The sequence below is a fragment of the Ruegeria sp. AB10 genome (assembly GCF_056542745.1).
Genome location: NZ_JBQGAI010000005.1, coordinates 1 through 111531, shown reverse-complemented (window position 1 = coordinate 111531; position 111531 = coordinate 1). Strand labels below are relative to the sequence as shown.

116 protein-coding genes and 2 tRNA genes (1 of these 118 only partly in view) are annotated in these 111531 nt (G+C 59.0%); 62 read left to right on the top strand and 56 right to left on the bottom strand.

Features of this window, described 5'->3' with window-relative positions; genetic code table 11:
• The 4 genes from ACR0NT_RS11940 to ACR0NT_RS11925 form a co-directional block, all read left to right on the top strand.
• Positions 1–9, top strand: partial view of a M16 family metallopeptidase gene (locus ACR0NT_RS11940; protein WP_170445317.1) — the final stretch only. Its footprint begins 1254 nt before the window's first position; only the last 9 of its 1263 coding nucleotides appear in the window; its start codon lies off the left edge, out of view; the stop codon is at positions 7–9.
• Positions 9–593 carry a GNAT family N-acetyltransferase gene (locus ACR0NT_RS11935; RefSeq protein WP_170445314.1) on the top strand — a complete coding sequence of 195 codons (585 nt, stop codon included), beginning with the start codon at positions 9–11 and terminating at the stop codon, positions 591–593. The genes ACR0NT_RS11940 and ACR0NT_RS11935 overlap by 1 nt, the downstream gene beginning before the upstream one ends.
• A 102-nt stretch (positions 594–695) precedes the next feature.
• A complete protein-coding gene (locus ACR0NT_RS11930; protein ID WP_170445311.1) occupies positions 696–1514 on the top strand; it encodes an MBL fold metallo-hydrolase in 819 nt (272 codons plus the stop codon).
• Between the two features lie 38 nt (positions 1515–1552).
• Positions 1553–2965: an FAD-binding oxidoreductase gene (locus ACR0NT_RS11925; protein ID WP_170445308.1), complete on the top strand. Its 1413-nt coding sequence runs from the start codon at positions 1553–1555 to the stop codon at positions 2963–2965.
• A 39-nt stretch (positions 2966–3004) separates the two neighbouring features.
• Here the strand turns inward: ACR0NT_RS11925 and ACR0NT_RS11920 are convergent, their stop codons facing one another.
• From ACR0NT_RS11920 to ACR0NT_RS11910, 3 genes are all read right to left on the bottom strand, one after another.
• Positions 3005–3484, bottom strand: a complete 480-nt coding sequence (locus ACR0NT_RS11920) for a fasciclin domain-containing protein (protein WP_170445305.1) — start codon at positions 3482–3484, stop codon at positions 3005–3007.
• A gap of 168 nt (positions 3485–3652) precedes the next feature.
• A complete protein-coding gene (locus ACR0NT_RS11915) occupies positions 3653–4192 on the bottom strand; it encodes an adenine phosphoribosyltransferase (RefSeq protein WP_170332709.1) in 540 nt (179 codons plus the stop codon).
• Between the two features lie 80 nt (positions 4193–4272).
• Entirely contained in the window at positions 4273–4407 is a 135-nt protein-coding gene (locus tag ACR0NT_RS11910) for a hypothetical protein (RefSeq protein WP_302477946.1), read from the bottom strand.
• 107 nt (positions 4408–4514) lie between these two features.
• On the opposite strand from ACR0NT_RS11910, the gene ACR0NT_RS11905 reads away from it, so the two are divergent.
• Positions 4515–4688: a hypothetical protein gene (locus ACR0NT_RS11905; protein WP_170445302.1), complete on the top strand. Its 174-nt coding sequence runs from the start codon at positions 4515–4517 to the stop codon at positions 4686–4688.
• A gap of 4 nt (positions 4689–4692) precedes the next feature.
• On the opposite strand, the gene ACR0NT_RS11900 is transcribed toward ACR0NT_RS11905, so the two are convergent.
• On the bottom strand, positions 4693–5322 hold the full coding sequence (locus ACR0NT_RS11900; RefSeq protein WP_170445298.1) for a LysE family translocator: 630 nt from the start codon (positions 5320–5322) through the stop codon (positions 4693–4695).
• A gap of 247 nt (positions 5323–5569) precedes the next feature.
• On the opposite strand from ACR0NT_RS11900, the gene ACR0NT_RS11895 reads away from it, so the two are divergent.
• Complete coding sequence (locus tag ACR0NT_RS11895) at positions 5570–6433, top strand: alpha/beta fold hydrolase (protein WP_170445296.1); 864 nt, start codon at positions 5570–5572, stop codon at positions 6431–6433.
• A gap of 5 nt (positions 6434–6438) precedes the next feature.
• On the opposite strand, the gene ACR0NT_RS11890 is transcribed toward ACR0NT_RS11895, so the two are convergent.
• Positions 6439–7311, bottom strand: a complete 873-nt coding sequence (locus ACR0NT_RS11890; protein ID WP_170445293.1) for an S-methyl-5'-thioadenosine phosphorylase — start codon at positions 7309–7311, stop codon at positions 6439–6441.
• 207 nt (positions 7312–7518) lie between these two features.
• Between ACR0NT_RS11890 and ACR0NT_RS11885 the strand changes: the two genes are divergently transcribed.
• A complete protein-coding gene (locus ACR0NT_RS11885) occupies positions 7519–9153 on the top strand; it encodes a SulP family inorganic anion transporter (RefSeq protein WP_170445290.1) in 1635 nt (544 codons plus the stop codon).
• Between the two features lie 134 nt (positions 9154–9287).
• Here the strand turns inward: ACR0NT_RS11885 and ACR0NT_RS11880 are convergent, their stop codons facing one another.
• On the bottom strand, positions 9288–9893 hold the full coding sequence (locus ACR0NT_RS11880) for a flavin reductase family protein (protein ID WP_170445286.1): 606 nt from the start codon (positions 9891–9893) through the stop codon (positions 9288–9290).
• 72 nt (positions 9894–9965) lie between these two features.
• Here ACR0NT_RS11880 and ACR0NT_RS11875 point away from each other — a divergent pair, with 72 nt between their 5' ends.
• The 4 genes from ACR0NT_RS11875 (at position 9966) to ACR0NT_RS11860 (ending at position 12367) form a co-directional block, all read left to right on the top strand.
• On the top strand, positions 9966–10460 hold the full coding sequence (locus ACR0NT_RS11875) for a GNAT family N-acetyltransferase (RefSeq protein WP_170445282.1): 495 nt from the start codon (positions 9966–9968) through the stop codon (positions 10458–10460).
• Between the two features lie 53 nt (positions 10461–10513).
• On the top strand, positions 10514–11257 hold the full coding sequence (locus ACR0NT_RS11870) for an EcsC family protein (protein WP_170445279.1): 744 nt from the start codon (positions 10514–10516) through the stop codon (positions 11255–11257).
• A 118-nt stretch (positions 11258–11375) separates the two neighbouring features.
• Positions 11376–11840: an NUDIX hydrolase gene (locus ACR0NT_RS11865; RefSeq protein WP_170445275.1), complete on the top strand. Its 465-nt coding sequence runs from the start codon at positions 11376–11378 to the stop codon at positions 11838–11840.
• A gap of 71 nt (positions 11841–11911) precedes the next feature.
• The gene (locus tag ACR0NT_RS11860; RefSeq protein WP_170445273.1) at positions 11912–12367 is read left to right on the top strand and encodes a DUF1178 family protein; all 456 of its coding nucleotides are present in this window, start codon (positions 11912–11914) and stop codon (positions 12365–12367) included.
• Between the two features lie 302 nt (positions 12368–12669).
• Here ACR0NT_RS11860 and ACR0NT_RS11855 read toward each other — a convergent pair whose 3' ends face one another.
• A complete protein-coding gene (locus ACR0NT_RS11855; RefSeq protein WP_170445270.1) occupies positions 12670–13023 on the bottom strand; it encodes a hypothetical protein in 354 nt (117 codons plus the stop codon).
• A gap of 163 nt (positions 13024–13186) precedes the next feature.
• On the opposite strand from ACR0NT_RS11855, the gene ACR0NT_RS11850 reads away from it, so the two are divergent.
• The 6 genes from ACR0NT_RS11850 to ACR0NT_RS11825 all read left to right on the top strand — a co-directional run bounded on the left by ACR0NT_RS11850 (position 13187) and on the right by ACR0NT_RS11825 (position 21986).
• A complete protein-coding gene (locus ACR0NT_RS11850; protein ID WP_170445267.1) occupies positions 13187–14425 on the top strand; it encodes an aspartate kinase in 1239 nt (412 codons plus the stop codon).
• A 46-nt stretch (positions 14426–14471) separates the two neighbouring features.
• Positions 14472–16715 carry a phosphoenolpyruvate--protein phosphotransferase gene (gene ptsP, locus ACR0NT_RS11845; RefSeq protein WP_170672244.1) on the top strand — a complete coding sequence of 748 codons (2244 nt, stop codon included), beginning with the start codon at positions 14472–14474 and terminating at the stop codon, positions 16713–16715.
• Positions 16716–16853: 138 nt separating this feature from the next.
• Positions 16854–18299 carry a glucose-6-phosphate dehydrogenase gene (gene zwf, locus ACR0NT_RS11840; protein WP_170672242.1) on the top strand — a complete coding sequence of 482 codons (1446 nt, stop codon included), beginning with the start codon at positions 16854–16856 and terminating at the stop codon, positions 18297–18299.
• Between the two features lies 1 nt (position 18300).
• Positions 18301–20106 (top strand): phosphogluconate dehydratase, encoded by a 1806-nt coding sequence (gene edd, locus ACR0NT_RS11835; protein ID WP_480443116.1) that lies wholly within the window; start codon positions 18301–18303, stop codon positions 20104–20106.
• Positions 20107–20111: 5 nt separating this feature from the next.
• A complete protein-coding gene (gene eda, locus ACR0NT_RS11830; RefSeq protein WP_170672238.1) occupies positions 20112–20744 on the top strand; it encodes a bifunctional 4-hydroxy-2-oxoglutarate aldolase/2-dehydro-3-deoxy-phosphogluconate aldolase in 633 nt (210 codons plus the stop codon).
• Between the two features lie 51 nt (positions 20745–20795).
• Positions 20796–21986: an aminotransferase class V-fold PLP-dependent enzyme gene (locus ACR0NT_RS11825; RefSeq protein ID WP_170672236.1), complete on the top strand. Its 1191-nt coding sequence runs from the start codon at positions 20796–20798 to the stop codon at positions 21984–21986.
• A gap of 7 nt (positions 21987–21993) precedes the next feature.
• Here the strand turns inward: ACR0NT_RS11825 and ACR0NT_RS11820 are convergent, their stop codons facing one another.
• A complete protein-coding gene (locus ACR0NT_RS11820) occupies positions 21994–23097 on the bottom strand; it encodes a pyridoxal phosphate-dependent aminotransferase (protein ID WP_170672235.1) in 1104 nt (367 codons plus the stop codon).
• A gap of 132 nt (positions 23098–23229) precedes the next feature.
• Here ACR0NT_RS11820 and ACR0NT_RS11815 point away from each other — a divergent pair, with 132 nt between their 5' ends.
• The gene (locus ACR0NT_RS11815) at positions 23230–24012 is read left to right on the top strand and encodes a crotonase/enoyl-CoA hydratase family protein (RefSeq protein ID WP_170672233.1); all 783 of its coding nucleotides are present in this window, start codon (positions 23230–23232) and stop codon (positions 24010–24012) included.
• Here the strand turns inward: ACR0NT_RS11815 and ACR0NT_RS11810 are convergent, their stop codons facing one another.
• The 3 genes from ACR0NT_RS11810 to ACR0NT_RS11800 all read right to left on the bottom strand — a co-directional run bounded on the left by ACR0NT_RS11810 (position 24013) and on the right by ACR0NT_RS11800 (position 28855).
• The gene (locus ACR0NT_RS11810) at positions 24013–24345 is read right to left on the bottom strand and encodes a DnaJ family domain-containing protein (RefSeq protein WP_170672231.1); all 333 of its coding nucleotides are present in this window, start codon (positions 24343–24345) and stop codon (positions 24013–24015) included.
• A 39-nt stretch (positions 24346–24384) separates the two neighbouring features.
• Complete coding sequence (locus ACR0NT_RS11805) at positions 24385–25557, bottom strand: benzoate/H(+) symporter BenE family transporter (RefSeq protein WP_480443113.1); 1173 nt, start codon at positions 25555–25557, stop codon at positions 24385–24387.
• A gap of 121 nt (positions 25558–25678) precedes the next feature.
• Complete coding sequence (locus ACR0NT_RS11800; RefSeq protein WP_170445237.1) at positions 25679–28855, bottom strand: valine--tRNA ligase; 3177 nt, start codon at positions 28853–28855, stop codon at positions 25679–25681.
• Between the two features lie 141 nt (positions 28856–28996).
• Between ACR0NT_RS11800 and ACR0NT_RS11795 the strand changes: the two genes are divergently transcribed.
• From ACR0NT_RS11795 to ACR0NT_RS11785, 3 genes are all read left to right on the top strand, one after another.
• Complete coding sequence (locus tag ACR0NT_RS11795) at positions 28997–31288, top strand: xanthine dehydrogenase family protein molybdopterin-binding subunit (RefSeq protein WP_170672229.1); 2292 nt, start codon at positions 28997–28999, stop codon at positions 31286–31288.
• Entirely contained in the window at positions 31266–32342 is a 1077-nt protein-coding gene (locus tag ACR0NT_RS11790) for a T6SS phospholipase effector Tle1-like catalytic domain-containing protein (protein WP_170445231.1), read from the top strand. The genes ACR0NT_RS11795 and ACR0NT_RS11790 overlap by 23 nt, the downstream gene beginning before the upstream one ends.
• Positions 32343–32529: 187 nt before the next feature.
• Positions 32530–32820, top strand: coding sequence for a hypothetical protein (locus tag ACR0NT_RS11785; protein ID WP_170672227.1), 291 nt, complete (start codon positions 32530–32532; stop codon positions 32818–32820).
• Between the two features lie 222 nt (positions 32821–33042).
• Here ACR0NT_RS11785 and ACR0NT_RS11780 read toward each other — a convergent pair whose 3' ends face one another.
• Positions 33043–33618, bottom strand: coding sequence for a GcrA family cell cycle regulator (locus ACR0NT_RS11780; RefSeq protein WP_170445228.1), 576 nt, complete (start codon positions 33616–33618; stop codon positions 33043–33045).
• A gap of 125 nt (positions 33619–33743) precedes the next feature.
• On the opposite strand from ACR0NT_RS11780, the gene ACR0NT_RS11775 reads away from it, so the two are divergent.
• Complete coding sequence (locus ACR0NT_RS11775) at positions 33744–34547, top strand: ABC transporter permease (RefSeq protein WP_170672225.1); 804 nt, start codon at positions 33744–33746, stop codon at positions 34545–34547.
• Here ACR0NT_RS11775 and ACR0NT_RS11770 read toward each other — a convergent pair.
• On the bottom strand, positions 34529–35419 hold the full coding sequence (locus ACR0NT_RS11770; RefSeq protein ID WP_170672223.1) for a DMT family transporter: 891 nt from the start codon (positions 35417–35419) through the stop codon (positions 34529–34531). The genes ACR0NT_RS11775 and ACR0NT_RS11770 overlap by 19 nt on opposite strands.
• Before the next feature lie 293 nt (positions 35420–35712).
• Here ACR0NT_RS11770 and ACR0NT_RS11765 point away from each other — a divergent pair, with 293 nt between their 5' ends.
• The gene (locus tag ACR0NT_RS11765) at positions 35713–36900 is read left to right on the top strand and encodes an aspartate aminotransferase family protein (RefSeq protein ID WP_170672221.1); all 1188 of its coding nucleotides are present in this window, start codon (positions 35713–35715) and stop codon (positions 36898–36900) included.
• Positions 36901–36973: 73 nt separating this feature from the next.
• Positions 36974–37900: an ornithine carbamoyltransferase gene (gene argF, locus ACR0NT_RS11760; protein WP_170672219.1), complete on the top strand. Its 927-nt coding sequence runs from the start codon at positions 36974–36976 to the stop codon at positions 37898–37900.
• On the opposite strand, the gene ACR0NT_RS11755 is transcribed toward argF, so the two are convergent.
• Both ACR0NT_RS11755 and ACR0NT_RS11750 read right to left on the bottom strand, forming a co-directional pair.
• On the bottom strand, positions 37897–38493 hold the full coding sequence (locus tag ACR0NT_RS11755; RefSeq protein ID WP_170445214.1) for a ferric reductase-like transmembrane domain-containing protein: 597 nt from the start codon (positions 38491–38493) through the stop codon (positions 37897–37899). The two genes, argF and ACR0NT_RS11755, sit on opposite strands and share 4 nt — an antisense overlap.
• Positions 38494–38499: 6 nt before the next feature.
• Positions 38500–38988, bottom strand: coding sequence for a peptidase associated/transthyretin-like domain-containing protein (locus tag ACR0NT_RS11750; protein ID WP_170445211.1), 489 nt, complete (start codon positions 38986–38988; stop codon positions 38500–38502).
• Positions 38989–39168: 180 nt separating this feature from the next.
• On the opposite strand from ACR0NT_RS11750, the gene ACR0NT_RS11745 reads away from it, so the two are divergent.
• The 3 genes from ACR0NT_RS11745 (at position 39169) to ACR0NT_RS11735 (ending at position 42116) form a co-directional block, all read left to right on the top strand.
• Complete coding sequence (locus ACR0NT_RS11745) at positions 39169–39999, top strand: phytanoyl-CoA dioxygenase family protein (protein WP_170672217.1); 831 nt, start codon at positions 39169–39171, stop codon at positions 39997–39999.
• Between the two features lie 113 nt (positions 40000–40112).
• Positions 40113–41075 carry a pirin family protein gene (locus ACR0NT_RS11740; RefSeq protein ID WP_170445205.1) on the top strand — a complete coding sequence of 321 codons (963 nt, stop codon included), beginning with the start codon at positions 40113–40115 and terminating at the stop codon, positions 41073–41075.
• A 66-nt stretch (positions 41076–41141) separates the two neighbouring features.
• Entirely contained in the window at positions 41142–42116 is a 975-nt protein-coding gene (locus tag ACR0NT_RS11735) for a 2-dehydropantoate 2-reductase (RefSeq protein ID WP_170672215.1), read from the top strand.
• 6 nt (positions 42117–42122) lie between these two features.
• Here ACR0NT_RS11735 and ACR0NT_RS11730 read toward each other — a convergent pair whose 3' ends face one another.
• From ACR0NT_RS11730 to hrpB, 3 genes are all read right to left on the bottom strand, one after another.
• Complete coding sequence (locus ACR0NT_RS11730) at positions 42123–43601, bottom strand: inorganic phosphate transporter (RefSeq protein ID WP_170445199.1); 1479 nt, start codon at positions 43599–43601, stop codon at positions 42123–42125.
• A 90-nt stretch (positions 43602–43691) separates the two neighbouring features.
• Positions 43692–44150 carry an NUDIX hydrolase gene (locus ACR0NT_RS11725; RefSeq protein ID WP_170445196.1) on the bottom strand — a complete coding sequence of 153 codons (459 nt, stop codon included), beginning with the start codon at positions 44148–44150 and terminating at the stop codon, positions 43692–43694.
• 136 nt (positions 44151–44286) lie between these two features.
• Complete coding sequence (gene hrpB / locus ACR0NT_RS11720) at positions 44287–46740, bottom strand: ATP-dependent helicase HrpB (RefSeq protein ID WP_170672466.1); 2454 nt, start codon at positions 46738–46740, stop codon at positions 44287–44289.
• A gap of 130 nt (positions 46741–46870) precedes the next feature.
• On the opposite strand from hrpB, the gene meaB reads away from it, so the two are divergent.
• The 5 genes from meaB (at position 46871) to ACR0NT_RS11695 (ending at position 50819) form a co-directional block, all read left to right on the top strand.
• Complete coding sequence (gene meaB / locus ACR0NT_RS11715; protein ID WP_170672213.1) at positions 46871–47848, top strand: methylmalonyl Co-A mutase-associated GTPase MeaB; 978 nt, start codon at positions 46871–46873, stop codon at positions 47846–47848.
• A gap of 111 nt (positions 47849–47959) precedes the next feature.
• The gene (locus tag ACR0NT_RS11710; protein ID WP_170672211.1) at positions 47960–49111 is read left to right on the top strand and encodes a Hint domain-containing protein; all 1152 of its coding nucleotides are present in this window, start codon (positions 47960–47962) and stop codon (positions 49109–49111) included.
• A 153-nt stretch (positions 49112–49264) separates the two neighbouring features.
• Positions 49265–49552: a 50S ribosomal protein L28 gene (gene rpmB / locus ACR0NT_RS11705; protein ID WP_170445188.1), complete on the top strand. Its 288-nt coding sequence runs from the start codon at positions 49265–49267 to the stop codon at positions 49550–49552.
• Positions 49553–49986: 434 nt separating this feature from the next.
• Positions 49987–50307: a hypothetical protein gene (locus ACR0NT_RS11700; RefSeq protein WP_480443110.1), complete on the top strand. Its 321-nt coding sequence runs from the start codon at positions 49987–49989 to the stop codon at positions 50305–50307.
• A gap of 38 nt (positions 50308–50345) precedes the next feature.
• Positions 50346–50819 carry a copper chaperone PCu(A)C gene (locus ACR0NT_RS11695; RefSeq protein ID WP_170445181.1) on the top strand — a complete coding sequence of 158 codons (474 nt, stop codon included), beginning with the start codon at positions 50346–50348 and terminating at the stop codon, positions 50817–50819.
• An 88-nt stretch (positions 50820–50907) separates the two neighbouring features.
• Here ACR0NT_RS11695 and ACR0NT_RS11690 read toward each other — a convergent pair whose 3' ends face one another.
• Together ACR0NT_RS11690 and ACR0NT_RS11685 are read right to left on the bottom strand one after the other, a co-directional pair.
• The gene (locus ACR0NT_RS11690; protein ID WP_170445178.1) at positions 50908–51516 is read right to left on the bottom strand and encodes a DUF308 domain-containing protein; all 609 of its coding nucleotides are present in this window, start codon (positions 51514–51516) and stop codon (positions 50908–50910) included.
• A 69-nt stretch (positions 51517–51585) separates the two neighbouring features.
• Positions 51586–52281, bottom strand: coding sequence for an NAD-dependent deacylase (locus ACR0NT_RS11685; RefSeq protein ID WP_170672464.1), 696 nt, complete (start codon positions 52279–52281; stop codon positions 51586–51588).
• A 28-nt stretch (positions 52282–52309) separates the two neighbouring features.
• Between ACR0NT_RS11685 and ACR0NT_RS11680 the strand changes: the two genes are divergently transcribed.
• On the top strand, positions 52310–52753 hold the full coding sequence (locus tag ACR0NT_RS11680; protein ID WP_170672207.1) for a low molecular weight protein-tyrosine-phosphatase: 444 nt from the start codon (positions 52310–52312) through the stop codon (positions 52751–52753).
• Here the strand turns inward: ACR0NT_RS11680 and ACR0NT_RS11675 are convergent.
• Both ACR0NT_RS11675 and ACR0NT_RS11670 read right to left on the bottom strand, forming a co-directional pair.
• Complete coding sequence (locus ACR0NT_RS11675) at positions 52750–53691, bottom strand: LysR family transcriptional regulator (RefSeq protein ID WP_170445791.1); 942 nt, start codon at positions 53689–53691, stop codon at positions 52750–52752. The two genes, ACR0NT_RS11680 and ACR0NT_RS11675, sit on opposite strands and share 4 nt — an antisense overlap.
• A gap of 66 nt (positions 53692–53757) precedes the next feature.
• Positions 53758–54069: a hypothetical protein gene (locus ACR0NT_RS11670; protein ID WP_170445172.1), complete on the bottom strand. Its 312-nt coding sequence runs from the start codon at positions 54067–54069 to the stop codon at positions 53758–53760.
• Positions 54070–54244: 175 nt separating this feature from the next.
• Here ACR0NT_RS11670 and ACR0NT_RS11665 point away from each other — a divergent pair, with 175 nt between their 5' ends.
• Together ACR0NT_RS11665 and lepA are read left to right on the top strand one after the other, a co-directional pair.
• Positions 54245–54868 (top strand): RNA ligase family protein, encoded by a 624-nt coding sequence (locus ACR0NT_RS11665; RefSeq protein ID WP_170445169.1) that lies wholly within the window; start codon positions 54245–54247, stop codon positions 54866–54868.
• An 86-nt stretch (positions 54869–54954) separates the two neighbouring features.
• Complete coding sequence (gene lepA, locus ACR0NT_RS11660; RefSeq protein WP_170672205.1) at positions 54955–56754, top strand: translation elongation factor 4; 1800 nt, start codon at positions 54955–54957, stop codon at positions 56752–56754.
• Between the two features lie 74 nt (positions 56755–56828).
• On the opposite strand, the gene ACR0NT_RS11655 is transcribed toward lepA, so the two are convergent.
• The gene (locus ACR0NT_RS11655; protein ID WP_170672204.1) at positions 56829–57629 is read right to left on the bottom strand and encodes an FRG domain-containing protein; all 801 of its coding nucleotides are present in this window, start codon (positions 57627–57629) and stop codon (positions 56829–56831) included.
• Between the two features lie 345 nt (positions 57630–57974).
• Here ACR0NT_RS11655 and ACR0NT_RS11650 point away from each other — a divergent pair, with 345 nt between their 5' ends.
• The 4 genes from ACR0NT_RS11650 to ACR0NT_RS11635 all read left to right on the top strand — a co-directional run bounded on the left by ACR0NT_RS11650 (position 57975) and on the right by ACR0NT_RS11635 (position 59781).
• Positions 57975–58295: a hypothetical protein gene (locus tag ACR0NT_RS11650; protein WP_170672202.1), complete on the top strand. Its 321-nt coding sequence runs from the start codon at positions 57975–57977 to the stop codon at positions 58293–58295.
• Between the two features lie 89 nt (positions 58296–58384).
• A complete protein-coding gene (locus ACR0NT_RS11645) occupies positions 58385–58564 on the top strand; it encodes a CTP synthetase (RefSeq protein ID WP_170672200.1) in 180 nt (59 codons plus the stop codon).
• Positions 58565–58679: 115 nt separating this feature from the next.
• Entirely contained in the window at positions 58680–59165 is a 486-nt protein-coding gene (locus ACR0NT_RS11640; protein WP_170672197.1) for a hypothetical protein, read from the top strand.
• A 169-nt stretch (positions 59166–59334) separates the two neighbouring features.
• Entirely contained in the window at positions 59335–59781 is a 447-nt protein-coding gene (locus ACR0NT_RS11635; RefSeq protein WP_170672195.1) for a hypothetical protein, read from the top strand.
• Positions 59782–60883: 1102 nt separating this feature from the next.
• Here ACR0NT_RS11635 and ACR0NT_RS11630 read toward each other — a convergent pair.
• Positions 60884–61021 carry an entericidin A/B family lipoprotein gene (locus ACR0NT_RS11630; RefSeq protein WP_170445788.1) on the bottom strand — a complete coding sequence of 46 codons (138 nt, stop codon included), beginning with the start codon at positions 61019–61021 and terminating at the stop codon, positions 60884–60886.
• Positions 61022–61154: 133 nt separating this feature from the next.
• Positions 61155–61496 carry a metalloregulator ArsR/SmtB family transcription factor gene (locus tag ACR0NT_RS11625; protein ID WP_170672193.1) on the bottom strand — a complete coding sequence of 114 codons (342 nt, stop codon included), beginning with the start codon at positions 61494–61496 and terminating at the stop codon, positions 61155–61157.
• Between the two features lie 307 nt (positions 61497–61803).
• Here ACR0NT_RS11625 and ACR0NT_RS11620 point away from each other — a divergent pair, with 307 nt between their 5' ends.
• The 6 genes from ACR0NT_RS11620 (at position 61804) to ACR0NT_RS11595 (ending at position 65566) form a co-directional block, all read left to right on the top strand.
• Complete coding sequence (locus tag ACR0NT_RS11620; RefSeq protein ID WP_170326811.1) at positions 61804–62436, top strand: ATP-dependent Clp protease proteolytic subunit; 633 nt, start codon at positions 61804–61806, stop codon at positions 62434–62436.
• 133 nt (positions 62437–62569) lie between these two features.
• Entirely contained in the window at positions 62570–63835 is a 1266-nt protein-coding gene (clpX, locus tag ACR0NT_RS11615) for an ATP-dependent Clp protease ATP-binding subunit ClpX (protein WP_058282413.1), read from the top strand.
• Positions 63836–63898: 63 nt separating this feature from the next.
• Positions 63899–64273, top strand: coding sequence for a Rid family hydrolase (locus ACR0NT_RS11610; RefSeq protein ID WP_170672191.1), 375 nt, complete (start codon positions 63899–63901; stop codon positions 64271–64273).
• A 79-nt stretch (positions 64274–64352) separates the two neighbouring features.
• Entirely contained in the window at positions 64353–64736 is a 384-nt protein-coding gene (locus ACR0NT_RS11605; RefSeq protein ID WP_170445141.1) for an NADH:ubiquinone oxidoreductase subunit NDUFA12, read from the top strand.
• Between the two features lie 12 nt (positions 64737–64748).
• Positions 64749–65201 carry an outer membrane lipid asymmetry maintenance protein MlaD gene (gene mlaD / locus ACR0NT_RS11600; protein ID WP_170445138.1) on the top strand — a complete coding sequence of 151 codons (453 nt, stop codon included), beginning with the start codon at positions 64749–64751 and terminating at the stop codon, positions 65199–65201.
• A complete protein-coding gene (locus ACR0NT_RS11595; RefSeq protein ID WP_170672189.1) occupies positions 65198–65566 on the top strand; it encodes a DUF2155 domain-containing protein in 369 nt (122 codons plus the stop codon). Before mlaD ends, ACR0NT_RS11595 begins: the two co-directional genes overlap by 4 nt.
• Here ACR0NT_RS11595 and aat read toward each other — a convergent pair.
• The 4 genes from aat to ACR0NT_RS11575 all read right to left on the bottom strand — a co-directional run bounded on the left by aat (position 65521) and on the right by ACR0NT_RS11575 (position 68750).
• On the bottom strand, positions 65521–66153 hold the full coding sequence (gene aat, locus ACR0NT_RS11590; protein WP_170672187.1) for a leucyl/phenylalanyl-tRNA--protein transferase: 633 nt from the start codon (positions 66151–66153) through the stop codon (positions 65521–65523). The two genes, ACR0NT_RS11595 and aat, sit on opposite strands and share 46 nt — an antisense overlap.
• 48 nt (positions 66154–66201) lie before the next feature.
• Positions 66202–67551, bottom strand: a complete 1350-nt coding sequence (gene accC, locus ACR0NT_RS11585) for an acetyl-CoA carboxylase biotin carboxylase subunit (RefSeq protein WP_170445129.1) — start codon at positions 67549–67551, stop codon at positions 66202–66204.
• Between the two features lie 9 nt (positions 67552–67560).
• Entirely contained in the window at positions 67561–68061 is a 501-nt protein-coding gene (gene accB / locus ACR0NT_RS11580) for an acetyl-CoA carboxylase biotin carboxyl carrier protein (RefSeq protein WP_170672185.1), read from the bottom strand.
• A 152-nt stretch (positions 68062–68213) separates the two neighbouring features.
• The gene (locus ACR0NT_RS11575) at positions 68214–68750 is read right to left on the bottom strand and encodes a LuxR C-terminal-related transcriptional regulator (protein WP_170672183.1); all 537 of its coding nucleotides are present in this window, start codon (positions 68748–68750) and stop codon (positions 68214–68216) included.
• Positions 68751–68955: 205 nt separating this feature from the next.
• Between ACR0NT_RS11575 and ACR0NT_RS11570 the strand changes: the two genes are divergently transcribed.
• The 5 genes from ACR0NT_RS11570 (at position 68956) to ACR0NT_RS11550 (ending at position 74871) form a co-directional block, all read left to right on the top strand.
• Positions 68956–70251 (top strand): helix-turn-helix transcriptional regulator, encoded by a 1296-nt coding sequence (locus ACR0NT_RS11570; protein ID WP_170445121.1) that lies wholly within the window; start codon positions 68956–68958, stop codon positions 70249–70251.
• A gap of 78 nt (positions 70252–70329) precedes the next feature.
• Positions 70330–70710: a response regulator gene (locus tag ACR0NT_RS11565; RefSeq protein ID WP_170445119.1), complete on the top strand. Its 381-nt coding sequence runs from the start codon at positions 70330–70332 to the stop codon at positions 70708–70710.
• On the top strand, positions 70707–71021 hold the full coding sequence (locus ACR0NT_RS11560) for a hypothetical protein (RefSeq protein WP_170445115.1): 315 nt from the start codon (positions 70707–70709) through the stop codon (positions 71019–71021). Before ACR0NT_RS11565 ends, ACR0NT_RS11560 begins: the two co-directional genes overlap by 4 nt.
• A complete protein-coding gene (locus ACR0NT_RS11555; RefSeq protein WP_170672181.1) occupies positions 71009–73687 on the top strand; it encodes a sensor histidine kinase in 2679 nt (892 codons plus the stop codon). The genes ACR0NT_RS11560 and ACR0NT_RS11555 overlap by 13 nt, the downstream gene beginning before the upstream one ends.
• A 77-nt stretch (positions 73688–73764) precedes the next feature.
• Complete coding sequence (locus ACR0NT_RS11550; protein ID WP_170672179.1) at positions 73765–74871, top strand: flagellar motor switch protein FliM; 1107 nt, start codon at positions 73765–73767, stop codon at positions 74869–74871.
• A gap of 1 nt (position 74872) precedes the next feature.
• Here ACR0NT_RS11550 and ACR0NT_RS11545 read toward each other — a convergent pair whose 3' ends face one another.
• The 4 genes from ACR0NT_RS11545 to ACR0NT_RS11530 are packed head-to-tail and all read right to left on the bottom strand — an operon-like array spanning position 74873 to position 77062.
• On the bottom strand, positions 74873–75304 hold the full coding sequence (locus ACR0NT_RS11545; RefSeq protein ID WP_170672177.1) for a TIGR01244 family sulfur transferase: 432 nt from the start codon (positions 75302–75304) through the stop codon (positions 74873–74875).
• A 9-nt stretch (positions 75305–75313) separates the two neighbouring features.
• On the bottom strand, positions 75314–75745 hold the full coding sequence (locus tag ACR0NT_RS11540) for a DUF6691 family protein (protein WP_170445103.1): 432 nt from the start codon (positions 75743–75745) through the stop codon (positions 75314–75316).
• Positions 75745–76167 carry a YeeE/YedE thiosulfate transporter family protein gene (locus ACR0NT_RS11535; RefSeq protein WP_170445098.1) on the bottom strand — a complete coding sequence of 141 codons (423 nt, stop codon included), beginning with the start codon at positions 76165–76167 and terminating at the stop codon, positions 75745–75747. Before ACR0NT_RS11535 ends, ACR0NT_RS11540 begins: the two co-directional genes overlap by 1 nt.
• 31 nt (positions 76168–76198) lie before the next feature.
• Complete coding sequence (locus ACR0NT_RS11530; RefSeq protein WP_170672175.1) at positions 76199–77062, bottom strand: MBL fold metallo-hydrolase; 864 nt, start codon at positions 77060–77062, stop codon at positions 76199–76201.
• 244 nt (positions 77063–77306) lie between these two features.
• Here ACR0NT_RS11530 and ACR0NT_RS11525 point away from each other — a divergent pair, with 244 nt between their 5' ends.
• Complete coding sequence (locus tag ACR0NT_RS11525) at positions 77307–77522, top strand: hypothetical protein (protein WP_170445093.1); 216 nt, start codon at positions 77307–77309, stop codon at positions 77520–77522.
• 9 nt (positions 77523–77531) lie between these two features.
• Here ACR0NT_RS11525 and ACR0NT_RS11520 read toward each other — a convergent pair whose 3' ends face one another.
• Positions 77532–77750, bottom strand: coding sequence for a hypothetical protein (locus tag ACR0NT_RS11520; RefSeq protein ID WP_170445090.1), 219 nt, complete (start codon positions 77748–77750; stop codon positions 77532–77534).
• Positions 77751–77912: 162 nt separating this feature from the next.
• Between ACR0NT_RS11520 and ACR0NT_RS11515 the strand changes: the two genes are divergently transcribed.
• Positions 77913–78182: a DUF2312 domain-containing protein gene (locus ACR0NT_RS11515; protein WP_170445087.1), complete on the top strand. Its 270-nt coding sequence runs from the start codon at positions 77913–77915 to the stop codon at positions 78180–78182.
• A gap of 200 nt (positions 78183–78382) precedes the next feature.
• Here the strand turns inward: ACR0NT_RS11515 and ACR0NT_RS11510 are convergent, their stop codons facing one another.
• Positions 78383–78943 carry a hypothetical protein gene (locus tag ACR0NT_RS11510; protein ID WP_480443105.1) on the bottom strand — a complete coding sequence of 187 codons (561 nt, stop codon included), beginning with the start codon at positions 78941–78943 and terminating at the stop codon, positions 78383–78385.
• A gap of 497 nt (positions 78944–79440) precedes the next feature.
• On the opposite strand from ACR0NT_RS11510, the gene ACR0NT_RS11505 reads away from it, so the two are divergent.
• Positions 79441–79516: transfer RNA gene (locus ACR0NT_RS11505), tRNA-Thr, on the top strand.
• 195 nt (positions 79517–79711) lie between these two features.
• Positions 79712–80173, top strand: a complete 462-nt coding sequence (locus tag ACR0NT_RS11500; protein WP_170672173.1) for a hypothetical protein — start codon at positions 79712–79714, stop codon at positions 80171–80173.
• An 850-nt stretch (positions 80174–81023) separates the two neighbouring features.
• On the opposite strand, the gene ACR0NT_RS11495 is transcribed toward ACR0NT_RS11500, so the two are convergent.
• Positions 81024–81416, bottom strand: coding sequence for a hypothetical protein (locus ACR0NT_RS11495; protein ID WP_170672171.1), 393 nt, complete (start codon positions 81414–81416; stop codon positions 81024–81026).
• Between the two features lie 170 nt (positions 81417–81586).
• Between ACR0NT_RS11495 and ACR0NT_RS11490 the strand changes: the two genes are divergently transcribed.
• Both ACR0NT_RS11490 and ACR0NT_RS11485 read left to right on the top strand, forming a co-directional pair.
• Positions 81587–82240, top strand: a complete 654-nt coding sequence (locus tag ACR0NT_RS11490) for a hypothetical protein (RefSeq protein ID WP_170672169.1) — start codon at positions 81587–81589, stop codon at positions 82238–82240.
• Positions 82241–82374: 134 nt separating this feature from the next.
• The gene (locus ACR0NT_RS11485) at positions 82375–83355 is read left to right on the top strand and encodes a hypothetical protein (RefSeq protein ID WP_170671614.1); all 981 of its coding nucleotides are present in this window, start codon (positions 82375–82377) and stop codon (positions 83353–83355) included.
• 138 nt (positions 83356–83493) lie between these two features.
• On the opposite strand, the gene ACR0NT_RS11480 is transcribed toward ACR0NT_RS11485, so the two are convergent.
• From ACR0NT_RS11480 to ACR0NT_RS11400, 17 genes are all read right to left on the bottom strand, one after another.
• Positions 83494–86136 (bottom strand): DUF5906 domain-containing protein, encoded by a 2643-nt coding sequence (locus ACR0NT_RS11480; RefSeq protein ID WP_170672167.1) that lies wholly within the window; start codon positions 86134–86136, stop codon positions 83494–83496.
• A gap of 223 nt (positions 86137–86359) precedes the next feature.
• Complete coding sequence (locus ACR0NT_RS11475) at positions 86360–86548, bottom strand: AlpA family phage regulatory protein (protein WP_170672165.1); 189 nt, start codon at positions 86546–86548, stop codon at positions 86360–86362.
• 220 nt (positions 86549–86768) lie between these two features.
• Entirely contained in the window at positions 86769–88178 is a 1410-nt protein-coding gene (locus ACR0NT_RS11470) for a UvrD-helicase domain-containing protein (RefSeq protein WP_170672163.1), read from the bottom strand.
• A complete protein-coding gene (locus tag ACR0NT_RS11465; protein WP_170672161.1) occupies positions 88171–89874 on the bottom strand; it encodes an ATP-binding protein in 1704 nt (567 codons plus the stop codon). The genes ACR0NT_RS11470 and ACR0NT_RS11465 overlap by 8 nt, the downstream gene beginning before the upstream one ends.
• Before the next feature lie 257 nt (positions 89875–90131).
• Positions 90132–90854, bottom strand: coding sequence for a hypothetical protein (locus ACR0NT_RS11460; RefSeq protein WP_170672159.1), 723 nt, complete (start codon positions 90852–90854; stop codon positions 90132–90134).
• Positions 90851–91771 (bottom strand): site-specific integrase, encoded by a 921-nt coding sequence (locus ACR0NT_RS11455; RefSeq protein ID WP_170672158.1) that lies wholly within the window; start codon positions 91769–91771, stop codon positions 90851–90853. Before ACR0NT_RS11455 ends, ACR0NT_RS11460 begins: the two co-directional genes overlap by 4 nt.
• Positions 91772–91781: 10 nt before the next feature.
• Positions 91782–92429: a hypothetical protein gene (locus ACR0NT_RS11450; RefSeq protein WP_170672156.1), complete on the bottom strand. Its 648-nt coding sequence runs from the start codon at positions 92427–92429 to the stop codon at positions 91782–91784.
• 168 nt (positions 92430–92597) lie between these two features.
• Positions 92598–92984, bottom strand: a complete 387-nt coding sequence (locus tag ACR0NT_RS11445) for a hypothetical protein (RefSeq protein ID WP_170672154.1) — start codon at positions 92982–92984, stop codon at positions 92598–92600.
• Positions 92985–92995: 11 nt separating this feature from the next.
• Positions 92996–94153, bottom strand: coding sequence for a phage major capsid protein (locus ACR0NT_RS11440; protein WP_170672152.1), 1158 nt, complete (start codon positions 94151–94153; stop codon positions 92996–92998).
• 2 nt (positions 94154–94155) lie between these two features.
• Positions 94156–94659, bottom strand: coding sequence for an HK97 family phage prohead protease (locus ACR0NT_RS11435; protein WP_170672150.1), 504 nt, complete (start codon positions 94657–94659; stop codon positions 94156–94158).
• Positions 94659–95048, bottom strand: a complete 390-nt coding sequence (locus ACR0NT_RS11430) for a hypothetical protein (protein ID WP_170672148.1) — start codon at positions 95046–95048, stop codon at positions 94659–94661. Before ACR0NT_RS11430 ends, ACR0NT_RS11435 begins: the two co-directional genes overlap by 1 nt.
• Complete coding sequence (locus ACR0NT_RS11425; RefSeq protein ID WP_170672146.1) at positions 95035–96231, bottom strand: phage portal protein; 1197 nt, start codon at positions 96229–96231, stop codon at positions 95035–95037. The genes ACR0NT_RS11430 and ACR0NT_RS11425 overlap by 14 nt, the downstream gene beginning before the upstream one ends.
• Before the next feature lie 171 nt (positions 96232–96402).
• Positions 96403–96696, bottom strand: a complete 294-nt coding sequence (locus ACR0NT_RS11420; RefSeq protein ID WP_170672144.1) for a hypothetical protein — start codon at positions 96694–96696, stop codon at positions 96403–96405.
• A 2-nt stretch (positions 96697–96698) separates the two neighbouring features.
• Entirely contained in the window at positions 96699–96914 is a 216-nt protein-coding gene (locus ACR0NT_RS11415; RefSeq protein WP_480443100.1) for a helix-turn-helix domain-containing protein, read from the bottom strand.
• A 237-nt stretch (positions 96915–97151) separates the two neighbouring features.
• Positions 97152–97331: a helix-turn-helix transcriptional regulator gene (locus ACR0NT_RS11410; RefSeq protein WP_170672142.1), complete on the bottom strand. Its 180-nt coding sequence runs from the start codon at positions 97329–97331 to the stop codon at positions 97152–97154.
• A 187-nt stretch (positions 97332–97518) separates the two neighbouring features.
• Positions 97519–98409, bottom strand: coding sequence for a hypothetical protein (locus ACR0NT_RS11405; protein WP_170672140.1), 891 nt, complete (start codon positions 98407–98409; stop codon positions 97519–97521).
• Positions 98409–99593, bottom strand: coding sequence for a tyrosine-type recombinase/integrase (locus ACR0NT_RS11400; protein WP_480443099.1), 1185 nt, complete (start codon positions 99591–99593; stop codon positions 98409–98411). Before ACR0NT_RS11400 ends, ACR0NT_RS11405 begins: the two co-directional genes overlap by 1 nt.
• Positions 99594–100050: 457 nt before the next feature.
• Between ACR0NT_RS11400 and ACR0NT_RS11395 the strand changes: the two genes are divergently transcribed.
• A tRNA-Leu gene (locus tag ACR0NT_RS11395) sits at positions 100051–100135 on the top strand.
• 9 nt (positions 100136–100144) lie between these two features.
• On the opposite strand, the gene ACR0NT_RS11390 is transcribed toward ACR0NT_RS11395, so the two are convergent.
• Together ACR0NT_RS11390 and ACR0NT_RS11385 are read right to left on the bottom strand one after the other, a co-directional pair.
• On the bottom strand, positions 100145–100642 hold the full coding sequence (locus ACR0NT_RS11390) for a hypothetical protein (RefSeq protein WP_170445072.1): 498 nt from the start codon (positions 100640–100642) through the stop codon (positions 100145–100147).
• A complete protein-coding gene (locus ACR0NT_RS11385) occupies positions 100635–101276 on the bottom strand; it encodes a response regulator transcription factor (protein WP_170672138.1) in 642 nt (213 codons plus the stop codon). Before ACR0NT_RS11385 ends, ACR0NT_RS11390 begins: the two co-directional genes overlap by 8 nt.
• 733 nt (positions 101277–102009) lie before the next feature.
• Between ACR0NT_RS11385 and ACR0NT_RS11380 the strand changes: the two genes are divergently transcribed.
• From ACR0NT_RS11380 to ACR0NT_RS11365, 4 genes are all read left to right on the top strand, one after another.
• The gene (locus ACR0NT_RS11380; protein WP_170445064.1) at positions 102010–104346 is read left to right on the top strand and encodes an MSCRAMM family protein; all 2337 of its coding nucleotides are present in this window, start codon (positions 102010–102012) and stop codon (positions 104344–104346) included.
• A 405-nt stretch (positions 104347–104751) separates the two neighbouring features.
• Positions 104752–106419: a type I secretion protein gene (locus tag ACR0NT_RS11375; protein ID WP_480443097.1), complete on the top strand. Its 1668-nt coding sequence runs from the start codon at positions 104752–104754 to the stop codon at positions 106417–106419.
• 37 nt (positions 106420–106456) lie between these two features.
• Positions 106457–108691 (top strand): type I secretion system permease/ATPase, encoded by a 2235-nt coding sequence (locus tag ACR0NT_RS11370; protein WP_170445058.1) that lies wholly within the window; start codon positions 106457–106459, stop codon positions 108689–108691.
• Positions 108692–108702: 11 nt separating this feature from the next.
• A complete protein-coding gene (locus ACR0NT_RS11365) occupies positions 108703–110055 on the top strand; it encodes an HlyD family type I secretion periplasmic adaptor subunit (RefSeq protein ID WP_170445054.1) in 1353 nt (450 codons plus the stop codon).
• 89 nt (positions 110056–110144) lie between these two features.
• On the opposite strand, the gene ACR0NT_RS11360 is transcribed toward ACR0NT_RS11365, so the two are convergent.
• Positions 110145–110945, bottom strand: a complete 801-nt coding sequence (locus ACR0NT_RS11360; protein ID WP_480443096.1) for an alpha/beta fold hydrolase — start codon at positions 110943–110945, stop codon at positions 110145–110147.
• A 49-nt stretch (positions 110946–110994) separates the two neighbouring features.
• On the opposite strand from ACR0NT_RS11360, the gene ACR0NT_RS11355 reads away from it, so the two are divergent.
• Positions 110995–111369: a hypothetical protein gene (locus tag ACR0NT_RS11355; RefSeq protein ID WP_170445051.1), complete on the top strand. Its 375-nt coding sequence runs from the start codon at positions 110995–110997 to the stop codon at positions 111367–111369.
• The last annotated feature ends 162 nt before the right edge of the window (positions 111370–111531 follow it).

Here is a 111531-nt window from a genome sequence, read left to right as displayed (position 1 = left end):
GCGGCGTGATGCTTCTGGGCAGACGCAAGCTGAAACTCGAAACCGAGCGCCTGAGCTTGCGCCCGCCCGTGCATTCCGACTTTAACGACTGGGCGGCGCTGCGGCGTGCGTCCAAGCAATTCCTGACCCCGTGGGAGCCGGTCTGGGCCAAGGATCACCTGAGTCGGAAATCCTTTACCAATCGGGTCTATTGGGCGCAGCGGTCGGTTTCCAGCGGCACGGCGATCCCTTTGTTCCTGTTCCGCCGATCTGACGATGTGTTGCTGGGCGCAATTACCCTGGACAATGTGCGTCGGGGTCCGGCACAGGCGGGGACGCTGGGGTATTGGACCGGTGAGGCCTTCGCCCGCAACGGCTATATGCGCGAGGCGATCGGGGCCGTGGTGCACCACGCCTTTACCCGTCTGGACCTAAGCCGGATCGAGGCAGCGTGTCTGCCCGAAAACAAGCCGTCACGCGGGTTGCTGGAAAGCTCGGGGTTTAAATACGAGGGTGTCGCGCAGTCGTATTTGCAGATCAACGGGCGTTGGCGGACGCATGTGTTGTACGCCTCTCTGCGATCCGACCGTCGCGGGAAGACGGATGCAGGGTAGGGGGCTCTGCCCCCGCCGCGGCAAGCCGCGACTCCCCCGGGATATTTTTGGACAGATGAACAAGGGGCATGACTTGGGGGTGTTCTGCGCTACACTTCCCTCATGCGCTGGATAGTTGCGGCATTGATGGTAATCTCGGGCGGGGCTGCGGCGCAGGAGCGGCGGCCGAGCCATTGTATCGCCATCGCGGATGCTGCGCCGGGCATTGAGTATATTCACAAGGCCGCGTGGCAGGACCCGATCCCGGAGTATTCCGTTCGGATCAGCTATATCACCCATGCCTCGTTTCTGATCCAGACGCAGGGCGGGTTGAACGCGGTGACCGATTTCACCGGTTTCATCGGTAGTGCTGATCTGATCCCGGATGTGGTCACCATGAACCACGCCCACAGCACCCATTGGACGGCCCATCCCGATCCGGCCATTCCGCACGTGTTGCCCGGTTGGGGAGAGTTCGGGCAGGGGATTGAGCATCACCTCGATCTGGGTGAGATGCTGGTGCGCAATGTCTCGACCGATATCCGGTCCCCCTATGGTGGGGTCGAAGAGCGCGGCAATTCGATCTTTGTGTTCGAGATTGAAGGGCTGTGTATTGGGCATCTGGGCCACCTGCACCATGTACCCTCGGACGAACAGTTTGCCGCCTTGGGACGGTTGGATGTGGTGATGGCCGCAGTGGATGGTGGCACTACGATGCCGCTGCCTGACATGATTTCGGTTTTGAAGCGGCTGCAAAGCTCGGTGATTATTCCGATGCACTGGTTTTCAGGCTTTTCGCTGGACCGATTCCTGGTCGATATTCGAAATGACTTCCCGATTGCCCGAAACGGGGTATCGGAACTGGTCGTTTCTTTGAAGACGCTGCCGAACCGGCCCACGGTGGTGGTGCTTGAGCCGCGCTATCTCATTGAATTGGAATAGGGCTTGTGGGGGCAGGCCTGCTTGGGCAAGGAATGGGTATGACACTGAATCCTGCCGATGAGGCCCTTGCCAAACTGATCCGCTCTGAAATGGGGGACGATATCCTGCGCCCCGTCACCGAGCGATATCTGGAAGAACCGCGCCGCCGATTTTCCGGGCACGCGGGGCTGCTTGCCCTGCCGCGCACGGTCGACGACGTGTCCGCGCTGGTGCGGCTGGCATCAGACGCGCGGGTGCCGGTGGTGCCTTACGGCGGCGGCACCGGGTTGGTTGGCGGGCAGGTCATGCCGGATGGTCCTGCGCCCCTGTTGATCTCGTTGGAGCGGATGGCAGCGATCCGGGCAGTGTACCCGACCGAGAACATTCTGATCGCCGAGGCAGGCGCGATACTGGCCGATGTGCAAACCGCCGCTGAGAACGCCAACCGGCTGTTTCCTCTGGCGTTGGCAGCTCAGGGGTCTTGCCGGATCGGCGGCAACCTCGCCACCAATGCGGGTGGAGTGAACGTGCTGCGCTATGGCAATGCCCGTGACCTGTGTCTGGGGCTGGAGGCCGTTTTGCCGAATGGTGAGATTTGGCACGGGCTCAGCCGGTTGCGCAAGGATAACACCGGATATGACCTGCGCAATCTGCTGATCGGGTCCGAGGGCACGCTGGGGATCATCACGGCGGCCTCGCTGCATCTGTTTCCGCGGCCCGAAGCGGTGGGGACGGCGATGTTGCAGGTCACCTCGCCCGAGGCGGCCATCGAATTGCTGGCGCTGGCGCGGGATCAGTTGGGGGATGCGGTTAGCACGTTTGAACTGATCCACCGGCAGGGGCTGCAATTCCTGAACGAGGTGCTGCCGGAAGTGCGACAACCCTTTGCCACACAGCCCGAATGGTGCGTGCTGATCGAACTGGGTTTGTTTGCCGGGCACGCACCGTCAGAGGCGCTGGAAACGCTCTACGCCGCTGCGGACAAGGCGGGTCTTGTTGGCGATGCGGTCATCGCGCAGAGCGAGGCACAGCGCATGGACCTCTGGGCCGTTCGTGAACGTATCCCCGAGGCGAACCGCTTGATCGGGTCAGTGTCGAGCCACGACATCTCGGTCCCGATCTCGCGAATTCCCGAGTTTATTGTTCGCGGCGCCGAGGTTGTAGCGGCACTTGGCCCGTTCCGTATCAACTGCTTTGGGCATCTGGGGGATGGCAATCTGCACTACAACGTGTTTCCGCCGCTGGGCCAGAACCGGTCGGAATTCGATGGACAGCGGCAGGCTGTGAAACACGCGGTGCATGACTTGGTGAGCGAATTCCACGGGTCCGTCAGTGCCGAGCACGGGGTCGGGCGGCTTAAGACCGATGATCTTGAGGAATACGGGGATGCGACAAAACTGGCTGCCATGCGCGCCATCAAAACCGCGTTGGATCCTTTGGGGATCATGAATCCGGGCGCGGTTTTGAGGTAAAGACGCGGCCCGTGGTTGTGCCGGGCCGCGCCGGGGTAGTTACGAACCCGGCAGGATGACCTTGTCGATGACGTGGATCACGCCGTTCGAGGTTTCGATATCGGCCTGAACGACGTTTGCGTCATTCACCATCACGCCATTGTCCAGATCGATGGTGATGTCTCCACCCTGAACCGTGGCGGCAGTCATGTCGTCGGACAGATCGCCCGACATCACTTTGCCCGGCACCACATGATAGGTCAGCACCGCGACCAGTTGGTCCTTGTTTTCGGGCATCAGCAGCGTTTCGACCGTGCCCTCGGGCAGGGCGGCGAACGCCTCATCCGTGGGAGCAAATACGGTGAACGGGCCTTCGCCTTTCAGCGTGTCCACCAGATCAGCGGCCTGCACGGCTGCGACCAGAGTTTCGAAACTGCCAGCGCCGACGGCGGTGTCGACGATGTCTTTGTCGTCGCCGGCGATGGCGGTGGAGGCAAGAAGTGCGCTGGTCACGCCAGCAATAGCGAGGTTGCGGAACATGATACAAATCCCTTGTTGAAATGCCTTAAGCGGCATCAACAGGGATACGGGTAATCCCCGCAACAAGATCACTGAATGTGTCTATGCGACGGGGTGGATATTGCGCCGCGTCGCGCTAAGCCCGCGCAGGGCCGGATTTCCACTCACAATCTTGTGAAGGCAGGGTGCCTAAAGGCCTTCGAATTCGCACAGAATATGCACGTCCATGCCCATCTCTTCCAATACCTTACGGCCGCCCAGTTCCGGCAGGTCGATGATGAAGGAACATGAGACGATCTCACCCCCCAGCCGTTCGATCAGTTTGATCCCGGCGGCGGCGGTGCCTCCGGTGGCCAGGAGGTCATCGACGACCAGGATTTTCTCGCCCGGCTGAATGGCGTCATCGTGGATCTCGACGATGGCCTCACCATATTCCAGCTTGTAGTCCTGGCTGATGGTGGTGCCGGGCAGTTTGCCCTTTTTGCGGATCGGAACAAAGCCGACGCTCAGCTGGTGCGCAATCGCGCCACCGAGGATGAACCCGCGCGCCTCAAGGCCGACGACCTTATCGATCCGCTCACCGGCATAGGGGTGCAGCATCTGGTCGATCGCCATGCGGAATCCACGCGGGTCGGCGAACAGGGTGGTGACGTCCCGGAACATGATCCCTTCATGCGGGAAATCAACGATGGTTCGGATGTAATCCTTGACCGACTTGTTTCTGGACATGGCCAACCCCTTTGGCGTCAAAACACGCGGGCGTGTTTGGCCCATTGGGGTCAGCCTTGCAAGGAAAGATTACCGCCGCCTTACTTGCGACGTTGCGAAACAGAGTTCGGCAGGCTTTTGTACCGATAGAGCGCGGCAGGCAGCCACGACAGATGCGGTTTGCGCCAGTTGCGCTGGTCTCGCAAAAGAAATGCCTGAGCGGTGTGCAGGTTCATTGCCATATTCCCTTTTTTATTGTTAGGTGCTCGATAACTACAATTTCTATGCGATGTATATACAATGCACCGCAAATAGAATCAAGAACTGAACGGGGAAAGGGCGCGTGGCTAAGAAAGACGGTAAAATTTCTACCAAGAAAAACAGTCAGTTGGTCTTGCGTCTGGACAAGGGCGAACGCGACGCTTTTGTCGAGCTGTGCAAGGAGCTGGACACGTCAGCCGCGCGGGAAATCCGGCGGTTCATCCGCGGTTTCATGAAAGAACACGCCGAGGATTAAGCCCTCAGGCTGGGCGGCGCAGCACGGCGGTGGCAAACCCCATTCCGATCAGAGCCAGCCCTCCGAACCGGGTCATAGCGGTGATGACGCCGGCCCGTCCGATCATTCGGCGCAGCCGGTCGGCCAGCAGCGCATAGGCCAGGGCGTTCAGCCAAGCGAGGCCGACGAAGGTTGCGATCAGGATGGCGAATTGTGGGCCCAAAGGCTCGGCCGGGCGCAGGAACTGCGGTACGAAGGCAATGAAGAATGCGATGGATTTCGGGTTCAGCGCCGTGACGGCGGCAGCGTGGCCAAAGACGCTGCGGGCGGTGACGTCGCGCCCGGTCTCCACTGTTTGCAACCCGCCCGAGGGCGCGCTGCGCAGCAGTTTGATGCCCAGCCACACCAGATAGGCTGCCCCCACCCATTTCAGCACGGAAAACAGTGTTGCCGAGGCCAGCACCAGCGCCCCCAAGCCCAGCAGCGACGCTGTCATGGCCGCCAGATCCCCTACGGCGACGCCGGTGGCCGAGGCCACGGCGACGCTGCGGCCTTTCGACAGGGCATAGCTGAGCACCAGCAGAACAGTCGGGCCGGGGATCAGCAGCAGGGCGGTCGATGCTGCCACAAAGGCCAGCCAAAGGTCGATGGACATGGGGGTTCCTGTGTTTGTTTCCTCACCAAGCCCCGATGCGGTCGCAAGGTCAAGCCTTTCGTGAAACGCTCGGGTGTTCTGGTTCGAGTGAGCTCAGACAGAGAATATGGGCGTGTTTCCTGATGGGCTGCCGCAAACAAGTTGCTCCGCCTGAGCAGGTTAAAGATTGAATTAAGGCTTGTGCATCTTCCTTGAAACACGCCCCCGGCTTTCCAACCTAAGAGACACCAGAGGATCGGAGGAGAAAATGGCGCAGACACATCCAGATCACGTCGGAACGTTTTCCGAGCCCGCACGGTCAAGAATCTGGCCTGTAAGGCGTGTGCTGATCCTGATGGTCCTGATCGGGGGTGCGTTATATGCCGGGATTCTGGGGTATATGTATTCAAATCAGAACGCGTTGCTGTACAAGCCTTCGGGCGAGTTGCCGGATCCCAGGACAGTCGGGCTGGCCGATGTGGATGTGATCACGGTCCCCATGTCCGATGGGGTGGTGTTGACCGCTTGGTCCGCGCCTCCGGCGACCGAGGGCGCGTCGACGGTTCTGTTCTTCCATGGTCAAAGCGGCAATCTGGGCGATCGGGCGGATCGTATGCGTGAAATCCTCAACAGCGGTTTTGGCCTGCTTGCACCCAGTTATCGCGGCTTTCCGGGCAGTGGGGGTGAACCCTCGGAACTGGCGCTGATCTCGGATGGGGTTCAGTTGTACGACCGTTTGGATGCTGAAGGCGTGGAGATTGTGCTGCATGGCCAGAGCTTGGGGACGGGCGTAGCCGCCGCGGTGGCCGAGGAGCGCCCGAATGCGCAGCTTCTGGTGCTTGAGGCGCCGTTCACTGCCACCGTCGATGTGGCGGCCGAGCGCTATCCGTTTCTGCCGGTCTCGACCCTGATGAAAGATCAGTTCGCCACCCGCGACGTGATCGACAGTATCACCGTGCCAATCCTGATCTTCCACGGGACTGAGGACGAAACCATCCCGCTGCACCATGGCAAGGCGCTGGCGGCCATGTCAGGGGATACCGCCCAACTGCACGTCATTCCCGGCGGAACCCATAACGACCTCTGGTCGCATGGGCTGTGGGCCGAGGTGCAAAGCGCGCTGGCGCAATAGCCGGATCAGAGAATCCGACCCGCAACCGCATCCAGTTTTGCCAACACTGCCGGGTCGCGTTTTTCCGGGGCCGTCAGGATGGCATATTCCAGTGCCCGGTCGCACCCATGCGGGCATGGCACGCGCTCGGCACCCAGCAGATCCGGCAGACCCTTGACCAGCGCCCGGCCTTTTTCCGCATTGCCGCTCAGGGTGGCGATGATGGCGATCACGTCGACCTCACCGTGGTCCGGGTGCCAGCTGTCGTAATCGGTGACCATGGCGATCGAGGCATAACAAAGCTCGGCCTCACGGGCGAGTTTTGCCTCGGGCATGTTGGTCATGCCGATCACGTCACAGCCCCAGTGCTCGCGATACATCTTGGATTCCGCCAGAGACGAGAACTGAGGCCCCTCCATCGCCAGATAGGTGCCACCGCGATGAATGGTGATACCCGCCGCCTTGCCCGCGGTTTCACAGGCGTCCGACAGACGTGGGCAGGTTGGATGGGCGACGCTGACATGGGCGACGCACCCGGTGCCGAAAAAGCTTTTCTCGCGCGCGAACGTCCGGTCGATGAACTGATCCACGATCACGAAATCCCCCGGCGCCATATGCTCGCGGAATGACCCGCAGGCAGAGACCGAGATCACATCCGTCACCCCCAGCCGTTTCAGCGCGTCGATATTGGCGCGATAGGGCACCTCGGTCGGGGAATGCACATGACCGCGTCCGTGGCGGGGCAGAAACGCCATGCCCACACCTTTCAGCGACCCGGTCAGGATCTGGTCCGACGGATCACCCCACGGGGTTTCCACGGTGATCCATTCTGCATTCTCCAGCCCATCTATGTCATAAATGCCCGATCCACCGATGATGGCGATTTTGGTCTGGGTCATGGCTGCTCTCCGCGTGAATAATTCCGTCGAGGAATTTCTGAGGGGCGCCGGAGGATTTGGCAAGTGGCATCAACGGTTTGTGTTGGGCGCTGGCCTGGTATGCGCCTGGTGCATACCAGGGTCCCGCCTGACGCGGTATCTCTGGCGGAGTTTGACCGTTAAAAGGCCCCTTTCGCGCGAACAAAAACAGACCGACAGGACCGTTCCATGCCCCGAGCCATGCTGGCAAGCTTTGCCAATCGTATAGCCAAACCCGATTTGCGTTGGGTGCCGGACGAGGGGTTGACCGCCTCGCGCCTGCGGATCGAGTTGCTGTCCGGTCTGACCGTAGCCCTGGCGCTGGTGCCCGAAGCGGTGGCCTTTGCCTTTGTTGCCGGTGTGCATCCGCTGGTCGGTCTGTACGCGGCCTTCATGGTCGGCCTGATCACCGCACTGATCGGCGGCCGTCCGGGCATGATCTCGGGCGCAACCGGGGCGCTGGCAGTGGTGATGGTGGCGCTGGTGGCCGAACATGGGGTCGAGTATCTGTTCGCGACCGTTGTGCTAATGGGCATCCTGCAGCTGATTGCCGGGGCCATGCACTGGGGGCGGTTCATCCGTCTGGTGCCGCATCCGGTGATGCTGGGCTTTGTGAACGGTCTGGCGATCGTGATTTTCCTGGCGCAATTGGGCCAGTTCAAGGTGCCGGGTACCATGGAAAACACCGGCCACGGCGTTGGTGGGGGTGAGTGGCTCTCGGGCCTGCAGCTTTATACCATGCTGGGCCTTGTGGCGCTGACCATGGCGGTGATCTGGGTCATGCCGCGTATCACCCGCATCGTTCCTGCGCCTCTGGCTGGTATTCTGGTCGTGGCTGCGCTGGTGATTGGCTTTGGCCTGGACGTGCCGCGCGTTGGCGATCTGGCGTCGATCGAGGGCGGGCTGCCCGCGTTCCATATCCCGATGGTCCCTCTGACATGGGAAACCTTTGAGATCATCCTGCCCTATGCGGTCATTTTGGCCGCCATCGGCCTGATTGAATCGCTGCTGACCCTGAACCTCGTGGGGGAAATCACCGGCAAGCGTGGCGGAGCCTCGCAAGAATGTATCGCGCAGGGCGTCGCAAACGTGGCCACCGGATTCTTCGGCGGTATGGGCGGTTGTGCGATGATCGGTCAATCGATGATCAACGTGAAATCCGGCGGCCGCACCCGCATCGCCGGCATCGCGGCGGCGCTGTTCCTGCTGATCTTCATCCTGTTTGCCTCGCCCCTGATCGAACAGATCCCGCTGGCGGCGCTGGTCGGTGTGATGTTCATGGTGGTGATCGGAACCTTCGCCTGGAACTCGTTCAAGATCCTGCGCAAAGTGCCGCTGACCGATGCGTTCGTGATCGTCCTGGTGACCGTCGTGACCGTGATGGAAGACCTAGCGGTTGCCGTGGTCGTCGGCGTCATCGTCTCGGCGCTGGCTTATGCGTGGAACAATGCCAAGCGTATTCACGCCGTTACCCGCGACTCTTCTAGCGAAAAGGGCGCCAAGGTCTATGAAATCCAAGGTCCGCTGTTCTTTGGCTCCTCCGATGGGTTTGTCGAACTGTTCGACGTGCCGAATGACCCGGAAACGGTGATCGTGGACTTTGCCGAAAGCCGCGTGGTCGACCAGTCGGCGCTGCAGGCCATCGAGAACATCGCCGCCAAATACGAGGCCGCAGGTAAACGAGTCATGCTGCGCCACCTCAGCCGTGATTGCCACAAGCTGCTGAACAAAGCCGGACACTTGATGGTCGATAGTGATGATGACCCGGATTACGAGGTGGCCGTCGACTATTCAGTCCGTACCGGTATCCTCGGCGGTCACTGATTTTTGCGAGGCTCTGCCTCGCGCTCCGGGATATTTCCAGCCAGATGAAGTAGGGGATCCTTCCTTCATCTGGCCTAAAATATCCCGGGGGAGACGCCCGAAGGGCGGCGGGGGCAGAGCCCCCCTGAGACAAGTCAATCGTCCGGACGGCTCAGTGAAAACAACTCGGTAACAACCGAATAATCCCGATACCCCAGCCGGGCCAGCGGCTGGAAGGTTGTGACGTCGAAAATACCGTCCTTCAGGCAATCATCGCGCAGGTGAACACCGGTGACTTCACCGAATACGACCCGGTTTGACTCTCCGGGCAGGGTCACAATCTGCGTCAGTTTGCATTCCAGTGCAGCCGGAGCGCCTTGGACCCGGGCGCAAGGAATGGTCTCGCATTCGACCGGTGTCAGTCCGGCGTGATCGAATTCGTCGTGATGTTTGGGTAAGCCTGCTGAGCTGGCATTCATCGCGTCGCGGTGCGCGTGGGCAACGACGTTCACGCAAAACACGCCTGTTGCCTCGATATTCGACACACTGTCCTTGCCGCCGTCCTGATCGTGCTTGGTGCCGGTTGATGCGAACATCACTTGCGGCGGCGTGTAGGCGACACCGTTGAAGAACGAATACGGCGCCAGATTATTGACCCCGTCCGGGCTGCGGGTGGAAATCCAGCCAATCGGCCGGGGCGTGATAACGGCGTTGAACGGGTTGTGCGGCAGGCCGTGGCCGTCTTCGGGGCGGTAGAACATCTGATCTCCAAGCGTTTGCCCAAGGCGTACCGAAGTGCTAGGGCGAAAGCCAGCAAGGAAAAGAGGGCCGGGGTGCAGCAGTTCGGGATCAGGCCGGAAGAGCCGGATGATTGGTGGGAGGTTGAGGCCCTCTATGACCTGTGCTTTGCGCCCGGGCGCGAGGCGCTGTCTTCGTATCGCCTGCGCGATGATGTGCCGCCCGTGGCCGGAATGTCTCTGGTGGCGCGGGATGGGCAGGGCATTCTGGCCGGGGCCATCCGGTTCTGGCCGGTGCATGTGGGCGATCACGATGCGCTGTTATTAGGGCCGGTCGCCGTTCACCCCACCCATCAGGGCGAAGGGCTGGGCGGGTTTCTGATCCACGAAGGCCTTGAGGCTGGCCGCGCTTTGGGTTGGGAACGTGTCATGTTGGTCGGCGACGCGCCCTATTACGCTCGGTTCGGGTTTACTCTCCTCACAGAGGTCGAGATGCCGCCCCCCACCAACCCGGACCGTGTTCTGGGTGTGGAATTGTCGCCCGGCGTTTGGGAAGGCATCCATGGCCCGGTGACCCGCTGGAGCCGCTGAGCTATTGAAACGTTGGCCTAAAACCCCGATGTCTAAAGGGCAGGAGGGTATTTATGCAGGACGTGGTTCTTGTCGAAAAACTGGATGCTGAGGCCGAATTGGACCGTTTGGCCGGGTATTACCGAACGGCCGGTGGCCCGGGTGTCAAACTGTTGAACAGTCTGGGCGGGTCGGCCGAATCCTTGTTGGAGCAATTGCCCGAACCGATCAGGCTGGGGCTTACGGGCGCGACGGAACAGGCCCTGTGGCTGGCAATGCACGCGGCGGAAGGATCGCGCCGCGCGGTTCCCGATCAGCGCCCGTGGGTCAACACCGCAGTTACCACCGCCATGGGCGCGGCGGGTGGCTTGGGTGGAGTATCCACTGCTTTGATGGAGTTGCCCGCGACCACCGCGATGCTGTTGCGCGCGATACAAGGGGCCGCGGCGCGCGAAGGGTTTGATCCCTCGGAAGAAGGTGTAAAGTTCGATTGCGTCCGTGTGCTGTCGGCTGCGGGTCCGTTGTCCAATGACGATGGCGCCGATCTTGGGTTCTTTTCCGTCAGGCTGACTTTGACTGGACCGGCCATGCAGAAGCTGGTCGCGGCGGTTGCTCCGCGCTTGTCCGTTGTACTGGGGCAGAAACTGGCGGCGCAGTCCGTACCGGTGCTGGGGGCGATTGCCGGTGGCAGCACCAACTTTGTCTACACGCGCTATTACCAGCAGATCGCCCGCGTGCATTTTGGCCTGCGGCGATTGGCGATCGATGCCGATATTCCGCATGATGATCTGGTGCGAAAACTGGCGGCGCGTATGTGACCCAAAGCCAAGGGCTTGGAGAAAAACGCTTTATATGGTATCCAGTATCCGAGGGCCCGCTAAATAAGCAAACAACTGCGGGAAAACAGGCAAGGATTCCATTTGAAAGGCGGCTAGCGTGGTTGACGCCAGACTTGCGCCATATGTTTCGCGAAAGACCCGGCACCTTCCGGTGCGGCAGCAATCGGCTGCACTGTGCTATCGTATCGCGCAGGGGCGCCCGGAGGTCTTGCTGATAACGACACGAAAATCCCGCCGTTGGATCATTCCCAAAGGGTGGCTGATCAACGGTCTGACCCCGTCCGAGACGGCCTGTCAGGAAGCCTGGGAAGAGGCCGGTATTCGCGGTCTGTGCGAGACGCGGGCATTGGGACGGTTTCATTATCAGAAGCAGCGCAGCAAAAAGGGGCCCGTTTTGTGCGTCGTGGATGTTTTCCCGCTGTTGGTGCAATCGGTCTCATCGCGTTTTCCCGAATGCAGGCAACGGGACAGAAAGTGGTTTTCGCTGAAAAAGGCGGCCTCAAAGGTCAATTCACCTGAACTCTCACTATTGTTACGCAAGCTCGAGCCTGTTAGGCACTGAGTTGGCCCTGGAAGGGCTTGATCTTGCCATGTGCCCCGGTATCTATTCGGCAACCGACATCTGGACGGACCATGATTCAATACGCGTTGAAGTGCAGCAACGGCCATACATTTGACAGTTGGTTTCAATCAGCGGCCGCTTACGACAAATTGGCATCCGCGAGCATGGTGACATGCGCGGTGTGCGGGTGTTGCGATGTTGATAAGGCCATCATGACACCGCGCGTCCGTCCGGCCCGCACTGCCGAGGCGCGACCTCTGGCGGCGACGCCTGAGGCCGAAACGATAGGTGTGGCAGCCCCGGCACCGGACGTCGAAAAGGTATTGGCCGAGCTGCGCCGCAAGGTCGAAGAGAACTCGGATTATGTCGGCAAGGACTTCGCCAGCGAAGCGCGCAAGATCCATCTGGGCGACGCCCCGGAACGGGCGATCTATGGCGAGGCCAGACCGGAAGACGCGCAGGCCCTGATTGATGACGGCGTGCCGGTGGCTCCGCTGCCGTTTGTTCCCAGCAGAAAGACCAACTGACCCCTGCATGTCGTGATCACTGGCGCAGGCCGTGACACTTGGGCAAGGGGCAGGGGATCGGCGATCATTCTGCCGACATGTGGGCGCAGAAAGTTGCCTCCAGTGTCACCGCCGTGTTGCTGACCGCTCAGTCTGTGGTGCCCACATCTACCGTGCTTCAAAGGCCGCCGCGTTGAAACCGGGGCGGATCGGACGCCGAGATCACCTCGGACCAGACCCCGGGGGATTGATCGAGCGGTTCGACGCGTTGTCGCTGGCCATCAGGGGCTTTTTTGGGAAGCCCGGGATGGCCGCTCGCATGCTTACTGACGGATCAGCGCTGCCGAGGGGATTTCGTAGACCTCATCCGGGTCGATGAAAACCACCGTGAGGTCACCGCGGGTCTCATGGCTGATCTTGGCGGGCGAGCTGCTGGACGTTGGGACGCCATCGGTGAAATAGATGCTGCGCACCTCGCCAGCGCCCAACGAGACAGCCAGCGTGGTGGTGCCATCGTCATGGTGGCGCAACTCGGCATGGCAGCTGCTCAGCGGCTCTCCGCCCGTGGCGCAGGGCACCGTGCCCAGGGCATTCTTGCCGTCGGTCGCGGCCAGTGTGGCAACTTGCGCAAAAGCGGGCGAAGATAGCAGCATGGCTGCGATGGCAAGGCGGAGCATGGAAAACCTCTTGGAAAATTCGACACCTAAGGCTGACACCCCCTCAGCCGGATGTAAAGCGCGCCAATGCGGCATTCGGGGTGGTATTGAACCCTTGCCCTTGCGGCCCCCCTCGCATAAGACGCACGGAACCTGAAGTCCAAGGCGCGGAGAGACCACCCCCATGCCCTTACTCGTTATGAAATTCGGTGGCACATCGGTTGCCAATCTCGACCGCATCCGCCGCGCGGCCAAACGCATCGGCGTCGAGGTGGCCAAGGGCTATGACGTGATCGTCATCGTTTCGGCCATGTCCGGCAAGACCAACGAACTGGTCGGGTGGGTTGACGAGACCTCGCCGCTGTACGACGCGCGCGAATATGATGCGGTGGTGTCTTCGGGTGAGAACGTGACCGCCGGTCTGATGGCCCTGACTTTGCAGGAAATGGATATCCCGGCCCGCAGTTGGCAGGGCTGGCAGGTGCCGCTGAAGACCACCAGCGCCCACAGTCAGGCCCGGATCGAGGAAATCCCGACCGAGAACCTGAACCAGAAGTTCGGCGAAGGCATGAAGGTTGCCGTTGTTGCAGGCTTCCAGGGCATCAGCCCCGAAGGCCGCATAACCACGCTGGGCCGGGGTGGCTCGGATACGACGGCCGTGGCTTTTGCCGCCGCCTTTGGTGCCGAGCGGTGCGACATCTATACCGACGTGGATGGCGTCTATACCACTGATCCGCGCATCTGTGAAAAAGCACGCAAACTGGACCGCATTTCGTTCGAGGAAATGCTCGAACTTGCCTCGCTGGGGGCCAAGGTGCTGCAGACCCGCTCGGTCGAGCTGGCGATGCGCTATAAGGTGAAACTGCGCGTTCTCTCAAGTTTCGAAGAACAATCCGACGAGGCCGGTACGCTGGTCGTTGACGAGGAGGATATCATGGAATCCAATGTTGTGGCCGGTGTGGCCTATTCCCGTGACGAGGCCAAGATGACCGTCGTATCAGTGGCGGACCGCCCCGGTATCGCCTCGACCATCTTTACCGCACTCAGCGATGAGGGCGTGAATGTGGACATGATCGTGCAGAACATCTCGGACGAGGGGCGCACGGACATGACCTTTTCCTGCCCCACCGATCAGGTGGCGCGCGCGGAAAAAGCCCTGCTGGCGATCAAGGACGCGGGCGAGCTGAACTATGCCGAACTGGTTGCGGATGAAGATGTCTGCAAGGTCTCGGTGGTAGGTATCGGGATGCGCTCTCAGTCCGGTGTTGCGGCCAAAATGTTCAAGATCCTCTCGGATGAGGGTATCAACATCAAGGTCATTACAACCTCTGAGATTAAAATTTCCGTCCTTGTCGACAGGAAATACATGGAACTTGCGGTTCAGGCACTGCATGATGCCTTTGAATTGGACAAGGCGGCCTGAGCGTTTCAGCCAAGGGTCTTGCCTGACGCACTAATTTGGGTGGGCCATGGCGGACGGTACAGAAACAGAATCTCGCAAGCTGCTGGGGCGGCTGCGCGAAGAGATGGCGAGCGAGGCCGCCGGCCAGGAACGTCTTGACCGGATCACCAGCCTGATTGCGGACAGCATCCGGGCCGAGGTCTGCTCGGTCTACTTGTTCCGCGATGAAGATACGCTGGAGCTGTGCGCCACCGAAGGCCTGTCGCCCGAGGCCGTCCACAAGACGCGGATGCGCATGGGTGAGGGGCTGGTGGGTCGCGTTGCCCAGTCCGGCACGGTGATGAACACGGCGGATGCACCGTCGGCCAAGGGTTTCCGCTATATGCCCGAAACCGGCGAGGAACGGTTTTCGTCCTTCCTTGGCGTACCCATACAGCGCCTGGGCGAAAAGCTGGGCGTGCTGGTGGTTCAGTCTCGCGAAGCGCGCGAGCTTTCGGCAGATGAGGTGTATGCGCTGGAAGTGGTCGCCATGGTTCTGGCTGAAATGGCCGAGCTGGGCGCTTTTGTCGGTGAGGGCGCGGCGCTTTCGCCCTTGCACCAGCAATCGGTGCAGTTAAGCGGTGGTCCGGCACAGGAAGGCTCGGCCGAAGGGCATGTCTGGCTGCATGAACCGCGTGTGGTGGTCACCAACCCCATCGCCGAAGACCCTCACCGTGAACTTGAACGCCTGACCGAAGCCGTGGAAGAGCTGCGCGTCGGCGTCGACAAGATGCTGGAAATCTCGCAGGGGGCCGACAAGGAACAGCTTCAGGTTCTGGAAGCCTATAGGATGTTCGCCAATTCCAAGGGCTGGATGCGGCGGATGGAAGAGGACATTGACCGCGGCCTCAGTGCCGAAGCCGCCGTCGAGAAAGAGCAATCGCAGGCGCGCGCGCGTATGGGGCAGGTGACCGATCCCTATCTGCGCGAGCGGTTGGCCGATCTGGACGACCTCAGCAACCGATTGCTGCGTATCCTGACCGGGCAGGGCAAAACCGATGGGGCCGACCTGCCGCCTGACCCGATCCTGATTGCCCGCAATATCGGCCCGGGTGATTTGTTGGAATATGGCCGCTCGCTGAGAGGCATCGTGCTCGAGGAAGGCTCGGTCGGCAGTCACGCCACCATTGTCGCCCGTGCGCTGGCGATTCCGCTGGTTGTTCACGTGGGCCGCATCACCACCGAGGCGTTGAACGGCGACCATATCTTGGTCGATGGTGATCATGGCGTCGTGCATTTGCGCCCCGAGGATACCGTGGTCAGCGCCTTCCGCGACAAGATCGCGATGCAGGCCAAGGCGCAGGAACGTTATGCCTCGATCCGCGAAACTCCGACCGTGACGCGGGATGGGGAGCGGATCAATCTGGTGATGAATGCGGGCCTGATGGCGGACCTGCCGTCGCTGAACAACTCGGGCGCCGAGGGCGTGGGCCTGTTCCGAACCGAATTGCAGTTCCTGATCCGCAACCAGATGCCGAAACGGTCGGAGTTGGTGGCGCAATATCAACGGGTTCTGGATGCTGCTGGCGATAAGCGCGTGGTGTTCCGGACACTGGATATCGGGTCGGACAAGGTTCTGCCCTATATGAAACACGTGGCCGAGCCGAACCCGGCGCTGGGCTGGCGCGCGATTCGCGTTGGGCTGGACAAGCGCGGCGTGATGCGGATGCAGTTGCAGGCCCTGTTGCGCGCCGCCAATGGACGGCCGCTGACCATCATGTTCCCTTTCGTGGCGCAGGCCGACGAATTCCGCGAGGCCAAATGGGAGGTCAACAAGACCATCGAGCGGGAAAAACGTCTTGGCCACGTCCTGCCCGAAACGATTGAGGTCGGAGCGATGCTGGAAACGCCATCGCTTGCCTTTGCGCCACAAAAGTTCTTTGACGAGGTGGATTTCGTCTCGATCGGCGGCAACGACCTAAAGCAGTTCTTCTTTGCTGCCGACCGCGAGAATGAACTGGTGCGCCGCCGCTATGACACGCTGAATGTCAGCTTCCTCAGCTTCATCGAGCGGATCGTTGAGCGCTGCAACATCTCGGACACGCCGCTGTCCTTCTGCGGTGAGGATGCGGGCCGCCCGGTTGAGGCGCTGTGCCTGGCCGCGATGGGCATTCGGTCGCTGTCGATGCGCCCGGCTTCGATCGGTCCGGTCAAAAGCCTTCTGTTGCGGGCCGATCTGCAATCGCTGCGCAAGATCATCGCCGATGCACGCCACCGCGGAGAGCAATCGGTGCGCCCCGCCGTCATGGAATGGCTGCGCAATCAAAACTGATTTTCCAAATCCGGGCTTGCTTTCTGCATCTGCATTGCCTATTCACACCGTGAATGTTAGCGATAACATTGCCCATGCCGCAGGCACCGTGAACAGGGGTGCTATGGTGGCTCAGGTGAAAACTGAAGGAGCCTCTCGATGGTTTCACGCGTAATTCCGGTCAACCCGTTCGATCTGGTGTTGTTCGGCGCCACTGGCGATCTGGCACAGCGCAAGATTCTACCGGGCCTCTATCATCGGTTCGAAGTGGGCCAGATGCCCGAGGACGCCCGGATCATCGGCACGGCGCGGTCGGATATGGACAGCGACGCGTTTCGCGAACAGATCCGCGCCTCGATGAAGGAATTCGCGCCCAAGTTCAAAAAGGACGTGCTGGATCAGTTCCTCAGCCGGGTCGAATATGTCCAGGTCGACGCAATGGGAGAGGCGGGCTGGCCCGATCTAGCCAAGGCCCTGCGCCCGGATGTGGTGCGCGCCTTCTATTTGTCGGTCGGTCCCAGCCTGTTTTCGGGCATTGCGCAGCGTCTGCATGATCACGGGCTGGCCACGCCGGACAGCCGCATCGTGGTGGAAAAGCCCTTCGGTCATGATCTGGGCACGGCCAAGGCGCTGAACGAAGGTCTGCGCGCCTGTTTCGAAGAGCATCAGATTTACCGGATCGATCACTATCTGGGCAAAGAGACGGTGCAGAACCTGATGGCTCTGCGCTTTGCCAACTCGCTGTTCGAACCCCTGTGGAATTCGACCCATATCGATCATGTGCAGATCACCGTCGCCGAAACCGTCAGCGTCGAGGGGCGCGGAGGGTATTACGACCAGTCAGGCGCCATGCGGGACATGATCCAGAACCATCTGGTGCAACTTCTGTGTCTGACGGCGATGGAGCCGCCTTCGAAATTCGCCCCCAACGCTGTGCGGGACGAGAAGGTCAAGGTGATCGAAGCGTTGGAACCCGTTGAACCCAAAGACATCGCACGCGGCCAATATCGCGCTGAGCACGGCGAAGGCGGTTATGTCGATCATGTCGGCAATCCTTCCAGCCGAACCGAAAGCTTCATTGCCCTCAAGGTTCATCTGGGCAACTGGCGCTGGGCCGGGGTGCCGTTCTATCTGCGCACCGGCAAACGCCTGCGGGCACGGGAATCCGAGATTGCCGTGTTTTTCCGCGACCCGCCGCATACGATCTTTCCGAATGTAGGCCCGCTGCACGGAAACGTGCTGGTGATCCGCCTGCAGCCGGATGAAGGTATCACCCTGCGCACCACGATCAAAGATCCTGGCCCGGGCGGTTTCCGCCTGTCCGATGTGGCGTTGGACATGAGCTTTGCCGACGCGTTGGGTGCCGAGGCCAGCGTGCCGGATGCCTATGAACGGTTGGTGATGGATGTGATCCGCGGCGATCAGACCCTGTTCATGCGCGGGGATGAGGCCGAGGCCGCCTGGGCCTGGGTTGATCCCATCATTCAGGGCTGGGAAGATCGGGGTGATCGCCCGGCGCGGTACGATCAGGGCAGTTCAGGCCCCGAAGAAGCATTGATGCTGATGCATCGCGATGGGCGCCGCTGGCGTCAGATCGGAGGTTAAATTGGTTCACTCTGTTATCACCGACGTCACCCAGCGGATCATCGACCGCAGCGCCGACCTGCGCGGGCCACATGTTAAGCGGATGGAGCAGGCCCGGTCCAAGGGACCTGCGCGCGCGCATCTGTCCTGCAGCGGTCAGGCCCACGCTTATGCCGGGGCGGGTCAGGACCAGCAGTCGATGGCAACCGGTACTGCCGGAAATCTGGGTATTGTCACCTCGTATAACGACATGCTTTCGGCCCACCAGCCGTTCGAACGCTATCCTACTTTGATCCGCGATGCGATCCGCGCGGCGGGTGGCACCGCACAGGTCGCAGGCGGCGTGCCTGCCATGTGCGACGGCGTCACACAGGGTGAGGCGGGGATGGAGCTTTCGCTGTTCTCTCGCGACGTGATCGCTTTGGCGACCGGAGTGGCGCTGAGCCACAACACCTATGATGCGGCGGTGTTTCTTGGTGTTTGCGACAAGATCGTTCCCGGCCTCATCATCGGCGCGCAGGCGTTCGGTCATCTGCCTGCGGTCTTCCTGCCTGCAGGCCCGATGACCAGCGGCTTGCCGAACGACGAAAAAGCCAAGGTCCGCCAGCAATTTGCCGCCGGAGAGGTGGGCCGCGACGAACTGATGAAGGCTGAGATGGCCGCCTATCACGGCCCCGGCACGTGTACCTTCTACGGCACTGCCAACACCAACCAAATGCTGATGGAGTTCATGGGGCTACACCTGCCGGGCTCCAGCTTTATCAACCCCAACACACCCCTGCGCGATGCGCTGACGCAAGAAGGCGCCTTCCGCGCCCTGTCTCTTAGCGCGTTGGGCAACGATTATACGCCGGTCTATCAGGTGCTGGACGAACGCGCCTTTGTGAATGGGATCGTCGGCCTGATGGCGACCGGTGGCTCGACCAACCTGCTGATCCACCTGATCGCGATGGCGCGCGCGGGCGGGATCGTGCTGGATTGGGAGGATTTTTCGGACATTTCTGCCGTGGTGCCTCTGATCGCGCGGGTCTATCCAAACGGGCTGGCCGACGTGAATCATTTCCACGCGGCTGGCGGTTTGGGTTACTGCATCGGCACCCTGCTTGAAGACGGATTGCTGCACCCTGACACGCTGACCGTCGCGGGGCAGGGCCTGCACAACTACACCAAGGAACCCAAGCTGAAGGGCGGCGAACTGACTTGGGAAGAGGGCGCAGGCCACAGCCTTAACGACAAGATCGTCCGCCCCGCCAAGGACCCGTTCCAGCCCACTGGTGGCCTGTCGCGCCTGACCGGCAATCTGGGAACCGCCGTCATGAAGGTCTCGGCCGTGGCCCCAGAACATCAGGTGGTCGAGGCTCCCGTGCGCGTGTTCCACGATCAGGACGAGGTCAAAGCCGCCTTCAAGGCCGGAGAGTTCACCGACGACGTCATCGTCGTCGTCCGTTTTCAAGGCCCCAAGGCCAACGGCATGCCCGAGTTGCACTCGCTGACGCCGATGCTGTCGATCCTGCAGGGCCGGGGGCAGAAGGTGGCGCTGGTCACCGATGGCCGCATGTCTGGTGCTTCGGGCAAGGTACCCGCTGCAATCCATGTCTGCCCCGAGGCTTTGGAGGGTGGACCGATCGCTTATCTGCAGGACGGTGATCTGCTACGTGTCGATGCAGTGAAGGGTGATCTGGAAATCCTCACCCCGGGCGTGCTGGATCGCGCCCCTGTCATCGCCGATCTGTCTGCCAATCAACACGGTGTCGGGCGCGACCTGTTCGCCGCCTTCCGCAACACCGTCGGTTCCGCCGACGCTGGCGCCAGCATTTTCGGAGCATAATCCTCATGCCGAAAACCCAACGTACCCGCGAAATCTGCGCGCTGGCCCCCATCGTCCCGGTTCTGGTTGTCGACGACGCGGCCCGTGCCCGCCCTCTGGCCGAAGCTCTGGTCGCCGGGGGGCTCCCTGCGCTGGAAGTCACCCTGCGCACCCCCGCCGCGCTGGATGCGATCCGGGCCATGGCCGATGTGCCCGGCGGCGTAGTTGGCGCAGGAACACTGGTCACCCCCGAAGACGTGCGCGCCGCCAAAGAAGCAGGCGCCCAGTTCGGTGTCTCACCCGGCGCAACCGACGCTCTGATCGCCGCCTGTGAGGCAGAAGGCCTGCCGTTGCTGCCGGGTGCGGCCACGGCAAGCGAGGCGATGCGCTTGCTCGAACAGGGCTATGACATGCTGAAATTCTTCCCGGCGGAAGCGTCGGGCGGTGCGCCCGCCCTGAAGGCCATCGGCGCCCCTCTGCCGCAGATCACATTCTGTCCGACCGGTGGCGTGTCGGCTGCGAATGCGCGGGATTACCTGTCGTTGTCAAACGTCGTTTGCGCTGGTGGCAGTTGGGTCGCGCCCAAGCAGATGGTTCTGGATGGCGACTGGGCAGGGATCGAAGCACTTGCGCGTGAGGCCGCCAACCTGACGGATTGACGCCGCTTTTTGCTGCGCTAGGTTGGGCGACAATTCACACAGGTTGACCCCATGGCAAACCCAATTTCTCTCGCGCAGGGGCGTGAGTATCTGGCCATTCCCGGCCCGTCGGTCATGCCCGATGTGGTGTTGCAGGCCATGCACCGCCCGTCGCCGAATATCTACGACGGCGCGCTTATCGAGATGATGCCCGCCCTGACCCGCGACCTGCGCCGCGTGGCCCGGACCGAGCACCACGTCGCCATCTACATCTCCAACGGCCACGGTACGTGGGAGGCCGCGCTGTCCAACGTGATCGCGCCGGGGGAAACCGTGCTGGCCCCGGCCTCGGGCCGGTTCACATATGGCTGGGCCGAGATGGCCGAAGCGATCGGCGCCAAGGTTGATCTGATTGATTTCGGCACGTCTTCACCATGGGATATGGACCGCATCGCGGACGCTCTGCGCGCGGATACGGGGCATCGGATCAAGGCGGTTCTGGCTGTGCATGTGGACACTTCAAGTTCGATCCGCAACGATATTCCGGCGCTCAGGGCGCTGCTGGACGACCTGAACCACCCGGCGCTGTTGATGGCGGACTGCATCGCCTCGCTGGGGTGCGACCGGTTCGAGATGGATGCTTGGGGCGTTGATGTCATGGTCACAGCTTGCCAAAAGGGGCTGATGACGCCGGCGGGTGTTGGGTTCGTGTTCTTCAACGACAAAGCGCAGGCCAAACGCGCCGAGATGCCGCGTGTGTCTCAGTACTGGGACTGGCAGCCGCGGGTGAAACCGGACCTGTTCTACCAATATTTCAACGGCACCGCGCCCACGCATCATCTGTACGGCCTGCGTGCGGCGCTGGACATGATCCACGCAGAAGGCATCGAGCATGTCTGGGCGCGCCACGAACACCTTGCCACGGCGATCTGGACAGCCTGCGAAACCTGGGCCGAAGGGGGTGCACTGCATTTGAACGTCGCCGACCGTGCTAATCGCAGCCACGCCGTCACCACTCTGTGCCTGACGGATGAGCGTGGCACGCCATTACGCCAGTTTACCGAGACACAGATGGGCCTGACGCTGGGAATTGGCCTTGGGATGGAGGATTGGAACGGCTTTTTCCGTCTCGGCCATATGGGCCATGTGAATGGTCAGATGGTGATGGCGATGTTGGGGGGGATCGAGACGGCAATGGCCGCCCAGAACATCGCACGCGGCAAAGGCGCGCTTGAGGCCGCAGCGGCCGTTCTATCCCAATAAACGAGGCCTATTCAGCCCGGGCTGCCGCCAAAGCTTGTGGCAGCGCGGCCGCAAAAGCATCCAGATCCGCCGCCGCGCCACAGCTGACCCGGATGCACCGGTTCTGAGGGGCGGCGAAAGGCATTCGCACAAAAACGCCCTGTGCCACCAGTGCCTCCAGAACGGCCTTGGCAAAGGCCCCGTCCTGCCCGCAATCAATGGCGACAAAGTTTGTGGCCGAAGGCAGGGGGGTTAGCCCGTTATCCTGTGCGATTTGCCCGATCCGGTTGCGGGCGGCTGCGATCTGCGCCTGCACATGGGTCAGCCAGTCAGTGTCCTGCAGCGCCGCCAGCGCACCTGCCTGAGCGGCCCGGTTCATGCCAAAATGGTTGCGCACTTTGTTGAAGGCCGCGATCAGCCCCGGTGCACCTATCGCATAGCCAACCCGCGCCCCGGCCATTCCGTAGACCTTGGAAAACGTACGCATCCGGATCACGCGCGGATCATCTGGCGCGACCGGGGCCGCAGTTCCCTCGGGTGCGCATTCCACATAGGCTTCGTCCAGCACCAGCAGGCAGCCTTCGGGCAGGGCCTCCGTCGCGGCGACGATATCTGCGCCACTGTGCCAACTGCCCATCGGATTGTCGGGGTTAGCCAGATAGACCAGCTTTGCATTCACCTCCGCCGCTTTGGTGAATAGTGCTGCGGGGTCCTCGTGGTCGCCCCGGTATGGCACTTTGTGCAACACGCCTCCAAATCCTGCCACGTGGTAGTTGAAGGTGGGATAAGCCCCGTCCGAAGTAACAACCGCATCGCCCGGACCGACCAGCAACCGTACGAGGTACCCCAGCAACCCGTCGATGCCTTCGCCCACCACGATGTTCTCAGGCGTCACCCTGTGGTGATCCGCCAGCGCGTGGCGCAGATCATGGTTCTCGGGGTCGCCATACATCCAGATTTCGGTCGCTGACATCGCCTCGACCGCACGGGGCGAGGGGCCGAATACGCTCTCGTTTGCGCCCAGCCGGGCCACAAAGGGTGCGCCGCGCTGACGTTCTTGTGTCTCGGGCCCGACAAAGGGCACGGTTTCGGGCAAGGACAGGGCAAGCGGGGTGTAGCGTGGGTCAGTCATGATGCGAGATAACCCCATGGCCCCCTGCCAGGCAACCACCTGCTACGGCCCCGCCAGACGTGCCCCGACGTTGCGGTGGAACTTGGCGACCCTTCCGGGCATGGTTGGGGTAACAGAGATTGGGAGGCCCGCATGTCACGCGTATCCGTCGAGTACAAAGATCACATCGCCCATGTCACCTTGACGCGCGGTGACAAGATGAACGCACTGGATGACGCAATGGTCAAGGCGCTGCTGTCCGCCGGGCACGAGGTTGCGGCCTCGGACGCCCGTGCCGTGGTGCTGTCCGGCGAGGGCAAAAGCTTCTGCGCCGGGCTCGACATGGCCAGCTTTGCCAAGATGGCCCATATGGACCCGACCGAGTGGTTGATGACCCGCAGCCACGAAGACGCCAATGAGATGCAGGAACTGGCGCTGGTCTGGCGGCGCGTGCCGGTGCCGGTGATTTGCGCCATTCAGGGGGTGGCCTATGGTGGCGGGCTTCAGATCGCGCTGGGTGCCGATATCCGCATCGCCCACCCCGAGGCGAAGCTGGCCGTGATGGAGATGAAATGGGGCATCATTCCGGATATGGGCGGGATGGTTCTGCTGCCTCAACTTGTACGCTCGGACGTGTTGCGTTTGCTGACCTACACCGCGCGTCCGATCGGGGCGCAGCGGGCGGTGGACTGGGGGCTGGTCACGAAACTCTCGGATAACCCGCTGACCGAAGCACAAGCGCTGGCCGAAGACATCGCGGGTCAAAGCCCGTCGGCAATCCGCGCCGCCAAGCGCCTGATCGAAGTGGCCGAGACCAAGCCCCGCGCCGAAGTTCTGCTGGAGGAATCCGCGGAACAGGTCGAACTGATCGGCAAACCCGATCAGATGGAGGTGGTGATAGCGCAAATGCAGGGCCGCAAACCCGAATTCAAGTGATCAGCGCATAAAGGCACGCCGCGCGTCGTGTGCCATGTTGTACCGCATTTCTAGGTCCGCAATCCGGGCCATGGCCGCTTTGCGGTCATTCGGGTTGGTGAGCGCTGCATAGTCCTTTCGGGCTGCATCCAGCTTTTTTCGGATCTCGAATTCTTCGGGAAGCACGCCGGCCTGCGCCATAATCCGGTGCCCGACTGCGATGGCCGGGTCGCTTTGGGCCTCACCCGATCGGTCGGGCAGAGGGTGGCCTTCGCCTTCCAGCCCCTGCAACTGGCCCTCGGCCTGCGCTTTTTTGATCTGGCGTTCGATCAGTTTTCCAAGCGATCCAAACATGGCGAGACGATACTCCAGAGTTGCGACAGGTGAAAGCGGCTAGCGCGTTCGGTTCGTCACCAAATAGGCAATGCCACCGGCCAGCAGCCCCCAGACGGCAGCACCCAAACCAAAGACGGATATCCCCGAGGCTGTGATGGCAAAGGTCAGAATGGCGGCTTCCCGTTCAGCGGGGACCTCAAGTGCTGCATGGGTGGCGTTTGCCAATACGCCGATCAGTGCAATCCCGGTCAGAGTGCCCATCAACAGAGGATCGGCGTGGACGGCAAAGCCTGTGATCGCCACCGCGAAGATGCCGAACAGGCAATAGAACACGCCCGCCATTACGGCGGACCAGTAGCGCCGGGTTGGATCGTTGTGGCTGTCCTCGTTGGAACACATCGCGGCGGTGATCGCGGCGAGGCAGGTGGCGGGGGCCCCGAACGGGGCCGACAGGATGCTGGCCGCTCCCACCGAAGAAAACAGCCTGCCCGATGCGGGCGCATACCCAAAGCTGCGCATCACGGCGATGCCGGGGATGTTCTGTGTGGCCATAGTTACGATGAAAAGCGGGAGTCCGATGCCGAGGGCCGAAGCCAGCGAGAAGGTCGGCATGATCCAGACCGGTGCGGCCACCAGATGAGATGGCGCAACCGATGCATCGCCCGCATTCAGGATCACGACAATCGCTGCGGCGAGCACTGCAGCCGGGACCGCAAACAACCGATTGATCCGCCCGGCGACAAACCATGTCAGGATCACTGGCAAGGCTTGCCAGGGCAGGTCAACGGCGGCCTTGAAGGGGACGATGCACAGGGGCAGCAGAACGCCTCCCAGCATCGCCTGTGCCAGTGTCGTCGGGATTGCCGAGGCCAGCCGCCCCAATGGGCGCCAAAGCCCGGCCAACCCGGTTAGCGCGCCTGCACAAAGAAACGCCCCCACGGCTTCGGAGAAGCCCGCCGCAGGCATTGCGGACACGGCCAGCAGCGCCACGCCCGGCGTCGACCACGCGACGCTGATGGGTTGCCGGTACCACAGGCTGAGACCGATGGCCGTCAGGCCCATGGCGATGGCTGCCATCATCAGGCCCGAGGCGGATTCAGCCGGAGATGCCCTCATGGCGGCCAGCCCCTGCAAAACGATGGGGAACGAGCTGAAGAACCCGACGATGGCCACAACCAGCCCGGTCGAGACGGTCTGGATCGGGGGAAGCGGGGATGCAGGCTTGGTCATGTGTCTGTGCTAACAATCACCCGTGCGGGTGAACAGGGCAAAACTCTGGCGCGGCACGAAAAACCCCGCCGTCAGCTTTGCGGCGGGGTTCGGGATTTGAGTATTTATGAAAAGATGAAGATCAGGCGATTTCGGCCAAACGGGCGAGGGCCTCGTTCAGCTTGGCCTCTTCTTCTTCGCGGGCGGCGAGGTTGGCTTTGGCTTCCTCAACTACCTCTTCCGGGGCCGAGGCCACGAATTTGGGGTTGTTCAAACGCCCGCGCAACCCGCCCAGTTCCTTGGCCAGTTTGCCCTTGGCTTTTTCCAGCCGTTCCTTTTCGGCACCGATGTCGATGATATCGGCCAGCGGCAGGCCGAAGGACGCGCCGGGCGCGGCGATCGAGATGGTGCCCTTGGGAAACGAATCCGCTTTGGTCAAACTTTCAATGCGAGCCTGACTTTTGATTAGCGCTTCGTTGCGATCCCAAGCCTCCTGACCTTTCGGATCGATATCCGTTACCAGCATCGAAACGAATAGACCCGCTGGAACGCGCATTTGCTGCCGCGCCGAGCGAGTGTTGTCGATCATCGAAATCACCCAGTTCATTTCGGCTTCGGCTTCGTGGTCAACGAGATCCGCCGCAGTGTAAGTTGGCCAATCCTGATGAACCAGCATCTTGGAAGTGTCGCCGGTCTCGTAACCACGGTTCGACGTGGCGTTCCAGATTTCCTCACTGACGAATGGCATAACGGGGTGCATCAGGATCATGAATTGATCAATTGCCCAAGCATAGGTTTGACGTGTTTCAGCTTTGGCGGCTTCGTCATCCCCTTGAAAGATCGGTTTGGTGAATTCCAGATACCGGTCACAGAAGGTATTCCAGAAGGTGGAATACAGTGCCTGCGCAGCGTCGTTAAAGCGATAGCTTTCAAAGCTGCTATCAACCGTTTCACGTAGCTTGGCGACTTCACCGATGATCCAACGGTTCAGCGTCAGGCTGGCCTTGGGCGGCATCGCGCCGCGCTCGGCGTCGAAGGCACCGATGACGTTGCAGCCGTAGGACGAAGCCTGCCAAATCTTGGTGACAAAGTTCCGGTATCCGGTGATGCGTTCCTTGGACAGTTTCAGCACGCCGCCAATCGCCGCCATCGAGGCGTTGGTAAAGCGCAGCGCGTCGGCGCCGAATTCGTCCACGATTTCCAGCGGATCGATGACGTTGCCAGTGGTTTTGGACATCTTCTTGCCCTTCTCGTCGCGGACGAGCGAGTGCAGGTAGACGGTGTGGAACGGAATCTGGTCGACCACGGCCAGTTGCATCATCATCATCCGGGCGACCCAGAAGAACAGGATATCCGCGCCGGTGATCAGGACATCCGTGGGGAAATAGCGTTCCAGTTCCTCGGTCTGTTCGGGCCAGCCCAGCGTGCCGATGGGCCAGAGGCCGGAGGAGAACCAGGTGTCGAGGACATCAGGGTCGCGCCAGATCGGGTACACCAATTTGGTCGGGTCCTGTTCCACCGCATATTGCGCAAGGCTTTCGGCGAATTGATGAATTGCTGCCTGTTTGTCAGCAACTTCGATGACAGTTGCATGGCTCAGCGGGCTGGGAATATTTGCGTTGTCGTCGAGGAATTTTTCGGTAACGGCTTCTAGGCTGGGTGCGCATTCCATGACACTGCCACGGTGCAGCATACCGCCTTCGTTCAGCAAACGGCCCAACTCGACCAGATCAAGGTCGCCGTCGTTCTCGTCGCCTTTGAAACCTTCCGCAGACAAGTCGAGCCCGTACCAGACCGGAATCTGATGCCCCCACCACAGCTGGCGCGAGATGCACCAGGGCTCGATGTTTTCCAGCCAGTGGTAATAGGTCTTTTCGCCCGACTCGGGGATGATCTTGACCGTGCCGTCCTTGACCGCATCCAGCGCGGGGCCGACGACCTTTTCGGCGTCGACGAACCACTGGTCGGTGAACATCGGCTCGATGACGACCTTGGAGCGGTCGCCGAAGGGCTGCATGATCGGTTTGCTCTCGATCAGCGGGACCAGCTTGTCCGCGCCTTCATGGTCCGGCTTCAAGGCGGTCGACCCCAGACGCGCGTCGTCGGCGCGGCACATGACGGCCAGACCGTCAGCGGTGATCTCTTCCACCACTTTCGCCCGCGCTTCGAACCGGTCGAGCCCCCGCAGGTGATCAGGGACCAGGTTGATCGCGTCGATCTCGTTCTCGGTGAATTCACGCCCGCGCGCATATTCCTGCGCTTTGCCTGCCTCTTCGGCGTAGGGCGCACCATCGGCTCGCATCGCGCCTTTCGTATCCATCAAGCGGTACATCGGGATGCCGCCACGCTTGGCGACCATGTTGTCGTTGAAATCATGCGCGCCGGTGATCTTCACCGCGCCCGAGCCGAATTCGGGGTCAGGGTAGTCATCGGTGATGATCGGGATCTGACGGCGATGCTCTTTCGGTCCGACCGGGATTTCACAGAGTTTCCCAACGATTGGCGCGTAACGCTCATCTGATGGATGAACCGCGACCGCGCCGTCACCCAGCATGGTCTCGGGGCGGGTCGTGGCGATGGAGATATAATCCCGTTCTTCGCGGAAGATTACATTCCCATCTTCATCTTTTTCCAAATACTCATATGTCTCACCGCCCGCCAACGGGTACTTGAAATGCCACATGTGACCGGCAACTTCGATATTTTCGACCTCAAGGTCCGAGATTGCGGTCTCGAAATGCGGGTCCCAGTTGACCAGCCGCTTGCCGCGATAGATCAGACCCTTTTCGTACATGTCGACGAAGACCTTGATCACCGCGTCATGGAAGTTGGCCGAGTTCTCATGCCCCGTGCGCGGATCGCCCGCCGCACCGGCCATGGTGAACGCGTTGCGCGACCAGTCGCAGGAGGAGCCCAGACGCTTCAACTGCTCAATGATCGTGCCGCCGTATTCACCTTTCCATTCCCAGACTTTCTCAAGGAATTTCTCACGGCCCAGTTCCCGGCGACCGGGTTGCTGCGTGGCGGCCAGCATTTTCTCGACCTGCATCTGGGTGGCGATGCCTGCATGGTCTTGGCCGGGCTGCCACAGCGTGTCGAAACCGCGCATCCGGTGCCAGCGGATCAGAATGTCCTGCAGCGTGTTGTTGAACGCATGGCCCACATGCAACGCACCCGTCACGTTGGGCGGCGGGATCATGATGGTAAAGCTCTCGTCGCGCGATTTGTTCGCGCCTGCCTTGAAGGCTCCGGCCTGTTCCCAGGCCTCGTAGATGCGAGCCTCGGCCTCGGCCGCGTTGAATGTCTTTTCCATCGCCATGGGGTGCGTCCTGCGTCATCAATCCTAGGTCAGCGCCTGCAATAACGAATGCGCAGGGGAAGGGGAAGGCCCAAGCGGGTCCTCTGGACATCGACCGGGCGCAGCCTAATGTCGCCTCTAAGGCAGCGACGGGAACAGGCAATGGAAAAATTCGGAAAAAGCCAGCCGGTCAAGCGGGTCGAAGATCAGCGGTTTCTGACTGGGCAGGGGCGGTACATGGATGATGATGTGCCGGGCGATGCTCTGTTTGCGGCCTTCTTCCGCAGCCCGGTTGCGCATGGCCGGATCACCGCGCTGGATCTGGACGCTGCGCGAGAGGCGGACGGCGTGCGGCTGGTCATGACGCTGGACGATCTGGCCAAGGCGGGGATCGATACAGTGATGAACGCGGCGACGGTGACCAACCGGGATGGATCGAAAGCGGCGGCACCGGACCGGCATATGCTCGCCAAGGACCGGGTGCGGTTTGTTGGCGAACCCGTGGCCGTCGTCATCGCCGAAACTCCGATGCAGGCCCGCGATGCGGTTGAGATGATCTGGATGGAGACCGACGATCTGCCCGCCAAGCTGGATATCGACGCCGGAGGGGAGACGCTGCACCCCGAGGCCCCGGACAACCGGGCCTTTGACTGGGGGCTGGGTGATGAGGCCGCGACCGAGGCCGCCTTTCAGCAGGCAGCTCGTACCGTCTCGCTGAACGTTGCTGACAATCGGGTGATCATCACCTCGCTGGAACCGCGTGGCTGTCAGGCGCATTGGGTCAATGGGCGGCTTCAATTTGCGTATAGCGGGCAGGGCGTCTGGGCCATGCGGGCGCAACTGGCGCAAAAGCTGAAGCTGGAGCCGGAGGTGATCCGCGTCACCACCCCCGACGTGGGCGGTGGGTTCGGTATGAAGGTGATGCCGTATCCTGAGTATTTCTGTGTTGCTGTTGCCGCTATGAAACTGGGCCAACCGGTTCACTGGATGTCCGACCGATCTGAGGCGATGCTGTCCGACCATCATGGCCGCGACCTGACCTCGCTGGCTGAACTGGCCTTTGATGAAGATCACAAGATCACCGCTTACCGGGTGCACAGCAAGGTCAATCTGGGCGCTTACAACAGCCATTTCGGTCAGGCGATTCAGACCGACCTGGCCAGCAAGGTTCTGATGGGTGTCTATGACGTTCAGACCACGTTTATGCGGGTCGAGGGTTTCTATACCAACACCACGCAGGTTGATGCTTATCGCGGGGCGGGACGACCCGAGGCGATCTACGTCCTCGAACGGATCATGGACCGCGCGGCACGTGAACTAGGGGTTGATCCGTGGGAGTTGCGACGCAAGAATTTCATCCGGCCCGAGAAGTTTCCCTACATGTCAGCCACCGGCGAAACCTATGATGTCGGCGATTTCGACATGGTGCTGACCCGCGCAGGTGAACAGACGCAGGGATTTGCCGCCCGCAAGGCCGCCGATGCCGAACGCGGCCTGATCCGCGGGCAGGGGTTGTGTTACTATATCGAGAGCATTCTGGGTGCCCCCTCCGAGAACGCAAAGATTGCGTTTTGTGAGGACGGCTCCGTGAACCTCTACGTGGGTACCCAGTCAAACGGGCAGGGGCATGAGACCGCCTATACCCAGTTTCTGTCGGACCAGACGGGCATTCCCACGGACCGGATCACCATCATTCAGGGCGACAGCGACCAGCTGCCCCACGGGGGCGGCACGGGCGGGTCGCGCTCGGTCACGGTGCAGAGCACGGCGACGCTGGCCACAATCGACGTCATGATCGCCGCATTCACGCCTTATCTGGCCGATAAGATGGGGGTCGAGGAGGCTGACGTGAGCTTTGATCACGAAACATTCCGCGCGCCCGGGTCGAACCTGACGCCCACCCTGACCGAGGCGGCAGAGATGGCCCGCGCCGATGGCCGCACCGATCTGTTGCAGCACCAAGCGCGCGCCAACCTTGATGCCCGCAGCTATCCCAACGGCGCGCATGTTGCCGAAATTGTTATCGATTCCTACACCGGTGAAACATGGGTGGACCACTATACAGTCGTCGATGATTTTGGTAACCTAATCAACCCGATGCTGGCCGAAGGACAGGTGCATGGCGGTGTGGTGCAGGGTATCGGACAGGCCCTGACCGAGCATGTTGTGCATGATGCGCAAGGGCAACTGCTCACGGCTTCGTTGATGGACTACGCCTTGCCCCGCGCGGCCGAGATACCCATGATTAAGTTTACCTCGGCACCGGTTCCGTCAACTTCCAACCCGATGGGTATGAAAGGCTGCGGAGAGGCCGGCACCGTGGGCGCGCTGGCCGCTGTGGCAAACGCGGTTCAGGACGCGCTTTGGGATCACGGGGTGCGACAGGCGGATATGCCGTTCACACCCCTCAGAGTTTGGGAATTGTTGACACATGGTTCTGTCGCGGCTGAGTAGAAAGGTTCTGGGATGGCTCGGACGGCCTCTGCGGTCCGAACACTCGGCCGAGGCGCTGCACCGCGAGCCTGTCAGCCATGTCATCATCCTCGACGGCACGATGTCGACGTTGGAACCGGGGTTTGAAACCCATGCCGGGCGGACCTTCCGCCTGTGCCAAGAGATGGGCGGCAAGGTCTCGGTGTTCTACGAAGCGGGCGTGCAGTGGGAAAGCTGGAAATCCTCGCTTGACGTAATGATGGGGCGGGGGATCAACCGGCAGATCCGTCGGGCCTACGGCTATCTGGCGTCGCGCTACAAACCCGGTGATCGGATCTTCTTTATCGGCTATTCGCGCGGGGCCTACGGTGTACGTAGCCTTGCCGGAGTGATTGACATGATTGGCCTGCTCAAGGCCGAGCACGCAACGGTGCGCAATATCAAGCAGGCCTACCGCCATTACGAATGCAACCCAGAGGGCAAGGCAGCCCGCGATTTTCGTCGCCAGTTCTGTCATGAGGAAATCGCCATCGAGATGATCGGCGTTTGGGACACGGTCAAGGCGCTGGGCCTGCGCCTGCCGCTGCTGTGGCGCCGGGCCGAAGAAAAGCACGCATTCCACAACCATCAACTCGGACCTGCAACCCGGCACGGCTATCACGCCATGGCGCTGGATGAGACGCGCGAGGTTTATGAGCCGGTTCTGTGGGAGTGCACCTCTGATTTCAATGGCCATGTCGAACAGGTCTGGTTCCGGGGCACCCATGGTGATGTGGGTGGTCAGTTGAACGGGTTCGAGCAGGCGCGGCCGCTCAGCAATATTTCCCTGATCTGGATGTTGGACAAGGCCGAGTTGCATGGCTTGCCGCTGCCTGATGGCTGGCGTGACCGCTTCCCGACCGCGACCACCGCGCCTTCGGTTGGCACTTGGCGTGGTTGGGGCAAGATTTTCCTGCTGCGCAAGCACCGGAAGATTGGGCGCGATCCGTCGGAACGCCTGCATGTCTCGGTCGCACCGGATGAATTGCCGGGCTGGGTGCCGATGCCGGATTTACCCTCGCACCCCGCGCAATGAAAGGCTGATCATGTGCCGGCGACTCCAAGATCACCGACACTTCAATGTCCGCTTTGAGCCCAAACTCACAACACATCATGTAAAAATGACCCTTTACGTTTTGCTGTTCGCCGCGTTATCAGTGAGCTACTTTTACGCAATGCGCTTATCTAGCGCCGCACGACAGCTCTAGCGTGTCGATTACAAAATGCCCCAAAACCGTTTTGATAAACTCATGGACTTTGTGTGCGTCCGCTATGGCTATTGTGGAGGCGTCAAAGACGGAAAACCAATGCATGTGACACATTTCATTCCTGAAAACGGGAACGTGTCTGCAAGTGAATTTTCTGAATGGGTCATGCTAGCTGAAAACATTGGCCCAGATTCGAACTTGGGTTTCCGTGACCAGCACAAAAAGGACATAGAAGCTGAATTCATCAGGACAATGGGAGGCATTACTGTTCCTGCCACCGACCTAAGATGGGACGCCGATAACTAATCCAATTAGATAAGTGTAACTTAAGAGAAGGTAGCAAAGTCCACACGTCCGACGCCCCGATCTAAAACACCCTCGCAGTTGTCTGCGAGGGTGTTTTCCTCGAAAGGGTCCGTTATGCCTCGCGTTGCTTTTGATTTTGCAACACTTCGGATAAGAGGCTTGGAGAAACGCCTGCACCCTTTCCACATTCCACAATAGAGATGTGGGTTCTGGTGTTCCCAATCACCGCCGACGGTCGCGGCGTGAGCTCATGGGCTGGAACGCCACGCCGACATGCGCCTCGCAATAGGGCTTTCCGGCTTCAACGGGCAGGCCGCAGAACCAGAAATCCTCGGTCGCGGGGTCACCGACGGGCCATTTGCAGGTCTTCTCGGTCAGTTCCATCAGCGTCAGCTTCTTGGCTTTCTTTTCGATCTCGTTGACCTTGGCCAGCGCCTCGGGGCTGATCTCGTTGGCCGACGGCTGCGGCGGCAGCGGCTGACCTGCCGGGATGATCTGGCGGCGGGCAGGAACGGCCGGTTTCGCCTCGGCTGCCGGGGCAGGGGCCGGGCGCGCCGGTTCGGTCTTGGGCGCGGGTTTCGGCTTGGCCTCGGCCTTGGGTGCGGGGGCCGGTTTTTCCTTGGGCTCGGCCTTGGCCGGTGTTGCCCCGGTTGCGCGGTTCGACAGGCCCAGACGGTGCACTTTGCCGATCACGGCGTTGCGGGTCACGCCGCCCAGTTCCTTAGCGATCTGGCTGGCCGACTGGCCTTCGCCCCACATTTTCTTCAGAAGTTCTACGCGCTCGTCAGTCCAGGACATCGGTTGCCTTTCAAAAGCGGAAAGCGGCCCCGGATTCGGGCCGCCTTGGGAATTCGTCTCAGCCCCCTATTTTAATCACTGCGGGCCGAGTTACAAGCGGTCTTCGAATCAGCTATGGGGCAGATATGCAGAATCTTGTGGATCAGGACGCGCGCCGGTTTGGGGCGGTCAACTGGATGGGCCTCTACACGCTGGCCAAACGTGAAACCCTGCGGTTCCTGGCGGTCTGGACGCAGACCCTGCTGGCACCTTTGGTGACGGCGGGATTGTTCCTGCTGATCTTCACCATCGCCATTGGTCCGGGGCGGCCCGACGTGATGGGGGTGCCGTTTCTGATCTTTCTGGCGCCGGGCATCATGATGATGACGGTGATCCAGAACGCTTTTGCCAACACCTCGTCCTCGATGGTGATCGCCAAAGTTCAGGGCAACATCGTCGACACCCTGATGCCGCCGCTGTCGCCGCTGGAAATCCTGTTGGGTTATCTGGCCGGAGGCGTTGCCCGCGGCGCCCTGATCGCCTTGGTCGTCGCGACCGCGTTTCTGGTGTTCCTGTCCATCGCACCGCAGAACCCGCTGATCACCCTGATCTTCGTAATCCTCGGCGGGGCGTTCATGGGCGCATTGGGCCTGTTTGCCGGCATCTTCGCCAACAAGTTCGACCAGATGGCGGCGATCACGAACTTCATCGTCACGCCTTTGGCCTTCCTGTCCGGCACCTTCTACTCGGTCGAGGCGCTGCCGCCTGTTTTGAACCGCCTGAGCCACCTGAACCCGGTCTTCTACCTGATTGACGGGCTGCGTTATGGGATGATCGGCGTTTCCGACAGCTCTCCGTGGTTGGGCATGATCGTCTGCACCGGTGCGACGCTGATTGTGGGCGCGATCACCTGGCAGATGCTGCGCACGGGTTACCGGCTCAAGGCCTGACGCTGCCGCGTTTCGCGCCAGACCAGAATCAACCCGCCGGTCAGGATGATGGCCGAGCCAATCTGGCTGACCGCGTCCGGGATAACGTCGAACACCGCAAAGTCGTATAGCGCGGCGAAGATCAGCGTGGCATAGCTGATCGGGGCCACAAAGGACGCATCCGCGCGGGCCATACCGTTGACGAAACAGGCCTGTGCGCAGGCCATCAGCACGCCAATACCCGCCAGTGCAGCCCATTGCGACGGCGTTGGCATCTGAAACACGAAGCTGACCGCAACCGAGGCAATCGTCAGCCCCATCGCGTTGTTGACCAGAAGGATCTGAATCGGAATTTCCCGACCCGAGAGTTTCTTGATGAAAATCAGCTCCATCCCGATCGACACCGCAGCGGCCAGCGCCAGCAACGCGGCGGGTTGAAAGCTGTCGGGTGTCGGGCGCAGCAGGACCAGCGCTCCGGCCAATGCCACTGCTGCGGCCAGCCAGCGCCAAGGGCCAACACTTTCTTTCAAGAGCGGGACCGCCAGCACCATGGCAAAGACCGGGTTCAGAAAGGAAATCGCCGTGGCGTCCGCAATCGGGATGAACGCGACCGAGGCGAACATCAGCGTGATCCCGACCCAACCGAAACTGGTCCGCCCGATGTGCAACCCCCAATGCGGGCGGCGCAGCTTTGGACGCAGGACGCCCACGGCGCTGACGATCACCAGAAAGGCAAACAGAAACCGCCCGTGGCTGATTTGCATCGGATGCAACGCCGGACCCAGCGTATCCGTCCCCAGCGCTTTGGCCAGCAGCGTCGTGCCCGCGATGAACGCGCTGGCGGTCGCGATCAGCAAGGCCGCAAGGGCAGGGTTCTGGCGCACGGGTGTCATGCCCCTAGCGGTGGGCCAGCATCGGGAAAATAGCAAGCAGGAAACGCAGGTCTCAGGATGAAATTTCAAGCGCAGCAATTTTCAGGGTTTTCAGACCGCCCGCGCCCCGCTATACGCGCCGCCATGATCAAACACGCACATACCCTGCGACTCCGACGCCGACGCATTGCCGCGTAACCGGCCCGTTTGATCCATTGCGCGCTGTAAATCCGCGCAAACCCCACCAAATCTGTTGACGAACCCTGCCTTCGTGTATCACTCACGGGGCTCAACATATCGAAAAGGATGATCCGATGATCCCATCCGTTCTGCCGACCTATAATCGTGCGCCCCTGACCTTTGTGAAGGGCGAAGGCGCTTGGCTGACCGAGGCGGACGGCCGACGTTTTCTGGACCTCGGCGCCGGGATCGCGGTGAACGCACTGGGCCACGCGCATCCTGCACTGGTTAATGCGCTGACCGAGCAGGCACACGCGCTGTGGCATGTGTCGAACCTTTACAACATCCCGCAACAGCAGGCGTTGGCCGACAAGCTGGTCGAGCATACCTTTGCCGACACGGTGTTTTTCACAAATTCGGGCACCGAGTCGTGCGAACTTGCCGTGAAGATGGTCCGCAAGTATTTCTATGACAAAGATCAGCCCGAAAAGGTCGAGATCATTACCTTCAGCGGCTCGTTCCACGGTCGGTCTTCGGCGGGTATCGCGGCGGCCGGGTCCGAGAAGATGACCAAGGGGTTCGGCCCGCTGCTGCCGGGCTTCGTGCATGTCACGTTCGGAGACCTCGACGGCGTCACCAATGCCATCACCGACAAGACGGCTGCGATCCTGATCGAGCCGGTGCAAGGCGAAGGCGGTATCCGCCCGGTACCCGATGCAGAGATGAAGGCCCTGCGCCAGATTTGCGACGAAAACGGCCTGCTGCTGATCCTGGACGAGGTGCAATGCGGCGTCGGCCGGACCGGCAAGCTGTTCGCGCATGAGTGGGCGGGGATCACCCCGGACATCATGATGGTTGCCAAAGGCATCGGCGGAGGCTTCCCCCTGGGCGCAGTGCTGGCTACCGAAGACGCCGCCAGCGGCATGACGGCGGGCACCCATGGCTCGACCTATGGCGGCAACCCGCTGGGTTGCGCCGTCGGCTGTGCGGTGATCGATCAGGTCGCCACACCCGCCTTTCTGGAAAGTGTGAACCGCAAGGCTGGCCTGCTGCGCCAAAAGCTGGAAAGTTTGGTTGCCGATCACCCCGAGGTGTTTGAAGACGTGCGTGGCGCTGGCCTGATGCTGGGCATCAAATGCAAGGCGGCAAACACGGATGTGGTGAATGCAGGTTATGACAACGAGGTCATCACCGTTCCCGCCGCCGACAACGTGATCCGCCTGCTACCGCCGCTGACCCTGACCGAAGACGACATCGCTCAGGCCATGATCCGCCTCGACAAGGCCGCTGCGCAGGTCGAACGCGCGCTTGCGACTGCCTGATTTCATCTTTTCCCAAATACTCCGGGGGTGTGGGGGCTGGCCCCCACCACCCGACAGCCAAAAGCGAAACGAAATGAACCATTTTCTCGATATCCACAAAACTGACGCAGCTGACCTCCGGGCGATGATCAATCAGGCCGGTACGATGAAACAGGCCCGTTTGGGACAACCGAAGGCCGCCTTGGACGACGAGCAGCCGCTCAAAGACCGCATGGTCGCGTTGATTTTCGAAAAACCTTCGACCCGGACCCGCGTGTCCTTTGATGTCGGCGTGCGCCAGATGGGCGGGCAGACCATGGTGCTGTCGGGCAAGGACATGCAGCTGGGCCACGGCGAGACCATCGCCGACACCGCCCGCGTGCTGTCCCGCTATGTCGACATGATCATGATCCGGACCTTTGATGAAACGATCCTGACCGAGATGGCGGAATATTCCGACGTGCCGGTGATCAACGGCCTGACCGACCGCACCCATCCCTGCCAGATCATGGCTGATGTCCTGACCTTCGAGGAACACCACGGCCCCATTGCTGGCAAAAAGGTTGTCTGGACCGGTGATGGCAACAACGTCTGCGCCTCGTTCTTGCACGCGGCGGGTCAGTTCGGGTTTGACCTGACCTTCACCGGCCCGGCACAGTTCGACCCCGAGGAAGAGTTCATGGGTTTTGCCCGCCAGAAGGGCTCGCAAATCGTGGTCGAGCGCGACCCGTACAAAGCCGTTGAAGGCGCCGATCTGGTGGTTGCCGACACCTGGGTTTCGATGCACGATTCCCAGTCGGCCAAGGAACGCCGCCACAACCTGCTGCGCCCGTATCAGGTGAATTCCGAGCTGATGTCGCACGCCAAGCCTGACGCGCTGTTCATGCACTGCCTGCCCGCGCACCGCGAGGAAGAGGCAACGTCCGAGGTCATGGACGGTCCCAACTCGGTGATTTTTGACGAGGCCGAGAACCGCCTGCACGCACAAAAGGCAGTGATGCGCTGGTGTCTGGGCGTTTAACGCCTGCGCACATCCCAAACACGCAGTTTGGCGAGCGTCCGGACGCTCGCCAACACAACCAACGCGCACAGAGCGGTTTTGGTGATAATCTCCATCGTGCCTTCGATCAGCAAAGCGTGCACCACGCTACCGATGATGGTCACAGCGGCCAGCGCCGTGTGACCCAGCCTCCAGACCCGGAACCGCAGGTGCAAGTGTTGCCGATATATGCCTAGAAATACGGCTGCAAAACTCGCCCACATCGCCACCACGCCCCAAGCCGAAAACGGTGTGGGAGAGACGAACAGCAACGCGTCCACGACATCCGGTGGGCTGGTGACCCACAGGCCGCCGACATGGATCAGGATGGTCGCGATCAGAGTGAGGCCAACCCGCCGGTGCCATCGGCGGCTGGCCAGCGGCGAAAGTCCGGGCAGGTATCGCCCGGCCAGAAGGGGCTGCAGCAACAGCAACCCCATACCAACCACACCCGCAAACCCTGCGATGATGTAGAGCGGATCACGCCACGCCAGAAGCGGGCTGTTCGCCGCCGCGATCAGCGGCACTGCCAGAACGAGGGCCAGAACCGTCCAGATCAGCCGGGCACGTGTCACGAATGGTCAAAGGGGCTGCAAGACAAAATGCGCGGCGAGAGTCTTGTTCTTCGAGCTCGCCATGATCGGCCGCAGGAACACTGTCTCGAAGTCTCCGCTGTCATAAGCCAGATGGCCATGCGGCTGGCCAAACGCAGGCACGATCTGCGGCATCTCCAGCCGAAACTCTCCGTTCGCATCGGTCAGCGTTGCCCCGTGGCTCTGCGGGTCGCGTTCGTGGCCTTCGGTCGTGTGCGCCCAGATCTGGATGCGCTGGCCGGGCAGGGGGGCTCCGTCACCTGCGCGGCGCACCGTGCCTGTCATCCAGAACCCGCCGCCGCCGATCCGATCAACGATAGGCGCGCCAGGGCGGTAATTGTTCGACCCACCACGCATGGAGGGTGTCGGGGCCAGCCCCGCCGCGCGCGCAGGCAGCAGCAGTCCAGATGTGCCGGTCGCCAGAACAGCACCGCCGAGGGCGATCAGGGAACGACGGGAAAAGCGTGTATTCGTCATGTCGGGACCCCCTGCAAGGTTTCCTCCAATTTGGTGGGAACGCGCCACGGCGCAAAGATAGCACGATTCACGCCTTTTCCGAGGCGGGTTTCACGGCCCTGTGATCGCCGCGCGCGAATTTCTTTGACCCTGCGTGAATAAGAGTGCCATCCTTCCGGCACTGATCCGAAAGGCTGCCCGATGGACAAGATGCAAACGGTGTCACCTGACGAAATCGCCGCCTTCAGACGCGACGGAGCCGTCGTCCTGCGCTCGAAGTTCTCGGACCATTGGCTGTCGTTGCTGCGCGCGGGGATCGATGCGGACCTTGCCGCCCCAACCGACAACTTCACCCGCCATACCAAAGACCCCAGCGCCCCGGCCTATTTCGAGGATTACTGGGCCTGGAACAAAATCCCTCAGTTCACCGATTTTGTGCGCAATTCCCCCTGCGCCGCGCTTGCTGCGCACCTGCTGGGCGCACCATCGATCAATCTTGTCATGGATAACTGGTTCCTGCGCGAGGCCGGGTCGACCTCGCGCCCGCCCTTTCATCAGGATCTGTCCTATTTCGACTTCGAAGGCACGATGTGTGTCCTCTGGCTGCCACTTGAGCCAGTAAGCAAGGAAAATGGGATTGCCTTCGTCAGGGGCTCTCATCTGTGGGACAAGCTGTTCATGCGGGTCCGGTTTGAGGATGGGCACCCCAGCTATGAACCGACCGAGGTTGCCGGTCGGACCTATCACCCGCCACCCGATGTCAACGCCGACCCCGACGCCTATGACCTGTTGCAATGGGATATGCAGTTGGGCGACTGCATCTTTTTCGACATGCGCACGCTGCATGGTGGCTTGTCTTCGGTCACTCCAACCGAAACGGTCCGGCGCTTTACCCTGCGGATGACGGCTCCGAACGGGATCATCCGGTATCGCGGCGATTGGGCAAAAGATGAGCGCGCGCAGTTCGAAGCGGCGGGATACCGTGAAGGGGATCGTATCGACGGGACGTTCTTCCCCCGGCTATGGCCGTAGATAGCGCAACAGCACCTGCACCCTGACTGTGCAAAATTGCGCGTTTTCCTGTGGCTATGCGCCCTATATCCTTCATTTGAGAACATTTAACCTCTGATCGCAGGAGAGCCGGAATGAGTTGGAACCCGACCCACAACCCCGAATGCCTGTCGGAAAACGCGGCACTTGAAACCTTGATCATCCCACGTGCCCGAGATCTGGGCGGGTTCGAAGTGCGCCGTGCGCTGCCTTCCGTCAAACGCCAACTGGTGGGGCCGTTCATCTTCTTCGATCAGATGGGGCCGGCTGAGTTCATCACCGATGGCGGCATCGACGTCCGCCCGCATCCGCATATCGGACTGGGCACTGTTACCTACCTGTATCAGGGCGAGTTCGAACATCGCGACAGTCTCGGCACCCATCAGATGATCTACCCCGGCGAGGTCAACTGGATGGTCGCCGGACGCGGTGTTACCCATTCCGAGCGCACCAGTGCGGAAACGCGCGGCAAGAAACACAGCCTGTTCGGCATCCAGACCTGGATTGCTCTGCCCGAGGCGCATGAGGATATGGCGCCCGATTTCGAGCATCACAAGCAAACCGCGCTGCCGCACATTCAGGACAATGGGGTCAGCGCCCGCCTGATCCTCGGGTCGGCCTATGGCGAAACCAGCCCCGTCACCATGTTGTCCGAGACCTTCTATATGGACGTCCAGCTTGATCCGGGTGCCGCGTTCCCCCTGCCGGATGATCACGAGGACAGGGGTGTTTATGTCACGCAGGGCTCGGTCGAGATTGCCGGTGACCGGTTCGAGGAAGGCCGCATGATGGTATTCCGCCCGGGCGATCAACTGTCGGTCAAGGCGGGGCCGTTGGGTGCGCGGCTGATGCTGCTGGGCGGCGCGACGCTGAACGAGGATCGGTATATCTGGTGGAACTTCGTGTCGTCCTCGAAGGAGAAGATTGATGCTGCCACCCGTGAATGGAAAACCGCCGACTGGGCGAATGGCGCGTTCCACCTGCCGCCGGGGGATGATCAGGAGTTCATTCCGATCTCGGATGAGCTGGAGCGCACGCGGCCCAGACGGGTGCGCTGACCAAACGTCATGGGGGCTTGTCCGGCATCCGTATCCCGGCGATCCTCTCCGCCGGGGAGGGACACCATGAAGATCGTGATCGCAGGCGCAGGCAGTATCGGCTGTTATTGCGGGGCTTTGCTGGCCCATGCAGGCCATGACGTGACTTTGCTGGGCCGGTCACGCATTTTGGACCCAGTCCGCGACAAGGGGCTGACGGTCACGGATTTCTCGGGCCTGAGCTGTCACGTGGCCGCGCAAGACCTGACCCTGACCGAGGATGCAAGCTGTCTGGCCACCGCAGAGGCCGTGATCGTGACCGTCAAGACCGGCGCAACGGCCGAAATCGCCGCCCGGATCACGCAAAACAAGCCAACATCTGCCCCAGTCCTGTCGTGGCAGAACGGGATGGACAATGCCCGCACCCTGCGTGAGACCCTGCCGGATCACGACGTGCGCGCCGGAATGGTGCCGTTCAACGTGGTGCCGACCGACCCGGCGTGTTTTCATCGGGCGACCTCGGGCGAGATCGTCATCCAAAGCGGCCCCGGTGATTTGGGTCAAAGGCTCAGCAGCGCCGATCTCCCGGTGATCGAAAGCGACGACATCGACGCGGTGCAATGGGGCAAGCTGGTGATCAACCTCAACAACGCGCTGAACGCGCTGTCCGGTCTGACGCTGAAAGAGCAACTTCTGGATCGCAATTGGCGGCGGTTGATGGCGGATCAGATGGCCGAAGCTCTGACGGTGCTTGGGGCGGCAGGTCACCCGGTGGCCTCGACCACACCTCTGCCTGCGTGGATGACGCCGCATATCCTGCGGCTGCCAACGCCGATCTTTACCCGCATCGCGGCGCGGATGCTGACGATTGATCCCAGCGCGCGGACATCAATGGCCTATGATCTGATGGCAGGGCGCCTGACTGAGATTGACAGCCTGCAAGGCGAAATCATCCGCCTTGGCGCGCAGTCTGGAGTGGCGACCCCGATCTGTACCAAAGTGCGGGCGCTGATCGAACAAGCGCCCGAAACCGCTCTGTCACCGGATCAGGTCAGGCCTTAGGCCGCGTCAGATAAAGGCTGTCAGAAACATGAAAATCGCCGCGGACATGGCCGCAGCCGCAGGAACGGTAATAACCCAGGCTGCCACGATGGTCATGAAATGCGAACGACGCACCAGCTTGCGGCGTTGATGTTCTTCGCGGGCTAGCCGCTGTTCGGCGGGGCGCTGTTGGTTTGTTTGCTTCCAGCGGCGGTCCGAGTGCCATTCGCGATAGAAACCAACTCCGAACACGGCACCCACGGCGATATGGGTCGAGCTGACCGGCAGACCCAGCCAACTGGCCACGATCACGGTGATTGCCGCCGATAGCGCCACGCAGAAGGCGCGCATCGGGTTCAGCTTGGTGATCTGGCTGCCTACCATGCGGATCAGTTTGGGGCCAAACAGGAACAGGCCGAATGAAATCCCGAATGCGCCGATCACCATGACCCAGGTTGGGATCGCCACTTTCGAGGCGAAATCGCCGAATTCCGCCGCGTGCACGATGGCCGCCAACGGGCCTACCGCATTGGCGACGTCGTTGGCGCCATGCGCGAAGCTTAGGAACGTGGCCGAGATCACCAACGGCAGGCCAAACAGTGTTTTCAGGGATTTCGTGCGGTTTTCCAACCCTTCGGACTTGCGCCGTACCCACGGCACCGTCAACGACCAGACCAGCAGACCCGAGGTCAGACCGATCAGCAGGGCTATCTCAAGCTCGATCTTCACAATCCGTTTCAGGCCTTTGACGGCCAGATAGGTTGCAAACGCTGCCGCCATGACGGCCACGAGGATCGGAACCCAACGCCGAGCAGCGGCGATCTTGTCGTCCTGATACTGAATCTTGGTCTTGATCAGCGCCAGAAAACTGGCCGCGATCACTCCGCCCAGAACCGGTGAAATCACCCAGCTTGCGGCAATGGCGCTCATTGTGCCCCAGCTGACGGCGCTCAGCCCCGCTGCGGCGATGCCTGCGCCCATCACGCCACCCACGACCGAGTGCGTGGTCGAAACCGGCGCACCGACCCAGGTGGCGAGGTTGACCCACATGGCTGATGAAATCAGCGCAGCCATCATCGCCCAGATAAACACATTGCTGTTCTGTACCGAGGCCGGATCAATGATTCCCTTTGAAATGGTCGAGACCACATCCCCACCGGCCAGCAGCGCGCCCGCGCTTTCAGCGAGGGCTGCGATCACGATCGCACCACCCATGGTCAGGGCGTTGGCCCCAACCGCCGGACCCATGTTGTTGGCCACATCGTTGGCGCCGATATTGACCGCCATATAGGCCCCGAATACCGCTGCCGCGACAACGATCAACCCGCCATCCGCGTGTCCAAAAACCACTGCAGCCGACAAACCGGCCAGCGCGATAAAGGCCAGCGCGATGCCGGGCGCCAGCATCGGGCGCGCCACATGGACACTCGCATTTTCAACACGCGAGATGCGATGCAGGTCGCTGTCCAGCGCCTGCCAACGGTTTTTTGTAGTGATGTTCGACATGGGATTTGCGGCTTGCTTGAGTTGACACAGGCGGCTAGACGGTTTCACCCGCGCGGGCAACCGCCTCGTCATCAATTTTTTGCGAAACTGTTACAACTGGAGCAGTATGTCGCGCAGCTCCGGCTCGGCGACGCGTTCGGCTGCAATGGCAGGAGCCACCCAGACCCGCTTGCGCTCATCCGCTTCGGGAAAGCAATCCGCAAGATCCTGCACTTCGACCCGGTAGACATTGGTCAGAACCGGAAGGGCCGAGCCGTCTTTCAGGACTTTGTCATAGGTAAAACAGCCTATGGGTTCTTTGGCGATGCTGGGCGCACGCACGCCAGCCTCTTCCCAAGCCTCCTGCAGGGCTGTTTCGGCACCGTCCTTGCCGTCAATCGGCCAGCCCTTGGGGATGATCCAGCGCCCAGTATCGCGGCTGGTGATCAGCAGAACCTCTGGCCCGGTTTCGGTTTCCCGAGTGCACAGTGCTGCGAACTGCACCCGCTTGGGGCGCAGGAAAATGGGTCTTGCGACCTCCTCCCAGATGTTCCGCAACCATTTGGTCATAATTTGATCTTTTGCGCGCGCGTTACCGTCAAGAGGCAGACATATAGCAACAACAGGCGGTTTCTTCAATGAGCCCCTCTGAATTTCATACGCAATCATCGGCTTGGAAATTTCGCCTGAAAACCCAATCAAATCGTCAATCGCGGTTTTGTCCCCGCCGTTTGGCGCGCAAGGTTGGATCGGCCTGGGTCGGATCTTCGGGCCAGGGGTGTTTTGGGTACTGTGCACGCATGTCCTTGCGGACATCCGCATAGGATCCGGCCCAGAAACCGGGCAGATCGCGGGTGATCTGGATCGGGCGCTGCGCCGGGGACAGCAAGGTAATCTTCAATGCCTGTCCCCCCACGACAGGGTGCCGCGTGACACCGAACAGTTCCTGCAGGCGCACCGATATCTCGGGCACCGCACCGCCGTAATCAATCGGCACCTTGCGGCCCAGCGGCGTTTCGAACGATCCCGGTGCGCGGCGGTCCAGCTCTTGCGTCTGGTTCCAGTCCAGCCGGGCACGCAGGGCGGGCAGCAGGTCGAACCGTTTCCACTCGTCGGCATTGCGTACGTTTGAGAGCATCGGCAGCAGCCAGTCTTCCAGGGTTTCTGTCAGTCCCTCGATGGTAAAATCAGGCAGGTCCGCACCCTCGGCCCGCACCAGTTCCACCCGGGCGGCCAGACGTGCCGCGGCGCCGTCCAGCCGCAGGCCAAGATCGCGCACGCCGTCCAGCATGGCTTGCGCCACTGCTTCGTCCGGAACGTCTTTCCAGATGCGGTCGCTCAGAGTGATTGCACCGAACCGCTCTTGTTGGCGCGCCACGACCCGTCGGTCGCGCTTGGACCATTCGCAGCTGTCGACCCACTTGATCTGCCCCTCAAACAGATCACGGATTTCGCGTTCCGATATCTGGGCAGCCATGCGCACGCGCGCTTCTCGCGGATTCCCGTCGGTATCCGTTACCACCAGATAAGGCGCGGCGGCCAGCGTGTCGCCACCGTCCAGCACAGCCCCTTTGCCACCCGACAGGACATAGCGAGGCGCATCGCCCTTGCGGCGTTGTCCGACCCTGTCGGGATAGGCCAGCGCGGCCATCGCGGCAGGACTCAGATCGGTGGCGTTGCCCCGTGAGCGCAGCCGTTTGGCCTCGGCCTTGATCCGATCCACGGCGCCATTGTTCACTTGCCAGACCCGATTGCGTTGAAACGCGCGTATATCGCGCAGCGCTTCCAGCCGCAGCAGCATATCCGCCGGGGCCCCTTTGAGCGGGTCGCGTTCGGCCATCAACGCGGCCAAGGGCGCGGCGTCCGGCCCGGCGCGCACCAGCATATGCCCCAGGCGCGGGTGCAGAGGCAGCGCGGCCAATGCGCGTCCGTGTTCGGTGATCCGCCCTTTGGCATCCAGTGCGCCCAGCATTGTCAGCAAGGCCTTCGCTTCGGCCATCGTGCCTTCGGGCGGAGGCGTCAGGAAGGCCAGATCGTTCGGTTCTGCGCCCCACAGCGCCAGCTCCAGCGCCAGTCCGGTCAGGTCGGCGGCTTCGATCTCGGCCGGGGGGTAGGCGGCCAGCGCGCCTTCTTCGCCCTTGGACCACAGCCGATAGCAGACCCCTTCGGCCACACGTCCGGCGCGGCCTGCGCGCTGGGTGGCCTCGGCCCGTGTCACACGCTCGGTCACCAGTCGTGACATGCCCGAGCCCGGATCGAACCGCGCCCGCCGTGCCTGGCCCATGTCGACCACCACCCGGATGTCGGGGATGGTCAGCGAGGTTTCGGCAATCGACGTGGCCAGCACCACTTTGCGTCCGGCCTCAACTGGCGCAATCGCCGCGCGCTGGGCGGCGAAAGGCATCGCCCCGAACAGGGGGCGCACCGCACAATCGCCGGGCAAACGCCCGGACAAGGCGGCCTCGGCCCGCCGGATTTCGCCCTCACCGGGCAGGAACACCAGTATACCGCCACCGGTTTTGCGCGTGTCCCGCTCGGCCTGAACCACCAGATCGATCAGAGCGTCCAGCCGTCTTGCCTGCGCCCCCAAGGGACGGTCCAGCCAGCGGGTTTCAACCGGATAGCTGCGCCCCTCGGAGGTGACCAGAGGGGCCTCCATCAGACGCCCGACGGGCTCAGCATCCAATGTTGCGGACATAGCCAGCAGGATCAGATCGTCCCGCAGCGCGCCGGTGACCTCGAGGCACAGGGCCAGCCCCAGATCGGCGTTCAGGGACCGTTCGTGGAATTCGTCGAAGATCACCGCACCCACGCCGGGCAAATCGGGGTCGGATTGCAGCATCCGGGTCAGAATGCCCTCGGTGACCACCTCGATCCGGGTTGATTTCGAAACCTTGGCGTCGCCGCGCACCCGGTAGCCGACCGTTTCACCGGCACGCTGGCCTAACGTTTCCGCCATGCGTTCGGCGGCGGCGCGTGCAGCCAGCCTGCGCGGTTCCAGCATCACGATCTTGCCGTCACACACGCCTGCTTCGAGCATCGCCAGAGGCACTCGTGTCGTCTTGCCCGCGCCCGGAGGCGCCTGCAACACAGCACGGCCCGAAGCCTTGAGGGCGGCAAGCAGATCAGGGATGGCGTCGTCGATTGGCAGGCGTGTCATGCGGGCTTTATCCGCCAACCGTTCCACAAGGTCCAGTTCCGACAGGCTGCGGCAATTCTCATGGTGCTTGGCACTGGACAAACCCCATTCCGCTACGCCATCAAGGCGAAAATCGGGTATGGGGACGCGCATGAACACCGCTGAGCTGGGCGACAGAATTTTGAACGGCGAGCGCCGCGCGCTGGCCCGTGCGATCACTCTGGTTGAAAGCGGCCGCGACGATCACCGGGCGCAGGCGACCGAGTTGCTGGCCCATGTCGCCAAGTCCCAGCGGCAATCCCTGCGCATCGGTTTGTCGGGAACGCCCGGGGTGGGCAAGTCCACCTTTATCGAAAGCTTCGGCATGATGCTGATCGGGCAGGGGTTGCGCGTGGCGGTGCTTGCGGTCGATCCCAGCTCGGCCCGGTCGGGGGGCTCGATTCTGGGTGATAAAACCCGGATGGAGCGTCTGAGCCGTGAGAGAAACGCCTTTATCCGCCCGTCGCCCAGCCAGTCGCATCTGGGCGGTGTCGCACGCCGCACGCGCGAGGCGATTGCCCTGTGCGAGGCGGCGGCCTTCGATGTGGTGCTGATCGAAACCGTCGGTGTAGGTCAGTCGGAAACCGTGGTGTCGGAAATGTCAGACCTGTTCCTGTTGCTGCTGGCCCCGGCGGGCGGGGACGAACTGCAGGGCGTCAAACGCGGCATCATGGAAATGGCCGACATGATTTTGGTCAACAAGGCGGACGGAGACCTGAAGGCCACTGCCACCCGCACCTGTGCCGATTACGCCGGTGCCCTGCGCCTGTTACGCAAACGCCCGCAGGATCCGGACGGGTTTCCCAAGGCGATGACGGTCTCGGCGGTGGAAGAACATGGGCTTGAGGGCGCGTGGGCTGAAATGCAGTCCCTCACCCAATCGCGCCGGGATCGGGGGCACTGGGATGCAAACCGGGCGGCACAGGCGCAGTACTGGTTCGAGCAGGAGGTGCGCGCCGCCCTGCTGGCGCAGCTGTCCACCGCGAAGGCTCGGGCCGATATGGATCATCTGGGTGCGCAAGTGCGTGCAGGCGGGCTGAGCCCCTCGACGGCTGCGGAAACCATGCTGTCGTCACTCATCTTGCGATAGGGTGTGTGTCTAAGCGGAGTGTAGCGGACATTCCATCCAGGGTTGTGTTGTGGACTGACGATGGCGCGGAAACGTGTTAGTCTGGCCTCCTGATGTAGTGGACCGGTCCAAATGCCCAGAATAAATGGGACAAATAGCGACGACGATATCGACGTCACAGGCGATAGCGGCACCCTGAACGGGAACCCGCAGGGGTCTCCGATTGACAATATCCGGGGACGGGGCGGTGACGACGATATAAATGTCACCGACAGCGTCATCGCCGACAACGTGATCGGCAATGCCGGAAGTGACACCATTACCGTTACCAACAGCACTGTCGGCGGTCGCGTTTCTTCGGGGTCGGATGCCGACACCGTTGACATAACCGGCTCGACCGTCGGAGCCATTCGGCTGGGGGGCGGCAACGATACACTGAATTTCAGCAGTACTTCCGTCGACGGCGACATTCGTGGTGGCAACGGAACGGATACGCTGAACCTGCCCGTCGGGACCGTGATCAATGACAGCGTTTTCGGCACCATCACGGTCGAGGATGGTGTCGGCTATTCATTGTCGAGCGGTACGTTTACCCTGCCGTCCGGCATCGTGGTCACGTATTCTGCGTTCGAAAACGGCTCGGGCGTTCCATGCTTTACCCGTGACACTGCTATTCTGACGCAAACCGGAAAGCGCCCGATTCAAGAGCTGCGGATCGGGGACATGATCCCCACCATGGAGCACGGGTTGCAAGGCATCCGGTGGATTGGCCGGCGTGGGTTCGGCCGGGCTGAACTGCTGAACAATCCGCGCCTTTGGCCGGTGCGCATTCTGGCCGGTGCGCTGGGCAACGGCCTGCCCCGGCGCGATCTGCTGGTGTCGCGTCAGCACAGGATGCTGGTGCAGTCAAAAATCGCCGAGCGCATGTTCGGCACATCCGAGGTGTTGATCCCGGCGATCAAGCTGACCGTTCTGCCGGGGATTTTTGTCGATGAAACCGTAACAGGGGTTGAGTATTTTCATCTGTTGTTCGACCGCCATCAGGTGATTTTCGCCGAAAATGCCCCAACCGAAAGCCTTTTCACCGGCGTTGAGGCTCTGAAGTCACTTGGCGCAGAGGCGAGGCGTGAGATTTTTGATATTTTCCCTGAACTGATCGAAAAGCGGCTGACACCGAGACCTGCGCGCTTTATTCCGCGCGGACGGCAGCAGGCGCGCCTGTTGGAGCGGCACCGAAAGAACAACAAACCATTGCTGCGGGCGCAAACTTTCCCCGGTCAGTGACGTTGGTTTAAAGAATTCGCGTGATCCGTCTTGACCCTTCCCGCGATTCCCACTACACGCATCCAACCAGTTTTCGGGCGCGACTTCGGGTTGCGCCCCTTGTGATTTGGCCGCTGGCATCATGCCCGGCCTCCAGAAACAAAGGAAGAAACCATGTCGCGCCGTTGCGAACTGACCGGAAAAGGCCCGATGACTGGCAACAATGTCAGCCACGCCAAAAACAGAACTCGTCGTCGTTTTCTGCCGAACCTGAACGACGTTACCCTGCAGTCCGAAGCTCTGGGCCGTGGCGTCAAGCTGCGCATCTCGGCTGCTGCTCTGCGTTCGGTTGACCACCGCGGTGGTCTGGACGCGTTCCTGGCCAAAGCCAAGGACGAAGAGCTGTCGGCAAACGCGCTGAAAGTGAAAAAGGAAATCGCCAAGGCGCAAGCTGCGGCCTAAGCCCTTTTTTACCTGAAAAGAATTCGGCCCTGTACCGCACGGTGCAGGGCCTTTTCTTTTGTGGGCTGTTCCCGGATTGGAACTAAAATTCCTCTGTTGGTGACATTGTTCACATACACTTGGCTCTGCTCGTTTTATGTTCAGTCATATTCATCTGGCGGAGTTCTATCTCATGTCTTTCAAACTATCTGATTATCTCTCCCTGTTGGCTGCCTTTTTTGGCAAAATGTTTGGGACATGCTTTCGGATGCAACGACAGGTGAACAGGTTGCATACGAGCCTGACCAAAGGGTCTGTCAAACGTCCCGGCGTGGACGGCTGACACCAAACCCAACCTTGCGGGCTTCGGGCGTTTCCGATTGCGCTTGAAGCCCGCTTTGCGTCGGGCTTATATCCGGCGCAGGATGAAGACCGTTCTGAACAGATTCTTGCCTTTGGCACTTTCGCTGCTCGTCATGCTAACCGGGCAGGGTGTGGCCGCGTCGCGCGGAATGGACAGGGCGGTGGGGCAGATGGTGCTGTGCACCGGCTCGGGTCCGGTGGTGGTCTATATGGACGCCGAAGGTCAGCCGGCGCAGCCCCCGCATTTCTGCCCGGATTATGCGCTGACCCTGTTGGGTGCGATTGCGGTTCCGGAACCCGAACTACCTGTTGTTCCCGACACCGATCGGCCAGTGCCCTTGCGCAAGGCCGACAACCTGATTGCTCTTCCGCTTCCTTACAGACCGGCACGCGCGCCTCCGGCTCTGATTTGAGTTTTCTCTTTTCAGACACTTAAACAAGGAGAGGCGCGATGTCCCTCAAATCCAAACTCCTGGCCTCGATGGCCACCGCACTGCTGGCCACTTCTGCCTGGGCGCAGGATGCAATTTCCGTTGACGACGCTTATGCCCGATCATCGGGCAAGTCGGCCAAGGCCGGTGCTGCTTTCATGATGATCCAAAATGCTGGCGAAACCGATGACCGGCTGATCGGTGTGGAATCGGATGCCGCCGCACGGGTCGAACTGCATACCCATAAGGTTGATGACAGTGGCGTGGCCAAGATGGTGCATGTCGAGGAAGGCTTTGTCATTCCGGCAGGCGAGATGCACATGCTGAAACGCGGTGGCGACCATGTCATGTTCATGGGCCTGACCGCTCCGTTCGAGCAGGGCGCGACGGTTCCCGTGACCCTGATCTTTGAAAAGGCGGGCGAGGTTGAAATCGAGATCCCCGTCGATCTGGAACGTCAGGACAAGGGCGGTCACGGATCGCACTCGAACTGAGCGAACGCCTGTCTTCGGGCCGCTCTGCGGCCCTCATCCATGCGTCAGGTCGGGCTTTGCCCGGCCTGTTTGCGTTTTGCCGAACGGATCAACGATTGACCACCCGCATCGCCACGCGGTCATGGGCACGTTTGAAACGGGCGGTCAGCCAGAACATCACCGCCGAGAAGGCGAGCGCGCCGAACGCGATGGCCCATCCCAGTGCTACCATACCGCTGCCGGGCCAGAAGATCAGCACCAGCCCGATCACCAGCGCCACGATCCCCGAGTTGCGGATCGATGCGGCATCGGGGTGTTGATCCGACATCTGCCGCCACGCCGCCATAGAGCCGACGCCCATGATCAACGCCCATGCACCCAGTAAGAAGAAGGTCAGCCGAGCCACGCCCTCGGGCCAGATCAGCAACACCAGACCGATCAGCAGCGCGCCGATGCCAACGCCCCCGATCAGGCCGCGCCGTCCGAAGCCCAGCAAGGTCAGGCCGCCGTCGAACACCAACAGCAGGCCGACAAGCCGCAGCAAGAGGGAAATGCTGCCCGTCGGCCAGAACAGGGCCGCGATCCCCAGCGCCCCGGCCAGAAGCCCGCGCAACAGGAAGGTCCACCACAGCCCCGCCAACTGGTCGCCCACTGCGTCGCGGCTGTCCAGACTGTCGTCGTCAAGGATCTCTTCTCGTGGAAACTGGGGGTCTGTCATTGGGCTCTCCCGTCGCGTTGGGCCTTTACTATAAACAGGAAAATCCGCTGCTGTCTGCGGGGTTTGCGATCAGGATTGCTCCAGCAGCCCCTCGACCCAGTGTGGGACAGTTTCCGATGCAGGGCCGAGGATAACGTTGTCAAAGCTGGATGCCCCATCCGACGGAGCGAGGTTAAGCTCGACTGTTTGTGCGCCGGACATGCGGGCCTCGTGCACAAAGGCGGCGGCGGGGTAGACCTGTCCCGAGGTGCCGATGGCCGCGAACAGGGTTGCATCGGCCAGATGGTCGTAGATTGCGTCCATGTGGTAAGGCATCTCGCCAAACCAGACCACATCCGGCCGTGCCGTGGGGGCGTTGCAGGCCGGGCAGGTCTCACCCATCGCCATCTCGGGCGGTGCGGGCCAGCGGTGATCACAAGCCGCGCACAGCGCACAGGCCAGTGTCCCGTGCATGTGGATCACGTTTCGGGCGCCGCCTGCTTCGTGCAGGCTATCTACATTCTGGGTGACGATTACCACTTCACCGCGAAAGTCCAGTTGCAGGCGGGCCAGAGCCTTATGCGCCGCGTTTGGTGGAGCCTCAGCGGCCTGAACCCGGCGAGCGTTGTAAAACCCATGGACCAGGGCGGGGTTGCGGGCAAAGCCCTCGGGTGTGGCGACATCCTCGATCCGGTGCTGCGCCCACAAGCCGTCCTCGTCGCGGAACGTGCCCAGCCCACTTTCGGCCGAGATTCCCGCCCCTGTCAGAATGACGATCTTTTCCATCTTTGCCCCACGCGCTACACCTTGACCCATGACCCACCGTATCCTCTTTGTCTGTCTGGGCAATATCTGCCGTTCTCCTGCCGCCGAAGGCGCGTTTCGCGCCCGTGCGCCCCACCATATGACTGACAGTGCCGGAACCTCCGGCTGGCATATCGGAGAACCGCCCTATGAGCCGATGCAGGCAGCGGCGGGGGCACGGGGCATCGACCTGAGCGACCTGCGGGCGCGGAAATTCGTGGCTGAGGATTTTGATCAGTTCGACCTGATCGTCGGCATGGACGCCGAGAACATCAGCAGCATAGAAGCCTTGCGGCCCGCAGGGAATGAGACCCCGGTCCGTCTGCTGACCGATTTTGCGCCTGAGACGGGTGCTGATCATGTGCCCGACCCTTACTATACGCGGGATTTTAACGGGGCGCTGGATCTGATCGAGGTCGCGGTGGCGGGGCTCGATGCACATCTGCGGGCCTAGCCCATCACCTTCAGGCGGTCGGTAAGCCATGGCAATTGCGCCAGCGCCGGATCGACGATCTGGTTGCGCATCAGGCGGCGCATCATGTCGGCAACCTCTCGCGGTACCTGATCTGACCAGTCGGTGCGGGTAAACAGGGAAATCGTGCGCGAAAAATCCCCGAACGGGGCGGGGTGTGCCTCAAGCGCGTCGTGGAACCGGGTTGCCCGCATGTAGCCCAGCGGCGTCGTGATCGCCCAACCCAGGCCGCGCGCGACCATCGCCATCAGCGCCAGATGCGAGCCGATTTCGAACCGTTCTTCGTATTCCAGCCGCTGCCGGGCCAGATGTGCCTCGATCTGGCGGCTGATCAGTTGTTCGCGGGCATAGCGTAGAAAGGGCAGGTCCTGAACGGCGTTCTCAACACCTTTGGGCGTCACCAGAATGAACGGGTCCTGAACCAAGGGGTATTCGACCACGCCTTCCAGCACCTCGCCGGAATGGGCCGAGACCATAAGATGCAGGCGCTGGGCCTCCAACTCTTGGAACAAATCCAGGCTGGGCAGGGTGAGCAGCTTGAAGTTCGAACGAGTCAGGCTGTCGGCCAGCAGAGTCGCCAGCCGCGGGGTCAGGTCGTTGTCGAAATCATCGATCAGCCCGATGGACAGGGTGGTCAGATGGCCCAGGTCCATCACCGTCAACTCGCTTTGGGCCATCTGTAATTCAGCCAGCACCGCCTCGGTCCGGGCCAGAAAGCTGCGCCCCGCCTGCGTCAGCCGCATGGGGCGACGTCCGTGATCGACCAGTTCGGTCCCCAGGGCATTTTCCAGATTGCGCAATTGCTGCGATACCGAGGGCTGGCTGAGCCCCGTGATCTCGGCGGCCTGCGCCACCGATCCCGTCCGCGCCAGGGCCTCGAACACTTCGAGCCCGCGCAGGGTCAGCCCTTTCATTACCATCTGATACACCTTTCGCTGCGCCTTTTCTGGGGCGCAGTGTCGATCAGGTCAAGGATTGAGGTCAGCTTAGCTGCAGATCGCCTGCGCCATCTGGCCAAAGTTCCGATACCGATCCCACAGCGCATCATCGCGCGCGGTTTTCGACATCTTCAACTCCTGCGCCTGATGGGGGTCGCTGAACCACTTGGCGACCGTCTTTTGATCGCTGCGGGTCAGCGCCTGATTGGCCACCCGCTGGATACAGCTGCACCGGTCCCGCGTCGCGGCTGTGCGGTCGGACGCCAGACACGCCCGCTTGATCTGCGCCGCCTCGCTAGGAGTCGGGGCCACCGCCGTCAACGACGTGGCGCAAAATGCGATTAAGAGGAACTGTTTCATGCTCGAGCCTCGTTTTTGCCTGCCCGGACGGGTCTTTTGCCCCTCTCGGTCTGGGAGGGAGTATGAATCAAACTGGATTCGGGATCAATCATGTGGTGCGAAAATGTGATTGCGCCCAACTGCTTTGTGGCGTTTTCTGCCCAAACTCAGCTTTTCTGACGGCAAAGGTGCGAAGATGTTGAAAAAATACGGACGCACATTCCACTTACCGCAATCCCCTGGTGCCACAAGTGATGATAAGATCATGTCCAGCGTCGATGAGTTGGCGTTGGCTGATGAGGTGGTAATCACCGAAAAGATGGACGGTGAGAATACGACAATTCACAGCCAAGGCTGTCACCCTCGTAGTATCGACGCAAGGTATCACCAGTCGCGAGATTGGATGAAGGCTTTCGCAGCTGGTGTCGCGCCTCAACTTTCCGAGGATGAGCGCATCGTCGGCGAGTATCTGTTCGCGCGTCATTCCATCGCGTATTCCCAGTTGCCGGCCTATTTTCTTGGTTTTGCATGGATCAAGGCCGAGAGAGTTCAGCCGTGGGACGCGACGCTTACACGCTTTTCCGACCTTGGAATCACCCCCGTTCCAGAACTTTATCGCGGGCGGTTCTCCACTCAGGTCGTGGTGGATGTAATTGCGGGCCTCGATCTCGAAACACAAGAGGGGTTTGTGGTTCGCACGACCGCGGCCTTCAAAGAAAAAGAAATGCCCACTCACCTTGCGAAATACGTACGTGAGGGCCATGTGCAAAGTGAGACGCATTGGATGAACGCGGAACTAGTGAGAAACGGGCTGGCCTGACTGGGCGGAGGCCTCGCAAACAAAGGGTTTCGCAGCGTGCCTTGCCACCTTGACCACAGCCCATTTCCGACGCATATCCCCAACCCATGACAGACCTCGCTCATATCCGCAATTTCTCCATCGTCGCGCATATCGACCATGGCAAATCCACCCTTGCTGACCGGCTCATTCAAGAGACCGGAACGGTCAAGGATCGCGACATGAAGGAACAGCTGCTCGACAGCATGGATATCGAGCGGGAACGCGGCATCACTATCAAGGCCAACACGGTCCGCATCGACTATACCGCCGACAATGGCGAGAAATACGTGCTGAACCTGATCGACACCCCGGGCCACGTGGACTTTGCCTATGAGGTCTCGCGATCCATGCGTGCGGTTGAGGGCTCTCTGCTGGTCGTGGACTCGACCCAAGGGGTCGAGGCGCAGACGCTGGCGAACGTGTATCAGGCCATCGACGCCGATCATGAGATCGTGCCGGTGCTGAACAAGATCGACCTGCCTGCGTCCGATTGTGACCGCGTGGCCGAACAGATCGAGGATGTGATCGGCATCGACGCGACCGACGCCATTCAGGTCAGCGCCAAGACGGGGCAGGGCATTCACGAGACGCTTGAGGCCATCGTCACCCATCTGCCCGCCCCGCAGGGCAATCTGGACGCGCCGCTCAAGGCGATGCTGGTGGATTCGTGGTACGACGCCTATCTCGGCGTCATCGTTCTGGTCCGCATCATGGACGGCACGCTGAAAAAAGGGATGCGGGTCAAGTTCATGTCGAACGGCACCCTGCATCATGTCGACCGGGTCGGCGTCTTCCGCCCCGAGATGGAGATGGTCGACAGCCTCGGCCCCGGTGAGATCGGCTTTCTGACGGCGTCCATCAAACAGGTCCGCGACACCCGCGTCGGCGACACCATCACCAATGACCGCAACGGCACCGAAGTGGCCCTGCCGGGCTTCAAACCCGCGCAGCCGGTGGTGTTCTGTGGCCTCTTCCCCGTGGACTCCGCTGAATTCGAAGACCTGCGCGACGCGATTGAAAAGCTGGCGCTGAACGACGCCTCGTTCTCATACGAAATGGAAACCTCGGCCGCGCTGGGCTTTGGCTTCCGCTGCGGCTTTCTGGGCCTCTTGCACCTCGAGGTGATCCGCGACCGGATCGAACGCGAATACGATATCGAACTGATCACCACCGCGCCCAGCGTGATCTACCACGTCTTCATGAAAGACGGCGAGATGATCGAGCTGCATAACCCCGCCGACATGCCGGACCTCAGCAAGGTCGACCACCTTGAGGAACCGCGCATCAAGGCGACTATTCTGGTGCCCGACGAATACCTTGGCGACGTGCTGAAACTGTGTCAGGACCGCCGCGGCATCCAGATGGACCTGACCTATGCGGGCAGCCGCGCCATGGTCGTCTATGACCTGCCGCTGAACGAGGTCGTGTTCGACTTTTACGACCGACTGAAATCGGTGACCAAGGGCTATGCCAGTTTCGACTACCAGATGACCGGCTACCGCGAGGACGCGTTGGTCAAGATGTCGGTGCTGGTGAATGACGAGCCGGTGGATGCGCTGTCGACCATGGTTCACCGCGACCGGGCCGAGATGCGGGGCCGGGCGATGTGCGAAAAGCTCAAAGACCTGATCCCGCGCCACATGTTCAAAATCCCGATCCAGGCGGCGATCGGCGGCAAAGTCATCGCGCGCGAGACCCTGAGCGCCCTGCGCAAGGACGTGACGGCGAAATGCTACGGCGGCGACGCCACGCGGAAACGCAAACTGCTGGAGAAGCAGAAGGCCGGTAAGAAAAAGATGCGCCAGTTCGGGAAGGTAGATATCCCGCAGGAGGCATTCATCTCTGCGTTGAAGATGGATAGTTGAAGTCATCCAACGTCGGACCGACGTTGGATGACTTCAATATTTAAGATGGAAAGGTGGGCCATCCAAGCGATTGACTACCACCTGTAGTCAGATGAAGCATCGTATTCACTCGAATTGGCTTGAGAAAATCCCTCAATGTCTGGAAACAAAGACAGTCGGTTGATGCAAAACACTTGATCAAGCTTTTTGAGACAGTCTGACTTTAGTTCAGGTGAAATGTAATAGAAGCATTGGCCTTCATTAGTTTCTTCATAAACCATCGACCCCATTTGACTGCTACTGGCCGATCCAAACAGAAAACATGATGATTGAGCCGCGACACGAGGTGTTACTGTCGACGGATCATAGAGCATTGGATGCTTAAAGCTCTTAGCGATCACCAACTCAGCGCGGTATTCTTCACTAGGATGTTCTTTTTCCATTCCGCCGACTTGATCGCAATGCAGTCCAAATAAGATTCCTGGAGATTTTGGTTTGCTGGAACAGGCAAACCAGAGGCCAACAAGTGGGTTCTTGCTCACATCCAATAAGCATGTAGAGGCACCGTAGTGCCGTAGTTTTGTGATTAATTCCCAATCGTTTAGTTCGCGACCATCCGTAAAGCTAAAGCCGCTGTGCTTTGCCCGTTTGAGCATACTTACATCGTTTGCTATCGCCTGGTCGTTAAAATTCTCAATCGAGAACCTCATGGAGTTTTTGACGCGCCTCATCGACGTGGTCTCAATCGGCCAATCCGCTTCTGCTTGCCCCCTCCAGAATCTTGAGGAAAAGTAGGCGCTATTGTCCATCTCACAAACACTACTTATCAATTCTTCGAAGCAGACTGGTGCTCTAATTTTTCCAAATAGTTTTGTTTCAGCTAGTTTTGGTTTCATAGAGTAGGGCCTATTTGTCTGCTTGAAGCGAATGGCTTCGCAGATAAATCATCGCGTTGAATAGCTTGCAAGTCGTTAGCAAACGTCAGTTACATTTGTCTCGTACCAACCCACCCACCCGGTGGCACCGCCGGACCGCGTCATGCTGAAAGCATGCCTCTGGCATGACCCGCCCCCGACAAACCGGAGGTTTGCCTTCGGCAAAATGGGCGGCGCGTTTGCGCCTCCCCTCGGGTCGGTCGCGGCCCTCAGTTCTGCTGATTGACCCTCTGTGACCCACCTCACAGCCCCAACCCCTCCCGCCTGCTATCGTTGACCTGGCGGCAACCTCAGTGGGAGGTCCCTATGTCTACATCGCTCATCCCCCTTATCGCCTTCGGATCGGCGGGTCTCTATTCCATTGCCATGATCGCGATGAAGTTCTGGTGGAAAATCCCCGGGATCGGCCTCAGCCTGCTGATCGTTGCAACTTTGCTAGCCGCCGCATCGCTGGAACTCGCCGCCCTGCGTGAGGAGAGGTTGGGCATCATCTATACCGGCATTCTGGGGGCCGAGGTCATCCTGATCGCCATCGCGTCGTACTTCCTGTTTGGTGAGAATTTCTCTTATCGCGAAGCTATAGGGATTGGCCTTGTCCTAGTCGGAACCGCACTGGCATGGGCCTGATTGCGCTGCGATTTCTGACCCAGATCAAGGACCGCTCCCGGCCTCGGTTCTAGGCTCTGCGAAAACACACCGAAAACAACGAGGCCCCTATGTCGCCCCTGACGCTGATCCTTCACATTTTCCTTGGTTCCACCCTCGCCGGGTCCGCTGTGATTGCGGTTCTGGCCATGGGGTATTCCGCGTGGACGACCATCCTGATCGCTGCGGTTGTCGGCTTTGTCGCGGCGTTCCCGGTCTCGTTTATGGTGGCCCGCAAGCTCGAAGGCTGAGGCCCGGTTTAGACGCAAAGAACGGAATGTGTTATCCTCCGCGCGGGGGACCGCGTTCAGGCGGTTTTTTCTTTACATGCTTGCAACGCCAGACCCTCAGAAATGAGAGGTTATTATGCACAAGTTCTTAATTGCGACCGCAACCACAGCCCTGACCCTCGGCCTGTCCGCAGGCTTGGCCATGGCCGAGACCTATGACGCCGCCGGCAAGGGCATGGGGATGAATGCGAACCAGGTCTATGGCATCTCGGACGGCCACGCGGTGGTGAAAACGCAAACTGATTATGACAGTTTCGAGGTCGCCGCCGGGCACCCTCTGGAAGGCGCGAGCGGGTCGTGTTTCGGCGCGGTGCTGATCAATGGGGCCGGGGTGTCGGGCACTGGCAATTGCGTGTTCGATACCGCATCGGGCGACAAAGCGGTGATGACATGGACGGCCACGGGCCTTGGTGAGGGTGGCGCTTTGACCGGTGACTGGACGGTCTCGGGTGGCTCGGGCAATTGGGCGAGTGCGACCGGGGGCGGCAGCTTTTCGTCTCTGACCGACCCAGATACCAAGAAATTCGTCAATACGATCTCTGGTAGTATTACGGTGGAATAAGTAATTTTTCACAATGGCTTGGGACGGGGAGTATATCCCCGTCCACCGGAAACGTCTGAGGGTTCAATGAATCACAGATGAAGTTTCCCTCAGGTAAGTTGTAACCGTCTTTCTCGCTTCCAATCTGTTCAGCAGGCCAAGGACGGCCACTGTTTGGAGGAGAGAGCCAATGACCAGATACATGACTGCCGGAGCAGCCGCTCTGGCCGCGACCCTCACCCTTGGAACCGCCGCTCTGGCCGACGCGCCGGACCTGCGCGGCACATGGCTGGGGTCGTATACGACCGTCTCGCCATCCCATACCTATCGCGGCGATGAACCCCGGTTCAATCAGGCCGAGTGGATGCTGGACATCCAGATTCAGGAAGAAAACGTCTTCTGGGGTCCCAGCAAGTGGCGGCGCGATGGCGACACCGAATGGAATGAGAACGAGGCCACCGGCACCATCAGCCTCGACGGGACCGGCAGTATCGGGATCGTCGAAACCTCACCGCTGGTCATCGGCGCGAATGCGTTGATCGATGCCCGGTACGAAGACGGAAAGATCTTTGCGGATTTCCGTAGCCTGCGTAACGGAACGACCTACAGCACCGTTCTGGAACGTCAGGTGAACTGAAGCGTCTCTGGCCCGATCGGTCTGTAGGGGGTACTGGCTGCTGTTCGGTGCAGCGTGGAATTGGTAATCCCGGTCTGGCCAGAGCGCTTCTCAGGAAACGGAACCATTGTCTCCGACGAATGGAGACGGGTCGGACGACCATTGCATCACCTGCGACAGGGTTTGGATCGGCACATGCCGGAATACGGCGTAGCCCGGCACGGGCGGTCCGGACCTCGTGAACCTTCAGCGCGGCGTCGCAGATGGGGCGGGTGCGTCCGACCTTGGTTCCGTTTCCATGACTCTCGCCCCTCAGGAGCCGGGAGACGAATCGCAAAATCAAAAATTCAGGAGCAGGGCGTTCTGATTTCGCGCATAGAAGCCTGCTTACCCCCTTCGCAGTTGCAGAAAAGCGGCCTGAATGGGCGTTTTGACGTGATTCAGAGTTTTCCTGCGTCAAACTGGCAGGGCCGCTCGACTTCCGGACTTATCCCCAAAGTTCTCCCAGAGGATATCAACACGTTATCCCCGTCTAATTTTCATGCTGCAGTGCTAATTTCTTGTCGGATTCCGGCGCCGGTGCAACCATCACCCAACCACATCGGTTCTTGGGAACCTGGGTGGGACGCAAAGGCCAGGGGGTCGGCGCGGTGAGGGCGGGTTCTAGGATCTGACTTGTTGCGCAGAGACTTACCGGTGGGTGGTCTTGTGATCGGGATATTGCATCCGGATCAGATGGCCAGCCTCTCAGAAGGCCGACGCGTGCTGTGAGGCGCCTTTTGGCGCGGCATAGCAGCCGTGGCCCTTGTCAGGGTCAGGGCAACTGGCTCGGGACGTCCCCCGGACGTGTCGACCCGGCAAGGCGTCAGGAGTGTCCGAGAGGATACGTGCATAGACCGCGTCTGCGCACCTGACGCCTTTTCCTTTCGCCTTATCTCGGCGTGAAACAGGCTGCCACTTTACCCTTGCCAAAAAACTACGGGGTTCTTGTGCGTTCACAAGAACCCCGTCGCCCTGTCAGAAAGGCAATACCACGTCCATGCACCTGTACCCTACGCCAGGTTGGCTGGGTTTTCAGCAATATGTCGGGGGCGTTGGTCGCGGAAAGTCGATATATGGTGTATTAAAGGTTCTGCTGAACGTCCGTGGCCGCGTTCTGAATCGCGTCCCCCGCTTTCTCGATGTCTTTGCCAGCACCTTTTGCAGTTTCGCAGGCGGTGAGGGTGAAAAGGGCAAGCCCAATCAGAATTGCACGGATCATCAGTGTCTCCATTCGTGTCAGTCCTGTGTTGCGTAACAGCTTTCCCTGAATGGAACCAGTGCTTTGAAGCCGATTCAGTCTCTGAGGATCGGTGGGGCAACCACGCCGACCGACACGCGGCAGAGCTGTACAATCAGCCTTTTTCCTCGCCGCAGAACATGTCGTAAACCAGTTCGATCATGCGGCGCGGGCGGTCATCGGCCAGGCGGTAAAAGATCGCTTTGCCCTCGCGGCGGGGCGTCACCAAACCTTCGAGGCGCAAACGCGACAACTGCTGGGACACCGCCGCCTGACGGGCGGACAGCAGCTCTTCCAGCTCGGTTACGGATTTTTCGCCCGACACCAGATGGCACAGGATCATCAGGCGGCCTTCGTGGCTGATGGCTTTCAGAAAATTCGACGCACGCGTTGCGTTTTCAACCATCTTGTCGAACGACTCGGGGGACATATCTTGGGAAAGCTGTGGAAGGGCCATCGTGTTTTCCTTGTTTACGCGCAAACTTGGTGGACGCTGAGTGCGGGTTCGCTGACGCGAGGTTCTTGCGTACATATTTTGCGCATGTATTTCCATATGCATGAATCAAAATGATGTGATGTGAGGTCGGAAATATGTGTTGAGCGCTGTTCGCGCTGATTTCATAAGAGCGGGTACAGCATTCAAATCACGGCCGCGAGGCACGAAGTCTCCGGTCCCCCTTGCAGCCCCCCGGTGGCAACACTAAGACTCGGGTAACGTTTCTTCGGGTAATGTCCCGATCCATAGCAAAGCAGGCAGGTTCAGAATGTTCGATCCAGTTGATACCTATATGAATACGCTCGTCCCGATGGTGGTCGAACAGACCAGCCGTGGCGAACGCGCCTATGATATTTTCTCGCGCCTTCTGAAAGAGCGGATCATCTTCATCAACGGCCCGATCCATGACGGGATGAGCCATCTGGTCGTCGCCCAGCTGCTGCATCTCGAGGCGGAAAACCCCAGCAAAGAGATTTCGATCTATATCAATTCGCCTGGCGGTGTTGTGACCAGCGGTTTGTCGATTTACGACACAATGCAGTATATCAAGCCGAAATGTTCGACATTGGTGATTGGTCAGGCGGCCTCGATGGGGTCGGTTCTGCTGGCCGGTGGCGAGAAGGGAATGCGGTTCTCGCTGCCCAACAGCCGTATCATGGTGCACCAGCCCAGCGGCGGTTACCAGGGCCAGGCCAGCGACATCATGATTCACGCCGCCGAGACGCAGAAACTGAAAGATCGCCTGTATGACATCTACGTGCGTCATACCGGCCAGACCAAAAAGGCGGTTGAAAAAGCGCTGGATCGTGACAATTTCATGAGCCCGGAAGAGGCGAAGGATTGGGGCCACATCGACGAAATCGTCGAAAACCGCGCCAAATTGGACGGCGACGAGGCCTGACGTTGAGCCCCCGCGCGCATTGCGCGGGGCGCATTTTGAGATTGTAGCTGTCTCGGTGCTGTCCTAAGCTGCACCAACAGGCGGCAAGCGCGGTTCAGGACGGGCCGCAGGGACGAAGCCCGAAAGGTAGAACATGGCGACGAATTCAGGCGGTGACGGCAAGAACACGCTCTACTGTAGCTTCTGCGGCAAGAGCCAGCATGAGGTACGCAAGCTGATTGCCGGCCCGACCGTGTTTATCTGCGATGAATGCGTCGAACTGTGCATGGACATCATCCGCGAGGAAACCAAGGCCAGCGGGCTGAAATCCTCGGACGGTGTGCCGACGCCCAAGGATATTTGCGAGGTTCTGGACGATTACGTGATCGGTCAGGCCACGGCCAAGCGGGTTTTGTCGGTGGCCGTGCACAATCACTACAAACGCCTGAATCATGCCCAGAAAGCGGGCAGCGATATTGAGCTGGCGAAATCCAACATCCTGCTGATCGGCCCGACCGGCTGCGGCAAGACGCTGCTGGCACAGACGCTGGCGCGGATTCTGGACGTGCCGTTCACCATGGCCGATGCAACCACGCTGACCGAGGCCGGTTATGTGGGCGAAGATGTCGAGAACATCATTCTCAAGCTGCTGCAGGCCAGCGAATACAACGTCGAACGCGCGCAGCGCGGCATCGTTTATATCGATGAGGTCGACAAGATCACGCGCAAGTCCGAAAACCCCTCGATCACGCGGGACGTGTCGGGTGAGGGCGTGCAGCAGGCGCTGTTGAAGCTGATGGAAGGTACTGTTGCCAGCGTTCCTCCGCAGGGTGGGCGCAAGCATCCGCAGCAGGAATTCCTGCAAGTCGACACCACGAACATCCTGTTCATCTGCGGTGGCGCGTTTGCCGGTTTGGACAAGATCATCGCGCAGCGCGGCAAAGGTTCGGCCATGGGCTTTGGCGCCGATGTGCGTGACAATGACGAACGCGGCGTGGGCGAGATTTTCAAGGATTTGGAGCCCGAAGACCTGCTGAAATTCGGTCTGATCCCGGAATTTGTTGGCCGTCTGCCGGTTCTGGCTACGCTGGAGGACCTGGATGAGGATGCTCTGGTCACCATCCTGACCAAGCCCAAGAACGCTCTGGTCAAGCAATACCAGCGCCTGTTCGAACTGGAAGACGCCGAACTGGCCTTTACCGACGACGCGCTGAAGTCGATTGCCAAGAAGGCCATCGAACGGAAAACCGGCGCACGTGGTCTGCGGTCGATCCTCGAAGATATTCTGCTGGACACGATGTTCGAACTGCCCGGCATGAAGAACGTGACCGAGGTTGTGGTCAACGAAGAGGCGGTATCGTCCGACAAACAGCCGTTGATCATCTACGCGGATGCGGCGGAATCGGCCTCGGCCGGTTAAGTTCTAACGGATTTAACAATCACGGCGCGGCACTGACCGCGCCGTTTTCTTGTGGGGGTCATCATGACGATCAGACGTATTTCCTCGGGCGGAGAATACGAGGCCAAAGTCGGATATTGCCGCGCCGTGGTTGCGAATGGATTTGTCTTTGTTGCCGGAACCTGCGCGCAAGGTGACAACATTCCCAAAGATACTGTCGGTCAGTGCAAATCCGCTCTTGATGCCATTGAAAAAGCGCTGGCTGAGGCTGGGACGGATTTCGCGCATGTGGTCCGTGTGAACTATTACCTGCCCGACATGAGCGAATTTGAACTATGTTGGCCTCTGTTGGTCGAAGCATTCGGTGCCAATCCTCCGGCGGCGACAGTGACCGAATGCAATCTGATAACCCCTGAAGACCGCATCGAAATCGAAGTGACCGCAGTTTTGCCGGAATAGCAGGTGCGGCCCTAGTGGCTCTGGACCTTGGCGAGCCTTTGGTCCATATCTGCGGGAACAGAAATGTCGGAGGCAGCCGATGGGTATCCTGAACAGTCTATTGCGGGCCGTAACCTGGTGGAACGGAGCCACCTTGAACACGCAGATCTATACTGCGCGGAAAGGTGAGAAAGTCGGCGAAGACAACGAAGGCAATGTCTTCTACCGCAATGCCGACGACAGCAAACGCTGGGTGATTTTCAACGGTGAGGCCGAGGCCAGCCGGATTGACCCCGACTGGCACGGCTGGCTGCACCGCACCTGGGATGAGCCGCCGACCGATAAGCCGTTGCAGCACAAGTCCTGGGAAAAACCGCATCAGGAAAACCTGACGGGGACGGCTCTGGCCTATACCCCTGCAGGGTCTCTGCGCCGCGTCGACCCGGTCGAGCGCACGGATTACGAGGCCTGGAGCCCGGAATAAACGAGGCGAGCGATGTCGACCTATAACGTTACCGAAGTTCTTGTCGGTGGGGCCGTTCTGGCCTGCGCCGTTGCTTTTGGCGTTTATGCCAGTCAGTCCACCGGCCTGTCGCAGGGCGGTGCTGGATATCAGCTTGAGGCTTCTTTCCGCTCGCTCGAAGGTGTGGGCGTTGGCACGGATGTGCGTCTGGCCGGGGTCAAGATCGGCACTGTGACGGGCGTGACCCTGAACCCGGATACCTATCGCGCGGACACCACATTTTCGATTGCGGACGGCATTCTGGTGCCGGATGACAGCGCCATCGTGATTTCCTCCGAAGGATTGCTGGGTGGCAATTTCGTTGAGGTGATGCCGGGTGGCTCGCCCTTCTTTTTTGAGCCCGGCGATCAGGTCGAAGACACGCAGGGCGCGGTCAGCCTGATCTCGCTGCTGGTCAAATTCGTGGCCGGAGACGGCGGCGAATGAGGCGTTTTGCCCTGATCGCAGCGCTATTGGCCGCCTCGGGTGCAATGGCACAGCAAAAGGCGCAGTCAGGCCCCGGGGCGATCCTGCGGGGGCTCGACAAGGTCAGCGGTCATACCGTCGACGTGGAAATGCAAAACGGTGAGACCACAGCGGTTTTTGGTCTGGACATTGCACTTGGGGATTGCCGCTATCCGGCCGAGAACCCGACCGGTGATGCCTTTGCCTATTTGACGATCTGGGAAAAAGGCAAGTCGGATGAATTGTTTGACGGCTGGATGATTGCCACCTCACCGGCGCTGAACGCGCTGGATCATGCGCGTTACGACGTCTGGGTGATCCGCTGTATGACCGCTTCGGGTGACTGAGCCAGCGGCGCGGTGAAATCCGCGCTGGCGTTGATCGCCTCTTCCAACTCTTGCCGGTATTGCGTTCGGGGAATTTCGATCGCGCCCAGCGATGCCAGATGCGCAGTCAGAAACTGCGTGTCGAACAGCTGAAACCCGGTTTGCCGCAGGCGGTCCACCAGATAGGCCAGAGCGATTTTCGACGCGTCCGTCCGGCGCGAGAACATGCTTTCTCCGAAAAACGCCGCCCCCAATGCGACACCGTAGACACCCCCGACCAGATGGTCCGCGTCCCATACCTCCAATGAATGCGCGTGGCCCAAGCGGTGGATCTGCTGGTAGAGATCCCGCAGCTCGGCGTTGATCCATGTGTCCGCGCGATCTGCGCAGCCGTCGACGACACCGACGAAATCCTGATTGATCGTTACCGTGAAGCCGCATTTGCGGATGCGCCGTGCAAGGCTACGCGAGACGTGAAAACCATCCAGGGGAAAAACACCGCGGAATTTGGGGTCAACCCAGAACAGCTCGGGCGCGTCACGGTGTTCGGCCATCGGAAAAATGCCGATGGAGTAGCTGTGGAGTAGGAGTTCCGGGGAAAGGCTCATTGGAAATGCCCGAAGGCCGAAGGGCTGGTGCCCTTCGACCTCGTTGTCTTAGTCGGCCATATGCTCCGCAAGCCAACGCTCCAGCCAGTGGATGTTGTAGTTGCCGCTGTGAATGTCAGGCTCCTGCAACAAGGCGTGGAACAGTGGTACGGTGGTATCGATGCCATCCACGATCAACTCACCCAAGGCCCGTTCCAGACGCGCCAGCGCTTCGGCCCGGTCGCGGCCCTGCACGATCAGCTTGGCGATCAGCGAGTCGTAATAGGGCGGGATCGAGTACCCGTCATACAGCGCCGAATCCATCCGCACACCCAGACCACCCGGCGCATGATAGGCTGAGATTTTGCCCGGGCAGGGCGAGAAGTTGGGCAGCTTTTCGGCGTTGATCCGAACCTCGATGGCGTGGCCGTTGATTTCCAGATCATCCTGACCGAACGACATGTCCTCACCAGCGGCGACAAGGATCTGTTCGCGCACCAGATCGACGCCAAAGATGCCCTCGGTCACCGGGTGTTCCACCTGCAGACGGGTGTTCATTTCGATGAAATAGAACTCGCCATTCTCATACAGGAATTCGATGGTGCCCGCACCGATATAGTTGATCTTGGCCACGGCGTCGGCGCAGATCTTACCGATCTTGGCGCGTTCTTCCGGGCTGATCGCGGGGCCGGGAGCCTCTTCGAAGACCTTCTGGTGACGGCGCTGCAGGGAACAGTCGCGCTCGCCCAGATGCACCGCCTTGCCCTTGCCATCGCCAAAGACCTGAATCTCGATATGGCGCGGCGTGGTCAGGTATTTCTCGATATAGACCTCGTCATTGCCAAAGGCGGCTTTGCCCTCGGCGCGCGCGGTCATGAAGGCGCTTTCCATCTCGGCGGCGCTGTTGGCGACTTTCATACCGCGACCGCCGCCACCGGCGGTGGCCTTGATGATGACGGGATAGCCGAATTCCTCACCGATACGCTTGGCGTCGGCCAGTGTGGGGACGCCGCCGTCTGAACCGGGTACACAGGGAACACCCAGCGCTTTCATCGTATCCTTGGCGGTGATTTTGTCGCCCATCACGCGGATATGCTCGGCGGTGGGGCCGATGAAGGTGATGCCGTGATCTTCGACGATCTGCACGAACTCGGCATTCTCGGACAGGAAGCCATAGCCGGGATGGATCGCCTGTGCGCCGGTGATCTCACAGGCCGAGATGATGGCAGGCACCGAGAGATAGCTTTGCGGACTGGGCGGGGGGCCGATGCACACCGATTCGTCCGCCATGCGCACATGCATCGCGTCGCTGTCGGCGGTCGAATGCACGGCGACCGTCTTAATCCCCATCTCGCGCGCGGCGCGGATCACACGCAGGGCGATCTCGCCTCGGTTGGCAATCAGGATTTTGTCGAACATGGGCCCGCCTTACTCAACGATGACCAGAGGGGTGCCGAATTCCACCGCGTCGCCGTCGCCCACAAGGATACGCTTGATGGTACCCGACTTGGGCGCGTGGATGTGGTTCATGGTTTTCATCGCTTCGACGATCAGCAGCGTGTCGCCTTCGGACACCGATGCACCAACCGAGATGAACGCGGGCGCGCCTGGCTCGGCCTGCATGTAAACGGTGCCGACCATGGGCGAGGTCACGGCGCCGGGATGGCTGGCCGGATCTTCCTGTGCGGCGGGCGCCTCGGCTGCGGCAGGGGCCGGAGCGGCCGCCGGCGCTGCTGCAGGCGCTGCGGCCGGAACCGCGACCTGAACCGGAGCGGCAGCGACCTGGGTCATGCGGCTGACGCGCACGTTCAGGCTGTCTTCCTCGCCATATTCGCGTTTGACCTGCAGCTCGGTCAGGTCGTTTTCGCGCAGCAATTCGGCCAGTGCCTTGATGAATGCCACATCCGCTTCGTGTTTGGTGTCTGTCATGAGTGTCCTCGACGGTTCCCCTTTGGCCCGTCTGTTCCATGCGGGCTTTGGTCTGATTACGCAGCGTTATAAGCCATGCGCCCGGTCATGAAAAGCGCAGTCTGAGCGTGTGATGTAAGGGTTTTAAAGAAGATTTCAGGGGGCGAAAGGGCCTAAAGCGGCATTCCCGAAAGTTTCGCCACCAGTTCGGGCAGTTTGCGGGCTCCGAATTTCTCCAAAAGGCGGGCGCGGTAGGCCTCGATCGTGCGATAGCTGAGGTCCAGTTCCGCGCCGATTTCCTTGGCGGACAGGCCGCGGCAGGACAGGATCGCCACCTCACGTTCACGTGCTGTCAACTCGACCAGGGGGCGTTCTTCCGAAATGTCGGAAAAACTCCAGATACCGTGGCGGAACGGGTCATCCGGGGTCAGTGATCGCCCGCGTGCGCGGCACCAGAACAGATCGCTGTTGCGCCGCCGCATGACGCGTTCATCGGTGTAATACCCGGTGTCGCGCATCACCTGCAGGCTGCGCGCGCCGATACGTTCCCAGTCGGCCACAGAGGGATACAGGTGCAACAGGGGCATATTGCGGTAATCCATGGCCTCGCCGCCAAAGGTACGGGCAAACTGCAAATTGCAGCGCCGGATGATCCGGTTCTCCAATTCGACAAGCCCGATTGGTGCATATTCAAAGGCGGGGTCGCTCATGCGGCTATCGTGCAGGGATTTCAGTGGAAATAGAAGGGGGCCTGCGCAGATTCTGCGCTGTCCTTGCCCGCGTCGGGCAGGTGTGTTTTGTCAAGCTTGTAAATGGTCTATGAAAACTCTGCCTTAACCACTAGAAATACATCAAGAGTTCTGAAAATCGATCGGGGTGAAATTTGGCTGGTTTCGCTTTGGGAAGGGTGGGAACATGCGCGATACGCTGACGGGCAGCCGTATCCGGGAAAGGCGTCAGATCGCGGGGCTGCGGCAGGCAGAACTTGCGCGTCAGGTCGGGATTTCAGCATCTTATCTAAACCTTATCGAGCATAACCGCCGCCGGATTGGTGGAAAGCTGCTGGTTGATATCGCCGGGGCGCTGGCGGTAGAGCCGTCGGTGCTGACGCAGGGGATTGAGGCCACGCTGATCGCGGCGCTGCGCGAGGCTGCCGCCGATGCCGTTGGCCAGCAGGCAGAACTGGACGGGCTCGAAGAGTTCGCCGGGCGGTTTCCCGGATGGGCTGGTGTGCTGGCGCAGATGCACCGCCGGGTCGTGTCGCTGGAGCGGACCGTTGAAACCCTGTCGGACCGTCTGACCCACGACCCGCACCTAGCGGCCTCAATGCACGAGGTTCTGTCGACAGCGGCTGCGATTCGGTCAACCGCCGCGATTCTGGCGGATACGCAGGACATTGAACCCGAATGGCAGGACCGCTTTCACAGCAACCTGCACCAGGATGCCGAGCGTTTGGCCGAAAGCTCCAAATCGCTGGTCGCTTATCTGGATGAAAGCGATTCTGACGGCGATCATCGCGGCGTGCCGATGGAAGATGTCGAAGCGTTTTTCGAAGCCCGTGGGCACCATTTCCCAGAGGTCGAAGAGGGTGGGCGCGACGCGGACATTGACCTGAGTGCTCTAGAGTCGACGGCTGCAAAAACCGTGGCCATGGATTTCCTTAAAGTCTATGCTGCGGATGCCCGCGCCATGCCGCTGGACCAGTTGCAGACCGCCCTGGACCAAGCCCCGCTGGACCCGTTGCAACTGGCGGCGCGCTTTTCAGTGAATGTCGCGACGGTGCTGAGGAGGCTGGCGGCTTTGCCGGGCGGGTATCTGGGGCGACCGACTGGGCTGGTGGTGTGCGATGCCTCTGGCAGTATCCTTTTCAGCAAATCTGTGCCCGGTTTTGCCATGCCGCGCTTTGGCGAGGCCTGCCCTCTGTGGCCTCTGTTTCAGGCGCTGAACCGGCCGTTGGTGCCGATCCGCAAACGTATCGTACAGCTTGGGCGGACGGCGGCGGTATTCGATTGCTATGCCTATGCGTGGCCACAGCACATATCCGGTTTTGATGACGGGCCGGTCTATCGCTCGGTGATGCTGGTGCGGTCGGTCGAGGACGTTGCGCAGGGTGAACAAGCAGTTGCTCGGGTTGGTCCCAGCTGTCGGGTCTGCCCCAGCAGCGATTGTGTGTCGCGCCGCGAACCGTCAATCCTGAGCGAACGTTTTTGACAGTTTCCTGACAGAACGCGTAAGCTGGCTGAGATGGGTCGAAAAGTTTATGTCCCGTCACGGGGAGGACAGATAATCATGAGCCGCAAGGTTCTGCTAATTGAGGATGAGCCGAACATCGCCGAGGCCATTCGGTTTCTGCTGACACGTGAGGGTTGGCTGGTCGAGACGCACGCCGAAGGCAGCGACGCATTGCAGGTCATCCAGGGCGCAAGCCCGGATCTTGTGATCCTGGACGTGATGCTGCCGGGCAAAAGCGGGATGGAGATTTTACGAGACCTGCGCGAAGTGGACGGTATGCAGAGCCTGCCGGTTCTGATGCTGACCGCGCGGGGGCAGTCTCGGGATCGGGAAATGGCCGAAAACGCGGGTGTCAGTCGCTTCATGACCAAACCTTTTTCCAATACCGAGATGCTGACTGCAGTACGGGACCTGTACGCGCAGGCGACCCAGTCATGAGTTCGGACGAAGACCGTCAGCCTTCGGGCATCCGGCCTTCGCTGTTTCTCGAACGGCAGAGCTATCGCCGTCGCAGGTTGTCGGATGCCGCACGGCTGTTGCCCTTTCTGGGGGCGGCCCTGGTGGCCATCCCATTGTTATGGCCCGATGGCCAGAACACGCAGGAGGGTGTGTCTCTGTCCTCGGCGATCTTTTATATCTTCACTTGCTGGGGCGCCATGATCGTGGCCAGCCTGGTGTTTGGATTTGCCGCCAGGCGCATGGGAACCCATGACGAATCCGAACCCGAGACGGACCGATGGCAACGCTGAACGTTCTGATCCTGGTATGTCTGGGCTATGTGGTGCTGCTGTTCGGTGTCGCTTTTGCCGCCGACAGACTGGCTGCCGCCGGGCGGGGGGCGTGGTTGCGGTCGCCGCTGATCTATACGCTGTCGCTGTCGATCTACTGCACAGCCTGGACGTTTTACGGGGCCGTCGGCAATGCCGCGCGGTCGGGGCTGGAGTTCGTAACGATCTATCTGGGCCCGACGCTGGTCATGATCAGCTGGTGGTGGGGCCTGCGAAAGCTGGTGCGGGTCGGGCGTAGCCAGCGGGTGACCTCGATCGCCGACCTGATCTCCTCGCGCTACGGCAAGTCCAACACGCTGGCGATCTGTGTGACCATTCTGGCGGTGCTGGGTGGCACTCCCTATATCGCGCTGCAACTGCAATCTATCACCCTTTCGTTTTCGATCTTTGCCGAGGCTGACCCCACGGGTCTTTATCGCGAAGGTTCCAGCGTGTTCTGGGTGGCCGCCGGTCTGGCGGTCTTTGCCATCCTCTTCGGCACCCGCAATCTGGACGTCAACGAACGCCACCACGGTGTTGTGACCGCCATTGCGCTGGAATCGGTGGTGAAGCTGTTCGCCTTGCTGGCCGTGGGCGCGTTTGTGGTTTGGGGCATCGCAGGGGGTGTCGGTCCCATGATGGACCAGATCGACGCATCCGAGATCGGCCAATGGAACGTGGATGCCGGGCGCTGGACCACTTTCATCTTTTTGTCTGCGGCAGCCTTCATATGCCTGCCGCGCATGTTTCAGGTCATGGTCGTTGAAAACGCCGACGAAGGTCATCTGAGAACCGCGGCGTGGGCTTTCCCACTGTACCTGCTGCTGATGAGCCTTTTTGTTGTGCCCATTGCCGTTGTCGGTCTGGACCTGTTGCCCGAAGGATCGAACCCCGACCTGTTCGTTTTGACTGTGCCGCTGTCGCAGGGCAATGACTGGCTGGCGATGCTGTCCTTTATCGGTGGGTTTTCTTCGGCCACGTCCATGGTCATCGTGACGGCCATGGCGCTGTCGACGATGGTGTCGAACCACGTGGTCATGCCGATCTGGCTGAGCACGCAGGAAGGGTCCGGCTCCGTATCCGGCGATGTCAGGAACGTCGTGCTGTTGGCACGGCGGGTGTCGATCGCGGTGATTATGGCGCTGGGCTACTATTATTATCGCCTGTCCGGCGGCGGTGCGGCTCTGGCCTCGATCGGGTTGATTGCCTTTGCCGGGGTTTCCCAGATTCTGCCCGCTCTGGTCGGTGGCCTGTTCTGGCGCGGGGCAACGCGGATCGGCGCCTTGGTGGGGTTGACGGTAGGGTTTCTGCTGTGGGTCTACACCTTGCTGCTGCCGGGGATGGACGGCGTGTTGATGCCCGAGACGGTGCTGCAAAACGGTCCGTTCGGCTTGGGTTGGCTGCGCCCGCAGGCCCTGTTCGGGATCGAGGGCATGGACCCGATGGTGCACACGGTGATGTGGTCCCTGTCCCTGAACACTATCGCATTCTGCGTTGCGTCGCTGCTGAGCTTTCCCAGCCCGCTGGAGCGCCTGCAGGGCGCGCAATTCGTCAATGTCTTCGATCACTCTGTCGCGCCCCGCGGTTGGTCCGGCTCGGTTGCGCAGAGCGAAGACCTGATGATCATGACCCAGCGAATACTGGGGGCAGGCCCCGCACAGGAGTTCTTTCAGGCCGAGGTGGACATGCAGGGCGGACGCTCCGGTCTTCCGGAACCCACCCCCGCCTTTCTGGAACGGCTGGAACGCGAGCTGAGCGGTTCAGTGGGCGCTGCCACAGCCCACGCGATGATTGGCCAGATCGTCGGCGGCTCGTCCGTGTCGGTCGAGGACCTGCTGGCCGTGGCCGACGAATCGGCACAGTTGCTGGAGTATTCCAGCCAGCTAGAGGTGAAATCCGCCGAACTGACCCGAACCGCACGGCAATTGCGCGAGGCGAATACCAAGCTGACGCAAATCTCGGAACAGAAGGACAGCTTCCTCAGTCAGGTCAGTCACGAGTTGCGAACACCCATGACCTCGATCCGCGCGTTTTCCGAGATCATGCGCGATACCGAGGGGCTGAGTGGGGAAGAACAGACGCGCTATGCCGCGATCATTCACGACGAAGCCCTGCGCCTGACCCGGTTGCTGGACGATCTTCTTGATCTGAGCGTTTTGGAAAGCGGACGGGTTCATTTGAATGTTGGAGATGATACGCTTCGCTCGGTACTGGATCGGGCTGTGCCCAGCGCTCTGGCCGGATCAAGTCGGGTTCTCACAGTCCGGCGGTCGAAGACCGCAGAGCGCATTCCGCTACACACCGATCTGGATCGGTTGGGGCAGGTCTTTATCAACCTGATTTCCAATGCGCAGAAGTACTGTGATGCCGACGGGCCGGTGCTGACGATCTCGGCCCATGATGTCGGCGGGCAGGTGGTGATTGATTTTGCCGACAATGGCAGCGGTATCCCGCCCGAGGCCCGCTCGATGGTGTTCGAGAAATTTGCCCGCGTGGGCGTCGACAAGGCGGGCGGGGCCGGGCTGGGCCTGGCGATCTGCCGCGAGATCATGCAGCGGCTGGGGGGCGAGATCACCTATCTGCCCGGGCAGGGCGGGGCAGCGTTTCGTGTCAGGCTGCCAATGGCGTACCAACAGGCGGCGCAGTGACGCGGGCGTAAAGATATTCGTAACCTAAACCGGGTTAGACCGGATATCGGATACAGCAATCAACAGCGGTTTCGGGCATGACGCAGACGGTCAGCGCAGCTTTGACGCGCAAGCTTTCAGTGGGACAGGAAGAGCAGGGCGACAAGCCGCGCTCGGTTCTGCGCGCGCTGCGGTTGGCCTTTGCCCGCGCTGCCGGGGATCGATTGCAACTGCCCATGGTTGTCATTGGCGCCAGGCAATCCCACCGAACTCCGGACCTGTTGGCGGATCAGCTCGGGGAAGACTGGCTGCTGTTGCAGTTTGTAGATGGCGACGGGATGTCGGCGGCCATCTGCATGGATTTGGGGGCGGTTTCCGCCATTGTTCAAGTGCAAACCATTGGCGAGGTGATGGCGGATGAGCCCGCCCCCCGCACGTTTACGCATACGGACGGAGCAATGGTGGCACCACTGGTCGAAGACGCCTTAGCGCGTGCGGTCGATCTGGTAGAGGCCCCGGTGGATCAATCCAGCTTGTCCGGGTTAGAGTTTTCCACCCGTCTTGCAGATCTGCGTACATTGTCGCTGGCCATGGTCGAAGACGCGTATCGGGTGTTTGATCTGACCGTGGAACTGGGCGGCGGTTTGCGGCAAGGGCAGATTTCCGTGTTTCTGCCGGACCGGGTCGCAGAAGATGCCGACGAGAACACGCAAGAGGACACAGGCCCAAATCTGGAACAGGCATCGGGTGTATTGCGGGCCGAGCTGAATACGGTGATCTGCCGCATGTCGCTGCCTCTGGCGTCACTTTCTCATCTCAAGACGGGGGACGTCCTGCCCCTGACGGGGGCAAGGCTGGATCGGGCAGAGGTCCTAACGATTGACCGCAATCGCGCCGCGATTGGCCGGTTGGGACAATGTGGCGGGATGCGCGCGGTACGTCTGAACGAATACGCGCCGCTGACGGCGTTGACCCATTCCGAAGCTGAGGAATTTCTCGAGGCTCGCTCGACCACAACCCCGCAATCTGACCCGGACATGCCCCCGCCAACGGAGCCAGCGCGGATGCCGGTCGCATTCGATCCGGGTGCAACAAGCGACATAGAGTCCAACCTGAATTTCGCCGATTCAGATCAGATGGTGGCCGAGATTTCGCAACTGGCCGGTCTGAAACTATCAGACACGGATCCGGATGCGCTGAGTTAAATCAGCCTGCACCGCCGCGAATCTGATCCAGAGTCGGGCGCAGGTTTTCCAACGCGTAACCCGCTTTGGTGGTGGCATCCAGAATGTCATCCGTGCTCATCCGGTCGCACTGACCCAGCGCCCAAACCACGGAACAGCGCGTGCCCGAGGCGCAATAGGCCAGAACCGGTCCGCCGCAGCTTTCGGCCAACTGGCGTTGCAGGGCCACATTCTCTGGCGTCATGGTCTGGTGCGTCAGTTCCAGAACTTCGTACTCCAGCCCCGCTGCGCGCACCGCTTCACCGATCGCATCCGACTGCATGTTCGCCGGAACTTCGGCATTGGGCCGATTGCAGATCACTTTGACAAAGCCGGCCTCGGCAATGGCTGGAACGTCCTCGACCGTGATTTGCGGCGAGACGGCGTAGCGGGGGGTAATCGGGCGAATCTCCATGCCAATTGATTAGGCCGCGTTTGCGACTCTGTCCAGTTGGGCGCTCAACGTCGGCGCCGCGAACATGCCCGCGATCATTGCCAGCACAAAGACAACCCCGCCGACCCCGCCATAACTGAGCGAGGCGAGGGCAGGCCCGGGACACAACCCGGCCAGCGCCCAGCCCATCCCGAAAAGCACAGAGCCAAGGATCAGGCGGCGGTCCAGTTCGGGTGCGGCAGGTTTAGGAAACTGTCCGCCGGTCAGGGGGCGTCGATGGGTCGTCAAGCGCCAGGCGATCAGCATTGGCAGGATCGCTCCACCCATCACAAAGGCGAGTGTCGGGTCCCATTGTCCGAAGAAATCCAGCCAACCCTGTATCTTGGCGGTGTTGGTCATGCCGGACAGCAGCAGGCCCGCGCCGAACAGAGACCCCGCGAGAAGGGAAACGAGCGCACGCATCAGATCACCCCCCAAACATGGCGGAACAAGGTAATCGTCACAACGCCGGCCCCGATATAGATCAGTGTGGCAACAATACCGCGCAGCGAGAACCGCGAAATCCCGCAGACACCGTGGCCGGAGGTACACCCGTTGGCGATGCGTGTGCCGGCGCCCACAAGCAGACCGGCGATGATCACTACGGTGAAATTGCTGGTCAAATGTGTTTCGGGTGCCGGAGACAGCAGGGGCCGCAGCAACAGGGGCGTCCCAATCACGCCCGCCAGAAAGCTCAGCCGTTCCAGCGAACGGTCGCTTTGGTCGACCAACCCGCCCAGAATGCCGCTGGCCCCCATGATGCGACCGTTGCCCAACAGGTAAATGGCGGCGCCAAGGCCAATCAGAATGCCTCCGCCAAGGCCCCAAATCCAGTCTGTATGCATTTTGTGTCCTTTGCCGTTCGCGGCCAGAGGTTCAGAGCTTGTTCAGGGGAAGTTTCAAAAACACGTCACCATGTTCATCCGCCGGAGGCATCTGCCCCGCACGCATGTTGATCTGCAGGGACGGCAGGATCAGACGCGGCATGGACAGCGTTGCATCCCGGGTGTCGCGCATCTCGACAAATTCCTCGACCGAGCGGCCCTGACCGATATGAACATTCAGCGCCTTCTGCTCGCCAACCGTCGTTTCCCAGGCATATTCATCGCGCCCCGGTGCCTTGTAATCATGGCCAACAAAAACCCGTGTCTCATCCGGCAGCGACAGGATTTTCTGGATCGAGTCATACAACATGGCAGAAGACCCGCCCGGAAAGTCGCAGCGCGCCGTGCCGAAATCCGGCATGAAGAGCGTGTCCCCGACAAAAGCCGCGTCGCCGATCACATAGGTCAGGCAGGCGGGCGTATGTCCGGGCGTGTGCAGCACGTCACCGCGCATCTGGCCGACGTGGAAACTGTCGCCTTCGCGGAAGAGGGCGTCGAACTGGCTGCCGTCACGCTGAAACTCGGTGCCTTCGTTGAAGATTTTGCCGAAGGTTTCCTGAATGGTGACTATCTGATCACCGATACCGATCTTGCCGCCCAATTCCTGCTGCAGGTAGGGCGCCGCTGACAGGTGATCGGCGTGGACGTGGCTTTCCAGAATCCAGTCGACCCGCAGATCATTCTTACACACATGGTCGATGATCTGATCCGCCGAGCGCGTGTTGGTGCGACCCGAGGCGTGGTCGAAATCCAGAACACTGTCGATGATCGCACAGGCAAGGCCTGCGGGCTCTTGCACCAGATAGGAAACCGTAAAGGTCTCGGGATCGAAAAACGCTTTTACTATGGGTGTCATGTTGCTCTCCGCCGGTGCCGCTATTTCATATATTAATTACGGAATATGTCATAATCAACATGCATAATTTGATGCTGGTCAAGGCACTGAAGTCTCACTATGGGTAAAATTTAGTCAATCCGCTTTTGGACAACCGGAGCGGCAGGGCCAGCAGGCGGATTCCCGCGCGATTTTCGGGTAATCTCGGCCAGTCTTAAAATGGTCACATATATCAGAGTAAATAAAGACATTTGGGAGGATGGAAATGTCATCAATCAATTTATACTCGGAAGCTGAACAACTTGAAAAGAAACTCAACGGCGCGTGCCTGGATACGCGGCTGGCCCTTCAGCCAAGTGTGACCAAAGTGATCGAACGGATGCGTCAGGAGGGTATGCACATACCGTCGCGCCTGCGGCAACTGGATGCGGCCCTGTGCGAAGATGCCATGGAAGCGCAGTTTGATAATCTGCCGGTTTAGGCTGGCAGGTTAGCCAAAGGAAATCCCCAAGATTACCACCATCAAGCCAATCACTGACAGAAACAACGACGCCAGATTCCACGGCAGAACACCCTGAACAACGGCGCGCAGCTCTTCGTCCGAGAGGCCGGATTTGCGCGCTTTCATCACGTGTGCAATACACCAGACCAGGCCCACAAGCCCGGCAAGCGACAGGGCGGCACCGCCCCAGGTGATGAATTCGAACATGGTTCCCCACATTTGCTTGTCACGTTCCTCTGCGCTTAGCCGAGAACCTCTGCGCATACAAGCCCACCTGCGATTGGGCGCTTGCGGCGGGGGCGGTGGCAATGTATCCGGCATATTGCCCGCTGCCAAAGAAACAGAAATTACCCTCTGGGAGAGACGTAAATGGATGACATGACCGAAGATCAGGCCTCTGCCAACTATCGCGTAACCGCAGGCGAACTGCGCCAGTTCATCGAACGCTTCGAGCGGCTGGATGCGGAAAAGAAGGATCTGGCGGAACAGCAGAAAGAGGTGATGGCCGAGGCCAAAGCCCGCGGTTACGACACCAAGGTCATGCGCAAGGTGATTGCTCTGCGAAAACGTGACAAAGACGATATCGCCGAGGAAGAAGCCGTACTGGAAATGTACAAAGAAGCACTGGGCATGAGCTGAGGCGCCTAACGGGTTTCTTCAGATGTGCGACACATGCGTGTCCCGCAGGGAATGCGCTCATCCGGGGCACGCACCATATGACATGACCGCTTTTCCCCTTCATGAAGGCGTTGAAGTAGCTGCAACTTGGGTCATCACTTTTGCCGGTCGTGCGTGATATGATCCAGGTGCCTACGCAATTCCGGTTTCCCGGGACGCGATCAGGGCTTTAGAACCCGAACTCCGGGAATTGCGCCAAGCCGTTCAAGATCCTGCTCATACAGTTCGGAAAACGCATCGACGATCTCGGTGCTCCAACCGGGCAGGTCCAGTTCTTCTTCGATTTCTTCCGGCTGAGCATGTTCTTCGAATATTCGAGCCATGTTTTCGTGCAGACTCACCTTGCTGTGCCCGGCATCCGGATCGGTCAGCGTCAGCACTTCGCTCCGGCCTGTTTCGTCCAGCAATGAAAGCAACAGATCGTGCTCGCCTTCTACGGGTGTGTCTTCGTCAAGGCCAGCCAGGGCACGGATGATATCGCCCCAGATAAAGGGGGTGTCTTCGTTGCTCCACAATGTAATCTGAACACTGGGCGCAAGATCACGGATGTCTTCTATCATGCCAATCCAGCTCAGGCAGCTCAGATCGGTATCCCGCATTGCGTTGGTGCGCGCTTCCTGAGGCAGAGACATCAGCAATTTTGGGACAAAGCTGCCGGGATTTCTCAGCCCCATGAACAGCTCGACCTGGTGATCGTGAAAGCCATGTTCCAGCAAGGCCATTCTGCGGCCCGCAAGAGGGTACAACTGCCCGTCCCGCAACGCCGAGTCCGGTTCACCAGCGAAACTGCCATTTGAGTACACGACACGCCGACTGTCGTCGCCGCCCGGCAGAATACTATTGAAACTTGGCTGGACAGGGAACGCGTCGGGTGCGGCTTCGAGCCTGTCAAATGCCGGCTTGAACGCGCGGTTGTATCGGCGTGGACCAAAAAGAGCGACCCCGTGTGTCGCCAAGGCGGGTGCGTTTTTTGTCAACGAGGCCAACACCCGACCTTCGTCGGTAAAAGCTGCGCCTGCGTGGATAGCAACCTGCATTTTCGGTTCTTGTCCTTGCTTTTTGCCCCGCTTGCCGGGTTACAGTCTGCGACCGGAACAGTCAAACCCGCGCCGTCATGGACAAAGCGTTCCTCGTGCTGTCAGGAAATCCGCCAATCTCTAAGTTAAGATAAAAATATGGGCTTGCAGTCCACAACAAGAGAAAGTAATCGACACCAAGTGCCCCTATAGCTCAGCTGGTAGAGCAACTGATTTGTAATCAGTAGGTCCGCGGTTCGAGTCCGTGTGGGGGCACCATTTAATCAATAAAATCAATAATTTACGGTGAGCGCATCGCTAATTTATATGTCGCTCAACAGAATCAGACATATAGCAGACAAATTGCGCGGACCGACATTGGTATCCTGTTGCGCGGCGCAGCGGCAGTGAGATTGTTGGCAGCAACCCGATCCTCAGCTAGCAATTGTCTGAGTTGTTAGGAAGGATTCGATTTTGAATACAACAGATTGCGACGAGGTGCTGGCACACTTCATTGAGAGTATTCCTCTAACCCAGCGTGATTGGCTTGCCGCGCGGGTACACTTGATCGTTTTAGATGGTGGTTTGGACCGTAATGCAAAACATTTGGAAGACCTTTTGGGTGTTTTGCGTGAGAGTGATGATCTCGAACGCCCACATTGGGTCGTAAAAATTGCGGCAGCCCTAGACCACGCTTTGCTAAGATATGGCGCGCCTCACAAAGAGGCTTTGGAATACGCTGCGGGAAAGCTCAGGGCGGACGGTTCGGAACCGAGTGCGCATGTTGACGCAATGCTGGCTCGAGCGGACTTGAGGGAAAAACATCTGACTTTGATCCGTGGTCAGTGGACGAAGCTTCGCGCAACATCATTGTCTCCGGTGGCGGTTCGTGAATTTGAAAATACGATGCATGGAATAGGCCGTGGGCAAAGCTGAGAAGAAAAACTGGTTTCTAATTCGTGTGCGCTGCATCGTGCCTTTTTGACGGAAAAGCCGCCTCTCCCTTAATTTGCGGCTTGGTGTAGTGACCACAGGGCGCGCGGTCATGGCGCCGCTTATCTCAAGCGCCTTTTTCAGCCGAAAATGCGGCGCATAAGTAAATGGAGACCTCCACCCAGATCGGACCCCACCCCCCACTACATAGGGGGGTATGTTATACCAGACCATGCAGCCAACGCCGCGCCCGCACGTCTCAACGCCTCGTACCCAAGCGGTAGTAAATTCAGTAGGGCGCATAGGGATGTGCAGGGCGATACCGTTCAATCCGCATCAATCCCGCTGGAACGTAACGGGCATAACAGAAACGTAACGGATACACGTCCTTTAACCCATTGTTTTTATTGCGTTGTTATGTTTGTTATATTTGTTACGTATATAAGTTCATCATAATATAAATATCAAATATACGTATATACTACATAGGCAACGCGTACTTGCGCCACGCATCCCTACGAAAATCGTCCGAAAAACACACGATTTAAGGCCCCCCTCACAACGTAACAAGTGTCAAAAATCCACTTTTATGTGAATGATTTCAATGCGTTGATGTGTTATTTTGAAACGTAACAAATAGGGGGCAGGTTCAGGTATGACGCCGTATAGCCCACCGGATATATCGAACAAACACGGAAAAATGGGTGGGGTGAGGCGAGGCGCGCCAGCATGAATACCCCTCAGAACCCGGCTCAATGGTCACAAAAAGCCCTCATGCCAGTGACACGGAGGCGAGGATGCCCACCGGCGACACGAACCCTGTGGACACTAGAATGGGGATTGATCAGATCGACTATGCGCGGGCGTGTTGTTTCAGGGCCGCCTGAGATCGCTCTGCCTCTGCTTCCCACGTTTCGACATTCATAACCGGGACCATCATCAAGCCGGATGTTCGGCTTGTATTGGCGGCTTGTTCTTTTGCCAGCTTGTCTCGGGCCACAATAGTTTTGAATAGCCGGTCGAATGCTTTGGAGGCGGCGTCAGCCTCGGCTGCGGTCAAACTCTCTTGACCCATGTATTCGCCAAATCTCTTTTGCAGTTCATCCACGTTGGCGCAGTCATCAAACTTGACGGGTCGCACCTGTTTGGCGCGTTCCGCAAACAGCACCTTGGCGGCGTCCACGTTGCCAGCACGGGCCTTGAGTTCCAGCGCCTGCCGGACGCCTTGTTCTATTTCGGGTGTCATGTCGAAATCCTCATATCTGCCCACAACAATATGGCGGCTGAATCTGCGTGGCAAACGGTCTCAGATTGCGGGGTGTGAACGCCATCTCATTACCCTGTGGAGACATGGATTACCGTTTTGGAACAATCGCCTAAGCGTATAAAATGGAGACGTGAATTGAGGGTTGATCAATGCTTGAAAATGACGTGCCAACCGGGATGGAATTTGACGAAAAGGACATGCGCAAGGACTTGGATTGGGCGATCCAAAACCGGCTCATGTTTGGCGCGTTTAACCTGCTCTCAAATGACAAGAGCCTGTACGCGCGAAAGTTTTTCTGCTTCCCGGATTTCGAGTTGGCACTGGCAGACATGCAGGACAACGCCGTTGAATATTTGCGTCGCAAGTCTGGTCCCAGAGTGACCCACGCCCGCGTCTATGTGTTGGACGGTCGGCGCGGCAAATCCGAATTTCATGGCTTTGAATGGAAGCCGGTTAACGGCGGCGGGCATGGGCTGACTCGGATTGACTACCGGGCTGAGTATGAAGAGACCGACCCATATGCAGGATACGCGATGATGGCCCTTATGGAGCAAAAGGGGCCACAAAAGGTGTCCACAGTCGCCCGGGCGGCGTGGGCGAAGATCGGCGACAAGGTTTCCGATCTATACCCGACCGCTGATTACCCCAAAGCCGCCCATATGATCCTGCTCCGCAAATCCCTGCTGCGCATGTCGCACCTGAACCCTTGCATCATGCGCACCCGTGGCAAGGACGTGCGTGGTCACGACACCATGATTGAGCATTTGGGCATTTATGACCAGCAACGGCGCTGGTTCTTTTGACGCGCGGTGCGGACTATCCTGCCGAGGCAAACTAGACCACTCGGGAATTTTGGGTTGTGTCTGATCTTTCCAACTTCTTGCCACAGTTGTATGTGAGGAAGTATTGGTGAAGCTTATTTCTAAGGTACTGAAAAATGGTAGCATTTCTTAAGGGCACTGGGGTCGTTGTTTTATTGCTAATCGGAACGGCGCTGATATCCGCAATCTCCCCCGAAATTGGGTTGGTCGTGGGCGTCGCCTTGTTGCTCTTGCCGGGAGTAGCGTTGTTAAAGCCGCTTCCAAAATTGAGATTGGGCCACAGAGGTTTCAGCTTCGCCGTCATGTTTTTTGTGGGTTTGCCTGCGACTATCGGATCAGTTGGCATGGTGAACGATCAGAAAGAGGCGGAGTTTTCTGCTCTTAAAGAGAACAACCCTGATGAATATCTGCGCTCGCTCAAAGATACAGATCAAGATCGTTGGATGTCAGAGTTGGCGGAAATCGACCCTGAACAACATGCCGCCGAGAAGGCTCGAATTGCTGAGGAAGAGGCGAGACGAGTGGCGGAAGTTGCGGCAGCGCGTGAAGCGGAAGAACAGGCCAGAATAGACAGCTATGTTGAACAACTGGACCGAGAAATCGCATCCATTCCGGGGATTCGAGCATCAAAATACACGGAAGATGTAGCAAGCATTAACACCGGATTGATAGTTATTGGCGCTTGGGCTTTGTTCTACGAAGAAGGTGCCAAACTAGATTTGCCTGAGGAAGCACTGCTAAAGCGTCAACAGTTCAGGAACGCGTTTGTTAGAAAACAGACCGAACTGTTGCCAGCTATGCGCGATGCCTATGGGCCTGCTATGAGGAAGCAACTTTGGGAAGCTGACGGGAGCGCGCGCACAATCGGCGCTGGATACCGGACTGTTGAGTTCGTCTCGGTCGCTTTTGCTCGCAACGCGAATATCAAGCAAATCCATACCGACATTTACGAGAATCTCATGATGTTGCGTTTTACCCGAGCGCAATACAAATGGATCAAGCACGCTTCTGAGTTCAGCTACTACACCCTAGAAGTGCCGAAGGATTCGGATATCGTAAGGTGGGAAAGCAGCGGTCGTTTCAAAGTTCTGGAATAGCGTTTTCGTTAGTTCAATAATGCGAATGAGAACTGCGGAAACCGCCCAAACTGGGTTTGTCTTCGGGGGCTGAGGTGAACGCTGCAAAAACGCCTTGCGCCCCCACATACCGCGCCCCAGAGGGCGACAGGGACGGTATCAGGCCGTGGCCCAGTCGTCGCTATCGTCGCCCCAATCAAACGATTGAATGCCCATGTGATCCAGGAACATTTGCCGCGCCTCGGGAAGCGGTGGCAGGAACAGATGGCGGGCAACACTGGAGACGCCGTTAATAGTTGATCGGGCATTTTTTGCCCCTGTGGTGACTGGTTTCACGGCGGCGCTGCCACCCCGCGCCGACAGACCTTTGCCCGCATAGCCTTGGCGCACAAAGTGTTCATGCAGAAGGTTCGCCCGAACTGCCCATCCTTCGGCTTTCAGCTCTGAACCGATTGGCAAAATTCCTTCCCGAAGCAGTTCACGCAAAATCCGGTCTGGGCCGGTGGCGGATTCCATTTTCTGCTCATCCCGACCTGCGGTGTATGGAACTCGTGTCGCCTTGAAGTGACCAATATCCCGTGTCCACAGGTGGTGCATGAATGCGCTCAACTCGGCTTTGTAGGTCGCCCGGAACTGGCCCCAGAATGCCCGATCTTCGGCATGTTTGGGTGATACCTTGAGAACAAACATACGCCGGTCATGACGGGCGAGGTGCGCGACATAGGCGGCGTTGGACGTCATGAATATGCGGGCGCAATTCCGTGCCTCGACTGCCGCGATGCCTTTGGCGTTGTAGCTCAAGGTTTCATTGGTAATCAGGGCCTTGATCTTGCTTTCAAGTTTGCGGTCGTTTGGTGCTACTGCCTCCTCGAAATGTAGGAGCAGCTTATCTTTGGCGGCGGAATTGAACTGACCGACAAACGTATCTGCGTCTGCCGTTGTTCCGCAGTACTTCGGGCCAAACAACTCTCGCAGAATTTCCACGAAGGTCGATTTCCCGGTGCCCTGTTCTTCGCTTTGCAAGATAAGGGCTGTTCCGGGCAAGTCCGATGGCTGTTGCACCATGTGGGCAAGGTAGTCGAGAACGTAAGCCTCGCATGTATCATTACCGGCGCAAACAATATCTCGGATCAGATAGTGGATAGCAGGCCATTGTCCTGCGACTGGCTGAGTGCTCCACCCCTCAAATGTATTCAGAACACGCCCCTCGGGCCGCATTACAACCCGCTCCGTCACCCCGTAGCACATTTCCCTTTTGAAATAACGGGGTGACATTGGGGAATCTAACCAAGTTTGAGCGGCTGAACCAATGATAGGCGCGCCGTTTTCATCCCAGCCAGATAGCACTTTGTCTTGGCGGCGGGCACGGACAAACTCGGGTTCTGTCCAGCAGGCATATGCCCCTGTGAACCCATCCGGCTGGTTGAGAAATACCATTTTCTTACCGCCATAGTTCTCGATGATGTGGTACGTTTCCTTGTATTTACGGAACACATTTCGACGGTCTATCTGCGCTTCTTCAAGTACCATAGCCTTCATGTACCGGTTCATTTCAGCGGACTCGGGAAAGTCATCTCCGAAGGCTTCAAATGCCAACTGGATTTCCAGCAATCGCTCGACTGCCCGCTGTTTATCCCGTTTCTCAAATACGTCCCGTACTTCGCCCAAGTCGCGGACACCTCGTTCGAGATAGCCAACAACCGGGGCCAACGCTTCAGTGTCACAGTGTCGCCGCATAACGGCTTGTTGCAGAAGGGAAAGGGCATGGTGCTGAACGCGGTAATTCACGTAGTCGCTCTGTTCTGACAGGCATTCACGGGTCAAGTCACCGACCACTCCATCCTGACCTTCGGACAATGCGCGCTGTCTACGGTTTGTCTCTGTGGTAGCCAGCGCAGCCCTCCAGTCTTCGGGCCATAAACGCTCCATCTTGGCCAAACGAGTTTCGCCCCGACCGTCATCTATCTGCATAAGTGGACTGTTCGTCAGCACGCTGTAGGCTCGTCGCTCATCTGTGCAGAACTCGGCCAATGTGTGAATGATACCGATACGGGCCTGTGAAACGTCACTGCACTCACCAGTGCGGAAAGCGCGACCATGGATGCCGTTGCCGACTATCGCCCGCAATCGCGCCTCGCTGCTGACATAAGGGGTGATCTTGGTGTCCACAGTTTGCCGCGCCACCGGCTTCTTGGCGAAGTCGCGCAACAGGTTGTTTGCTGCCTCGCTAATGTCTGGGGTGTCGGTGCAATCATCGACCGCGTTGCCAGTGATCAAAAGGCAGCTGGTGAAAAGCAAATCCAATTCCACATCCCGGACGGGCAGCTTTTCTTTATGGTGCTGCACATCAGGGCCGCGACCAATATAGTGCAACCCGCGTCCAGAGATTGACCGCTCACAATAGGTGAAGCCACCAAGCGCCGTCGCCAGCGCTTCGCGGAGCCTTGTGGCCATCGGCACGAAGCTAGGTGCGACCTTTTCCATGGGATCAAGGTCAAGGCAGATGAAATCATTGCCGACGCCTAGAACGAACATGAGGTTCAGGCTGGGATCGTGCTCGACCGCTTCAAGCACTTCTTCAAATGAGCATAGGTAATCCGGGTTTTTCCATCTCGCCCCGGTGTCGGCGTTATCAACGATGACTTTGCCATTGCGGACGGGGAACGGTTTCTTCTTCCCGCCTGTGGATACCAACCAACTGCGGCTGGCTTTCATTTCAGGTGGGACCATTGCAAAGCGCAACGCTGCGGTTGATATGGGGGCCACTGCGGAAGCATCAAATGGTGTGGTCAATCGCAGCATGACTTCTGCCTCATTCCGTGTCGAAAACGGGATTTTGTCTGACATATGTCTGCTTGGAAGCGGCAGGTCAGATTACCCCTTTGATTTTTATGGGTAGTTTGTAATAGGCCCGCTGATCATTTGTCAGCGAGTAGAAATCCAGCGTATCCATTGGGTTAAACGCCGGATAACCAAACTTCCGTAGTTGTGCAGTTACTGCTTCGCTTCATTCGCCGCAATCATGTCAGCGATCTGCTACTTGAAGTGACCGCACCCAGTTTGCAACATCTGAGAAGCGCCAAGCCACAGTGTTGGCGCTAGTCTTGAGTGGTTTGGGAAACTCATTGTTTCGGATTTTGGCGTACAGGGTCGAGACTGACAGTCCCGTCAAATCGACAACCTGCTGACGCCGGAGAAGCCTAATCTCGTCCATTTTGTCATCCTAAATTTGTGTGCTTAATCAAAGTATGTGAACCGACTAGCAGGCGCGTGTGAAACATGGGGTGGTTCCCAAATTTCACACAGGATAACGGTTTCCACAGTTGACCGAGGCAACATTGTCTAGGCGAAATACTATGGTTCGATGGACGCTAGGATTCAGCCATTCTTTATTCGCAGCGGCGCAGCTTCTTGAAAGCCGACTTTGACTGCTTTCACTTAGAAATGAGCCGCATACTTTTTGAACAAACAGATAGTGTTTTTGCTCCACGTGTCATAGCGACGTAAAGGTTTCGAGCATCGAGCGTATCGGCGTTTAGTACAATAGCGTGATCTGCCTCCAACCCCTTCAATAGTAAAGTTGAGCCAATAGCGGCCAAGGGGAGCTGACGTCCCACTGCACGGTTTTCTTCGCGAACTTGAAGCGCAGCCTCGATAAAGGTCAAATCCGAGTTTGATTGAACCAATGACAGCGCACGAAGCGTTGCACGCAAGACACCTGGCCGATAACAACGCGATCCGATTTGGGCCGAACAGCAAGACAAGATACTGGCCAACCCAGAAAAAGTAGGTGCTTTCTCAACCTCTAAAGCAAGCTGCTCTAGCTCACTTGGATCCGTTCTTGCCCTGCCGCTCTTAATGGACTTCATGCGCTTCTGGACACCTTGGGAACCAATGTTTGTTATCAGGCTCTCTGCAAGGTCAAGGGTCTCACCAACGGAATACCCATCAGACAAATCTAGTCCACTAGCAAAGGTGATGAGGTCCTTAAGATCAACGGGTTCAACTGCGACAATACCGGGAACATTTTTGGCAATCCTATAGCGGCTTGCAGCTGATTTGCTGTCACCAATTACAAGCGAAGTTTCCTTTGTTTCTTTGTGAGAACATCGGGCTGCAGCAACAAGTTTTGAATGATCATCATCTCCATCCAATTCTACCCAATTGACTGATTTGGGGGCTGTTGCCAAATCAACCGGCTCACCTGCAAGCAATGATTTTCGCACAGATAAAAGCCACTGCCCAAGCTCTTCGTTTCCGGCATTTCGCCACCTCCATGGGCTATCTAGCTCAGAAACTTTGGGGAAGTGTTTGGAAACATGCTTATCCCAATCAGCAAGCGGGTCATTCCCGAAACCGAATATTGCTTGCATCGGATCGGCCAAAACACAGCAGGGCAAATGCTTCGCCGCAAAAAAAATTAAAGCGTGCTGGTTGTGGGAGCAGTCCTGATACTCATCAACCAAGATGCGCGAATAACTTGCTTGAAGCACATCAGTTATGTGGTTTGCTTTGAGAAGACCCCATGCGGCCTTCCTGATCTTAAGATAGTTGGGTTTTTTAGGATTTGCGCCTCCGTCATACCCTGAACGTGCTGGAAACGTAGAGACCAACCTTAGTGCCCAACCATCAATCGTCGCCAGTTTGTAACCACCAGTCGGCAACTTCTCTTTAGCCAATCTCTGTCGCAGGGCTGCTACCCCAGCGTTCGTGTGGGTTAGAACCAAAATAGGTTTTTCGGATTGGTTGCTACGCAGTGCCTCCACAATTAGCTGAGTCTTTCCGCACCCTGCAGGGGCGATCACCATGCCACGCTCTATAGTTAACAGATTGACATCAGCCATTCGTGGCCCCTGACCACTTAAGAATTTCGTCTAATAGCTCTGACATCTCGGGCTGTACGCAGTCATCCAAATCTGGACCGATAATTGAATAAGCCACTTCCTCCATGTGGGATATCCGTTTGAACCAAGAGCCGCTCCCCGCCGCTGCAGCCAACTGTTCCCGCTTTCTTTCGGTAATGTCGTTGAACCAGCTTTGGGGATCGACAGTTCCTTTGCACGCGGTCCTTAAGTGATCTAATACTCGCTGGTGTCCGTGTAGTTTCGTAGCATATGCCCATAATTTCAGAACAGCGTCATCACTAACGCAGTCAAAAAGCTCAGCCTCGATTGCCCAACCTGTTGTCCACTTGAAGACTTCTCCACCCGCGTTGATAAAATCTGTTTCATCCTTTTCTTTGGGTTGGACGTCATCATCCCTTAAAGTCGCGACCTTGTAACCTAGCGCTTGAAAAGAAGAGGCCGCACGATAGACTTTATTTACGCCACCGGCATCGACCAATACACCGCCCGCTGCCGTAAATGTCGAAAGTCCGTTTTCCGCTCGATAGCGATCAATTCCGCGAACCAATCCGACTTCCGTGGCGCCCTCGCAAACCAGTACATTGGTCCCGAGAAAAGCTTCTGACGCGGTGCGAAGCGTACCTTGAATTGCATCATCGATGCCCGCCTGAACAACAGAATGCTCGGCTGCACTTCTTAATATGTAGAGCTGTGATCCGGTCAACTCCCGCAAAACAACGGGTGAGTGGGTAGTCATAAATATCTGGAACGACGTCTCTACATCCTTCGATCCAAGTTCTAGCAGAAACTTTGAAATTCGATGCGGTTCTAACCCTATTTCAACTTCATCGACTAGTGCAATTGAAGCCGATTCCGCCACCCGGTTTTGAAGCCCGGCGACAAGCAACCGGCTTGATCCAAGCCCTAGTTTCCTGAGTGGAACGCCTTCCGAGCTGTGAAGCGAAATAGTACTTCCTGAAAAATTCACTGAGTGAGCATCGAGCATCGCACGGACGTTGTTGCCGACGTCAACACCAAGCGCTTGAGCGGCGTCAGAAATGATAGTCAAGGTATCTTCGAGTTGATCACCTGCAGTGTCTCCAAAGCTACTTCGAGCCTGCCGGGCAGCTTCAGCCAGCGCCGCAGATGCGTCCGCCTTTTCCTCGGTCAACGCATTCAAAATTGATCCACGCTGCCATCCAAGATGTTGGTTTGCAAAAACGCCTATACGGCTTGGTGCGATGTTAACCCTGTCGCCCCATGTAAGGCCTCTGGTTAGACCTTGAGCTTCTGCACGGGCAGATTTCAAATGCCATTGCGGTTCCAAGTCGTCGCCGATTGTAAGCTGGATTGTAAGAACTGTCTCCGAACCTTCCGAAGGTTCGTCTTCGACATTTCCCTCTTTGTTCAGACCTAATAAATAGGGGCCATAAATATCAAGTGTTTTTAGTCCGTCATGAAGGTCACCAACAGTTGCTCGTATAACAATTTCATCATCAACGGACATATTGTGAAAGTCTGCATCCGTGACCGGGAGGTTGCGTCGAGCACCCATACACCAATCGATTGCATCCAAAACAGTGGACTTCCCGCTATCACCGGGGCCGACTAAACAATTCATGTTTGGTGAAGGAATCCAAACAAGCTTCCGGATACTTCTAAAATTGTAGACTTCTAGCTTTCGGATGCGGGCCATATAAAATTCCTTGGTTCAATCTACACCAACTATCTCAAAACCTTATTGGAGGGTGTGGTGCGCCAAAATTCAATCACGCAACCTTAGACCGTGCGAAGTGGATGCAAAAGGATGTTCGACCAGTTGTAGTCACTATTATCGCTATTGCAGCATCGGCTAGATTCCCGCCCAAGGTGCCGCAAGAACCTGTCCGCTTTGGGCTTGAAGGGGCTATACCCTTTGACCGAAGTTAAAGCTCACTATGGGCGGGAAGCATCTCAGAAACAGTGAAATGAAGGTTTTCGACTGCGGTAGTAGGCTGTGTGAGCGGCAGTTTCGGTGAACAGTTTGTCTTGGAAATGAGCTGCACAAGCGCGGGCGACTATTGCGCATGCACAATCGTGATTGTTTGCGGGGTTGTGCGATGCTTGGACGTCAAACTTTCTGATTAAGGTTGTAACTAAATGTATAATAAGAGCTTTGCGCTGATCTGCAGTTGGTTTGGATCGCCGTTTTCCCGGTTTTGGACGTGGGTGATGGTGATCTCGCACGAATTTTAGATCGCGGTAATGCGGATGCTCGACACCCCAATCGTTGAAGTTTTCAGTCATTCGAGCGATAAGGTCCGACGCAGCGTCCCACGCAGCTTGATTTTGCTCATCTTTAGCGGTTTCCAGTAACCGCAGTATTAGATCTCGCTGTTTATCGGCATCAAGAGCACAATAGTCATTGTATGCTTGAACTTGGTCTGGGATTGCTGGGTAGCCTGATTTGCGAAGTAATACGGCATCATCCGAACGAATTGCCGGGATTTCAGGTGGTACGACCTTTTGAGCAAATGGCCATTCCTTTTCGCTCCCTTTCTCAGTATACAGCGCTCGTTCTTCGACTGTTGCAGGAACCCGCGTTACTTCAATTACTGTTGGGTTGGTTTCAGCCGGGTACAAACGCTTTAATTGGTCCACGACCCACTTTTCAGCGTCTTTGAACTTATCCGTCATACCGCTAACCTCACAACATTGGTTTCCCGCTGCTTGACCAACGCGGCCCAGTCATTCAGCACCTTGGCGCGCTGGGGCAATTGACTGGACATATTGTAGACCCGCGCGACCGCGGATGCTGCTGACCCTGTGGCTGCGTGATTAAGGATACGATCCACCACACCTTCGTTGGCCCCGGATTCCGCCATGACAGTAGCAAACGATGTGCGGAAATCATGAAACCGCCAAGGTTCAAGGTCAGGCAGAAGTTTGTCCAATTCTCGTTTAATCTTGCTGAACCCGGAGACCGGGCTGTGGCCTGTGGTCGTGAAAAGCAAATCCCATTCGCCTTGCTCGGGCAATTCCGCCAGTGCGGCCTCTGACAGGTGAACGATATGGGCGCGTCCTGATTTGGTGCGAACAGCAGGCAGGGTGAAGCGCTGCTTCTCCAGTTCGACCTCCGACCAGCGTAGGTGCGCAATGTCCGAGCGGCGTTGCGCGGTTAGGATGAGCAGGCGAACTATCGGTGTCCACAGGGGGCTAAGGAACTCGGCGGCGTCATAAATGGCACGGATTTCGTCCAGCGTCAGAACCCGGTCGCGTGGTTTTTCCCGCACTGCGTTTGACAAACCAGCGCCGATGTTTTCATCCGTATATGACCGCTGCCATGCGAACTTGCCGAATGCACTCAATGCCGCCTTGTACCGGTTTGCATGGATCGGAGCATGTGCTGCGGTTGCGTCAATGAAAGCCTGCATGTCGCGCCGGGTCAGCTTGGAAATCGGTTTGTTCGAATGATCAGCCAATGCGGTCTGTAGCTGGCGGTAGCGTTCAACGCCGGATTTTAGGTTGTCGAGATGAAGTGTCTTGTAAGCGTCCAAAACTGTGGCGACCGTTGTATTGCGGATTTGCTCGGCCTTGCGGTCGACGCCTTCCATGGCCTCTTTCTCAAGCGCGATTGCTTTCTCCCGTGCCTCGGAAAGACTGATGGCAGGAAACGCGCCCGTTGAACCTATTCAAAAACGCTCCCATCGCCTTCCGCTCGTCTTTGAACCCGAAATCAAAGTCGATATTCAGCGCCTGCACGAGATCAACCACGTCGCCCGCCCGAACGGCTTTAGACCAATCGGCACGACGTACAGGTTCGCCATACTCGTTCCGATCTCCCGACGGATCGACACGCCCACGGTGCGCCCGATCCATTGCGATGAACAATTCTCGTGCGACTTCTTCCTCGGGGTCTTCGGGGCGACGTTCCGTGGGAGTTGCGAGAAACCCGCCCACGCCAATTGCATCGAACAATCCCGACATTTTCGCCGCCCATGCCTCATAAGACGCCTTCGAACCCGCGCCCAACGGCATCCCAAGATTGACCCAATATTGAATGATCGTCAGGGCCGCGCGAACTTGTTCTGCCTGATGCTCTCGCACCCACGATTTCAAATCCTTGATGCGGAATTGCGCCACGTCCCGATCCTCGGGGTTGGCCATCTTCGCGTCCATGCGAATGTCCACCGTGCGGCGGAACAACTCGCCCGACAATTCGGTGTTGTTGCCCGAGCCGACCCACTGAACCTGCACAGGAACGCGGAGCATCTTCGATACGCCCAAGATGCGAGCGGCATAAACCTCAGCCGTCAGGACAGACGCAAATGATGCTGAGTTAAGAGTATTGGCATTGTCGAAGTAGACGCACCGAATACCATCAACGAGACACGATGGCCGCAACCGCAAATGCGTGGGGGTTTCCGAGGCATTGCACTGTTATGCCTCCGGGCGGCTGCGCAGATCGCTCAGGACAGCCGAGGCGCCCGCTGCAATGCTGGTACCACTCGCTTTGGTCAGCACGATCCGCGCATAGCGCTTGTGACCGCGATAGCCGATCCGATAGGTGGAATCCGCTGCCAGAGTGGCCGGGGCGTCGGTGTCGAAGTGGTCCGCCGCCACGTCGGTGAAGTCCCCGGACGTGGTGGTGTCGCTTTCCTGAATCTTGGCGCTGAAATCACCGGCCCCGGCGACGGCCCCCGTATTCAGGATGAAAGCCGCGCGATTGGCGTCCTTCAGGTCGATCGCGGCCCCGTTGACGGTGGCCGATTGAACGGCGGGGGACAGTGCCGCCACCGCGCGAATGTTGTGGTATAGGTCTCGCATATCTGCCTCCCTTACGATGTGGACATTTTCAGCTTGCGGAACTTGGCCGCTTGCAAGACGCCGCCAGTAACGCGGCGGGTGGCGTGAATGCGGGTGATCCCCTCGGTTGCCCGCGAATACGGGTTGACCAGGGTGCTCATCGCCAAGCGATCAACGATGCGGTAGCCGCTAAAATCGCCGTACATGATCGGGAAGGCCCCGGATTCGACATCCGGCATGTCGACCATTTCCACCACCGGACGGCCCAGAATGGTTTCGGGCTGACCGGCTTGGAAGCTCGGTTGCCAGAGCATCCGACCGTCACCGTCTTTCAAGGTGCGGATCACGCCCAATGTGGTGCCGTTCATCACCCAAGTGCCATTGTTGCGGTACATCGCGGGCAGAGCGTAGAGCAGCTTGATCATCTGATCCGGGTCAACATTCGTCGCGTGGCCGTTGACGTGTTCGGCAATATCGCCGTTGGTCATGAAGCCCTCAGGCTGCAGAACCCCGTCGCCGTTCACGAATGCCAGCCCCTCTTTCTGGCCGAAATCCTCAGCCAGCGCCAAGCGAACCTCCGACTCTGCCTGACCTGCGGAGTCAGACAAAAGCAGATTGCTGATATCGACATGCGTGGTCAGTTCTTTCAGGGTCAGTTCTTCCTGGCCGAATGCGGGTTCGGACGATTCCGATTCCTGGTTTTCACCACCCCATTTGGCGTTCGTGATGCCGGTGCGTTTGGGGTATTTCACCGAGGGTGCGCCGGTCTGGCGAACGCTGGCGATGCTGCGAACAGGCGAGAACTCAACCAAATCCCGGATGAACTCGGACGACATTTCCGCCGGGGCCAGATAGCCCGCGCCCGGATCGTCGGATACAGTTAGAGCCTTCAGGTCTTCTGCAGGGGTGTTGTTGCCAAGACGCAGATAAGTGGCGAAGGCTTTGCGCTCGACCGAGGGCTCATCCTTCTTATCGCCGCCGTCCGGCCGGTTGGCTTTGGCCTCCAGCTTGTCCAGACGTTCGACAATCTTGGTGTTGTCGGCCTTTTCCTCGATCTCGCCCATCCGGTCGTTGAACGTCTTGGTCAGGTCTTCCAGGGCTTTGGTGACGATATCGGTTGGATCGTCATCGTCGCCCTTCAGGGTCAACGCGGTTGCCCCGCGCAGGTCTTTCAATCGCGTGTGTTTCATATCTACCTCTTTGCGATCAGCGCCGTGGCGCGGTTGATTGTTTCAGCAAGGCGCAAGGCCTGAATTGCGGATTTTGCGGATGTGACCTGTGCGCCGGGGTGCATCGGCAGGGTCACGAGTGAAGCTTCCAGAAGCTCAAGCGATTTGATGGTGCGGCCACCGCCCTTGCGGGCGATTGCATCCTTGGTGACAAAGCCGATGGAAATGCCGCGGACAGCACCGGATTTCACCAGCGCGCGCACCTCTCGGGCGCGGGGAAGGTCATCGACCAGCAGGCTGCCTTTGACCTGCAACCCTTCATCGGTTTCAGTGGCCTCGTTCCATGCGCCCACCGGGTCGTTCTGGTCGTGGCCAAACAACATGGGGATCGGCAGAGAAGCGGATTTGAAGGCGCCGGGTTCGATCCAATCCCCGATCCGATCACCTTGCCCAAACTTCCATGCCAGACCGGAAATTGAGCCATCGTCCTGCGCCAGAATTTTCGTCTCAACAAATGCGCGCTCCATCAGTTCGCCCTCCGGAACGCTGCGCGGTCAGAGGCGAAGCTGTCGACCTGAGCCTGTACCCAATTCGATGCAGCCAGGAGGCGAACAACATTTGCCTGAGAGAAGGGAACCTGTTCATCGTCTTCTTGGATTTCCCAGCCCAGAACACAGGCTGCGAGGCATTCGATACGCAGACGTTCGCGTTGTTCTGCAGAGACCCGACCATCAGGCCCCGCAACCATGGCCATGCTGTCGGCCAGAACCAGCTTGGCGCGGTTCTGTGTGGCGCTGTCCGGGCCTGCGATCCGCAACTTGATCCCGGTTGGCTTGCCGGTGACGGGATCGGATAGCTCCAATTCCCGGCCTCGATCCTGATCCTGCGCGTCTGCGATGATCTCATTCAACTGCATCTGCGGTCTCTTCCTCCGGCTCGATGGACGTCTCTGTTTCCGTGGTGATGTGCGGATTGGCGAATTCCCCACCGCCCTCGTAGGGCAGCATCCCTAGCCATTTGCGGCCTTCGTTCGGATTGATAACGCGGCTGCTGATCAGGCTGCTGATAACGGTGGCGCGGGTGTTAAGATCGGCGCGGGTCAGGTCATCGCGGTCAAAACGGATCACGCGGCTCTTACGCTCATCCGGCAGGAACAAGCCCCGGCGCAGCGCGGATTCCAGCGCCTTCAGCCAAGGTTCCAAGCAATAAACCAGAAACTCGCGGCCCATTTGTTCGGTATTCGACCACGTTGCCCGGTCCAGTTCGAACAACATGCTCGGCGGAACCCGGAACGCGCGGGCGATTTCGAGAATTTGAAACTTGCGATTTTCGAGGAATTGGGCGTCGGTCGAGTTCAGCGTAAAGGGCGTGAACGTCGCGCCGTCATACAGAACTGCCGTTCGGCCACCGGCGTCGTCTCCTTCGTGGGTGGCTCTCCACGCAGCTCGGGATTTTTTGACGGCGTCTTCGCCCATGTCTTTCGGAAAGGTGAGTGCACCTGAAGGCCGGGCACCGCGACCAAACAGGCGGGCCGCGTGGCGTTCCATGACGAATGCAACCCCGATCGCTTCGCGTGCCAGCGTCAGCGGGGCGCGTCCGAACGGGCTGCGCAAGTGGATGATGTTGGCGGCTGGCTCAACGCGGTTGTTGATCCTGTAAACAGGTTCCCGAGTGTCCTGAATATATTCGACCGTGATCACGCCGGGCTTGTAGTGGATGATTTCTTGCGGCGTACCGTTGACCCGGTTCACCCATGCGAGCCCGCCCTGATCGTACCGCAGCGCGTCAATCACCAGATCTCTGGTTACCTCGTAGCCTGACGTCCACTCGTTGGCCTCGCCGGTCAGAAGCTGCAGAGCGGGGTCACTGTCGAATGTCGTTTTCTCATCCGGTGATTTAACCGCGATGTCCAAGCTGGCAGCGGCTTCGGAAATAACCCGGATCGCCGAGTTCACCGCGGGAACACAAAGCGCGGATTCTGCTGAGAGTGAAACGCCCGATGCAACAGGCGAAACGCCGAAAATCTCATTCAGCCAATCCTCGGGACTGGCGAGTGATTTTGCCTCAGTGGGGGCTTTGCGTCGGAATGGCCATTTCATGAAACCTTTATCCGACGCTCGATTCAGCCGCGATAGTTGCTAAAACTGGTCAAAAGTGGTCAAACCCGGTCATTTCGGTTCATCCAAAAAATCCAGATTCCCAAAAATCTCGCGCGCGCCTCCCTCCGCCGGTTCCCAAGGGCGCCTAAAAGTTCTCAGGCACCCCCGGGTTCACTCGAGTTCGAGTTCTTCACCAGTCAGAACCGTGAAGGCGTTCGCTGCGATGCGTGTGATGGCACGCGAAACGGCGGGGTCTTCGAACTGTACCCGGACTGCTGCACCCGAGTGGTGCTTGCCTCGTGGTCCATGGCTGAATGCGATGCCGTCTGCGTTCATGTGCAACGTGCAACCGCAGATGCGCAGGCCTGCTGTCAGAATGTCGAACACAGCCAGATGCCGATTGCCTGCTGTGTTGGGCTTGCCGTTGATGACAACGAACGATGCGATTTTGTGGTCCTGTGCCATGGTCATTTGCTCCTGAGCCAGTCGGTAAGTTCTGATCTGAATGCAAAGTACATTCCCGCTGGCCGGTAGATCGGCACGGTAGGCCGCTTGGCCATGCGTCGAACCTTGGACTCGGATACGCCGAGGAACTCCGCGATTGCCTTTACGCCCCAGATCTTCTCTGGTCCGTTCAGCAGCGCGTCTAAGCGCCATTTGTCCAGTGGTGGATAGTCTGTCATTAGTCTGCCCTTTCGGTGGTGAGTGGTGATGGCAGCAGAGAAGAATTGGCGCGTGGTGTTCGGCAGGTGGAACGTTCGGAGTGGCGCGCTAGGGATCGACTGCAAACTGACCATTCTCAGCCCCTCCCGAACTTTCCAATTTCGACAACGTTGGGGTGGTGTGCGGCCCTATGATTGGGATGTCCTAAGCCCCTAAGCTTTTTCGCCCGCGCCTGCCTGTCAGGTGCGGGTTTCTCTTTAGGCAGCGGGTCGCTGCTCAAGCCATTCGGACAGTTTGCTTTCTGGCCAGGCAACAATCTTGCTGCCAAGGCGAACAGGGCGGGGAAAGTCGCCTTTGGACATGAGATCGTAAATTGTTGAGCGGCTGAGACCAGTGATTTGCTCGACCTCGGTGCGGCGGTAGTGCTTTTCCAACATTGTCGGTGCCTCCTGCATAGAGTTGGACTATGCGGGAATTGTGATGGAAATATCCTAGTTAAAAAGACTGCATGATATCTGAAATTTAGGTGGTATTCGTGTAGGGGAAATAGCAAGGAAACACGCCAATACAGTCAGATTCTTGTGAGTCTTCGCTCCAATCCTGTCGGGATCGACAGATATCACGTCATGATTTACGACCTGGGCTCTGAATTTCGGGATTGTATTGGCCCGCTAGCCACCAATGGTGGCCAAATTCGCGGCCACTCATTTCTGGGAAAAGCCGATCTTTGATCTCATCCTTCGTCGATCGGTGTGCTTCATATTCGCGTAGAATGAGCTCGAAGGGATCCAATTCTTTGACTGTGTCGCTGAGGTGCTTTTTGGCGTCTAATCCCAACCACTCCAACACCTTGTTAAAGTCTTCCTCGCGAAGTAGGACGGGATATCCATTCAATCTCTCTAAACTCTGCAGAGTGCTTGGGGTTTTGCTGCCCCTAGATGATGGATGAGATCGTAGAAAGGTGTGATCTTCACTGATCGGCACACCAGTCATGGAGGCCGCTGCTCGTGCCGCGTCGGTTTCCGCATATCCTAATCTGATCCTGATATCTTCAATTTCAACAGATGATTTTAGCAAGGAGACGTCGATGCATCCTGTGACATAGTTTATTGCCACTTCAGAAGCGCGACCGATACTAATAACGGGATTTTCAAACTCGTCTTGCGATATTGCCTTGGCCAATTCACCTTGTCTAAACATCTCCAAAAAAGAGATGAAATGTCGGCTTCTTCCGTTTGGCATATCCTCCTTTAAAGACATCCAAACTGGAGGCCTTGTAAGAGTTCTCGGGAGCTTAATGAATGGTTCTCGTTCTCCTACGAGCAATACAATTGGAAGTTCCACCGACGTTACGGCCAAGTAAGTTACCAAGTTAGCAGCGACATCTAGCACATGTGATGAACAGCGATTTTTGATTTCGCCCTCTTCTGGGTGTTTTAAACACTGCTCCAAGAGTGAAGCCCGGATAAATAGCTTCAACTTCAGGAATGAGTAGAATCCTTCCGGTGCAAACATCAGCCAATCCTCACAATTTCAGCTTGTTTCTTGGTCACGAAATCCGCCCACCGCTGCATCAGGACGCGGCGCTGATCTAGGTGATCAGTCCGGCGGTAGGCGCGCTCGACTGACCCGCCCACCACGTGGCTCAGGCACGTCTCTGCGACCTCGTGCGGCGTGTTCGTGGTCTCCGCCACCCAATCCCTGAAACTGGATCGGAACCCGTGCGGCCGGGCCTCCATGCCCCGGCGTTTCATCAGCGACGACATGGTCATGTCCGAGATCACACCTCGCCGTGGGCTGGGGAACAGAAAACCGTCACGCGCCGTTTTGCGGGCTTGTTCCAGTATGGACAGGGCCTCGATCGACAAAGGCACCCTGAATTCCTCAGTGGCGCCCTTGCGGCCCTTCATGTCCTCCGCCGGGATTGTCCAGACATCACCGTCAATCTGGTCTTCTTGCATGTAGCGAATTGGGTGTGATCGAACCGCCGTCAGGATTAACATGCGCAAGGCAAGATGGGTTGAGATCTGCGCATCGAGGCTGGAATAGAAGGCCGGGACCTCTTGCCAGGGCAGGGCGGAGATATGCTCTTCCTTGTGGCGCTGCTGGCCCAAGAGCGCACGGGCTTTGTCAGTGGCTTGCAGGTCGACATCAAGGCCAAGTGCGGCCGCGTGCTTCATACACAAGCTCAGGCGGTTCAGCGCCTTTTTGGCTGTCGCTGCTTTGGAATGCCAAATGGGCTTGAGAGTGTCGCGTATGTCGATCTGGTCTATGTCAGAGACGGGCAGGTGCCCGAGGCGTGGCAGGATGTGAAGTTCAAGGGGAGAGAACCACCGCCCAGCCTTTCCATCGCCCTTGAGCTCGGCCTTGCGGGTTTCGAACGTGTCGTGGGCAATGTCTTTGAGGATGTGCAGATTGCGCAGCGCCTCGCGCTTTTCTTTCTCGCGTTGCTTGATCGGGTCCAATCCCTCCTGAACCACAGCGCGCCATTTTTGGGCGGCCTCTCGGGCCGATTTAAGGGATGTATCGGGGTAGGTGCCCAAGCCCATTTCCCGGCGCCGCCCGCCGATCGTGAAGAAAAAAAGCCACTTGCCGCGCGTCACGTCGCGCTTGTGAAGATACAGCCCGCCGCCGTCTCCATACTTGCCCTCGGGTGCGGATTTGATCTGCATCGCACTGAGCTTGTTCGATTCCCTCACGCTCTGGCCCCATTTTCAGCCCCATTTCTATATTTGGTATACCTCGGAACAATGCGGCACAATAGAGAATTATTTTAGCTTGGTAAGTGATTGAAAAATATAAACGCAAAGGCAATAACGGAACTTTCTGGAATTTCTCAGAATAGGTATATGGTGCCGTGTGGGGGCACCACTTTTCAAGAGACTGATGTGAATGGATGCTGGCGTTGGTGACCGGCGGGTTTTTGTGAAAATTGCCATACGCAAGGGCGGTGAAGATCGTCAAATCAGCACTGTGAAATCTGAAACGAACCCACTTTCCCTTCTGTGTGAAAGGACGGGCAAAGGCGAATGCCGACCCGGTTGGCAGGAAGGTTCTATCGGTTCCCTTTGCAAAGGCCCACTTAGCGGCTTTTCAATCAGTTTGGTTGGCAGTAAGAGGTTTCAGATGTCACTGGCCCCGAGGTCTCGGTGACGCGCGGATGTGGCGAAACTGGTAAACGCAAGGGACTTAAAATCCCTCGTCCTAGGACTTGCGGGTTCGATCCCCGCCATCCGCACCACTCACCCCGTCAAACAGGGAAACCCAACTGAGTGATCAGGCGCCAGATGTCGCGGTTCGCGGTCGAGAGCTGCGCGACAATGTCCTCGATCTCCTGAATGGCCTTCTCGTCAACGGTGTCTTCGCGCCCAAGTTTTATGTCTGTCTTTCGATCCGCAATCCGCATCAGGATGGTCTTGGGGTTTCCGCTGTTGGCATCGAACGAGTAGATGCAGTGATTGTACCTGTTGCGGATAAAGGACAGTTTGCTCAGTCGCTGGGTGTGCTCCAGGATCGGATCGCGGATTTCGGCTGGTCGACCTTCCATCTTGGCAAGACGTTCGACCAGATCGATCCGGGCGCGTGTGGTGTTGAGGGTCAGGAAGATGATGACCGCGATATCCTTGTTGGTGCCACTCAGGCCGGCAATCAGGTGGATCAACAGGCTTTCAGTGTTGGTCCACATGTAATTCAACTTGCCGACCAGCAAGATCAGGCGGTCAAAACGGGATTCCAGTGTTTCAGTCAACGGTCTGGCCGTGCGTTTGATCTGCAGTCACTTCGAAATAGAACTGCGCAGCCGCCGTTCTGTTGCTGACACCAATCTTGCCCGCAACATTGTGCATGTGCAGCTTTACCGTGTGTTCGGTAATGCCGAGGTTCGCCGCGATGATCTTGTTGCTTTGACCTTTCGAAACCAATTGCAGTACCTGCTTTTCCCGTCGCGTCAGCCGCGAATAAACCGGATGAGGTTCCCTTGCCTTCGATGTCGGCTCTGCGCGGCTTTCGTTCAGCAGGCGGGGTTTGCTGTGAGGGCGGCGGGGCGCAGAGACGCAATCGGCCAAAAAGCTGGGCAGGTAAAGCTCTTCATGCATCAGCAGTCGCAGGATCGAGCGCCACACATCCGGCGCAACGTTCATCGGCAGGTATCCGATATCTCCGAACTGGGCTCGGTCCCAGGCCTCGAACAAAGTCCGTGCGGCGTCTTCTTTGCGGTATGCAAAAGCAAGGCAGCCTGTCCCGGCGGCCTCGGTATAGGCGCTCGGACGGGCAAGCAGATCATCCAGCATGATCTGATCAACCACCACCACCGTGCCAGCAAGCGATCCCGGCTCAGCTGTCGCTTTCAGATCGGCGACGTCTTCATAGCGGTGCGCGGACACGCCGAACTCCGACTGAACACTTCGTAGAGTTTGATTGGAATAGAAGAGTTCTTTGCCGATGAAGTTAATCGAAAAATCCTCGGAACAAACATTTATTTGGGCAACACTATCCTGCAACGGATTGCTCATAACTTCCCCCTATAAACACACGCCACCAAATCTGTGGCGAAATCGTAAACAAAACGCGGAGCGTAAATTAACGGTAAATTAACTGCTATTGCTTAGTAACTATACCTTAAAGTCTATTTTTCATCAACATTCCGTGTTGTCCTGCCGATAGGGACTAGAACTTTTGTATAGGTCCATCATCGGCCTTCTCGCAAAAGTAGTGCAAAAATATGGTTTTAACCGATTGGCCGAATTTCCGCCGCATTTTCGTGCCTGCGCCCGGCTTTTCCCGATAATCTTCTAAAGTTTGCGATTAAAATCAACTCGATAACCTGTCTAATGCTTTAGGGCAGCTATTCAGGCCGCCTTCCTGCTGCGACCATGATCCTGCTTCAATTTGGGAAGCGAATTTCCTGACGTGCCTGCGAATCGCGCATTTACGCGACTTATCAATTCAGCGGGCAACACATCGGCTTAGCCGGGAAAGGGAGGTGCGAGACGAATTCACTGAACAAGACCGCATCATGCGCGTGTTGCGCTTGAATGCTTAAATTTTGTTTCAACTGCGCCAGTAGCCGTTTTGTAGATGAATGACGGTCGTGCGCTTAAAAAGTGGAATTTTGAAATGGCTAAACGTCAACCGTATAATAATACCGCAATCGGCGAAGTTAATGTCGACAAGGCATATGTTCCGGTCAAAGCAGACGTGGATATCAAGCACGCTGAAATTGATGCTGATGTGAACAAGCAAGACAACGACAACAGCAATGACCAGGATCAGGGCCAGCAACAGGGTCAGCTGCAGGGTCAGAAGACCGACGTTGATAACGCAAACGACGTTGACAACAAGAACGACAACGACGTGAAAAACAACAACGATCAGGGTCAGGATCAAGGCCAGAAGCAAGCCCAGAAAAACGGCGACAATGACAACGACAACTCGAACCAAGTCAATATCGACTTTGGCGGCGGCGAGTGGATTCCGCGCGACGATGATCAGATCGATGTCGATCTGCAAAACGTTGGGTCTGTCGAAGACGTTATCTCTGTTGGCAACGACTTTGACTATGATCCGGGCGACGACCTGAACCTGGACATTTCGCTGGACGGCGAAGGCAACGACATGTTGTCGATCAACAAACAAATGGCTGAGTTGAGTGACGATGACCATCTGGGTAGCGCCAGCGTTTCGAATGATGGTGGTACTTTCACACAGTCAGGTAACGCCCATGGCGGCCATGCCTATGCAGATGAAGGTATCGGATCGCAGGCAGACGGAGGAAACTCCGGTGACGGCGGCTCAACCGAAGGCGGCAAGGCTTTCTCCTTCACCAAAGGCGGTGAGGCCTATGCTGACGGCGGTGAAACCGGCGATGCCGATGCTGACGCATATGCCGGAGACGGTGGCGACTCGGGTGACGCAACGACCTTGGGTCTGAACGTTGGTAAGTCTGACGCAAGCGCCGATGGTGACGGATACGGTGGCGACTCTGGTGATGCGGCCAGCGCATCCGATGCCAGCAACAGCGGTTCGTCCGACGTGTCGGATGTCGACGGCGCCGGTGGTGACGGCGGAACTGCTGCATCGCTGGGCCTGGGTCTGGGTCTGTCGGGCGCTGGCAACAGCGGTCAGTCGACCGGTGGTGACAATGACAGTGTTGCTCTTGCCAAAGGCGGAGCACTTGCTGCCAACGATTCATCGGCTTACGGCGCAGATGGCGGCGACAGCGGTGCCGGCAATATTGGCTTGGCCAAAAACGATGCCGAAAGTGAAGCCGAAGGGAATGAAAACGCTTCGGGTGGCAACATCGGTCTCGGCCTCGCGGGTGCTGGTGCCGGCGGTATCACAGACACCGACGGCGGAACCGGTACTGGTGGTTCTGGTGACGGCGGCGAAGGCAGCGGTGCCATGGGTGATGGCGGCGACGCCAACGGTGGCGGCGGTGACGCCGGCGATGCCAACCAAACTGACGTAGCAGTTGCAGCCAACAAGCAGCTCAACGGTCTGGTCGGTCTGAACAAAGGCGACGCAGATGCCGACAACGGCGGTAGTGACACCAACGATGGTGGTAACGTCAACGCAGGTGGCGGTGACGCGGGCGAAGGCCGCGGCGGCACCGGTACCGGCGGTGACGGTCCTGGCGGTGACGGCGATGGCGGTAACGGCAACGGCGGTAACGTCGATGCTGACGCAGACGCCCAAGGCGTAGGCAATCAGGACGCTACTGGTCCGGTTGTTACCCCGACTGCTGGTGATGTCGACGGTACGGCCCGCAACGACCAGGACGCGGACTCGAAAGCCGGCAACGGTGGAACCAACGATACCGACGGTACTGCAGACGCGGACGGAACCGGTACGGCGACGGCTAATGGCGTCGGCGGCGGCGGTGGCGCACTCGATCAGGATGCGAACTCCACCGGCACCGGTTCTGTAGATGCCGACAACGACGCCGGTTACGGCGGAGATTCCGAAGTATTCGCGAAAGCGGACACTGACGGAAGCGCAGACAGCCTGGCCTCGGCGATCTCGGGTTACGGCGGTGCCGGCAACTCGGACAACGATGCGACTTCGACCGGATACGGCCATTCTGAAGGCACATCCGAGTCGGGCATCGGTGGCGGCGGCGGTGCTGCTCAGGCATTCGGCGGAACCAGCGGTAACGCACACGGGATGGCTGAATCGGGCAACACCTTTGGCGGCGCTGTTGACGGCGGCGATGCATGGGGCGCGAACTCGGGCGCTGGTGGTGCCGGTGGCAACGCTGGAACCTGGGGCTCGAACAACGGTGGCGACGGCATCGTGAACGGCGAGTCGCACGCATCGGCTGCTGCGGTAGTTGACACATCGGCCTTCAACCAGTCGATCGTCATGGGTGCCAACGTTCTTGGCAACGATGTCGATACCACGATGGTTGGCGGTAACATGTCGTCCAGCTACTCCAGCGACGACACCGACGTATAAGCGGAAACAGAGCCCGCTCAGGCGGGCTCTTACCCCTTCCAAGAAAACGCCGGGGCCGCACCAGGCGGCCTCGGCCCAACTGAACCTAACCCGGAAATTTCAGGCCGGGGCGGGGAAAGGAAAACAAAAATGTCTCTCGACAGTATTACGGAACAGATTGCACATTTCGTTGGAACATTTGAGTTAACGACCGAGCAGGCCCGGTGGCGTGATCAGTATGAAGAATTTGTTGCTCTGAGACGGAAAGCGGAACTTGAAGACCTGGAAGATCCGACACGAATTCAAGTTAAAGCACATTTGAAGCTGGACCCGGGTGATTACGACCCGTTGCCTTACAAGTTTTCCGGCGTGAAAGCCGATGTCCCCCCACCACCTGCGATACCTGGCCCGATTGAAGACAGCAGTGTGTCCTTTGGTCCCGAATACGGCCCGGATGCATATTTCCCCGATGCGCAATTTTCGGGCATGACGCAGCTGAACGTAGTGATGAAGCCGGTTTTCGAAACCGAACTGATCGGCTCGGCGGTTACGTATACGTTCCAGAAAATTCACCTGAATGACAACGACACCGTGGGCGAAGGGGACTTCCGCGATGTCGAGGCGCTGATGGCACAGGGTCAAGCTACGCTACAGGTGGCGTTGTCCCTGCATGCGGTGACACCCCCGTCGATCCATATAATGGACTACCAGTCCGGCGAAGCGGTCGAGCTTTTGCTGGATCAGATTTATACGCCCGTGAACGTCGAAATTGACGGTGTCACGGTGCATCAGTTCCTAGGCGAGGGCGCCACGGGCATGATCGTGAACGGCGAGCATGTCGATGAAATGCCTGATTTCCTGGAATTGATCCCAGAGCACCACAAAGCGGACATCGAGGAAGAAGAAGAGGACGAGATTTCCGAGGCGTTGCCCGCCGAGTGGGATCAGTCTGAAGACCCCGATTTCGAGGACGGCCATTCCGTCGTCGCGGGCGGCAATTGGGCCGTCAACGAGGTTTCGGTCTCTGTGGGTTGGGTTGACGCACCCAATATCGTGGTTGGCGGAAACTCGGTGAACCTGACCGTGGTAAGCCAGGTCGCTGTTGTTGTGGACGTCGACGAAGGTGAGGATGGCGTCCAGAGTGAAACGCATGTGGTTCAGGCGTCAGAGATCAGTTCTGAATCGAGTGTTGCCCCCTGGTTGGAAGACAATGTCGCCGACGAGGAAGGCGAAGATCCGATTGTTATGATCGACTGGATCAGCGGCGACCTGTTGGTGACGAACTTTATCAAGCAAGTTATCGACGCCACGGATATCGATCAGATTTCCACTGAAATCACGGCATCGTCCACTGCATATACGTTGGGTGAAAACATCCTGACAAACGTGACCGATATCCTTCAGCTTGGCACTTTCTATGACCTGATCATCATCGGCGGTGACATGATCTCGATCGATGTTGTGAACCAGACCATCGTCTTGATGGACAGTGATGTGGTTCATGGTGCAAGCCCGACCGATGCAGAAGACAATCTGGTGATGAATCAGGTCTCGCTGACGGCCGAGGGTGAAGACACCCACGAAGCGCTGAGCCAGAGCATGGCCAGTACCATCGGTATGCAGGAAGTCGATTCCGATGCGCTCGAGGATGCACTGCTGAACGATCCCATGTATGCCGGAACCGAACTGATCCGGGTTCTCAAGATCGAGGGCGACCTGTTGCAGGTCAACGTGATCGAACAGGTGACCCTGCTGCAGGACGATGACGACGTTTATGTCGAAACCCCCGGTGGGCAAGAAGTTTCTGCCTTGGGTGCCGGCAACGCGCTCCTGAACTCGGCCAATGTGCACAAAATTGGCGTCGACTCTGTCGTTATGGCGCAGGAAGAAGAGTATTCGGAAGTGATGTTGCATCAGGCAAGCCTGATCGACAGCCCGGAAGAGGAAAACAGTGAGTTGGTCAACGAAGCGATCGCGATCCTGATGGAAGAGGTCGATGCAGCAGGCGACGCTGAAAACCAGTCCGGCGCCTCTACTCTGACCTCCTCTGAGATGGCAGCCATCGACGACGGCCTGCAAACTATGCTAGCGTAGTAACCCTGTTTGTTACGAGTGACCTGAAAGTTTTGACATGTCGATTGTTTTTCCGTCGCGCCCGAGTCGATACGCCAGTCCATTGGATCGTAACGGCGGCGGCGTTTCAAAACCGCCTCGCGCGGGCCAGTCTGATAAGAAATCTAAGAAAACCCCCGGATTACGCCTTAGCGAAGAATTACGCATCAGTGATCCGCAAGACGGTAAACGGGAGGCAGTCGCCCAAAGCGATGCGAGCGCCGAAAATACCGTGAAAGCAAAACCAGCTCATCTTCAAGCGAAAGAGGAACCGCAATTGCGCGCCGGACCTCCCCCCCGGCGCAAGCAGCCGCAGCCTGCCGAAGACAGTGACCAACAGGGCAGCGGCGCTGGGGTGGCCGACGCTGAGAGCCCCGATCCCGAACCCGTCAACAAGACGAGCGACCGTATACCCCCCGCGTCGCGCTCGAATGGCGGTGATCGCATGGGCACCACTATCGAGGCCAAAGCAAATGAACCATTGCTGCGCAGCAATTCAGGTGGCGGCGATGGGAAAGGGCCACCCCAAACATTTCACAAACGGACCCCGCCCGAGGATTTTCGCAAAACGCTGCGCACCTCGTTGCGGGCGATCTATCGCAATCTGGCCTTTGTGCTGGTTCTGACCTGCGCGACGAACATCCTGATCCTGGCGATTCCGATCTATCTGTTCCAGATCAGTGACCGTGTTCTGACCAGCCGGTCGCTGGACACGCTGATCATGCTGACGGCCATTGTCGCCGGGGCGGTGATTTTCCAATCGGCCTTTGACGCGGTGCGGCGGTTCATGCTGATGCGAACCGCGGTCGAGGTTGCCGCCCGTCTGGGCGCCCCGATCCTCAGTGCGGCGGCGCATGCCTCGCTGCATGGCAGCGGGCGTGAATATCAAACACTGGGCGATCTTCAACAAGTACGCGGATTTCTGACGTCGGGCACGTTGATTTCCTTCCTTGATGTGCCCTTCGCCCCCTTGTTCATCCTGATGATCTTTCTGGTGCATCCGCAGCTTGGGATGATCGTGATCGTCACGGCCCTGCTGCTGATGACGATCGCATTCATCAACCAGCGCATGACGGCCAAGCCCTTTGCCGAGGCCAACAAGGCGCAATCCATGGCCAACCTGCATCTGGATTCGATGTCGCGAAACAGCCAGATCATCAACGCTCTGGCCATGATCCCCGAGGCCGTGCGCATCTGGGGCCGTGACACCGCGCAATCCTTGACATGGCAGGTTCGGGCGCAGGACCGGAACGTGATTTTCGCCGCCATTTCCCGGGCGGTGCGTTTGCTGACACAAATCACCATTCTGGGCTGGGGCGCGTTTCTGGCGCTGCAGGGCGAGATTACCGGCGGCATGGTCATCGCCGCCTCGATCATCGCAGGCCGTGCTTTTGCTCCGATCGAAGGGTCGATCGAAGGGTGGAACAGTTTCCTGCTGACGCGCGGGGCCTTTGGCCGGATCAATCAGTTGTTGTCCAACTCGGCGCTGCAATTCGAAAAACTGCGCCTGCCGCGCCCCGAAGGGCGACTGGACGTGGAACGCCTGCTTTACGTGCCCGGCGGCACCAAGCGCGTCGTGCTGAACGGGATCAGTTTCTCGCTGAATCCGGGCGAGACGCTGGCAATCATCGGCAATTCCGGTGCGGGCAAAACCACGTTGGGTAAAACGCTGGTTGGGTCGATTCTGCCGACATCGGGCAGTGTCCGCCTTGACCTGATGGATATCCGCAACTGGGATCCGCGTCAGTTTGGCGAAAGTATCGGGTACCTGCCGCAGGACGTGCAGCTGTTCCCCGGCACTATCAAGGACAATATCGGCCGGATGCGCTCGGACGCGACGGATGAGCAAATCCACGACGCCGCCGTTCTGGCCGATGTGCACAACATGATCGCAACGCTGCCGCAGGGCTATGAAACCGTGGTGGCCGCGGACGGCTCACCGCTGTCTGGGGGTCAGAAACAGCGCATCGCGCTGGCACGCGCCTTCTTCGGCAATCCGCGGATGGTGGTGCTGGACGAGCCGAACTCGAACCTGGATGTCGCTGGCGACAAGGCGCTGGCGCGGGCCATCGAGCAGGCCAAGGAAAGCAAAATCACCGTGGTGGTGATCACCCAGAAGCCAACTCTGCTGAACGTGGTCGACAAGATCATGCTGCTGACGGATGGCCGGGTGGCGCTGTTTGGCCATCGTGAACAGGTTCTGCAACAATTGAACGGGCCGCGTAACAATGCGCCCGGCATTCAGAAGCAGTAAGGGGGTGCGATATGAATGAACTGGTACCCGTGAACAACGACCCCAAGGATCCGACGGTCTGGTACGCCGAGGTTCCGCGCTCGATCAATCGTCTGATCGTTGTCGGATTTGTCCTGCTGATTGCGTGCTTTGGCGGCTTTGGCGTCTGGTCCTTCCGTGCGCCTCTGGCGGCTGCGGTGATTGCGCAGGGCAGCTTTGTCGCCACTGGCCGCAACAAGATCGTTCAGCACCTGGAAGGCGGAATCATTCAGGAAATCCAGGTTGTCGAAGGTCAGTCCGTCAAAGCCGGGCAGGTGATGATGACGCTGGACCAGACTTCGGCCGAAGCCAATGAGCGCGAATTGTTCATTCGTAAAATCCGCCTGCAGGCGATGTCGGAACGCCTGAGCGCCGAGTACGGTGAAAAACAACGGCTGGAATTTTCCCAGAGCCTGATCACCGCTTCGGATGATACCGAAGTGATGAGCATCCTTGACGGGCAGAAGATCACCTTCGACTTGTCCCGTAAGACCCTGCTGAACGACATCGCATTGCTGGAACGCAACATGGAAGCTCTGCGCATTCGCTCCAGCGGGTTCCAGGCGCAGTTGGACAGCATGGTGCGTCGGTCGGAAATCCTTCAGGAAGAGTTCGATACCAAGCAGGCGCTTTTCGAAAAAGGGCTGGTGCGCAAGGGCGAGTTGAACACCATTCGCCGGGTTCAGGCCGAAGCCGAAGGCCAGCAGGCGCGGCTAGCGGCCGAGGCGGCTGAAATCAGCCAGATGCTGTTGAAATACGAAGAACAGATTTCCCGTACCCGGGCAGCCTATCGTGAGGCGGCCTTGGACGAGCTGGGCGTGATCGAAGCGGATCTGGAAAGTGTCCGTGAAAAAGCCCGTCAGGCCCGCAGTGTTCTGGACCGCGCGGTCGTGCGGGCTCCGGTGACTGGCACGGTGGTGCGGCTGCACTATCACACGCCCGGTGGTGTGATCGAAACCGGTGAACCCATTGCCGAGATTCTACCCGCAGATGCCCCCCTGATCATCGAAGCGCAAATCCCGCGCACCGAGATCGACAGTGTCGTGACCGGGCAGGACGCCACCGTGCGTCTGATCGCCCTGAACCAGCGGACGACGCCGGTGCTGAACGGTCAGGTGTTCTATCTGTCGGCGGACTCGGTGATCGAGGATTCCGCCGGTGCGCCGCAAGAGGTTTATCTGGCTCGTATCTCACTGGAGCCCGAAGAGATCGAGCGCGTGCGGGGCTTTATCCCGACCCCAGGCATGCCCGCCGAGATCATGATCCAGACCGAAGAGCGCACATTCGCAGCCTATATCGCGAAACCTGTGACAGACAGCATGTCGCGCGCCTTCCGCGAACAGTAACAGGCCGGTCAAAAGACCTGCCTATACCTTCTGCCAAGGAGATTACCCTCCGGTGATAAGTGCCGGAGGGTAAATTTTGATCTTGAGGATCAGGCGTTCAGAAACGCCCGGACGGCGGCTTCGAACTCGCGGGGTTTTTCGGCGTGCAGCCAATGGCCCGCGCCGGGAATTCTCGCGAATTTGGCAGCCGGAAACAGCGCACGGATCAGATCGCGATGCTCGGGCAGGACATACTCCGAGTCTCCACCCGACAGGAACAGGGCCGGGCCGCCCCACGACCCGTCCAGTTCCGGAAAGCCCATGATCTTTGGCATCTCTGCCGCCAGAACATCGAGGTTCAGCAGCCAGCGTTTTCCCTTGATATCAAGCGATTGCGTAAAAAAGCTCTGCAATGCCGGTTCGACGCCCTGATCGGCCAGCTGTTGCGCCGCGTCCGAGCGCCGTTCGATCGCCGAGAAATCGACGGCGCGCATGGCCTTGATGAACTGGATCTGGCTGTGCGTGTAGGTCACCGGTGCGATATCGGCCACCACCAGCTTTCGCAGCAGATGCCCATGTTGCAGGGCCAGCGTCATCGCCGCCTTGCCGCCCATCGAGTGACCCACCACGTCGGCCTTGCCGCCGAAATGTTCTATCACCTCGGCCAGATCATTGGCCAATTCGGGATAGCTGTGCTGATCGGTCCACATGCTGTAGGCGTGGTTGCGCATGTCGACGGCGACAACCTGCCGCTCATCCGCCAGACGCCGGGCAATCACGCCCCAGTTCCGGGCTGAACCATATAGCCCATGGGCAATCAGCAAAGGTGGGTTCGCGGTCGGTTCGCCATGTATGATCGTGTTCAGCATGCGGCTGTGATACCCGCCGCGATCCGAAACAACCAGCCCCATTGTCGCCTTCGCCTATGGGGGTTAAGTTGGCAGCTTCGGAGGCCCCGCCATGTCGGAAAGCACAGATATCCAAAGCCAGATTGCGCAAACGGTTCAGTTGTTGCGCAAGAAACTGGGTGTACGGGACAAGACGCTGGCGGACTCGATCCGCAAGGCCAAACGGCTGCTGCCCCGCCGCATTTACAAACAGGCGTTGATGCTGGCAAATGCTGAACCGATGGCGGCCCATCCCAAGCTGCGGCTGGTGTTGGATACCCCCAAACTCGTGCGCGCATCAGAAGAGGTTCAGGCCCATCTGAGCGGGATAAATCGGGCCGACCGGCGGCTGGGGTGGTTTCTGGGAATGCTGGGCGGGCTGGCGTTCAACCTGCTGGCCCTGTTTGTGCTGCTGATCGTTTTTCTGCGATGGCAGGGGTTCATCTGACCTGCGGCAAAAAAGAACGGCGCCCATAAGGCGCCGCTCGGGTCTTTGATTCTAAACCCACTTACAGGTTAGGATAGATCGGGAATTTGGCGCAGAGGTCTGCGACCTCGGCTTTGACCTTGGCTTCGACTTCGCCGTTGCCGTCCTCGCCATTGGCGGCCA

Excerpts from the sequence above, each read along its gene's own strand:
- ACR0NT_RS11935 (WP_170445314.1), top strand. The coding sequence starts at position 9 with ATGCTTCTGGGCAGACGCAAGCTGAAACTCGAAACCGAGCGCCTGAGC.
- ACR0NT_RS11930 (WP_170445311.1), top strand. The coding sequence starts at position 696 with ATGCGCTGGATAGTTGCGGCATTGATGGTAATCTCGGGCGGGGCTGCG.
- ACR0NT_RS11925 (WP_170445308.1), top strand. The coding sequence starts at position 1,553 with ATGACACTGAATCCTGCCGATGAGGCCCTTGCCAAACTGATCCGCTCT.
- ACR0NT_RS11920 (WP_170445305.1), bottom strand. The coding sequence starts at position 3,484 with ATGTTCCGCAACCTCGCTATTGCTGGCGTGACCAGCGCACTTCTTGCC.
- ACR0NT_RS11915 (WP_170332709.1), bottom strand. The coding sequence starts at position 4,192 with ATGTCCAGAAACAAGTCGGTCAAGGATTACATCCGAACCATCGTTGAT.
- ACR0NT_RS11910 (WP_302477946.1), bottom strand. The coding sequence starts at position 4,407 with ATGAACCTGCACACCGCTCAGGCATTTCTTTTGCGAGACCAGCGCAAC.
- ACR0NT_RS11900 (WP_170445298.1), bottom strand. The coding sequence starts at position 5,322 with ATGTCCATCGACCTTTGGCTGGCCTTTGTGGCAGCATCGACCGCCCTG.
- ACR0NT_RS11895 (WP_170445296.1), top strand. The coding sequence starts at position 5,570 with ATGGCGCAGACACATCCAGATCACGTCGGAACGTTTTCCGAGCCCGCA.
- ACR0NT_RS11890 (WP_170445293.1), bottom strand. The coding sequence starts at position 7,311 with ATGACCCAGACCAAAATCGCCATCATCGGTGGATCGGGCATTTATGAC.
- ACR0NT_RS11885 (WP_170445290.1), top strand. The coding sequence starts at position 7,519 with ATGCCCCGAGCCATGCTGGCAAGCTTTGCCAATCGTATAGCCAAACCC.
- ACR0NT_RS11880 (WP_170445286.1), bottom strand. The coding sequence starts at position 9,893 with ATGTTCTACCGCCCCGAAGACGGCCACGGCCTGCCGCACAACCCGTTC.
- ACR0NT_RS11870 (WP_170445279.1), top strand. The coding sequence starts at position 10,514 with ATGCAGGACGTGGTTCTTGTCGAAAAACTGGATGCTGAGGCCGAATTG.
- ACR0NT_RS11860 (WP_170445273.1), top strand. The coding sequence starts at position 11,912 with ATGATTCAATACGCGTTGAAGTGCAGCAACGGCCATACATTTGACAGT.
- ACR0NT_RS11855 (WP_170445270.1), bottom strand. The coding sequence starts at position 13,023 with ATGCTCCGCCTTGCCATCGCAGCCATGCTGCTATCTTCGCCCGCTTTT.
- ACR0NT_RS11850 (WP_170445267.1), top strand. The coding sequence starts at position 13,187 with ATGCCCTTACTCGTTATGAAATTCGGTGGCACATCGGTTGCCAATCTC.
- ptsP (WP_170672244.1), top strand. The coding sequence starts at position 14,472 with ATGGCGGACGGTACAGAAACAGAATCTCGCAAGCTGCTGGGGCGGCTG.
- zwf (WP_170672242.1), top strand. The coding sequence starts at position 16,854 with ATGGTTTCACGCGTAATTCCGGTCAACCCGTTCGATCTGGTGTTGTTC.
- eda (WP_170672238.1), top strand. The coding sequence starts at position 20,112 with ATGCCGAAAACCCAACGTACCCGCGAAATCTGCGCGCTGGCCCCCATC.
- ACR0NT_RS11825 (WP_170672236.1), top strand. The coding sequence starts at position 20,796 with ATGGCAAACCCAATTTCTCTCGCGCAGGGGCGTGAGTATCTGGCCATT.
- ACR0NT_RS11820 (WP_170672235.1), bottom strand. The coding sequence starts at position 23,097 with ATGACTGACCCACGCTACACCCCGCTTGCCCTGTCCTTGCCCGAAACC.
- ACR0NT_RS11815 (WP_170672233.1), top strand. The coding sequence starts at position 23,230 with ATGTCACGCGTATCCGTCGAGTACAAAGATCACATCGCCCATGTCACC.
- ACR0NT_RS11810 (WP_170672231.1), bottom strand. The coding sequence starts at position 24,345 with ATGTTTGGATCGCTTGGAAAACTGATCGAACGCCAGATCAAAAAAGCG.
- ACR0NT_RS11805 (WP_480443113.1), bottom strand. The coding sequence starts at position 25,557 with ATGACCAAGCCTGCATCCCCGCTTCCCCCGATCCAGACCGTCTCGACC.
- ACR0NT_RS11800 (WP_170445237.1), bottom strand. The coding sequence starts at position 28,855 with ATGGCGATGGAAAAGACATTCAACGCGGCCGAGGCCGAGGCTCGCATC.
- ACR0NT_RS11795 (WP_170672229.1), top strand. The coding sequence starts at position 28,997 with ATGGAAAAATTCGGAAAAAGCCAGCCGGTCAAGCGGGTCGAAGATCAG.
- ACR0NT_RS11790 (WP_170445231.1), top strand. The coding sequence starts at position 31,266 with ATGGTTCTGTCGCGGCTGAGTAGAAAGGTTCTGGGATGGCTCGGACGG.
- ACR0NT_RS11785 (WP_170672227.1), top strand. The coding sequence starts at position 32,530 with ATGCCCCAAAACCGTTTTGATAAACTCATGGACTTTGTGTGCGTCCGC.
- ACR0NT_RS11780 (WP_170445228.1), bottom strand. The coding sequence starts at position 33,618 with ATGTCCTGGACTGACGAGCGCGTAGAACTTCTGAAGAAAATGTGGGGC.
- ACR0NT_RS11775 (WP_170672225.1), top strand. The coding sequence starts at position 33,744 with ATGCAGAATCTTGTGGATCAGGACGCGCGCCGGTTTGGGGCGGTCAAC.
- ACR0NT_RS11770 (WP_170672223.1), bottom strand. The coding sequence starts at position 35,419 with ATGACACCCGTGCGCCAGAACCCTGCCCTTGCGGCCTTGCTGATCGCG.
- ACR0NT_RS11765 (WP_170672221.1), top strand. The coding sequence starts at position 35,713 with ATGATCCCATCCGTTCTGCCGACCTATAATCGTGCGCCCCTGACCTTT.
- argF (WP_170672219.1), top strand. The coding sequence starts at position 36,974 with ATGAACCATTTTCTCGATATCCACAAAACTGACGCAGCTGACCTCCGG.
- ACR0NT_RS11750 (WP_170445211.1), bottom strand. The coding sequence starts at position 38,988 with ATGACGAATACACGCTTTTCCCGTCGTTCCCTGATCGCCCTCGGCGGT.
- ACR0NT_RS11745 (WP_170672217.1), top strand. The coding sequence starts at position 39,169 with ATGGACAAGATGCAAACGGTGTCACCTGACGAAATCGCCGCCTTCAGA.
- ACR0NT_RS11740 (WP_170445205.1), top strand. The coding sequence starts at position 40,113 with ATGAGTTGGAACCCGACCCACAACCCCGAATGCCTGTCGGAAAACGCG.
- ACR0NT_RS11735 (WP_170672215.1), top strand. The coding sequence starts at position 41,142 with ATGAAGATCGTGATCGCAGGCGCAGGCAGTATCGGCTGTTATTGCGGG.
- ACR0NT_RS11730 (WP_170445199.1), bottom strand. The coding sequence starts at position 43,601 with ATGTCGAACATCACTACAAAAAACCGTTGGCAGGCGCTGGACAGCGAC.
- ACR0NT_RS11725 (WP_170445196.1), bottom strand. The coding sequence starts at position 44,150 with ATGACCAAATGGTTGCGGAACATCTGGGAGGAGGTCGCAAGACCCATT.
- hrpB (WP_170672466.1), bottom strand. The coding sequence starts at position 46,740 with ATGACACGCCTGCCAATCGACGACGCCATCCCTGATCTGCTTGCCGCC.
- meaB (WP_170672213.1), top strand. The coding sequence starts at position 46,871 with ATGAACACCGCTGAGCTGGGCGACAGAATTTTGAACGGCGAGCGCCGC.
- ACR0NT_RS11710 (WP_170672211.1), top strand. The coding sequence starts at position 47,960 with ATGCCCAGAATAAATGGGACAAATAGCGACGACGATATCGACGTCACA.
- rpmB (WP_170445188.1), top strand. The coding sequence starts at position 49,265 with ATGTCGCGCCGTTGCGAACTGACCGGAAAAGGCCCGATGACTGGCAAC.
- ACR0NT_RS11695 (WP_170445181.1), top strand. The coding sequence starts at position 50,346 with ATGTCCCTCAAATCCAAACTCCTGGCCTCGATGGCCACCGCACTGCTG.
- ACR0NT_RS11690 (WP_170445178.1), bottom strand. The coding sequence starts at position 51,516 with ATGACAGACCCCCAGTTTCCACGAGAAGAGATCCTTGACGACGACAGT.
- ACR0NT_RS11685 (WP_170672464.1), bottom strand. The coding sequence starts at position 52,281 with ATGGAAAAGATCGTCATTCTGACAGGGGCGGGAATCTCGGCCGAAAGT.
- ACR0NT_RS11680 (WP_170672207.1), top strand. The coding sequence starts at position 52,310 with ATGACCCACCGTATCCTCTTTGTCTGTCTGGGCAATATCTGCCGTTCT.
- ACR0NT_RS11675 (WP_170445791.1), bottom strand. The coding sequence starts at position 53,691 with ATGGTAATGAAAGGGCTGACCCTGCGCGGGCTCGAAGTGTTCGAGGCC.
- ACR0NT_RS11670 (WP_170445172.1), bottom strand. The coding sequence starts at position 54,069 with ATGAAACAGTTCCTCTTAATCGCATTTTGCGCCACGTCGTTGACGGCG.
- ACR0NT_RS11665 (WP_170445169.1), top strand. The coding sequence starts at position 54,245 with ATGTTGAAAAAATACGGACGCACATTCCACTTACCGCAATCCCCTGGT.
- lepA (WP_170672205.1), top strand. The coding sequence starts at position 54,955 with ATGACAGACCTCGCTCATATCCGCAATTTCTCCATCGTCGCGCATATC.
- ACR0NT_RS11655 (WP_170672204.1), bottom strand. The coding sequence starts at position 57,629 with ATGAAACCAAAACTAGCTGAAACAAAACTATTTGGAAAAATTAGAGCA.
- ACR0NT_RS11650 (WP_170672202.1), top strand. The coding sequence starts at position 57,975 with ATGTCTACATCGCTCATCCCCCTTATCGCCTTCGGATCGGCGGGTCTC.
- ACR0NT_RS11645 (WP_170672200.1), top strand. The coding sequence starts at position 58,385 with ATGTCGCCCCTGACGCTGATCCTTCACATTTTCCTTGGTTCCACCCTC.
- ACR0NT_RS11640 (WP_170672197.1), top strand. The coding sequence starts at position 58,680 with ATGCACAAGTTCTTAATTGCGACCGCAACCACAGCCCTGACCCTCGGC.
- ACR0NT_RS11635 (WP_170672195.1), top strand. The coding sequence starts at position 59,335 with ATGACCAGATACATGACTGCCGGAGCAGCCGCTCTGGCCGCGACCCTC.
- ACR0NT_RS11630 (WP_170445788.1), bottom strand. The coding sequence starts at position 61,021 with ATGATCCGTGCAATTCTGATTGGGCTTGCCCTTTTCACCCTCACCGCC.
- ACR0NT_RS11625 (WP_170672193.1), bottom strand. The coding sequence starts at position 61,496 with ATGGCCCTTCCACAGCTTTCCCAAGATATGTCCCCCGAGTCGTTCGAC.
- ACR0NT_RS11620 (WP_170326811.1), top strand. The coding sequence starts at position 61,804 with ATGTTCGATCCAGTTGATACCTATATGAATACGCTCGTCCCGATGGTG.
- clpX (WP_058282413.1), top strand. The coding sequence starts at position 62,570 with ATGGCGACGAATTCAGGCGGTGACGGCAAGAACACGCTCTACTGTAGC.
- ACR0NT_RS11610 (WP_170672191.1), top strand. The coding sequence starts at position 63,899 with ATGACGATCAGACGTATTTCCTCGGGCGGAGAATACGAGGCCAAAGTC.
- ACR0NT_RS11605 (WP_170445141.1), top strand. The coding sequence starts at position 64,353 with ATGGGTATCCTGAACAGTCTATTGCGGGCCGTAACCTGGTGGAACGGA.
- mlaD (WP_170445138.1), top strand. The coding sequence starts at position 64,749 with ATGTCGACCTATAACGTTACCGAAGTTCTTGTCGGTGGGGCCGTTCTG.
- ACR0NT_RS11595 (WP_170672189.1), top strand. The coding sequence starts at position 65,198 with ATGAGGCGTTTTGCCCTGATCGCAGCGCTATTGGCCGCCTCGGGTGCA.
- aat (WP_170672187.1), bottom strand. The coding sequence starts at position 66,153 with ATGAGCCTTTCCCCGGAACTCCTACTCCACAGCTACTCCATCGGCATT.
- accC (WP_170445129.1), bottom strand. The coding sequence starts at position 67,551 with ATGTTCGACAAAATCCTGATTGCCAACCGAGGCGAGATCGCCCTGCGT.
- accB (WP_170672185.1), bottom strand. The coding sequence starts at position 68,061 with ATGACAGACACCAAACACGAAGCGGATGTGGCATTCATCAAGGCACTG.
- ACR0NT_RS11575 (WP_170672183.1), bottom strand. The coding sequence starts at position 68,750 with ATGAGCGACCCCGCCTTTGAATATGCACCAATCGGGCTTGTCGAATTG.
- ACR0NT_RS11570 (WP_170445121.1), top strand. The coding sequence starts at position 68,956 with ATGCGCGATACGCTGACGGGCAGCCGTATCCGGGAAAGGCGTCAGATC.
- ACR0NT_RS11565 (WP_170445119.1), top strand. The coding sequence starts at position 70,330 with ATGAGCCGCAAGGTTCTGCTAATTGAGGATGAGCCGAACATCGCCGAG.
- ACR0NT_RS11560 (WP_170445115.1), top strand. The coding sequence starts at position 70,707 with ATGAGTTCGGACGAAGACCGTCAGCCTTCGGGCATCCGGCCTTCGCTG.
- ACR0NT_RS11555 (WP_170672181.1), top strand. The coding sequence starts at position 71,009 with ATGGCAACGCTGAACGTTCTGATCCTGGTATGTCTGGGCTATGTGGTG.
- ACR0NT_RS11550 (WP_170672179.1), top strand. The coding sequence starts at position 73,765 with ATGACGCAGACGGTCAGCGCAGCTTTGACGCGCAAGCTTTCAGTGGGA.
- ACR0NT_RS11545 (WP_170672177.1), bottom strand. The coding sequence starts at position 75,304 with ATGGAGATTCGCCCGATTACCCCCCGCTACGCCGTCTCGCCGCAAATC.
- ACR0NT_RS11540 (WP_170445103.1), bottom strand. The coding sequence starts at position 75,745 with ATGCGTGCGCTCGTTTCCCTTCTCGCGGGGTCTCTGTTCGGCGCGGGC.
- ACR0NT_RS11535 (WP_170445098.1), bottom strand. The coding sequence starts at position 76,167 with ATGCATACAGACTGGATTTGGGGCCTTGGCGGAGGCATTCTGATTGGC.
- ACR0NT_RS11530 (WP_170672175.1), bottom strand. The coding sequence starts at position 77,062 with ATGACACCCATAGTAAAAGCGTTTTTCGATCCCGAGACCTTTACGGTT.
- ACR0NT_RS11525 (WP_170445093.1), top strand. The coding sequence starts at position 77,307 with ATGTCATCAATCAATTTATACTCGGAAGCTGAACAACTTGAAAAGAAA.
- ACR0NT_RS11520 (WP_170445090.1), bottom strand. The coding sequence starts at position 77,750 with ATGTTCGAATTCATCACCTGGGGCGGTGCCGCCCTGTCGCTTGCCGGG.
- ACR0NT_RS11515 (WP_170445087.1), top strand. The coding sequence starts at position 77,913 with ATGGATGACATGACCGAAGATCAGGCCTCTGCCAACTATCGCGTAACC.
- ACR0NT_RS11510 (WP_480443105.1), bottom strand. The coding sequence starts at position 78,943 with ATGGCCTTGCTGGAACATGGCTTTCACGATCACCAGGTCGAGCTGTTC.
- ACR0NT_RS11495 (WP_170672171.1), bottom strand. The coding sequence starts at position 81,416 with ATGACACCCGAAATAGAACAAGGCGTCCGGCAGGCGCTGGAACTCAAG.
- ACR0NT_RS11490 (WP_170672169.1), top strand. The coding sequence starts at position 81,587 with ATGCTTGAAAATGACGTGCCAACCGGGATGGAATTTGACGAAAAGGAC.
- ACR0NT_RS11485 (WP_170671614.1), top strand. The coding sequence starts at position 82,375 with ATGGTAGCATTTCTTAAGGGCACTGGGGTCGTTGTTTTATTGCTAATC.
- ACR0NT_RS11480 (WP_170672167.1), bottom strand. The coding sequence starts at position 86,136 with ATGCTGCGATTGACCACACCATTTGATGCTTCCGCAGTGGCCCCCATA.
- ACR0NT_RS11475 (WP_170672165.1), bottom strand. The coding sequence starts at position 86,548 with ATGGACGAGATTAGGCTTCTCCGGCGTCAGCAGGTTGTCGATTTGACG.
- ACR0NT_RS11470 (WP_170672163.1), bottom strand. The coding sequence starts at position 88,178 with ATGGCTGATGTCAATCTGTTAACTATAGAGCGTGGCATGGTGATCGCC.
- ACR0NT_RS11465 (WP_170672161.1), bottom strand. The coding sequence starts at position 89,874 with ATGGCCCGCATCCGAAAGCTAGAAGTCTACAATTTTAGAAGTATCCGG.
- ACR0NT_RS11460 (WP_170672159.1), bottom strand. The coding sequence starts at position 90,854 with ATGACGGATAAGTTCAAAGACGCTGAAAAGTGGGTCGTGGACCAATTA.
- ACR0NT_RS11455 (WP_170672158.1), bottom strand. The coding sequence starts at position 91,771 with ATGGAAGGCGTCGACCGCAAGGCCGAGCAAATCCGCAATACAACGGTC.
- ACR0NT_RS11450 (WP_170672156.1), bottom strand. The coding sequence starts at position 92,429 with ATGCTCCGCGTTCCTGTGCAGGTTCAGTGGGTCGGCTCGGGCAACAAC.
- ACR0NT_RS11445 (WP_170672154.1), bottom strand. The coding sequence starts at position 92,984 with ATGCGAGACCTATACCACAACATTCGCGCGGTGGCGGCACTGTCCCCC.
- ACR0NT_RS11440 (WP_170672152.1), bottom strand. The coding sequence starts at position 94,153 with ATGAAACACACGCGATTGAAAGACCTGCGCGGGGCAACCGCGTTGACC.
- ACR0NT_RS11435 (WP_170672150.1), bottom strand. The coding sequence starts at position 94,659 with ATGGAGCGCGCATTTGTTGAGACGAAAATTCTGGCGCAGGACGATGGC.
- ACR0NT_RS11430 (WP_170672148.1), bottom strand. The coding sequence starts at position 95,048 with ATGCAGTTGAATGAGATCATCGCAGACGCGCAGGATCAGGATCGAGGC.
- ACR0NT_RS11425 (WP_170672146.1), bottom strand. The coding sequence starts at position 96,231 with ATGAAATGGCCATTCCGACGCAAAGCCCCCACTGAGGCAAAATCACTC.
- ACR0NT_RS11420 (WP_170672144.1), bottom strand. The coding sequence starts at position 96,696 with ATGGCACAGGACCACAAAATCGCATCGTTCGTTGTCATCAACGGCAAG.
- ACR0NT_RS11415 (WP_480443100.1), bottom strand. The coding sequence starts at position 96,914 with ATGACAGACTATCCACCACTGGACAAATGGCGCTTAGACGCGCTGCTG.
- ACR0NT_RS11410 (WP_170672142.1), bottom strand. The coding sequence starts at position 97,331 with ATGTTGGAAAAGCACTACCGCCGCACCGAGGTCGAGCAAATCACTGGT.
- ACR0NT_RS11405 (WP_170672140.1), bottom strand. The coding sequence starts at position 98,409 with ATGTTTGCACCGGAAGGATTCTACTCATTCCTGAAGTTGAAGCTATTT.
- ACR0NT_RS11380 (WP_170445064.1), top strand. The coding sequence starts at position 102,010 with ATGGCTAAACGTCAACCGTATAATAATACCGCAATCGGCGAAGTTAAT.
- ACR0NT_RS11370 (WP_170445058.1), top strand. The coding sequence starts at position 106,457 with ATGTCGATTGTTTTTCCGTCGCGCCCGAGTCGATACGCCAGTCCATTG.
- ACR0NT_RS11365 (WP_170445054.1), top strand. The coding sequence starts at position 108,703 with ATGAATGAACTGGTACCCGTGAACAACGACCCCAAGGATCCGACGGTC.
- ACR0NT_RS11360 (WP_480443096.1), bottom strand. The coding sequence starts at position 110,945 with ATGGGGCTGGTTGTTTCGGATCGCGGCGGGTATCACAGCCGCATGCTG.
- ACR0NT_RS11355 (WP_170445051.1), top strand. The coding sequence starts at position 110,995 with ATGTCGGAAAGCACAGATATCCAAAGCCAGATTGCGCAAACGGTTCAG.